The 115,343-nt window shown below is 71.7% G+C and carries 89 protein-coding genes and 1 pseudogene (1 of these 90 running past the window's edge); 47 read left to right on the top strand and 43 right to left on the bottom strand.

What is annotated here, in order from left to right; all coding sequences use genetic code 11:
- Positions 1 to 63: 63 nt before the first annotated feature.
- The 3 genes from ACFZAM_RS10635 (at position 64) to ACFZAM_RS10645 (ending at position 4,552) form a co-directional block, all read left to right on the top strand.
- Positions 64 to 912 (top strand): 3-hydroxyacyl-CoA dehydrogenase family protein, encoded by an 849-nt coding sequence (locus ACFZAM_RS10635; protein ID WP_355344167.1) that lies wholly within the window; start codon positions 64 to 66, stop codon positions 910 to 912.
- Positions 913 to 1,140: 228 nt separating this feature from the next.
- A complete protein-coding gene (locus tag ACFZAM_RS10640) occupies positions 1,141 to 1,440 on the top strand; it encodes an STAS domain-containing protein (RefSeq protein WP_188281939.1) in 300 nt (99 codons plus the stop codon).
- Positions 1,441 to 1,624: 184 nt separating this feature from the next.
- On the top strand, positions 1,625 to 4,552 hold the full coding sequence (locus tag ACFZAM_RS10645; protein ID WP_391044596.1) for an ATP-binding protein: 2,928 nt from the start codon (positions 1,625 to 1,627) through the stop codon (positions 4,550 to 4,552).
- 2 nt (positions 4,553 to 4,554) lie between these two features.
- Here the strand turns inward: ACFZAM_RS10645 and ACFZAM_RS10650 are convergent, their stop codons facing one another.
- Positions 4,555 to 5,520, bottom strand: a complete 966-nt coding sequence (locus ACFZAM_RS10650; RefSeq protein ID WP_355344160.1) for a YafY family protein — start codon at positions 5,518 to 5,520, stop codon at positions 4,555 to 4,557.
- Between the two features lie 70 nt (positions 5,521 to 5,590).
- Here ACFZAM_RS10650 and ACFZAM_RS10655 point away from each other — a divergent pair, with 70 nt between their 5' ends.
- Complete coding sequence (locus tag ACFZAM_RS10655; RefSeq protein WP_355344157.1) at positions 5,591 to 6,040, top strand: VOC family protein; 450 nt, start codon at positions 5,591 to 5,593, stop codon at positions 6,038 to 6,040.
- Between the two features lie 149 nt (positions 6,041 to 6,189).
- Here the strand turns inward: ACFZAM_RS10655 and nucS are convergent, their stop codons facing one another.
- Positions 6,190 to 6,852, bottom strand: a complete 663-nt coding sequence (gene nucS / locus ACFZAM_RS10660) for an endonuclease NucS (protein ID WP_355344154.1) — start codon at positions 6,850 to 6,852, stop codon at positions 6,190 to 6,192.
- A gap of 275 nt (positions 6,853 to 7,127) precedes the next feature.
- Between nucS and ACFZAM_RS10665 the strand changes: the two genes are divergently transcribed.
- Positions 7,128 to 7,529: an SCO5389 family protein gene (locus tag ACFZAM_RS10665; RefSeq protein ID WP_188281928.1), complete on the top strand. Its 402-nt coding sequence runs from the start codon at positions 7,128 to 7,130 to the stop codon at positions 7,527 to 7,529.
- Positions 7,530 to 7,629: 100 nt separating this feature from the next.
- On the opposite strand, the gene ACFZAM_RS10670 is transcribed toward ACFZAM_RS10665, so the two are convergent.
- On the bottom strand, positions 7,630 to 8,676 hold the full coding sequence (locus ACFZAM_RS10670; RefSeq protein WP_391044600.1) for an LLM class flavin-dependent oxidoreductase: 1,047 nt from the start codon (positions 8,674 to 8,676) through the stop codon (positions 7,630 to 7,632).
- A gap of 195 nt (positions 8,677 to 8,871) precedes the next feature.
- Here ACFZAM_RS10670 and ACFZAM_RS10675 point away from each other — a divergent pair, with 195 nt between their 5' ends.
- Positions 8,872 to 9,195: an ATP/GTP-binding protein gene (locus ACFZAM_RS10675; RefSeq protein WP_355344147.1), complete on the top strand. Its 324-nt coding sequence runs from the start codon at positions 8,872 to 8,874 to the stop codon at positions 9,193 to 9,195.
- 119 nt (positions 9,196 to 9,314) lie between these two features.
- Here the strand turns inward: ACFZAM_RS10675 and ACFZAM_RS10680 are convergent, their stop codons facing one another.
- From ACFZAM_RS10680 to mce, 7 genes are all read right to left on the bottom strand, one after another.
- On the bottom strand, positions 9,315 to 10,232 hold the full coding sequence (locus ACFZAM_RS10680; RefSeq protein WP_391044602.1) for an ABC transporter permease: 918 nt from the start codon (positions 10,230 to 10,232) through the stop codon (positions 9,315 to 9,317).
- Positions 10,229 to 11,464, bottom strand: a complete 1,236-nt coding sequence (locus tag ACFZAM_RS10685) for an ATP-binding cassette domain-containing protein (RefSeq protein WP_391044604.1) — start codon at positions 11,462 to 11,464, stop codon at positions 10,229 to 10,231. The genes ACFZAM_RS10680 and ACFZAM_RS10685 overlap by 4 nt, the downstream gene beginning before the upstream one ends.
- A 173-nt stretch (positions 11,465 to 11,637) precedes the next feature.
- On the bottom strand, positions 11,638 to 12,411 hold the full coding sequence (locus ACFZAM_RS10690) for an ABC transporter permease (RefSeq protein WP_355344138.1): 774 nt from the start codon (positions 12,409 to 12,411) through the stop codon (positions 11,638 to 11,640).
- A gap of 1 nt (position 12,412) precedes the next feature.
- Complete coding sequence (locus ACFZAM_RS10695; RefSeq protein WP_391044606.1) at positions 12,413 to 13,417, bottom strand: ATP-binding cassette domain-containing protein; 1,005 nt, start codon at positions 13,415 to 13,417, stop codon at positions 12,413 to 12,415.
- A 181-nt stretch (positions 13,418 to 13,598) separates the two neighbouring features.
- Complete coding sequence (locus ACFZAM_RS10700) at positions 13,599 to 14,537, bottom strand: cellulose-binding protein (RefSeq protein WP_188281921.1); 939 nt, start codon at positions 14,535 to 14,537, stop codon at positions 13,599 to 13,601.
- A 103-nt stretch (positions 14,538 to 14,640) separates the two neighbouring features.
- Positions 14,641 to 18,183, bottom strand: a complete 3,543-nt coding sequence (gene scy, locus ACFZAM_RS10705) for a polarized growth protein Scy (RefSeq protein ID WP_391044609.1) — start codon at positions 18,181 to 18,183, stop codon at positions 14,641 to 14,643.
- 180 nt (positions 18,184 to 18,363) lie between these two features.
- Positions 18,364 to 18,834, bottom strand: coding sequence for a methylmalonyl-CoA epimerase (gene mce / locus ACFZAM_RS10710; RefSeq protein ID WP_355349668.1), 471 nt, complete (start codon positions 18,832 to 18,834; stop codon positions 18,364 to 18,366).
- A gap of 140 nt (positions 18,835 to 18,974) precedes the next feature.
- Between mce and ACFZAM_RS10715 the strand changes: the two genes are divergently transcribed.
- Positions 18,975 to 20,174, top strand: a complete 1,200-nt coding sequence (locus ACFZAM_RS10715; RefSeq protein WP_391044614.1) for an acetyl-CoA C-acyltransferase — start codon at positions 18,975 to 18,977, stop codon at positions 20,172 to 20,174.
- Positions 20,175 to 20,268: 94 nt separating this feature from the next.
- On the top strand, positions 20,269 to 21,249 hold the full coding sequence (gene meaB / locus ACFZAM_RS10720; RefSeq protein ID WP_391044617.1) for a methylmalonyl Co-A mutase-associated GTPase MeaB: 981 nt from the start codon (positions 20,269 to 20,271) through the stop codon (positions 21,247 to 21,249).
- Positions 21,250 to 21,284: 35 nt separating this feature from the next.
- On the opposite strand, the gene ACFZAM_RS10725 is transcribed toward meaB, so the two are convergent.
- Genes ACFZAM_RS10725 through ACFZAM_RS10745 form a run of 5 tightly spaced genes read right to left on the bottom strand, consistent with a single transcriptional unit; the run spans position 21,285 to position 24,739 of the window.
- Entirely contained in the window at positions 21,285 to 21,773 is a 489-nt protein-coding gene (locus ACFZAM_RS10725) for a MarR family transcriptional regulator (RefSeq protein WP_355349659.1), read from the bottom strand.
- A 55-nt stretch (positions 21,774 to 21,828) separates the two neighbouring features.
- Positions 21,829 to 22,608: an AIM24 family protein gene (locus ACFZAM_RS10730; RefSeq protein ID WP_391044824.1), complete on the bottom strand. Its 780-nt coding sequence runs from the start codon at positions 22,606 to 22,608 to the stop codon at positions 21,829 to 21,831.
- Between the two features lie 11 nt (positions 22,609 to 22,619).
- Positions 22,620 to 23,270, bottom strand: a complete 651-nt coding sequence (locus ACFZAM_RS10735) for an AIM24 family protein (RefSeq protein WP_355349656.1) — start codon at positions 23,268 to 23,270, stop codon at positions 22,620 to 22,622.
- Complete coding sequence (locus ACFZAM_RS10740; protein ID WP_355349653.1) at positions 23,270 to 23,908, bottom strand: AIM24 family protein; 639 nt, start codon at positions 23,906 to 23,908, stop codon at positions 23,270 to 23,272. The genes ACFZAM_RS10735 and ACFZAM_RS10740 overlap by 1 nt, the downstream gene beginning before the upstream one ends.
- A gap of 6 nt (positions 23,909 to 23,914) precedes the next feature.
- Positions 23,915 to 24,739, bottom strand: a complete 825-nt coding sequence (locus ACFZAM_RS10745) for a DUF2127 domain-containing protein (RefSeq protein ID WP_355349651.1) — start codon at positions 24,737 to 24,739, stop codon at positions 23,915 to 23,917.
- Positions 24,740 to 24,949: 210 nt separating this feature from the next.
- On the opposite strand from ACFZAM_RS10745, the gene ACFZAM_RS10750 reads away from it, so the two are divergent.
- Positions 24,950 to 25,294, top strand: coding sequence for a DUF3817 domain-containing protein (locus tag ACFZAM_RS10750; RefSeq protein WP_188281912.1), 345 nt, complete (start codon positions 24,950 to 24,952; stop codon positions 25,292 to 25,294).
- Positions 25,291 to 25,584 carry an MTH1187 family thiamine-binding protein gene (locus tag ACFZAM_RS10755; protein WP_189873200.1) on the top strand — a complete coding sequence of 98 codons (294 nt, stop codon included), beginning with the start codon at positions 25,291 to 25,293 and terminating at the stop codon, positions 25,582 to 25,584. The genes ACFZAM_RS10750 and ACFZAM_RS10755 overlap by 4 nt, the downstream gene beginning before the upstream one ends.
- An 83-nt stretch (positions 25,585 to 25,667) precedes the next feature.
- On the opposite strand, the gene ACFZAM_RS10760 is transcribed toward ACFZAM_RS10755, so the two are convergent.
- On the bottom strand, positions 25,668 to 26,654 hold the full coding sequence (locus ACFZAM_RS10760; RefSeq protein WP_355349647.1) for a DUF5937 family protein: 987 nt from the start codon (positions 26,652 to 26,654) through the stop codon (positions 25,668 to 25,670).
- Positions 26,655 to 26,724: 70 nt separating this feature from the next.
- Here ACFZAM_RS10760 and ACFZAM_RS10765 point away from each other — a divergent pair, with 70 nt between their 5' ends.
- Entirely contained in the window at positions 26,725 to 28,071 is a 1,347-nt protein-coding gene (locus ACFZAM_RS10765; RefSeq protein ID WP_391044621.1) for an MFS transporter, read from the top strand.
- A gap of 91 nt (positions 28,072 to 28,162) precedes the next feature.
- Here the strand turns inward: ACFZAM_RS10765 and ACFZAM_RS10770 are convergent, their stop codons facing one another.
- Positions 28,163 to 29,278 carry a peptidoglycan bridge formation glycyltransferase FemA/FemB family protein gene (locus ACFZAM_RS10770; RefSeq protein WP_355349677.1) on the bottom strand — a complete coding sequence of 372 codons (1,116 nt, stop codon included), beginning with the start codon at positions 29,276 to 29,278 and terminating at the stop codon, positions 28,163 to 28,165.
- 326 nt (positions 29,279 to 29,604) lie between these two features.
- Between ACFZAM_RS10770 and murJ the strand changes: the two genes are divergently transcribed.
- The 8 genes from murJ to ACFZAM_RS10810 all read left to right on the top strand — a co-directional run bounded on the left by murJ (position 29,605) and on the right by ACFZAM_RS10810 (position 37,678).
- On the top strand, positions 29,605 to 31,305 hold the full coding sequence (gene murJ, locus ACFZAM_RS10775) for a murein biosynthesis integral membrane protein MurJ (protein ID WP_391044624.1): 1,701 nt from the start codon (positions 29,605 to 29,607) through the stop codon (positions 31,303 to 31,305).
- A 42-nt stretch (positions 31,306 to 31,347) separates the two neighbouring features.
- Complete coding sequence (locus ACFZAM_RS10780) at positions 31,348 to 32,013, top strand: SigE family RNA polymerase sigma factor (RefSeq protein WP_391044626.1); 666 nt, start codon at positions 31,348 to 31,350, stop codon at positions 32,011 to 32,013.
- On the top strand, positions 32,006 to 33,037 hold the full coding sequence (locus tag ACFZAM_RS10785; protein ID WP_391044629.1) for a hypothetical protein: 1,032 nt from the start codon (positions 32,006 to 32,008) through the stop codon (positions 33,035 to 33,037). The genes ACFZAM_RS10780 and ACFZAM_RS10785 overlap by 8 nt, the downstream gene beginning before the upstream one ends.
- A 159-nt stretch (positions 33,038 to 33,196) precedes the next feature.
- On the top strand, positions 33,197 to 34,468 hold the full coding sequence (locus ACFZAM_RS10790; protein ID WP_391044632.1) for an Ig-like domain-containing protein: 1,272 nt from the start codon (positions 33,197 to 33,199) through the stop codon (positions 34,466 to 34,468).
- A 46-nt stretch (positions 34,469 to 34,514) separates the two neighbouring features.
- Positions 34,515 to 35,024, top strand: coding sequence for a MarR family winged helix-turn-helix transcriptional regulator (locus ACFZAM_RS10795; protein ID WP_188282203.1), 510 nt, complete (start codon positions 34,515 to 34,517; stop codon positions 35,022 to 35,024).
- A gap of 78 nt (positions 35,025 to 35,102) precedes the next feature.
- Complete coding sequence (locus ACFZAM_RS10800) at positions 35,103 to 35,444, top strand: DUF3817 domain-containing protein (protein WP_355349631.1); 342 nt, start codon at positions 35,103 to 35,105, stop codon at positions 35,442 to 35,444.
- A gap of 188 nt (positions 35,445 to 35,632) precedes the next feature.
- Positions 35,633 to 37,333, top strand: coding sequence for a methylmalonyl-CoA mutase family protein (locus tag ACFZAM_RS10805; protein WP_391044635.1), 1,701 nt, complete (start codon positions 35,633 to 35,635; stop codon positions 37,331 to 37,333).
- Positions 37,334 to 37,486: 153 nt separating this feature from the next.
- Complete coding sequence (locus ACFZAM_RS10810; protein ID WP_355349625.1) at positions 37,487 to 37,678, top strand: DUF397 domain-containing protein; 192 nt, start codon at positions 37,487 to 37,489, stop codon at positions 37,676 to 37,678.
- 55 nt (positions 37,679 to 37,733) lie between these two features.
- On the opposite strand, the gene ACFZAM_RS10815 is transcribed toward ACFZAM_RS10810, so the two are convergent.
- Complete coding sequence (locus ACFZAM_RS10815) at positions 37,734 to 38,381, bottom strand: TetR/AcrR family transcriptional regulator (RefSeq protein WP_355349622.1); 648 nt, start codon at positions 38,379 to 38,381, stop codon at positions 37,734 to 37,736.
- Positions 38,382 to 38,608: 227 nt separating this feature from the next.
- Here ACFZAM_RS10815 and ACFZAM_RS10820 point away from each other — a divergent pair, with 227 nt between their 5' ends.
- From ACFZAM_RS10820 to ACFZAM_RS10835, 4 genes are all read left to right on the top strand, one after another.
- Complete coding sequence (locus ACFZAM_RS10820) at positions 38,609 to 39,592, top strand: tetratricopeptide repeat protein (RefSeq protein ID WP_391044638.1); 984 nt, start codon at positions 38,609 to 38,611, stop codon at positions 39,590 to 39,592.
- 673 nt (positions 39,593 to 40,265) lie between these two features.
- Positions 40,266 to 40,892: a DUF6230 family protein gene (locus ACFZAM_RS10825; protein WP_355349616.1), complete on the top strand. Its 627-nt coding sequence runs from the start codon at positions 40,266 to 40,268 to the stop codon at positions 40,890 to 40,892.
- Between the two features lie 98 nt (positions 40,893 to 40,990).
- Positions 40,991 to 41,593, top strand: coding sequence for a DUF6114 domain-containing protein (locus ACFZAM_RS10830; RefSeq protein WP_355349613.1), 603 nt, complete (start codon positions 40,991 to 40,993; stop codon positions 41,591 to 41,593).
- A complete protein-coding gene (locus tag ACFZAM_RS10835; RefSeq protein WP_391044642.1) occupies positions 41,583 to 42,908 on the top strand; it encodes a hypothetical protein in 1,326 nt (441 codons plus the stop codon). Before ACFZAM_RS10830 ends, ACFZAM_RS10835 begins: the two co-directional genes overlap by 11 nt.
- Before the next feature lie 95 nt (positions 42,909 to 43,003).
- On the opposite strand, the gene pyk is transcribed toward ACFZAM_RS10835, so the two are convergent.
- From pyk to pta, 3 genes are all read right to left on the bottom strand, one after another.
- Positions 43,004 to 44,422: a pyruvate kinase gene (gene pyk / locus ACFZAM_RS10840; RefSeq protein ID WP_355349607.1), complete on the bottom strand. Its 1,419-nt coding sequence runs from the start codon at positions 44,420 to 44,422 to the stop codon at positions 43,004 to 43,006.
- A gap of 75 nt (positions 44,423 to 44,497) precedes the next feature.
- Complete coding sequence (locus ACFZAM_RS10845) at positions 44,498 to 45,646, bottom strand: acetate/propionate family kinase (RefSeq protein ID WP_391044645.1); 1,149 nt, start codon at positions 45,644 to 45,646, stop codon at positions 44,498 to 44,500.
- Entirely contained in the window at positions 45,643 to 47,724 is a 2,082-nt protein-coding gene (gene pta, locus ACFZAM_RS10850; protein WP_355349601.1) for a phosphate acetyltransferase, read from the bottom strand. Before pta ends, ACFZAM_RS10845 begins: the two co-directional genes overlap by 4 nt.
- Positions 47,725 to 47,902: 178 nt before the next feature.
- Here pta and ACFZAM_RS10855 point away from each other — a divergent pair, with 178 nt between their 5' ends.
- Positions 47,903 to 48,901 (top strand): 2-hydroxyacid dehydrogenase, encoded by a 999-nt coding sequence (locus ACFZAM_RS10855; RefSeq protein ID WP_355349598.1) that lies wholly within the window; start codon positions 47,903 to 47,905, stop codon positions 48,899 to 48,901.
- A gap of 109 nt (positions 48,902 to 49,010) precedes the next feature.
- Positions 49,011 to 50,036: an ATP-dependent 6-phosphofructokinase gene (locus tag ACFZAM_RS10860; protein ID WP_355349595.1), complete on the top strand. Its 1,026-nt coding sequence runs from the start codon at positions 49,011 to 49,013 to the stop codon at positions 50,034 to 50,036.
- Positions 50,037 to 50,094: 58 nt separating this feature from the next.
- Here the strand turns inward: ACFZAM_RS10860 and ACFZAM_RS10865 are convergent, their stop codons facing one another.
- The 5 genes from ACFZAM_RS10865 to ACFZAM_RS10885 all read right to left on the bottom strand — a co-directional run bounded on the left by ACFZAM_RS10865 (position 50,095) and on the right by ACFZAM_RS10885 (position 59,517).
- Positions 50,095 to 51,111: a chitinase gene (locus tag ACFZAM_RS10865; RefSeq protein ID WP_355349592.1), complete on the bottom strand. Its 1,017-nt coding sequence runs from the start codon at positions 51,109 to 51,111 to the stop codon at positions 50,095 to 50,097.
- A 199-nt stretch (positions 51,112 to 51,310) separates the two neighbouring features.
- On the bottom strand, positions 51,311 to 53,848 hold the full coding sequence (gene glgB, locus ACFZAM_RS10870; RefSeq protein ID WP_391044648.1) for a 1,4-alpha-glucan branching enzyme: 2,538 nt from the start codon (positions 53,846 to 53,848) through the stop codon (positions 51,311 to 51,313).
- Positions 53,845 to 55,392: a maltokinase gene (locus ACFZAM_RS10875; protein ID WP_391044650.1), complete on the bottom strand. Its 1,548-nt coding sequence runs from the start codon at positions 55,390 to 55,392 to the stop codon at positions 53,845 to 53,847. The genes glgB and ACFZAM_RS10875 overlap by 4 nt, the downstream gene beginning before the upstream one ends.
- Before the next feature lie 442 nt (positions 55,393 to 55,834).
- Entirely contained in the window at positions 55,835 to 57,535 is a 1,701-nt protein-coding gene (treS, locus tag ACFZAM_RS10880; RefSeq protein ID WP_355349586.1) for a maltose alpha-D-glucosyltransferase, read from the bottom strand.
- Positions 57,532 to 59,517, bottom strand: a complete 1,986-nt coding sequence (locus ACFZAM_RS10885; protein ID WP_391044652.1) for a maltotransferase domain-containing protein — start codon at positions 59,515 to 59,517, stop codon at positions 57,532 to 57,534. Before ACFZAM_RS10885 ends, treS begins: the two co-directional genes overlap by 4 nt.
- 721 nt (positions 59,518 to 60,238) lie before the next feature.
- Between ACFZAM_RS10885 and glgP the strand changes: the two genes are divergently transcribed.
- Positions 60,239 to 62,848 (top strand): alpha-glucan family phosphorylase, encoded by a 2,610-nt coding sequence (glgP, locus tag ACFZAM_RS10890; RefSeq protein ID WP_355349580.1) that lies wholly within the window; start codon positions 60,239 to 60,241, stop codon positions 62,846 to 62,848.
- A gap of 760 nt (positions 62,849 to 63,608) precedes the next feature.
- Here glgP and ACFZAM_RS10895 read toward each other — a convergent pair.
- The 6 genes from ACFZAM_RS10895 to ACFZAM_RS10920 all read right to left on the bottom strand — a co-directional run bounded on the left by ACFZAM_RS10895 (position 63,609) and on the right by ACFZAM_RS10920 (position 74,153).
- Positions 63,609 to 65,171 (bottom strand): DEAD/DEAH box helicase, encoded by a 1,563-nt coding sequence (locus ACFZAM_RS10895; RefSeq protein ID WP_391044655.1) that lies wholly within the window; start codon positions 65,169 to 65,171, stop codon positions 63,609 to 63,611.
- 51 nt (positions 65,172 to 65,222) lie between these two features.
- Positions 65,223 to 65,426 (bottom strand): cold-shock protein, encoded by a 204-nt coding sequence (locus ACFZAM_RS10900; protein ID WP_188279682.1) that lies wholly within the window; start codon positions 65,424 to 65,426, stop codon positions 65,223 to 65,225.
- Between the two features lie 277 nt (positions 65,427 to 65,703).
- Positions 65,704 to 68,052: a M4 family metallopeptidase gene (locus ACFZAM_RS10905; protein WP_391044828.1), complete on the bottom strand. Its 2,349-nt coding sequence runs from the start codon at positions 68,050 to 68,052 to the stop codon at positions 65,704 to 65,706.
- A 571-nt stretch (positions 68,053 to 68,623) separates the two neighbouring features.
- On the bottom strand, positions 68,624 to 70,585 hold the full coding sequence (locus tag ACFZAM_RS10910) for an ABC transporter transmembrane domain-containing protein (protein ID WP_391044657.1): 1,962 nt from the start codon (positions 70,583 to 70,585) through the stop codon (positions 68,624 to 68,626).
- Positions 70,582 to 72,552 carry an ABC transporter transmembrane domain-containing protein gene (locus ACFZAM_RS10915; RefSeq protein ID WP_391044660.1) on the bottom strand — a complete coding sequence of 657 codons (1,971 nt, stop codon included), beginning with the start codon at positions 72,550 to 72,552 and terminating at the stop codon, positions 70,582 to 70,584. The genes ACFZAM_RS10910 and ACFZAM_RS10915 overlap by 4 nt, the downstream gene beginning before the upstream one ends.
- Positions 72,553 to 73,670: 1,118 nt before the next feature.
- A complete protein-coding gene (locus tag ACFZAM_RS10920) occupies positions 73,671 to 74,153 on the bottom strand; it encodes a hypothetical protein (protein WP_391044662.1) in 483 nt (160 codons plus the stop codon).
- Positions 74,154 to 74,287: 134 nt separating this feature from the next.
- Here ACFZAM_RS10920 and ACFZAM_RS10925 point away from each other — a divergent pair.
- A pseudogene (locus ACFZAM_RS10925) lies at positions 74,288 to 74,571 on the top strand (transposase family protein); the annotation flags it as partial.
- Positions 74,572 to 74,580: 9 nt separating this feature from the next.
- Here the strand turns inward: ACFZAM_RS10925 and ACFZAM_RS10930 are convergent.
- The 3 genes from ACFZAM_RS10930 to glgX all read right to left on the bottom strand — a co-directional run bounded on the left by ACFZAM_RS10930 (position 74,581) and on the right by glgX (position 79,061).
- Positions 74,581 to 74,961 carry a hypothetical protein gene (locus ACFZAM_RS10930; RefSeq protein ID WP_391044665.1) on the bottom strand — a complete coding sequence of 127 codons (381 nt, stop codon included), beginning with the start codon at positions 74,959 to 74,961 and terminating at the stop codon, positions 74,581 to 74,583.
- Between the two features lie 331 nt (positions 74,962 to 75,292).
- Complete coding sequence (locus ACFZAM_RS10935) at positions 75,293 to 76,567, bottom strand: MFS transporter (RefSeq protein ID WP_391044831.1); 1,275 nt, start codon at positions 76,565 to 76,567, stop codon at positions 75,293 to 75,295.
- Positions 76,568 to 76,823: 256 nt separating this feature from the next.
- Entirely contained in the window at positions 76,824 to 79,061 is a 2,238-nt protein-coding gene (gene glgX / locus ACFZAM_RS10940) for a glycogen debranching protein GlgX (RefSeq protein WP_391044668.1), read from the bottom strand.
- A 399-nt stretch (positions 79,062 to 79,460) separates the two neighbouring features.
- On the opposite strand from glgX, the gene ACFZAM_RS10945 reads away from it, so the two are divergent.
- From ACFZAM_RS10945 to ACFZAM_RS10965, 5 genes are all read left to right on the top strand, one after another.
- A complete protein-coding gene (locus ACFZAM_RS10945; protein WP_355349287.1) occupies positions 79,461 to 80,708 on the top strand; it encodes an Ig-like domain-containing protein in 1,248 nt (415 codons plus the stop codon).
- A gap of 333 nt (positions 80,709 to 81,041) precedes the next feature.
- Positions 81,042 to 82,199, top strand: a complete 1,158-nt coding sequence (locus ACFZAM_RS10950; RefSeq protein ID WP_391044834.1) for an Ig-like domain-containing protein — start codon at positions 81,042 to 81,044, stop codon at positions 82,197 to 82,199.
- A gap of 112 nt (positions 82,200 to 82,311) precedes the next feature.
- The gene (locus ACFZAM_RS10955; RefSeq protein WP_391044672.1) at positions 82,312 to 83,079 is read left to right on the top strand and encodes an enoyl-CoA hydratase-related protein; all 768 of its coding nucleotides are present in this window, start codon (positions 82,312 to 82,314) and stop codon (positions 83,077 to 83,079) included.
- 331 nt (positions 83,080 to 83,410) lie between these two features.
- On the top strand, positions 83,411 to 83,902 hold the full coding sequence (locus tag ACFZAM_RS10960) for an ATP-binding protein (RefSeq protein WP_355349293.1): 492 nt from the start codon (positions 83,411 to 83,413) through the stop codon (positions 83,900 to 83,902).
- A gap of 512 nt (positions 83,903 to 84,414) precedes the next feature.
- Positions 84,415 to 84,903, top strand: a complete 489-nt coding sequence (locus ACFZAM_RS10965; RefSeq protein WP_391044674.1) for a hypothetical protein — start codon at positions 84,415 to 84,417, stop codon at positions 84,901 to 84,903.
- A 28-nt stretch (positions 84,904 to 84,931) separates the two neighbouring features.
- Here the strand turns inward: ACFZAM_RS10965 and ACFZAM_RS10970 are convergent, their stop codons facing one another.
- Complete coding sequence (locus tag ACFZAM_RS10970) at positions 84,932 to 86,251, bottom strand: LuxR C-terminal-related transcriptional regulator (RefSeq protein ID WP_391044676.1); 1,320 nt, start codon at positions 86,249 to 86,251, stop codon at positions 84,932 to 84,934.
- A 337-nt stretch (positions 86,252 to 86,588) separates the two neighbouring features.
- On the opposite strand from ACFZAM_RS10970, the gene ACFZAM_RS10975 reads away from it, so the two are divergent.
- The 6 genes from ACFZAM_RS10975 to ACFZAM_RS11000 all read left to right on the top strand — a co-directional run bounded on the left by ACFZAM_RS10975 (position 86,589) and on the right by ACFZAM_RS11000 (position 94,048).
- Positions 86,589 to 87,524 carry a zinc-binding dehydrogenase gene (locus ACFZAM_RS10975; protein WP_391044678.1) on the top strand — a complete coding sequence of 312 codons (936 nt, stop codon included), beginning with the start codon at positions 86,589 to 86,591 and terminating at the stop codon, positions 87,522 to 87,524.
- Positions 87,525 to 87,756: 232 nt separating this feature from the next.
- The gene (locus ACFZAM_RS10980) at positions 87,757 to 90,558 is read left to right on the top strand and encodes a GNAT family N-acetyltransferase (RefSeq protein WP_391044681.1); all 2,802 of its coding nucleotides are present in this window, start codon (positions 87,757 to 87,759) and stop codon (positions 90,556 to 90,558) included.
- Between the two features lie 139 nt (positions 90,559 to 90,697).
- On the top strand, positions 90,698 to 92,284 hold the full coding sequence (locus ACFZAM_RS10985) for a putative T7SS-secreted protein (RefSeq protein WP_391044683.1): 1,587 nt from the start codon (positions 90,698 to 90,700) through the stop codon (positions 92,282 to 92,284).
- 58 nt (positions 92,285 to 92,342) lie between these two features.
- Complete coding sequence (locus ACFZAM_RS10990; RefSeq protein WP_391044685.1) at positions 92,343 to 93,053, top strand: hypothetical protein; 711 nt, start codon at positions 92,343 to 92,345, stop codon at positions 93,051 to 93,053.
- A complete protein-coding gene (locus tag ACFZAM_RS10995) occupies positions 93,050 to 93,394 on the top strand; it encodes a hypothetical protein (RefSeq protein ID WP_355349314.1) in 345 nt (114 codons plus the stop codon). Before ACFZAM_RS10990 ends, ACFZAM_RS10995 begins: the two co-directional genes overlap by 4 nt.
- A 6-nt stretch (positions 93,395 to 93,400) precedes the next feature.
- A complete protein-coding gene (locus ACFZAM_RS11000) occupies positions 93,401 to 94,048 on the top strand; it encodes a hypothetical protein (protein WP_391044687.1) in 648 nt (215 codons plus the stop codon).
- Positions 94,049 to 94,157: 109 nt separating this feature from the next.
- Here the strand turns inward: ACFZAM_RS11000 and ACFZAM_RS11005 are convergent, their stop codons facing one another.
- The 4 genes from ACFZAM_RS11005 to ACFZAM_RS11020 form a co-directional block, all read right to left on the bottom strand.
- A complete protein-coding gene (locus ACFZAM_RS11005; RefSeq protein WP_391044689.1) occupies positions 94,158 to 95,606 on the bottom strand; it encodes a discoidin domain-containing protein in 1,449 nt (482 codons plus the stop codon).
- Positions 95,607 to 96,064: 458 nt separating this feature from the next.
- The gene (locus ACFZAM_RS11010) at positions 96,065 to 98,446 is read right to left on the bottom strand and encodes an endonuclease/exonuclease/phosphatase family protein (protein WP_391044692.1); all 2,382 of its coding nucleotides are present in this window, start codon (positions 98,444 to 98,446) and stop codon (positions 96,065 to 96,067) included.
- Between the two features lie 281 nt (positions 98,447 to 98,727).
- The gene (locus ACFZAM_RS11015; RefSeq protein ID WP_391044694.1) at positions 98,728 to 100,137 is read right to left on the bottom strand and encodes an HNH endonuclease; all 1,410 of its coding nucleotides are present in this window, start codon (positions 100,135 to 100,137) and stop codon (positions 98,728 to 98,730) included.
- A 71-nt stretch (positions 100,138 to 100,208) separates the two neighbouring features.
- Complete coding sequence (locus ACFZAM_RS11020; RefSeq protein ID WP_188283080.1) at positions 100,209 to 100,997, bottom strand: DeoR/GlpR family DNA-binding transcription regulator; 789 nt, start codon at positions 100,995 to 100,997, stop codon at positions 100,209 to 100,211.
- Positions 100,998 to 101,249: 252 nt separating this feature from the next.
- Between ACFZAM_RS11020 and ACFZAM_RS11025 the strand changes: the two genes are divergently transcribed.
- Positions 101,250 to 102,071: a class II fructose-bisphosphate aldolase gene (locus ACFZAM_RS11025; RefSeq protein WP_391044698.1), complete on the top strand. Its 822-nt coding sequence runs from the start codon at positions 101,250 to 101,252 to the stop codon at positions 102,069 to 102,071.
- Between the two features lie 140 nt (positions 102,072 to 102,211).
- Here ACFZAM_RS11025 and ACFZAM_RS11030 read toward each other — a convergent pair whose 3' ends face one another.
- Positions 102,212 to 102,823 (bottom strand): TetR family transcriptional regulator, encoded by a 612-nt coding sequence (locus tag ACFZAM_RS11030; RefSeq protein WP_391044836.1) that lies wholly within the window; start codon positions 102,821 to 102,823, stop codon positions 102,212 to 102,214.
- Between the two features lie 226 nt (positions 102,824 to 103,049).
- On the opposite strand from ACFZAM_RS11030, the gene ACFZAM_RS11035 reads away from it, so the two are divergent.
- Entirely contained in the window at positions 103,050 to 104,069 is a 1,020-nt protein-coding gene (locus ACFZAM_RS11035) for an aldo/keto reductase (RefSeq protein WP_391044700.1), read from the top strand.
- Between the two features lie 162 nt (positions 104,070 to 104,231).
- On the opposite strand, the gene ACFZAM_RS11040 is transcribed toward ACFZAM_RS11035, so the two are convergent.
- Positions 104,232 to 106,271: a hypothetical protein gene (locus tag ACFZAM_RS11040; RefSeq protein WP_391044703.1), complete on the bottom strand. Its 2,040-nt coding sequence runs from the start codon at positions 106,269 to 106,271 to the stop codon at positions 104,232 to 104,234.
- A gap of 235 nt (positions 106,272 to 106,506) precedes the next feature.
- Here ACFZAM_RS11040 and ACFZAM_RS11045 point away from each other — a divergent pair, with 235 nt between their 5' ends.
- From ACFZAM_RS11045 to ACFZAM_RS11065, 5 genes are all read left to right on the top strand, one after another.
- Positions 106,507 to 107,208 carry a hypothetical protein gene (locus ACFZAM_RS11045; RefSeq protein ID WP_391044706.1) on the top strand — a complete coding sequence of 234 codons (702 nt, stop codon included), beginning with the start codon at positions 106,507 to 106,509 and terminating at the stop codon, positions 107,206 to 107,208.
- An 84-nt stretch (positions 107,209 to 107,292) separates the two neighbouring features.
- Complete coding sequence (locus tag ACFZAM_RS11050) at positions 107,293 to 107,802, top strand: hypothetical protein (protein ID WP_391044707.1); 510 nt, start codon at positions 107,293 to 107,295, stop codon at positions 107,800 to 107,802.
- The gene (locus ACFZAM_RS11055) at positions 107,799 to 108,695 is read left to right on the top strand and encodes a hypothetical protein (protein WP_391044710.1); all 897 of its coding nucleotides are present in this window, start codon (positions 107,799 to 107,801) and stop codon (positions 108,693 to 108,695) included. Before ACFZAM_RS11050 ends, ACFZAM_RS11055 begins: the two co-directional genes overlap by 4 nt.
- A 340-nt stretch (positions 108,696 to 109,035) precedes the next feature.
- Positions 109,036 to 110,172 (top strand): OmpA family protein, encoded by a 1,137-nt coding sequence (locus tag ACFZAM_RS11060; RefSeq protein WP_391044712.1) that lies wholly within the window; start codon positions 109,036 to 109,038, stop codon positions 110,170 to 110,172.
- A gap of 182 nt (positions 110,173 to 110,354) precedes the next feature.
- Positions 110,355 to 114,068, top strand: a complete 3,714-nt coding sequence (locus ACFZAM_RS11065) for a CHAT domain-containing protein (protein WP_391044714.1) — start codon at positions 110,355 to 110,357, stop codon at positions 114,066 to 114,068.
- Here the strand turns inward: ACFZAM_RS11065 and ACFZAM_RS11070 are convergent.
- Positions 114,047 to 114,196, bottom strand: coding sequence for a hypothetical protein (locus ACFZAM_RS11070; RefSeq protein ID WP_391044715.1), 150 nt, complete (start codon positions 114,194 to 114,196; stop codon positions 114,047 to 114,049). The two genes, ACFZAM_RS11065 and ACFZAM_RS11070, sit on opposite strands and share 22 nt — an antisense overlap.
- A 12-nt stretch (positions 114,197 to 114,208) precedes the next feature.
- On the opposite strand from ACFZAM_RS11070, the gene ACFZAM_RS11075 reads away from it, so the two are divergent.
- On the top strand, positions 114,209 to 114,583 hold the full coding sequence (locus tag ACFZAM_RS11075) for a CATRA system-associated protein (protein WP_391044718.1): 375 nt from the start codon (positions 114,209 to 114,211) through the stop codon (positions 114,581 to 114,583).
- Positions 114,584 to 114,684: 101 nt separating this feature from the next.
- On the top strand, positions 114,685 to 115,343 hold the 5' portion of the coding sequence (locus ACFZAM_RS11080; protein ID WP_391044720.1) for a hypothetical protein. It continues 40 nt past the right edge of the window; only the first 659 of its 699 coding nucleotides appear in the window; it begins with the start codon at positions 114,685 to 114,687; the stop codon falls past the right edge of the window.

Consider the following 115,343-nt stretch of genomic DNA (forward strand, 5'->3'; position numbering starts at 1 on the left):
GCGAGATCAGCGAATTCGGCCAGTCGGCCGCAATGGCTCGGCCCCAATGGAGAGGTGTGTGCCGTGGCGAAGAAGCTCGCCGTCGTCGGAGCGGGACTGATGGGCTCCGGTATCGCGCAGGTGTCGGCCCAGGCGGGGTACGACGTGGTCCTGCGGGACGTCACCGACGCGGCGCTCAAGCGCGGCACCGACGGCATCCGCGCCTCGTACGAGAAGTTCGTCTCCAAGGGCAAGCTGGACGCGGCGGACGCCGAGGCGGCGCTGGCCAGGATCACCGCGACCACCGACCTCGACGCCGCCGCGGACGCGGACATCGTCGTGGAGGCCGTCTTCGAGCGGATCGAGGTCAAGCAGGAGATCTTCCGCGCCCTCGACACGATCGTGCGCGACGACGCGGTCCTCGCCTCCAACACCTCCGCGATCCCGATCACCAAGATCGCCGCCGTCACCCGCAACCCCGAACGCGTCGTCGGCACCCACTTCTTCTCGCCGGTCCCGCTGATGCAGCTCTGCGAGCTTGTCCGCGGCTACAAGACCAGCGACGCCACGCTGGAGCGCGCCCGCGCCTTCGCCGAGGAGATCGGCAAGACCTGCGTCGTCGTCAACCGCGACGTGGCGGGCTTCGTCACCACCCGGCTGATCTCGGCCCTGGTCGTCGAGGCCGTCAAGCTCTACGAGTCGGGCGTCGCCTCCGCCGAGGACATCGACATCGCCTGCAAGCTCGGCTTCGGCCACGCGATGGGCCCGCTCGCCACCGCCGACCTCACCGGCGTGGACATCCTGCTGCACGCCGCGGGCAACATCTACACCGAGTCGCAGGACGAGAAGTTCGCGCCGCCGGAGATCATGCGCCGCATGGTCGACGCGGGCGACCTCGGCCGCAAGAGCGGCAAGGGCTTCTACTCGTACTGAGTTTCCACCCGCACCGGGGCACCGTATGGAACGCGCATCCTGGGCACGCGTACTAAACAACGTCACCCCCAGGAGTGAATTCGGTATCGGTTCGCTCACAGACGGCAACTTCTCCATACAACGGACCGTCAGTTGTGTGAAGACATACGGATGATCCGTGCCGTCGCCGTCCCGCGGCGGCCATGCCACGAGCCGGGCCCACGAGCCGGCACTCCTCGGGGAGCGACTATGCACATCAAGGGCGACCACGCCGAGCTGGTCGTCGGGGGCCGCCTCGACGTCCGGAGCGCGGCGGACGCCCGTTCGGCCCTGCACACCGCCGTCGACTCCGGCCGCGGGGACCTGGTGCTCGATCTCACGGAGCTGGACTCGTGGGACGCCACCGGTCTCGGCGTGATCATGGGCGCCCACCGCAGAGCGGGCCGCGCCAACCGGAGGCTCGTGCTGCGCGGGGTCCCGCCGCGAATGCAGCGCCTGCTGGTCGCCACCCGGCTGCACCGAATCCTCGCGATCGAGGCCGAAAGGTGACGTAAGGGCGGCACCGTGGCCCCGGCACTTCATGAATACTGTGGCAGCCTTTAGAGTTTGCCGCAGATTGCCAGCAGGCGTGCCACCCCGTACGCCAGAAAAGGGGAATCGGGCCGGGTCCGGCAGCGGACACAGGGCGGCCCGATCGGGCCCCCGCACGTCACGCACCTGGGGGGCGTACGAGATGGACCACCGCACCGGCGAGTCGGGCGAACGCCCGATACCGGACGTCGACGACCTGACGGTCGCCGACGCCGACGCGCGCCCCGCCACCGGCCCCGACTTCGGCCAGGGCGTCGAATTCGGGCACGGCGCGGACTTCGCCGCCGACTTCGGCCCGGCCCCCACGCCCGGCCCGGGAACCGGCTTCGGCTCCGACTTCGCCGCGGGCTCCGGCTCCGATTTCAGCGCCCCCGCCGACCACGGCCACGGCCACGGCAACGGCCACGGCCCCGCCACGGGGTCCCTGCCCGCCCTCACGGACAGCACCCTGGCGCTGCGCGGCCCCCGCGCCTCCCGCGACCCGCTCACCCCGGAACTGGGCGGCACCTCCAGCGGCGGCAACGCCCGCGTGCTGCGCGTCACCACCTCCGACTACCTGCTGACCGTCAACCCGATCGACGGCACCGAGGTCACCCTCTGCCCGCCCGCCGAGCGCCCGCTGCCGCTGCGCCGCACCCCCGAGGAGCGCGTCGCGCACCTGGCCGCGGGCCGCCCCTCGCCGCCGCCGGGACCGCCCGCCCCCGAACTGCCGCTGCTGGAGCGCGACGAGGAGCGCGAGCGGCTGATCCGGCTGCTGGCCAGAGGCCGTTCCGTACGGGTCACAGGACCGTCCGGCGCGGGCCGCACCGCGCTGCTGGAATCCGTCGCCAACGCCTGCGCCGACCTCGCCCCCGACGGCGTGCTCTGGCTGTCCGGCTACCGCCGCACCCCCGCCGACGTGCTCCAGGAACTCTTCGCCACCGTCTACGCCACCGACGGCCACCGCCCCGACCGCGCGGACCTGCCGGGCCTGCTGCGCGACACCGGCGCCGTCGTCGTCATCGACGACCTGGAATTCGGCGGCGCGGGGCTGGAGGAACTGCTCTCCGCGGCCCCCGAGTGCGCCTTCCTGATGTCCGCGACACCCGACGTCACCACACCGTCCGCCGACTCGATGATCGAAGAGGTCTTCCTGTCGGGCCTGACCCGCGTCGCCTGCGTCGACCTGCTGCAATTCGTCACCGGGCGGCCCCTCGGCGAGGACGAGACCGCGTGGGCGGCCGACCTGTGGTTCGAGTCCGAGGGCCTGCCGCTGCGCTTCGTGCAGGCAGGCGCGCTGCTGCGGCAGCGGGACGCGCTGCGCCAGCCGCCCGAGCCCGACTGGGACGACTCGGTGTGGGAGAACGGCTCGCCGACCGGCCCGCAGGGCGCCGGAACGCCGCCCATACCCGACCTCACCGGCTTCGACATACTCCAGGGTCCCGACGCACCCACCGGGCACGGCGCCGAGGACTCCGCGAACGCGCTCACCGCCGGCCCGGACACCGCGGCGACCCCCGCGACACCGGAGATACCGGGGTCCGCCCCCAAGCCCGGCCCCGCCGGATACACCGGCCCGCCCGTCGACCTGCCGCTGCCGTCGCTCGCCGAGAGCGCGGCCCCCGCGGAACTGCTCGCCAGCAGGCTGAGCGAATCGGCCCGCGAAGCCCTCGCCTTCGCCGTGGCACTCGACGGCGAGTGCCCGCACCCCTCGCACCTGCCCGCCCTCGTCGGTGACACCCACGGCGACGCGGCCCTCGGCGAACTCACCGCGGTCGGCCTGGCCGTACCGGTCTCCGCGCACTTCCGCCTCGCCGCCGGAGTCGTCCAGCAGCTCGCGCCGCGGCTCACCGCCGACGGCGAGCTGAGCGCGGTCCAGTCGCACACCGCGGCCCTGCACTACGCCTGGTGGACCGGGCACCCCTCGGTCGGCCCCGAGCGCGCCGCCGCCGAGTCCGAGGCGATCCTCGCCGCGATGTCCGCCTGCCGCGACGGCGGCAACCCCAGCGCGGCCGTCCTGCTCGCCCGCACCGTCGCGCCCGCCTTCGCCGCCGCGCTGCACTGGGGCGCCTGGGAGCGGGCACTGCGGATCGGCCAGGAGGCCGCACGGCTGTCGGGCGAGGTCGCCGAAGAGGCGTACTTCCACCACGAGCTGGGCGTCCTCGCGCTGTGCACCGGCAACACCGACCGCGCCCGCGCCGAACTGGAGGCGTCCATCGCCCTGCGCGGGGCCCTCGCCGACCGGCAGGGCACCGTCGTCGGCCGCCGTACGCTCGCGCTGGTCAACGACCGTGACGGCGGCGGCCTCCCGAACCTGCCCGCGCTGCTCGAACTCCCGCCGGGCGGCTCCGGCGGTACGGCGCCGCTCGCGATCACGGCGGCCACGACGCCGCTGACGGTGATCAACAAGAGCGGCGCCCCGGCACCGCAGGGCGAGGCCGCGCGCCCCGCCACGCACCGCCGACGCCGCAATCTGGTGGTGGTCGGCACCGGCGTCGCGCTCGCGGCGGCCCTCGCCACCATCGTCACCATGGGCGCCACCTCGGGCGACGGCCCCAAGCCCAACCAGGTCCAGCCGGTCGAGTCCGCCCAGCAGGACGACCCCTCGACCGACGCCCCGACGGACGATCCCTCGACGGACGGCCCCACGGCCGCCTCGCCGTCCGCCTCCGCCACCTCCCCGACGCCGTCGACACCGGCCGGGACGACGGGCGGCCCGACAACGGCCCCCGGAGCCCCGTTCACGCCCCCAGACGGCGGCCTGACGTCGGCACCGGGCGATACGCCGACGCCGCCGCGCAACACGCAGACGTCGAGGCCGCCGACGCGTACGACAAAGCCGACGACACCCTCGACGCCGCCGACAACTCCGACGACGCCGCCGCCTACGACGACTCCAGCGCCGACGGACACGACGACTCCGCCCATCGACCCCACCTCGGCCGACGTCTCCTCTCCGCCGAACCTCACCCCCTCCGGCGCCGCCCCCACCAGGACCGGCCCCTTCACCCCGCCGACGACGGAAGCCGGAGCCACCGGCCCCGGAACCACCGGCCCCGCACCCACGGACACCGTCGCGCCGACCGGCTGAGGTCAGCCGCCCTCCGCCATGGCGGCGAGGCGGCGGGCCAGGCGGGCGGCGGCCTCGCGCAGCTCTGGCGGTTCGAGCACCTCGGCCTCGAAGCCCAGCGCGGCCACGCGGGCGGCGGTCACCTCCAGGGAATCCGCGCCGATGACGAGGACGCACCAACCGTCGCGCTCGTCGTCCTCGACGCGTCCGACCTGCGGCGGCACCATGTCGCTCACGAGCTCCGTCCGGGCGCGCAGCCGGACGCGGGCCAGGTGCGCGTACGGGGACTCGGTCACGGAGCGCCGCACGTAGGCGACCGGGTCGGGGTGCTCGCGGGGCCGGAAGCGCCAGGTGGTCGTCTGCGCGTCGCGCATCCGGTCGAGCCGGAAGGTGCGCCAGTCGTCGCGGTCCACGTCCCAGGCCATCAGGTACCAGCGGCGTCCCGTGGTGACCATCCGCACCGGCTCGACCGTACGCTCGCGCGCCGTGCCGCCGTCCCGGCCGCTGTACGCGAACCGTACGCGTACGGTGTCCCGGCAGGCCCGCGCGAAAGTCATCAGCAGGTCCGGGTCGACTTCGTCCGTGGGGCCCACCAGGGTGTCGGTGGCGCCCTGGACGGCCCGCACCTCGGCGCGCAGCCGGGGCGGCATCACCTGGTCGAGCTTGGCGAGGGCCCGCAGCGCCGCCTCGCTCGCGCCCGCGACCGTGCCGCCCGACGCCAGCCGCAGCGAGACCGCCGTCGCGATGGCCTCGTCGTCGTCCAGCAGCAGCGGCGGCAGCCGGGTGCCCGCGCCGAGCCGGTAGCCGCCGCCGACGCCCGGGACCGCGTGCACGGGGTAGCCGACCGCGCGCAGCCGCTCCACGTCGCGGCGCACCGAGCGGTCGGTGACGCCCAGCTCGGCGGCGAGTTCACCGGCCGTCCAGGACGAGCGGTGCTGGAGGAGCGACAGCAGCCGCAGCACCCGTTCGGTCGTCGCTTCTACGGTCATCGGGTGATCGTTCCACACCGCCCGGCCATCACGGAACGTATCTGTCCGCTATATGCGCCACGCTGGGATCATGAACGAGCACCAGGAAGTCCGCGACATCCAGATCACCTTCGACTGCGCCGACCCGAATGCGCTGGCCGTCTTCTGGGCCGAGGCCCTCGGCTACCGGCTCCAGGACCCGCCCGAGGGCTTCTCGTCCTGGGACGAGGCCCTGGAGTCGATGGGTGTACCGCCCGAGCTGCGCAACGAACGCTCCGCCGCCGTCGACCCCTCGGGCGTCAGGCCCCGGCTCTTCTTCCAGCGCGTCCCCGAGGGGAAGCAGGCCAAGAACCGCGTCCACCTCGACGTCCGCGCCGCCCCCGGCCTGGAGGGCGACGAGCGGATGGCGGCCCACGAGAAGGAGGCCGACCGCCTCGTCGCCCTCGGCGCCACCCGCCTCGCCCGCCACGAGCCCGCCCTCCTCAGTCCGGGCCACATCGTGATGACCGACCCGGAGGGCAACGAATTCTGCCTCGACTGACCCCCGCCCGGGCCGGCGCCCGCCTCCCGCGCCGGCTCGACTCCCTCGAAGCCGCGGACCAGCGCGGCGGGTCAAAGGGGTGAGTCAAAGGGGCGAGTCAAAGGGGCGAGCCAGCGCGGCGAGGCTTAGGGGCGGGTCAGCGCGGCGGGCTAGAACAGCCGCAGCTTGTCGTCGGAGATGCCGCGCATGCCGTCGTAGTCCAGGACGACACAGCCGATGCCGCGGTCTGTGGCCAGCACGCGGGCCTGGGGCTTGATCTCCTGGGCGGCGAACACCCCGCGGACCGGGGCGAGATGGGGGTCGCGGTTGAGGAGTTCGAGGTAACGGGTGAGCTGCTCGACACCGTCGATGTCGCCGCGCCGCTTCAGCTCGACGGCGACGGTGGCGCCCGAGGCGTCGCGGCACAGGATGTCCACCGGGCCGATGGCGGTGGGGTATTCGCGGCGGATCAGGGTCCAGCCCTCGCCGAGGACTTCCATCCGGTCGGCCAGCAGCTCCTGGAGGTGCGCCTCGACACCGTCCTTGATCAGGCCGGGGTCGACACCGAGTTCGTGCGAGGAGTCGTGCAGGACCTCCTCGATGGTGATGATGAGCTGCTCACCGGCCTTGTTGACGACCGTCCAGACGCCGTCGTCGCCCTCTTTGAGCGTGCAGGGCGGGGACATCCAGTTGAGCGGCTTGTAGGCCCGGTCGTCGGCGTGCACCGACAGACTGCCGTCCGCCTTGATGAGCAGCAGCCGGGTGGCGGAGGGCAGGTGGGCGGAGAGCCGGCCCGCGTAGTCGACGGAGCAGCGGGCGATGACGAGACGCATGGTGCGCAACGCTACTGGACGCGCCGCCCCGTACGCGATTCGGCCCCGTGTGATTCACCGCCGCACGTTTCGCCCCCGCACGTCCCGTCCGCCCCTGTGCGTACGACTCCGGACGACTGCGGAAACTTGGCCGGTTAAGTGTGCTACCTCCTGGTGCGGTCGGACCAACGACCCTACGGTTGAAGCGGAGGCCGGACGTGCGGGAACGCTGGTCCGGCCGCCGGCAACCCGTCCGTCTGGCTCCGTGTGATCACGGGGTCACGAGAGGAGTACCCATGTCGCTCGACGTCTCACCGGCCCTCCTCGAACAGGCCGAGCGAGGCGAGGTCGACGAACAGGAATTCGTCGACTGCGTCAGGACGTCCCTCCCTTACGCGTGGGAGATGATCAGCTCGTTGGTGGCACAGCTCAAGGTCGACGGCGGAGCCTTCGCCGACAACCAGGTGCCGCCGCCGAGCGAGAAGGAACGCGGCCAGTTGCTCCGTGCACTGGCCAGCGACGCGATACGAGGGGCCCTACAGCGGCACTTCGGGGTGCGGCTCGCCTTCCAGAACTGCCACCGCGTGGCGGTCTTCCCACTGGACACGGTGGACCCCGGGATCGCCGAGAGCTACGGCAAGTTCACTTCCGTCAGGTCCCAAGTGCTCAACCAGTCACCGGAGTTCAGGGACTGCTGACGTAACGCCCCGCCCGGCGAACACCGCCGGTCACGGCCCTAGCGCGCACTGGGCGTCGGCACAATGCGGCCCGCTCCCGCAACCGGACCCGCCCGCGTAATCAGGCCAGTTCCGGGAGCACGTCGGCGCCCAGCCTGGCCACATTGTCCAAGGTGGCGGTGAGGTCCCCCGAGCCCTCCACCAGGAGGGCGAACCGGGTGATACCGGTCCGTTCCGCGGTCGCCGCGAGGCGGTCCGCACACAGCCGCGGCGGACCCACCGGGTGCAGATCACAGAGCAGTTCGGTATAGGCGTGCGGGTCGCGCATGGCCCGCGCGCTGCCGTCCACCGTGCGGTGGGCGCCGAGCCCGCGCTGGAGCCAGCCGGGCATCGACTTGAGCAGCGTCTCCACCGCGTCCGACCTGGTGTCCCCGACCTGGGCCACGCCCGCCGAGACATGACCGGCGGCCGACACGGCGTCGGGGCAGTGCCCGGCGGCGAGCGCCGTCTCCCGCCAGACCGCCACCATCGCGGCCTTCTCCTCGTCCCCGCAGTGCATCCCCAGCAGCATCGGCAGCCCGCGCTCCGCGGCCAGCCGGACGGTGGCGGGGGAGGTGCAGGCGACCACGACGGGCGGCCCCGAGCCCGCCACCGGCTCCGCCGCCGGGTCGTACAGCTCGTCGGGGCGCGGTACGACGGACACCTCGCGGAAGGCGTAGCGCGGACCGTCCGCGCCGACCGCGGGCTCGCGCAGCCAGCGCAGCAGCAGGTCGAGCGATTCGGGGAAACCGGCCTCGAAGGCGGCCAGTCCGGTGCCGAAGACCTCCAGGTCCACCCACGGGCCGCCGCGGCCGACCCCGAGGGTGAAGCGTCCGCCGGACGCCAAGTGCAGCAGCGCGGCCTGTTCGCCCAGCGCCACCGGATGCGCGGTCGGCAGCACGCTCACCGCGGTGCCCACGCCGATCCGCCGCGTACGCCCGAGCACCAGCCCGGCGAGGGTGACGGCCGACGGGCACACGCCGTACGGGACGAAGTGGTGCTCTGCCAGCCATACCGTGTCAAGTCCCGCGGCGTCAGCGGCCTCGGCCGAGGATATCGCCCGGTGCAGCGCCTCTCCCTGGCCCTGGCCGGGGAACTGGGCCGCTATGACGAAAGTCCCAACTCGCATTGCTCATCCCTCCTCCCTTGGTAACGCTTGGCACGTGCCAAAGGCACGGCTTTCTGGGACGTTTTCATGATTTTCGGCAGTCATATCGGAGATGAGCCGTTCTGGTGTGCGCGAGGCGGGTGTTCCGGTATGGACCGACCGGCCGCGTACCCTTGACGGAGAGTCCGCGAAGCCCAGCAGAGCGCGAGGTGTCCCGTGTCGCCGCGTCGAAACCGCCCGCCCGGCGGAGGCCGCCCCGCCGACCGTACGGAGCAGCAGGAGTCGGGGTTCGGCGCCGGCAGCACCGTGGAGTGGCAGGGCGAGGAGTGGGTGGTGCGCCCGGTCGCGGGCAGCGCCTCCGGCAAGCACTACCGCTGCCCCGGCTGCGACCAGGAGATCCCGCCCGGCGTCGGGCACGTGGTGGCCTGGCGGGAGTACGGGGGAGTGGACGACCGGCGGCACTGGCACCGGGCGTGCTGGAACGCGAGGGACCGCCGCACCAGCAAGGTGCAGCGGTCCCGTAACGCCCCCCGGCACTGAACCGGGGCCATGTCCGGCGGCGGCTGAAGCGGCTGAGCCGTCCGGTACGCCTCGGGCGGCGCCGGTGCTCAGACGCCCCTGACGCTCAGACGTTCCTGACGCTCAGACGCCCCTGACGCTCAGACGTCCCTGCTGTTGAGGGTCGCGTACGCCGCTCCCAGCAGCACCGCCGTGACGCAGGCCAGCGTGATGAGCTGGGGCAGGCCGTTCTGGTCGCCCTCGCCGATCATCGGGAAGTGGTAGAGCGAGGCCAGCGAGTTGGGCGCGGAGAACCGCACCAGCTTGTCGCGGGCCCCGTCCAGGCTGGACGGCAGGAAGATCGCGATCAGCAGCGGCAGCAGGACGACGCCCAGCATGGTGGTGATCGCCCCGGCCGAGTGCCGCAGCAGCGTGCCGACGGCGAGCGCCAGCAGGCCGAGCAGCGCCACGTAGAGGCCGACGCCGACGGTCGCGCCCAGCCATTCGGTGCCGCTCGCGGCGGTCACGCCGTCCTTGATGACGACGCCCGGGTGCGGGTCCTCCAGGTCGTATCCGGAGACCCGCTTGCCGGACATCACGCTCCAACTGATGAGCGCGGTCATCGTGCAGGCGACCGTGGTGGTCACGAAGGACAGCAGGAAGAAGACGATCGCCTTCGCCGTCAGGACCCGCGAGCGCCGCGGGCACGCGGTCAGGGTGGTACGGATCATGCCGGTGCCGTACTCGGAGGTGATCACCAGCACGCCCAGCGTGATGATCGCCAACTGGCCCAGGATCAGGCCGAACAGGCCGGGCGCGAGCACCGGCACGCTGGTGTCGTTGCTGTGGTCGATCGGCACGACCACCAGCAGATTGATGCCGATGACCAGGACGAGCATCACGCCGAGCGTCCACACCGTGGAGCGCACCGTGCGGATCTTCGTCCACTCCGAGCGCACCGCCTGCCCGAGGGTGGTCTGCGCGACCGGCAACTGCGAGGCGAACTGCGGCTGCGGCGGCTGCTGTTGCTGGTAGCCGCCGTGGGGGGCGGAGGCCGGGAACTGGGCCGGGGCGGTCATCGGGCGTCCTCGCTGTCGGACTTGTCCATGTTCAGGGCGGCGGGTGCGGGCGGTGCGGCGGGTGCGGCGGGCTGAGGCGCGGGAGCGGCGGGAGCGGCCGGCGGCGGCTGGTGAGCGTACGACTGCTGCGGTACGGGCGCGGCCACCGGCTGCTGCTGGTACCCCCAGCCGGGCTGCTGCTGCCCGTAACCCGGCTGCCCGTACGGCTGTTGCTGCCCGTACGGCTGCTGCCAGCCCTGCGCTCCCGGCGGCGGTGCGTAGCCGCCGGGGCCCTGGACGGCGTACGGCGCCGCGTGCTGGAGGCCCTGGCGCGGGTCCTGCGTCGAGCGGTAGTCGACCGCGCCGCTGGTCAGGCGCATGTACGCCTCCTCCAACGACGCCTGGTGCGGCGACAGTTCCCAGATCCGGACCTCGGCGTCGTACGCGATGTCGCTGATCCTGGGCAGTTCGAGGCCGGTGACGCGCAGCGCGCCGTCCTGCTCCGGCTGTACGGCGGCGCCCGCGTCGGTGAGCGCCTTGCTGAACTTCTCCCGCTCACCGCCCTCGGCGGGCGTGCGGACCAGCGCGTAGCCGGTCGAGTGGTGCGCGATGAAGTCCTTGACGCTCATGTCGGCGAGCAGTTGGCCGCGGCCGATGACGATGAGGTGGTCGGCGGTCAGCGCCATCTCGCTCATCAGGTGGCTGGAGACGAAGACCGTACGGCCCTCGCTCGCCAGCTTGCGCATCAGATTGCGCACCCAGTGGATGCCCTCGGGGTCGAGGCCGTTGACCGGCTCGTCGAAGAGCAGCACCTCCGGGTCGCCGAGCAGCGCGCCCGCGATGCCGAGCCGCTGGCCCATGCCCAGCGAGAAGCCCTTCGAGCGGCGGGAGGCCACGTCCTGGAGGCCGACGACGCCCAGCACCTCGTCGACCCTGCGGGCCGGGATGCCGGAGAGCTGCGCCACGCAGAGCAGGTGCTGGCGGGCGCTGCGGCCCCCGTGCACCGCCTTGGCGTCCAGCAGCGCGCCCACCTTGCGCGGCGCGTTCGGCAGCCGCCGGTACGGCACTCCGCCGATGGTCACCTGGCCGGAGGTCGGCTCGTCCAGGCCCAGGATCATCCGCATCGTCGTGGACTTGCCCGAGCCGTTCGGGCCGAGGAATCCGGTGACGGTGCCAGGCCGTACCTGGAACGACAGGTTGTACACGGCTGTTTTCGCGCCGTACTGCTTGGTCAGGCCGACTGCCTGGATCATGCTCCGCCCCTCGCTGCAACGGAGGCGACTCGCCCCCGTGAGGGAGGAAGCGTAGCCGGTGGGAGTTGGTTCCCCCCACCGTCCCCCGGAGTTGCACCCGGGAGGTGCCCCCATCGCGACAATCGGGACTCGGCCGACGTGCGGGGCCGCCCGGAAGACGGCCCCTTACCGCGTCAGGCGTCGCGCTTGGCCAGCACCACGTAACCGCCGACCAGCGCCACGATCACCCAGATCGCCATGATGCCGATACCGCCCCAGGGGCCGTACGCGGTGTGGTCGCCCGAATCCGGCACCACCTGCATGATCTTCTGGCCCGCCTGGTCGGGGAGGTACCTGGCGAACGTCTTCACCTTCGGCACCGCCGACAGGATCGGCGAGACCAGGAAGAAGAACGGCATCAGGATGCCGAGACCCAGCATCGGGCTGCGCATCATCGCGGCGGCGCCGACGCACAGCAGCACCATCAGCGTCATGTAGAGCCCCGCGCCGAAGACGGCCCGCAGCACCCCCGAGTCGCTGATCGACGTCTTGTGCGAGCCGAGCAGCGCCTGGCCGAGGAAGAACGCGACGAAGCTGGTGGCCATGCCGACCACCAGGCCCAGCAGGCCCGCGATGGCGACCTTGCAGAAGTAGAACATCCCGCGCTGCGGGACGGCCGCAAGCGAGGTGCGGATCATGCCGGTGCTGTACTCGCTGGAGATCACCAGCACACCGAAGACGATCAGTGCCAACTGGCCGAGCGACATGCCGAAGAAGCTGGTGTTCGTGGCGTCGAAGGTCGCCCTGTCCGTGGCGGACCTGTCGTGGAAGGTGTTGTTGACCACCAGACAGATCAGCGCGCCCAGACCCACGGTGACGATGAAGGCGAGCGCCAGCGTCCAGACCGTGGAACGTACCGACTTGATCTTCGTCCACTCCGACTGGAGGACGGCGGTAGGAGACGCCATGTCAGTTCCCCTTCCCGGAGCCGGAGTTGCGCCAGTCCGCACCCCACTGCGGGGCGCCGGGTTGCGGCGCGGCACCGCCCGGACCGGGCGGCGGCGCGAGCACACCGCCCGCGTGGTACTCCACCGAGTCCGCGGTGAGCTGCATGAACGCTTCCTCCAACGATGCCCGCTGCGGGCTGAGTTCGTGCAGCACCACCTGATGCTGCGCGGCCAGCTCGCCGAGCTGCGCCGTGTCGCCGTCCTGGATCTCGAACGTGCCGTCGCTCGTGGTCACCGGGGTGAACCCCGCCGTGGCCAGCACGTCCTTCAGCCGCTCCGGCTGGGGGGTGCGAATCCGCACGTAGGAGCGGGAGTTCTTCTCGATGAAGTCGGCCATCGAGGTGTCGGCCATCAGCCGGCCGCGGCCGATCACGATCAGATGCTCGGCGGTCAGCGCCATCTCGCTCATCAGGTGACTGGAGACGAAGACCGTACGGCCCTGCGCGGCCAGCCCCTTCATGAGATTGCGGATCCAGTGGATGCCCTCGGGGTCGAGACCGTTGACCGGCTCGTCGAACATCAGGATCTCGGGGTCGCCGAGCAGCGCGCCCGCGATGCCGAGCCGCTGGCCCATGCCCAGCGAGAAGCCCTTGGAACGTTTCTTCGCCACGGCCGTCAGACCGACCGTCTCCAGCACCTCGTCCACCCGGTGCCGCGGAATGCGGTTGGACTGCGCCAGGCACAGCAGATGGTTGTACGCCGTCCGCCCGCCGTGGATGGCCTTGGCGTCCAGCAGTGCGCCGATGTACTTCAGCGGCTCGCTGAGCTGCGCGTAGTGCTGACCGTCGATGCGTACGTTGCCCGAGGTCGGGTTGTCCAGCCCGAGCATCATGCGCATCGTCGTGGACTTGCCCGCGCCGTTGGGCCCGAGGAAGCCGGTCACCACGCCGGGGCGCACGGTGAAGGTCAGATTGTCGACGGCGGTCTTGTCCCCGTACCGCTTGGTGAGCCCCTGCAACTCAATCATGGTGGCGAGGCTAGCAACCGCCCCGGAGTAAACCGAAACCCCCGCCCGGGATGGGCGGGGGTGTCGGGCGACCCGTCGGCGAACGTTCAGCCCGTGTTCAGAGGCTTCAGCCCGTGTTCAGACGCTCTGGCCCTTCCTTCGGCCGCGGCTCCTGACCGGGCCCGAGCTTCCGATCGGGAGATCAGCGGGACTGCTGCGCCGGGACGCCACGCGAGATCGGCTCGTCGTCGGCCGGAGCACCGGCCGCGGCGACCGCGGCACCGGTCAGCGTCGCCAGCATCTCGCGGACGTTGGTGAGCTGAGCGTTGATGCTGTCGCGGCGGTTGGTGAGCGCCGCCAGCTCGCGCTCGGACTCGCTGCGGATCCGGTCGGCCTTCGCGTTCGCGTCCGCGACGATGTCCTCGGACTGACGCTGAGCGGTCTCCACCGTCTGACGCGCGCGACGCTCGGCGTCGGTGCGCAGCTTCTCCGCCTCCAGGCGGAGCTGCTCGGCGCGGTGCTCGATCTCCGCCAGGCGCTTCTCGGCCTTGGCCTGACGGCCCGCCAGGTCACGCTCGGACTGCTCGCGGCGCTTGGCCAGGTTCGTCTCGAAGTCCGCGGCGGCCTGGGCGGCCTTGGCGCGGGTCTCCTCGAAGAGGGCGTCCGCCTCCTCGCGCTTGTTCTGCGCGTCCTTCGTGGCGTCGGCGCGGAGCTGCGAAGCGTCGCCCTTCGCCTTGTCGACGATACGGACGCCCTCGTCCTCGGCCTTCGACTTGCGGTCGGCGGCGAACGCCTCCGCGTCGTTGCGCACCTGGTTGGCGGCCGACTCGGCCAGCTCGCGGTGCTGCTCGGCGGCGCGGCGGGCCTCCTCGCGCAGGTCCTTCGCCTCCTCCTCGGCGAGGCGCAGGATCTTCTCGACACGGGCACCGAGACCCGCGTACGACGGCTCCGAGTCATTGACCTGGGCCTGGGCGTTCTGGGTTTCGAGGTGCAACTCCTCGATGCGCTTCTCCAGCGCGGTGATCCTCGTCAGTGCGCTGTCACGGTCGGCGACGAGCTTCGTGATGCGGTCGTCCACCTGTCCGCGGTCGTATCCGCGCCGAACGAGCTCGAAGCCGAAGGGGGAGGAAGTGTCGCTCATGGGGATCCTGTCGATTCAGACCGGTTGAGGTGATAGGGGGAATCCTAGGGGCCCAGGCGGCGTGTCACCGAGCCATTGCCTATTAGGTATGGAGAATGTCCGCTCAATCGAGTGGAGCATCGTCGATGCGCTTGCCACTCGAACGAGTGGTTCCCGCGCCCGCACCAGCGGTGACACCGCCACCGGGTGCCTCGAACGACTCCAGCGCCTCCAGCACGTCCTGGACGCGAGAGATCTCCGCGTTGATGTCTTCTCTGCGGCGCACGAGGATCTCCAGCTCTCGTCTGCCCTCGGTCACGATGCGATCGGCTTCGCTGCGGGCCTCCCCCTTGACCCGCTCGGCCTCGCGCTCGGCCTCGGCCTTCTTCTGCTCGGCCTCCTTCAGGAGGCCCTCGACCTTCTTCACCGCGGCGATACGGACCTTGCTCGCCTCGGAGGTGGCCGTGGACTTGATCTCGGCGGCCTTCTGCTCCGCCTCGGCGAGCTGCTCGGTGGCGGCGGTGACCAGCTTGTCGACCCGCTCGCCGACGGTCTTCATCGCCTCCGCGGCCTCCTTGCGGGCCCGGTCGTGCAGCTCCTCGACCTCGGACTCCACGCGCTGGCGCAGTTCCTCGGTACGTTCCCTTATGGCCGTCGCGTCGTGCCTGGCCTCGCCGAGCATGGTGTCCGCGTCGGTCCGCGCCCGCTCGACCAGGCTGTTGCCCTCCGCCGTCGCCTCGTTGACCAGCCGCTCGGCCTCGCCGCGGGCCGCGCCGACCATCGCGTCGGCCTGCTCCTCGGCCGTCGCCGCGGTCCTGCGGGCCTCCGCCTGCGCCTTGCCGATCAGCTCGTCCGCCTGCTCCGCGGCCTCGCTGCGGCGCTTGTTGGCCGCCTCGCGCGCCTCGTCGAGGATGCGCTGCGAATGCGTCCGCGCCTCCTCGGCCTCGCGCTCCGCGGTGTCCAGCGCGTCCTTGGCGAGGATACCGAGCCGTTCGGCCTCCTCGCGGGCCTTGGTGACCAACTGGTCGGCCTGGCCCGCCGCGTCGGTACGCATCCGGTTGGCGTCGTCGCGGGCCTCGGCGCGCAGCCGGTCGGACTCCTCGATCGCCTCGGTGACCGTACGGTCGGCCAACTGCCGTGCCGCGTCGGCCTCTTCCTGGCTCTCCCGGCGGATCCGCGCCGAGTCCTCCGACGCCCGCTCCCGCTCGGAGCTGGCGTCCGCGCGCAGCCGGTCCGCCTCGCCCTGGGCCTCGCCGCGCACCCGCTGGGCCGCGTGCTCGGCCGCCGAGCGGAGCCCGGCGATCTCCTCCTCGGCCTCCTGGTGCAGATGCGCGACCGAGTCGCGGACCTGCTGCGCGGTGGCCTCCGCCGCCGCGACCGCCTCCGCGGCCCGCTGGTCGGCCTCCGCGCCCAGCCGGTCGGCCTCCGCCGCCGCGTCCTCGACGCGCTTGCGGGCGGCGGCCAGCAACTCCTCGCTCTCGCGGCGGGCCTGCGCGCGCTCCTGCTCGGCCTCGCCGCGGGCGGCGCCCAGCAGCTCCTCGGCCTCGCGGCGGCGCCTGGCCGCCTCCTCCTGCGCGGCGGCCAGCGCCTCCGCGGCCTCCGTACCGAGGCGCTCGGCCGCCGCGGCGGCCTCCGCGCGGACCCGGTCCGCGTGCTCCTTGGCCTCCGCGCGCCGCTGCTCGGCCTCCGCCGCCGCCTCCGCCTGGAGCCGTACGGCGACGCTCTCGCCCTCCGCGCGGGTCTGCGCCGCGTCCGCCGCGGCCTCGTCCCGCAGCCGTACCGCCTCGGCCTCGGCCTGCTCCTGGAGGGTGCGGACCCGCTCGGCGGTCTCCTGGCGCAGCCGCTCGGCCTCCTCGGCGGCCTCCCGGCGCAGCCGCTCCGCCTCGGTGTCCGCGTCGCGCAGCGACTGCTCGGCGGCGGCGAGCCGGGCCTCGGCCTCCTCGCGGAGCCGTACCAGGTCGGTCTCGGCCTCCTCGCGCATCCGGGCGACGAGCGTCTCGCCCTCCGTGCGCTGCCGCTCGGCGGCCTGCTCGGCCTCCTCCTTGACCGTCGCGGCCTGCCGCTCCGCCTCCTGGCGCAGCTCCTCGGCCTCGGCGCGGGCGTGCTGGAGGGCCTCCTCGGCCTTGGTGTTCAGCGCGGAGGCCCGCTCGACGGACTCGGTCCGCATCCGGTCGGCCTCGGCGGCCGCGCCCTGCCGCAGCTCGTCGCCGTCGGCCTTCGCCTTGGCCAGCAGCTCCTCGGCGCGGCTCGCGGCCTCCTCGATCTGCTGGACGGCCTCCCTGCGGGCCTCACCGCGGATCCGCTCGCCCTCGGCGACCGCGTCGGCCCGCAGCTGCTCGGCCTCGCCGCGCAGCCGCCTGGCCTCCTCCTGGAGCTCGACGGTCCTGGCCCGGTACTCCTCGGTGTCGTCCTGGGCGGCGCCGCGCAGCTCCTGCGCGGACGCCTCGGCCTCGCTGCGCAGCCGCTCGGCCTCCGCCTCCGCCTCGCGCCGGATCCGCTCGGCCTCCTCGCCCGCCGACTTCGTGGTGGAGCGGGCGTCCTCCGACGCCTTGGTCAGGATCTCCTCGGCCGACCTGGCGGCCTGCGCCAGCTGGGCGGCGGCGTCCTCGGACGCGGCGGCGCGGGCGGTCTCCTGCGCCTCGGTACGGATGCGCTCGGCCTCGGCGCGGGCGTCGGCGACGGTCTGCTCGGCCTCGGCCTTGGCGCTGTCCACCTGCTTGGTGGCCTCGCCGACCATGCGGGCGATCTCGGCCCTGGCCGTACGGGTGCGCTGCTCGTTCTCCGTCTCGGTGGCCGCCAGGCGCTTGGCGGCGCCGGCCGTGGCCTCCTCGCGCAGCCGCTCGGCCTCCGCGCGGGCGGTGCGCAGCGCCTCGTCGGCCTCCCGCAGCCGCTCCTCGGCCAGCCGGGACAGCTCGATCGCCCGGCTTCTGGCCTCGTCGGACTCGCTGCGGGTGGAGGTGCGCAGCTGCTCGGCCTCGCTGGTGGCCTCCTGCGCCTGCGTCGAGGCGGCGGTCAGCAGCCGCTCGGCGTCGGTGCGGGCCCGGCGCAGCAGCTGCTCCGCCTCGTTGCGCGCGGCCTGCGCCTCCGAGGTCAGCCGCTCGCGGGTCTGCTCGGCGACCCGGGTGGCCTCGGCGCGGGCGGCGGCCAGCGCGGCCTCGGACTCGGCGCGGGTCTCGTCCAGCAGGCGGCGGGCCTGCGACTCGCTGCGGGCCCGCAGCTGCTCGGCCCACGCCACGTTCTCGTTGACGTGCGTCTCTACGGTCGCGCGGCGCTCGCCCAGCTCCTCGTCGAGCTGCCGCCGCCGGGCGATGGCCTCGGCGTGCCACTCCGCCTCGAAGCGGGCCTGGTGCTCGGCCTGCTCCTGGAGCAGCCGCTGGGTCTGGGCGCGGGCGTCGCGCAGCTCGCGCTCGGCGTCGGCGCGGAGCTGGTCGGCCTGGATCTGGGCGTTGCGCAGGAGCTGGTCGGCCTGGTGGCCGATGTTGTCGTAGGCAGGGCGGGACGCCAGATTGCGGCGCGCCTCGTGCAGCTTGGCGCGCAGCACCTCGACCTGGTATCCGAGGTCGTCGGCGTGGTCGACGGCCTTGCCCCGCTCGGTACGAAGCCGCTCCATCTCGGCTTCGAGCTGAGAGAGGTGGTCGTCAGCCTGGTAGCTGTCGTTGCCCCGCACTCCGCGGTCCCATCGGTCTCCTGGCGTACTCACCCGCCAACCGGGTGAGATTCCTCGTCACTCCGTTTGAAGACAGAGCTCTACGAAGAATGGTGTCAGATCAACGTCGCGGAGCGCGAGCGTACCCGCGTGCCCACCCCGGTCGGCCCGGTCACTCTACCGGGCAGGACGGGGGTTGGGTCAGTGGTCCCGGGAGCCCTTCGCTGTCTCTGCCGTGGTCTTTTCCGCCGAGGTGACCAGCTCGGTCAGTACGCCGTGGCAGTCCTTGGGGTGCAGGAACGTGATCCGGGAGTCCATCGAGCCCCTGCGCGGCTCGTCGTAGAGCACCCGTACGCCCTTGTCGCGGATCGCGGCGGAGTCGGCGTCCACGTCCGCGGTGCCGAAGGCGATGTGGTGCACGCCCTCGCCGTTCTTGGCCAGCCACTTGCCGACCGCGGAGTCCTCCCGGGTGGGCTCCAGGAGCTGGAGGTAGCTGGCGCCCCCGTCGGAGGTGCCGTTGATCCTGAGCATGGCCTCGCGTACGCCCTGCTCCTCGTTCACCTCGCTGTGCGCCACTTCGAAGCCGTAGGTGGCACGGTAGAACTCGACGGTCGCGTCCAGGTCGAAGCAGGCGATGCCGATGTGGTCGATGCGGGTCAGCCCAGTAGCCATGGACACAGTGCACCGCACCGGTATGTGGTCACGCAACGTGCGCGCCGTCACACGTTCCGACGGGTGACCGAGCGGCCTACCCCTCAGTACATTGACGATAACCCTCGTTAACTTCTCTCTTCAGCCGAAGGGGCCGCACCATGACCAGCCAGGCACGTACATCCGTGATCGTCGCAGGTGCCCGAACCCCGATGGGCAGGCTCCTGGGCAGCCTGCGCACCTTCTCCGGGTCGGACCTCGGCGGTGTCGCGATCAAGGCCGCGCTCGACCGCGCCGGAATCGGCGGCGACCAGGTGCAGTACGTGATCATGGGCCAGGTGCTCCAGGCGGGCGCGGGCCAGATCCCGGCCCGGCAGGCGGCGGTCAAGGCCGGCATCCCGATGAGCGTGCCCGCGCTCACCGTCAACAAGGTGTGCCTGTCCGGCCTCGACGCCATCGCGCTGGCCGACCAGCTCATCCGGGCCGGCGAGTTCGACATCGTGGTCGCGGGCGGCCAGGAGTCCATGACCAACGCCCCGCACCTGCTGCCCAAGTCCCGCGAGGGACACAAGTACGGCGCGATCGAGATGCTGGACGCGATGGCGTACGACGGGCTGACCGACGCCTTCGAGAACATCGCGATGGGCGAGTCGACCGAGACGCACAACGGGCGGCTCGGCATCGAGCGCGCCCCGCAGGACGAGTTCGGCGCGCTGTCCCACCAGCGGGCCGCCGCCGCGCAGAAGAACGGCGTCTTCGACGCCGAGATCACCCCGGTGGAGATCCCGCAGCGCAATGGCGACCCGGTGGTCTTCAGCCAGGACGAGGGCATCCGCCCCGAGACCACCGCCGAGTCGCTGGGCAAGCTGCGGCCCGCCTTCAAGAAGGACGGCACGATCACCGCCGGTACGGCCTCGCAGATCTCCGACGGCGCCGCCGCCGTGGTCGTCATGAGCCGCGCCAAGGCGGAGGAGCTGGGGCTGGAATGGCTCGCCGAGATCGGCGCCCACGGCAATGTCGCCGGCCCGGACAACTCGCTCCAGTCCCAGCCGTCCAACGCCATCAAGCACGCGCTCGGCAAGCAGGGCCTGACCGTGGACGACCTCGACCTCATCGAGATCAACGAGGCGTTCGCGGCCGTCGCCGTCCAGTCGATGAAGGACCTGGGCGTCACCCCTGAAAAGGTGAACGTGAACGGCGGCGCCATCGCCCTGGGCCACCCGATCGGCATGTCGGGAGCACGTATCGTGCTGCACCTGGCCCTCGAACTGAAGCGGCGCGGCGGCGGTACGGGAGCGGCGGCGCTGTGCGGCGGCGGCGGACAGGGCGACGCGCTGATCATCACGGTCGCGGGGAACTGACGGGCCCGGCCCTTCGGTTCCACGGCTTTTCCGGGTTCTTCCCGGGTCTTTTCGGGCTTTTTCGGTAGTGAGCGGGAAGAGGGAGCGAACAGACGTGGTGGACGTCCTCACCTTGGTCGAGCAGGCGCGGCAGGGGCGGCCGAGGGCCGTGGCCCGGCTGATCTCGCTCGTGGAGGGGGCGTCCCCGCAACTCCGCGAGGTGATGGCCGCACTCGCGCCGCTGACCGGCGGCGCGTACGTGGTCGGCCTCACCGGGTCGCCCGGCGTCGGCAAGTCCACGTCGACCTCGGCGCTGGTCACCGCATACCGCAAGGCGGGCAAGCGGGTCGGCGTCCTGGCCGTCGACCCGTCGTCGCCGTTCTCCGGCGGCGCCCTGCTCGGCGACCGCGTCCGTATGTCGGAGCACGCCTCCGACCCCGGCGTCTACATCCGCTCCATGGCCACCCGCGGCCACCTCGGCGGCCTCGCCTGGGCCGCCCCCCAGGCCATCCGGGTGCTGGACGCGGCGGGCTGCGACATCGTCCTCGTCGAGACCGTCGGCGTCGGGCAGTCCGAGGTCGAGATCGCCGCGCAGGCCGACACCTCCGTCGTGCTGCTCGCCCCCGGCATGGGCGACGGCATCCAGGCCGCCAAGGCCGGAATCCTGGAGATCGGCGACGTCTACGTGGTCAACAAGGCCGACCGCGACGGCGCCGACGCCACCGCCCGCGAGCTGAACCACATGCTCGGCCTCGGCGAAGCCCGCGAGGCGGGGGACTGGCGGCCCCCCATCGTCAAGACCGTCGCCGCGCGCGGCGAGGGCATCGACGAAGTCGTCGAAGCCCTGGAGAAGCACCGCGCCTGGATGGAGGAGCGCGGCGTCCTGGCCACCCGCCGCCGGGCCCGCGCCGCCACCGAGGTCGAGCACATCGCCGTCACCGCCCTGCGCTCCCGCATCGGCGACCTCCGCGGCGACCAGCGCCTGGACTCCCTCGCCGAGCGCGTCACCGACGGCACCCTCGACCCCTACGCGGCGGCCGACGAACTGATCGCCGGCCTCACCTCGAACGAGCCCCGGACCTCTCCTGAGGACTGAGGCGCTGAGGCGCTGAGCCCCTGAGACCCGCGGGGCTACTTCTCACGGACCGTGCGGAGGTGGTCGGCCACCGGGGCCATGGCGCGGCGGTAGGTCGCGAGGTCCTCCGGCGCGATGAGGTCGATGAAGTGCGCGCGGACCGCGGCGACATGACGGGGGGCGACCTGGCGCATGGTGGCCCAGCCCTGGTCGGTGAGGACCGCGTAGAGACCGCGGCGGTCGGACTCGCAGTTCTCGCGGCGGACGAGACCGGCCGCCTCCATGCGGGTGATCTGGTGCGAGAGGCGGCTCTTGGACTGGAGCGTGGAGCGCGCCAGATCACTCATGCGCAGCCGCCGCTCCTCGGCCTCGGAGAGGTTGACCAGGATCTCGTAGTCGTTGTTGGTCAGGCCGAAGGACTGGAGGTCCCGCTCGAGTTGGTACATGAGCAGCCGGCTGACGTCCAGATGGATGCGCCAGGCGCGCTGCTCGTCCTCGGTGAGCCAAGCCGTAGCGCTTTCAGCTTCTGCTGTCACGGTCTCCATAGAGTGAATTCTACCGGCGGTCACACCGCGGATGATCGTCAGGGTAGCGGGACGGTCACCGTCCGAAACGGCCCTGCCCGGGTGCGCCCGCGCCGGGGACGCCGGGTCCGGCCTGTCCCGGCACGCCGCCGGTGTCGACCTCGGCCATCAGCGTCTCGGTGGACTGGAGCAGCACCTGCCCCGCGCCGACGAACTCGAACTGGTGCTCCTCGCCCGACGCCCCGCCGAGCCCGGTCATCGCGCGGATACCGCCGAGGACACCGCGCAGATACGCGTGGTCGTAGTGGTGGCAGGGGGACGGGCAGTCCGCCCAGCCGACCAGCGCCTGCGGGTCGACCCGGATCGGCGGCTCCACGAAGTGCACCGCGCCGTTCGACGCGGCCACGAACTTCCCCGTGCCGATCAGCGTCAGAAAGCCGGGAATGATCGACTGCTTGAGCGCCAGCGTGGGCTCGAAGGCCAGCAGATTCCCCGACCTGATGGTCAGATTGCCGTCCTCCAGATCGTACGAATTGATGTCGTACGACCGGTCGGCGAGCAGCATCTTGCCGCGCCCCTGCGCCACCACCCAGTCCGCGGCGTGCAGCGGCGAGTGGAAGCTGGTGGCGACCAGCCGGTCCAGCGGGCCGTGCCCGATCGCGTGGAAGTCGACCTGCCCGTAATAGGCGATCATCTTCCCCTTCTGGAGGAACCACTGCCCGTCCAACTCCACGCAGAAGGCGTACGGGTTGACGTTGTCGTTCACCGGCAGCGTGTACGGGTCGTACACCACGGGACCGCCGCTGTCGCCCGGCGCGCCGCCCGGTACGCCGCCCCCCGGAGGGCCCCAGCCCATCGGACCGCCGCTCACAGCTTCTCCTCCGACGCCTGTACGTAGACCATTCCCTGCCCGGACAGCTCCAGTTGGAACGCCTCGCCCGAACCGCGCCCGACCATCTCGCGCCAGCCGAGCGCCGCGGACAGCTTGTTGCGTACGTCGCCGCGGTGGGCGACATACGCCTGCGGATCGACGTGCACCGGGCGCTGCGGGGCGATGGGCAGTTCGATGACACCGCCGTGCGCCATGACGGCGACCGACCCCTTGCCCTGGAGCGTGGTGGTGAACAGGCCCTGCCCGGTGACCTGACCGCGTATGACGCCCATGACACCGCCCTGCGAACCCATGAACATGGTGCCCTGCCGGAGCGAGCCGTCGAAGGCGAGCAGCCGGTCGGCCTCGACGTACAGCGTCTCGCCCGCGAGGTCGATGGAGTGGATGTGGTGCCCGCCGTGCCCGAACATCACCGAGCCGTCGCCCTCGATGGTCATCAGCGGCGTCGCCTCGTTGGCGACCCGGCGGCCGATCATCGACATCACACCGCCCTGCCCGCCGGTGATGCTCGGCGTGAAGGAGACCTCCCCGCGGTACGCCAGCATCGCCCCGCGCTGGCTGAACATCCGCTGGCCCGGGGCGATCGCGGCCTCCACCATCTTGGAGTTGATCCTGGTGAACGGCATCAGAGCTGACCCCCGATCGTGGTGCGCTCGCTGGGCTGCACGTACACCAGCCCCTCGCCCTCGAAGCGGATCTGGAAGCTCTCGCCCGACCCCTCGCCGATCACCGTGCGCCAGCCCACCGACTGCTGGAGCTGCTGCCGCAGATTCCCGGTGTGCGCGATGTACGCGCCCGGGTCCACGATCAGCGGCGTCGCGGCCGACACCCGCAACACGATCGCGGGCCCGTCGGACATCACGGCCGCCTGCCCGGTGCCCTCGACGGTCGTGGTGAACAGGCCGTTGCCCTGCGAGGCGCCGCGCAGCCCGGTGAAGGTGGTGCCGGTGCGCAGCGCGGAGTCGGTGGCCAGCAGATTGCTCGCCTCGACGTACAGCTTCTCGCCGTTCAGCCGGACCAGATTGATCTCGGTGGCCCGGTCGGCGAAGTAGCACGTGCCGTGCCCCTTCACTTCCATGACGGCCATCGACTCACCGGTGATCCGGCGGGTGACCAGGCCGCGCAGGCCCTCGCCGCCGCCGGTCATCTTCTTGAACGTCATCTCGCCCTCATAGGCGACCATCGCGCCGTTCTTCGCCTTGACGGTGTCGCCGGTGAGGTCCACGGCGAGCACCCGGGTGCCCTGGAGCCGGAAGCGTGGCATCGCGGATCAGACGCCGTCCGCCGTGGACCGCTGCCGCACCGGCAGCGGCGGCTTGGGCGCGTGGTCGCCCGGCACCTCGCCCGCGGCCTCCTCGACCTCCAGCAGCGACGCGCTCCGGCGCTCGGCCTCGAACGCCTTGTGGCCGCCGCGCAGCCCGAACAGCCGCTTGCCGAGCAGGATGTAGAGGACGGCCAGCACATTGAGCGTGATCGTGGCGACCTTGAACCAACTGACCCGCTCGGTCAGCTCGTAGCCCTCGATCGGCAGGAACGCGGCGGTCGCCACCACCGCCAGATACTCCGCCCAGCGCTTGCCCCACCACAGGCCGAAGCCCTCGATGATCTCGATCAGCGCGTACGCCAGCAGCAGGGCGGCGACGAGCTGGAGGGTGGAGTGCTTGTAGTCGAACGTCTTGCGGATGGTGTCGACGACCGGCGAGTGGTCCAGGTCGTAGTGGAAGTGCTCGGCGACCGGCTTGAAGACGGTGAGGTCCTTCTCGAACAGGTCGCGCACCGCGTTCTGCGAGTTGCTGAACCGCCAGACCGCCCAGGCGGCGATCAGGACCAGCAGGCCGCGCAGGATTCGCTCGACGGCCAGGAAGCGCAGGATGAACAGGTCGCGCAGCGCCCGGCCGCGCGGCACCTCGGGGGCGCGGTCGGCGGGGCCGGCGCCGTGCGGGTCGCCGAGGACGAAGTCGCCGCAGCGCAGACAGCGCCACACCGTGCCGACGGCGGTGCTCGCGTGCAGCTTCTGCCGCAGGTGGTTCTCGTCGGGCGCGTAGGTGATGTGCCCCTTGCGGGCGCAGTGCCGCCGGTCCCAGTCCATCGTCATCGTGTCTCGGTCCCCGTTGGGTGGTCGGTCAGGTCGTGCGGATCACGTCGTGCGGGTGGTGCGTACGGGTCGTGTCGTGGACAGGGACGCTATCGCCCGTCCCGCGGTTTCCTACCCCCGGGGCGGACCATCGATACGGGCCGGTGATAATGGGGTGGTCTTGTGATCACGTTCACAAGCCTGTTTCCCGTCACCGACAGTGAGGTTCTCGTGGACCTGAAGACCGCCACCGCCCTGCGCAGACTCCGTCTGATCTCCGCCCCGGAAGCGGTGTCGTTCCTGCTGCTGATGGTCTGCTCGGTGCTCAAGCGGACCACCGACTTCAACGCGGTGCCCGTCATGGGCATGGTGCACGGAGTCCTGTTCGTCCTCTACGTCGTCTTCTGGGCGGACGCCTGGCGCCGCGCCAAGTGGTCGCCGGCCCGCGGCGCCCTCTTCTTCGTGCTGTCCGTCCTGCCCACCGGCGGCTTCTTCGCCGAGCGGATGCTGCGCCGCGAGTCCGAGGAGTCGGTCGTGGCCGCGCGCGGCGCTCAGGGCGAGGCGGTCGGCGCATGATCGTCGCCTTCTCCGTCACCCCGCTGGGCGTCGGCGAGGACGTCGGCGAGTACGTGGCCGACGCCGTCCGCGTGGTCCGCGAGTCCGGGCTGCCGAACCGTACGGACGCGATGTTCACCTCCGTCGAGGGGGAGTGGGACGAGGTGATGGACGTCGTACGGCGGGCCGTCGCCGCGGTCGAGGCGCGTGCGCCCCGGGTGTCGCTGGTCCTCAAGGCCGACATCAGGCCGGGCGTGACGGACGGACTGACCTCGAAGGTCGAGACGGTGGAGCGCCACCTCTCCGAGTAGCGGAGCGGCGGGGCGGCGGAGTGCCGCGATGGCGGACGCCCGGATGGCGGCGGGCGCCGTCAGCGGCCCGTTGTCCCGCGTGCTCAGAACAGCCCGCCGGTCGTGAGCGCGATCCCGAGCGGCGTCCGTTCGTACAGCACCTGGTGCCCGTAGCGCCGGGACGCCAGCAGACCGGCGTCGCGCAGCACCGCCAGATGCGCGGAGACCGACGAGAGCGCGAGGGCGTGCCGGTGGGCCAGCGCCGTCGTGGTGCTGGGCGCGTCGAGGTCGCTGAGGATCGCGGCCCGGTTGGCGCCGAGCAGCGCGATCATCGCGGCGGACGCGGTCGGCCCGGTCTCGGCCCACAGCCCGCCGATGCCGCGTGCCGGATAGACGACGGTGGGCTGCCAGGGCGGGTCGAAGGCGTTGCCCGCCTCGGGCCAGAAGAAGACGCTGGGCACCAGCACCAGCCCCTGGCCGCTGAGATCCGGCAGGTGCGAGGTGTGCCCCGCCGCCGTCAGCGCGCCCTCCGACCAGCTCAGCTTCGGGTGCAGCGCGGTGAACAGCCGCTGCATGCCGCCGTCCGCCAGCCGCCGCGCGTGATAGGCGATGTCCGCCTCGAGCACCGCCCGCAGCCGGGGCCAGTGCGGGGCGAGCAGGGCAGCCCACACATGCTCGTACAAACCGGCCAACTGCCGTACGGTTCCGGCCGGATCGGCGAGCATCGCGCGGCCCCGCTTGCCGTGCTCCGCGCCCGGGGTCTGGGCCAGCGCGGCCTGGATCTGGCGGTGCGCCTCGTCCGGGTCCGTGGCCCGTACGACGTCGAGTTCGTCGTCCAGGGTGCCCAGGGGCGCCTGGGGCGGGGGGTGCAGAAAGTCCGGGGGGTGCCCGTGATCCGGTGCCAGCAGCCACAGCGGAGCCAGGTCGAGACCGGCCGCGGCGGCCCTGACCTGCCGCAACCAGGGCAGGTGGTAGCCGTGTCGGTCCGGCCGGGACAGGGTACGTATCGCCCCCTGGGTCTCCCGCAGCGGTGAGATGGCGAAGCGGCACCGCAGAAGGTCCTCAGCCGCAAATCGCATACGAAACGACATCACGACCCCCAAGATTCGGCTCAGTCCGAAACACTACGATATGCAGTGCTCATGCCACCAGGGTGATGTCATGACAACGGACAGCGAGCACCCCCCACCAGGTGGACGCACCCCATCGCCGACCGGTTCGCAGCCCGCTCCCACCACCCACGGGAAGGGCGACGGCACGCCTCCTACCAGCGGCGCGACCGCCACCGGCGACAGCACCCCCACCGGCTACGGTGCCGTTTTCGCGGTCAGGGAATTCCGCCCGATCTTCGCCGCGCATGTCCTGTCCGTCCTCGGCAGCGTCTTCGCCGAGGTCTCGCTGGCCGTCCTCGTCTTCCGGCAGACCGGCTCCGCCGTCCTCACCGCGCTGATCTTCGCGCTCGGTTTCCTGCCCTACGCGCTCAGCGGCATCCTGCTGTCCGGAATCTCCGACCGGTACCCCACCCGCCGCGTCCTGGTGGCCTGCGATCTGCTCTGCGCGGCCTTCGTCGCGGTGATGGCCGTGCCGGCCACGCCGCTCGCCCTTCTCTTCGTGCTACGCGTGTCCGTCTCGATGATCACGCCGCTGTTCACCGGCACGAGGGCCGCCAGCCTGGCCGACATCCTCCACGGCGACGTCTTCGTGCTCGGCCGCTCCCTGGTGCGGATCGTCGGCCAGAGCTCGCAGATCATCGGCTACGGAATCGGCGGTCTCGTCCTGGTGTGGCTGTCGCCGCGCGCCGCGCTGCTGGTGACGATCGGCACCTTCCTCAGCTCCGCGCTGCTGCTGCGCTTCGGCACCCGCGACCGGCCCGCCCGGGTCACCGGGACCGGCGCCATGATGCGCGACTCGATCGGCTCCGCGGGGCGGCTGTTCCGCAACGCGCGAATCCGCTCGCTGATGCTCATGTGGTGGGTGCCGCCGATGTTCTGCGTCGTCGCCGAGGGCGTCGCCGCGCCCTACGCGGACGCGGCGGGCGCGGGCTCCGCGGGCTTCGGCATCCTGCTCGCCGCGATGCCCGCGGGCACCGTCGTCGGCGAGGTGCTGGCGGGCACGCTGCTCACCCCGTCCGCCCGCGAACGGATCGCCATCCCGCTCGCCGCCGTCTCGATGCTGCCCTTCGTCTGCTTCCTCGTGCACCCCTCGCTGCCGCTGGCGATCGTGCTGCTGCTGATCACCGGGGTCACCACCGCGTACGCGCTCGGCATCGACAAGTGGTTCGTGCACGACGTGCCCGAGGACATGCGCGGCCGGGCCATGTCGCTGCTCGGCGCGGGGATCATGACGCTCCAGGGCGTCGGCATGACGGTCGGCGGCGCCGTCGCGGAGTGGGTGCCGCCCTACGCGGTGATCGCGGGCGCGGGGATACTCGGCACGCTCAGCGTCGTGCCCGTGCTGCGGTCGGTACGCCGTACGCAGCCGATGGGCGCCGCGGCCAGCCCCGCCTGAGCGGCAACGGCCCTTTCGGGGCTACGCGTTGAGCCCGTGAGCCCGTGGGCCCGTGAGCCCGTGAATTTGTCAGCCCGTGGCCCCCGAGCGTTCAGCGCCGGGTCAGATACGCGTGCATCGCCCGGTGCAGCGTCTTGTTGACCGCGCCCTGGAGCGGCAGCTCCCACTCGCCCACCGTCTCCACCGCCTCCCCGCCGGTGCCCAACTTCCAGCGCAGCAGCCCGTAGGCGCGCGCCGCAGGGTCGAGGCCGTCGGGCACCCCGCGCATGTCGTAGACCGCCGCGCCCATCGCCTGCGCGTCGCACAGCATCCGCCACTGGAGCGCGTTGCTCGGCCGCACCTCGCGGCGGTGGTCGGCCGAGGCACCCGTCTGGTACCAGACCCGGCCGCCGTCCGGCGCGGTCAACAGCGTGTGCGCGGCGAGGAGTTCGCCCTCGTGCCGCGCGGTGTACAGCCGCATGCGGCCCGGCTCCTCGGCGTTGAGCGCCTCGTACTGCCGCCGGTAGTAGTCCAGCGACCGGCCGAGGTCGAAGCCGTCGCGGGCCTCGGTGACCCGCAGCAGCTCGTGGAAGGCCGGCAGCGCCTCCGGACCCTCGACACCCGTGCGCACACCGCACTTGGCGGCCTTCTTCACGTTGCGCCGCCACTCCTGGTTGAGGCCGGTCCACAGGTCGTCCAGACCGCGCCCGGCCAGCGGTATCTCGAACACCAGCCGCGGCTGCGCGTCCCCACCCTGCCCGTCCTCGCCGCAGCGCCGCCAACCGCCCTCGCGCAGCCGGTCGGAGACCGCCGCGCCCAACGGCTCGACCAGGTCGGGCAGCACGTCACCGACCCGGCGCCCGGGGCCCGACGCGTCCTTCAACGTCCGCGCCGTCCACCGCCGGTACGCCAGCGGCGGCCCCATCCGTACCGCGAACGCCCCCGTACCGCGCAGGTGTTCCAGCAGCGGGTCGAGCCAGCGGTCCAGGCGCGGATCGGCCCAGTCCACCGCGGGGCCCTCCGGGAGGTACGCGAACGACCGCCGTACGCCCGGCAGTTGGCGGTACAGGACCAGCGCGGAGCCGACCGGCCGGTCGTGCTCGTCCAGCCAGGCCAAGCTCTCCGCCTGCCAGCCGGACTTCACCCGCGCCCAGGCGGGCGTCTGGAGGAAGCTCGCGGTGTACGGGCCGGGGCGGCGGACGAAGTCGGCGTGCGCGGAGGCGGGCATCGGCAGCAGCCGCAGAGCACCGGTGCCGGTGCCTTTGTCGCCCGCGGCGCGGTCGGAGCCGGAGCCGGAGCCGGAACGCTGGTGAGTGGTCATCGTCAAGGCGTCGTCCTCCGCGCTGCGGGGCGGGCCGGGGCGGCCCGCTCACGAAGGACACGCCCGGCGCGGCCGTCAGGTGACAGAGACTTTTCCGACACCCGCCGTACCGCCCCGCGACTTCCGTCAGCCGTGACCGCCGGGGCAGACTGCGCGTCTGCCCAGGGGACGGGGACCCGCGCGACCAGCCGGTACCGGGCACAGGACGATCAGCGTGAACAGGGGACCGACGGGTGACTTCAGCAGTGGACGGCTCCACGCACCGCAAGGGGCGGCGGGCGCACGCCCGCGACACCAACTCCCTGCGGCGCAGCGGCGGTCTGATGATGGCCGGGTCGCTGGTGTCCCGCGCCACCGGCTTCCTGCGGCTGGCGACGATCACCGCCGCGCTCGGCACGGCGGCGGCCGGAGACGCCTTCGGGGTCGCCAACACCGTGCCCAACATCATCTACGCGCTGATGATCGGTGGCGCCCTCCAGTCCGTCTTCGTCCCCGAACTCGTCCGCGCCGCCCGCGAGCACGCCGACGGCGGCCAGGCGTACACCGACCGGCTGCTCACCCTGTGCGCGGTCGCGCTGCTCGCCGTCACCGCCCTCGCGGTGCTCGCCGCGCCCTGGCTGGTCAGCGCGTACGCGCCCGGCTTCAGCGGCGGCCAGCGCGACCTGACCGTGTCGCTGGCCCGCTACTGCCTGCCGCAGATCCTCTTCTACGGCCTGTTCACGCTCCTCGGCCAGGTCCTCGGCGCCCGCGACCGGTTCGGCGCCATGATGTGGACCCCGGTGCTCAACAACCTCGTCGTGATCGCCGTCTTCGGCCTGTACCTCGCGGTCGCGAGCGGGGGCATCGGACACCGGGACGCGCTGCTGCTCGGCCTCGGCAGCACCGCGGGCATCGCGGTGCAGGCCCTCGCGCTGCTGCCGTCGCTGCGCGCCACCGGCTTCCGCTGGCACCCGCGGTTCGACTGGCGCGGCGCCGGACTCACCCAGCCGATGCGGGCCGCCGTGTGGACGCTGCTGCTGGTCCTGGTCAACCAGGGCGCGTACTGGGTGGTGACCCGGCTGTCCACCTCCGCCGGACTGCGCGCGCTGGCCTCGGGCCACTCCACCGGCGTCGGCTACGCGGCCTACAGCAACGCGTACAGCCTGTGGGTCGTCCCGCAGGGCATCGTCACCGTGTCGCTGGCCACCGCGCTGCTGCCGCGCATGAGCCGGGCCGCGGCCGACGGCGACCACGCGGCGATCGGCGCCGACCTCACGCGCGGCCTCACCGTCTCCGGCACCGCCGTCGTCCCCGCCGTCTTCGCCTTCCTCACGCTCGCCCCGCAGATCACCGGCGTCGTCTTCCAGCACGGCGCCACCAGCGAGGCGGACGCCCGCGCCATCGCCTGGATGCTGGTCGCCTTCGCCGTCGGCCTGCCCGCCTTCGCGGGCCAGTACCTGCTCGCGCGCGGCTACTACGCGCTCGGCGACACCCGTACGCCCTTCTTCCTCAACGTCCTCATCGCCGCCGTCAACGCCGCGAGCGCCGCCGCCTGTTACGCGCTGCTCCCGGCCCGCTGGGCGGTCACCGGCATGGCCGCCGGATACGCGCTCGCCTGTACGGTCGGCCTGCTGGCCACCGCCGCGCTGCTGCGCCGCCGCCTGGGCTGGCGGCCCCGCGTCCTGGGCCACCACGTACGGCTCACCGCGGCCTTCCTGCCGGGCGCGGCCCTGGCGCTGCTCACCGCCCACGCCGTCACCGCCCGGCTCGGCGGCGGCCCGGCAGGCGACCTCACGGGCCTGCTGCTGGGCGCCGCCGCCCTGTGCCTGCCCGCGCTGGTGCTGGCCCGGCCGCTCGGGCTCGACCTCGGACCGGTGTCGCGGCTCACGGGAGGGCCTGCCAAGAGGCGCGGCGCGGGGCCCACGGAAAAAAACTCCCGTCCGCCTGTCACATAAGGCCGCCGCCGCGCGTGTAGTTCTGAGGGAGGGAAGAACCACATGACCGCACAGCCAGAACCGGCGGCGGACTTCGACCAGTTCTACGCCGCCACGGCGAAGCGCATGGTGGCCGTCGTCTACACGATCACCGGGGACCTGGGTGAGGCGGAGGACGCCGTGCAGGAGGCGTACGCCAGGGCATGGCAGCGCTGGCCGAAGCTCACCGCGGAGGGCGACCCCGCGCCCTGGGTGCGTACCGTCGCCGTACGTCTGGCGGTGAGCACCTGGCGCAAGGCCCGCAACCGGGTGCGCGCGCACTTCCGGCACGGGCCGCCGCCCGACGCCCCGGCGCTCGCACCCGACCGGGTCGCGCTGATCGACGCCCTGCGCGCGCTCGGCGACGACCAGCGCACCGCCGTGGTCATGCACCACCTCCTCGACCTGCCGGTGGAGGAGATCGCCCGGCAGACCGGCGTGTCCAGCGCCGCCGTACGGACCCGGCTGAGCCGGGGGAGGAGAGCACTGGGGGCCCTGCTCAAGGACGACCCGGCGGACGACGCGGAGCCCGAACCCGCCGCGTACGCGTCCGCCGCCCACGACACCGCCGGTCGCGGCGCTCACGACCCCGCAGGTCGGGACGCCGCCACCGCTACCGCCACCGCCGACGACGCACGCCACGCACGTGCGGCGCGCCACCGCACCGAGGAGGTGCCCCTCCATGGCTGACCCGTTCGGCCGCCCGGCCGGTCCCGACCCCCTCGGCACCGCCGATGACACCCCCGCCGCCGACATGGACACCGACATCGGCTCGCACTCCGACATCGGCTCGGACTCCGCCGATCCGCTGGACGAGCGGCTGCGCGGACTCGCCCGCGACACCGAGCCGTTGGTCGTACTCGCCGGGGCCCCGGCCGCCCGCAGGCTCGGCGAACGGCGGCGCGCCCGCCGCAGGACCGGGGCCGTGTCGCTGGTCGCGGCCCTCGCGGTCGCCGTCGGCACCTGGCAGTTGCTGCCCGGCTCCGACGGCCCGCGCGGCACCGGCGCGCTGCCGGGCACCGTCGCGTCCACCACGCCCCCGCCGGAGCCGCCCGACCCGGCCGCCCTGGCCCACCGCCTCACCGACGAGCTGCTGCCGCCCGGCGCCCTGCCGTTCTTCCCGGTGGCCCCCTGGAAGACCCTCGCCCCGGGTACCGCGCTCAAGCTCATGGGGGCCTGCCCGGTACCGTCTCCCGCCGGAGACGTACGGGCCGGCGCGGTGCGGCTGTACGGCGCGTCGGCGGGGGAGGAGGCGGAGTACCTGCTCTACGCGTTCACCGACGCCGAGGCCGCCCGCTACCGGACGGAACGGTTCGGCGAGGCGGTGAAGGACACGTGCGGTGTCGAGCTGACCACCGACCTCGGCACGACCGGTGAGGCCGCCGACAGTCCGGTCACCTACCAGGGCAGCAGCAGAACGGGCACCGGGGTGCAGATCCTGATGAACCGGCAGGGCGCCTACCTCGCCGTGCTGCTGATCCGCGGGCTGGGGAACCCGCTGGGCTCCGGGAGCGACTATGCCAACAAGCACCCGCAGCCGATCGCCTGCATCGCGGCGTCGCTGAACCGGCTGACGGAGGCCGGCGCGCGACCGAGCGCTTCCATGTCGCCGCCGGACGTCTCCATCGACGGCACCAGCGGCGGGGTCGGCAGCGGGGTCGGCGGCGGGTCCACGATGTCGCGCGGCTTCGTCGGCGACGGGAAGTCGTGCTGAGCCGCCGCGTTCTGCCCTGACCTCACCCGCCGCCGACCTGCCCACCGCCGAGCCGAACACCGCCGCCCCGAACACAGCCGATCCGATCACCGCCGATCCGAACACTCTTCGCCCCGACCGCCGTTCGCCCCGACCACCTCTGACAAGGAACCGACTGCCGTGTACCGCACTCGCATACGCAACCCCCGACCGCGGGCGCTCGCCGTGCCCGCCCTCCTGCTGGCCGTGGCGATGGGCGTCACCGCGTGCGGCGGCCACGACGGCGACAAGGCGGGCGGCTCGTCCGACGGCAAGGGCGCGGGCCGGTCCGCGTCCGCCGACTCCGGCGCGCGGATCACCGTCACACCGGCCAAGGACGCCGCGGACGTCGACCCGGCCGCGCCGGTCAAGGTCACCGTCGACGGCGGCACACTCGGCACGGTCACCGTGACCCCCGAGGGCACGTCCAAGGACGGCGTGACGCCGATCGAGGTGACCGGCGCCCTGGACGCCGCCAAGCACACCTGGACCTCCGACCGCACGATGACCCCCGGCACCGCCTACACCGTCCAGGTCACCGCGGCCGACAGCGCGGGCAAGCAGACCCGTACCACCAGCGCCTTCCGCACCCTGACGGCGGCCAAGGTCAACGGCGTCACCCCGACCCCGCTGAACAACGCGGTCGTCGGCGTCGGCCTGCCCGTCTCCCTCGCCTTCGACAAGCCGGTCACCGACAAGGCGGCCAGGGCGGCGGTCGAGAAGGCGCTGACCGTCACCACCAGCCCGGCCGTCCAGGGCAGTTGGGGCTGGATCACCGACCCGCTGACCGGCATTCAGCGGGTGGACTGGCGGCCGGACGCGTACTGGACGCCGAACACCAAGGTCACGCTGACCGCCAGGCTCAGCGGCATCGACACCGGGGGCGGGCGCTATCTGCGCCGCGACATCCACGACACGTTCACCATCGGGACCGCCCGGATCTCGTACGTCGACCTCAAGGCGCACACCATGCGGGTCACCGAGAACGGCAAGACCGTCAAGAACTTCAAGATCTCCGGCGGCAAGCCCGCCTTCCCCACCTGGAACGGGCAGATGGTGGTGATCAGCAAGCAGTCCACCGTGCGTATGACGTCCTCGTCGGTCGGCATCGCCACCTCCGAGGACTCGGCGGACTTCTACGACAAGGACGTGAAGTACGCGGTCCACATCACCACCTCCGGCACGTACACCCACGCGGCGCCCTGGAACGACGCGATGATGGGCGTGCAGAACGGCAGCCACGGGTGCATCGGCATGCACACCGCGGACGCCAAGTGGTTCTTCGACCGGGCGGTCCGCGGCGACCTGGTGATCACCTCGGGCTCCACGCGCGCCACCGTCGACAAGGGCAACGGCTTCGGTGAGTGGAACCTCGGCAAGGACGCGTGGCGCCGGCTCAGCGCGCTCGCCTGACGAGACACTTGTGCCCACTATGTGACCGACGGGTAGGCTCTTCGCCGTGTCAAAGCCGCTGAGCCTGCCCTTCGATCCGATCGCCCGCGCCGACGAGCTGTGGACCCGGCACTGGGGCGGGGTCCCCTCGATGGGTGCCATCACCTCGATCATGCGCGCCCAGCAGATCCTGCTCGGCCAGGTCGACGCGGTGGTCAGGCCGTACGGGCTGACCTTCGCGCGGTACGAGGCGCTGGTGCTGCTCACCTTCTCCAAGGCGGGCGAGCTGCCGATGTCCAAGATCGGCGAGCGGCTGATGGTGCACCCGACGTCCGTCACCAACACCGTGGACCGGCTGGTCTCCGCCGGTCTCGTCGCCAAGCGCCCCAACCCCAACGACGGCCGCGGCACCCTCGCCTCGATCACCGACAAGGGCCGCGAGATCGTCGAGTCCGCCACCCGCGACCTGGTCGCCATGGACTTCGGCCTCAGCGCCTACGACGCGGAGGAGTGCGGCGAGATCTTCGCGCTGCTGCGCCCCCTGCGGATAGCGGCGGGCGACTTCGAGGAGTCCTGACCTGCGGTCGACTGCGCGCGTCCCGTCGTCCCCCGACCCGGATGAGCCCGGCATTTCGGGGCGGCTAGGCTCGATGCCATGAAATCCAGCGTGCTGACCCGCTACCGCGTGATGGCCTACGTGACAGGCGTGCTGCTGATCGCGCTCACCCTGGGCGTGATCGCCAAGTACGTGTTCGACATCAATGGCGCGGGCACCTTCACCAGCGCGGTGGGCTTCGCCCACGGCTGGCTCTATGTCGTTTACCTCGTTATGGCCTTCGACCTGTGCAACAAGGCGAAGTGGCCGATCGGCCGGATGGCCTGGGTGCTGCTGGCGGGCACCGTCCCGACCGCCGCGTTCTTCGTGGAGCGTCGCGTGACGCGTGAGCTGGCGCCGAAGGTGATCCAGCCGGAGAAGCCCGAGCCCGTCAACGCCTGAGCCTGTCGACGCCTGAGCCCGTCGACCGCCTGGGCGCGTCAAGCCCGAGCCCGTCAAGCCCGAGCCCGTCAAGGCCGTCACGTCTGGGCCGTCACGTCCGGGCCCCGGCCCTCTGAGACCCGGCTCACCCCAAGGGTGAGCCGTGTTCCCATCGACATTTACTAGGACGTCCTAGTAAATTCAAGGGTATGGACTCCCAAGGCATCGAGACAGGCCGCCAGCGCTGGCAGGCACGGTACGACTCAGCCCGTAAGCGGGAGGCCGACTTCAGCACGCTCTCGGGCGACCCCGTGGAGCCGGTGTACGGCCCGCCGGCGGGTGCGGACGTCCCCGGGTTCGAGCGGATCGGCTGGCCGGGCGAGTACCCGTTCACACGCGGACTGCACCCGACCGGCTACCGGGGGCGTACGTGGACGATCCGGCAGTTCGCCGGATTCGGCAACGCGCGGCAGACCAACGAGCGCTACAAGATGATCCTGGCCGCGGGCGGCGGCGGCCTCTCCGTCGCCTTCGACATGCCGACCCTGATGGGCCGCGACTCCGACGACCCCCGCTCGCTCGGCGAGGTCGGCCACTGCGGTGTCGCCATCGACACGGCCGCCGACATGGAGGTCCTGTTCGACGACATCCCGCTCGGCGACGTCACCACCTCGATGACCATCTCCGGACCCGCCGTCCCGGTCTTCTGCATGTACCTGGTCGCCGCCGAGCGGCAGGGCATCGACCCGGCCGTGCTCAACGGCACACTCCAGACGGACATCTTCAAGGAGTACATCGCCCAGAAGGAGTGGCTCTTCGAGCCCGCCCCGCACCTGCGGCTGATCGGCGACCTGATGGAGCACTGCGCCGCCTCCATCCCCGCGTACAAGCCGCTGTCCGTCTCCGGCTACCACATCCGCGAGGCCGGGGCGACGGCCGCGCAGGAGCTGGCGTACACCCTGGCCGACGGCTTCGGCTACGTGGAGCTCGGCCTGTCGCGCGGCCTGGACGTCAACACCTTCGCGCCCGGCCTGTCCTTCTTCTTCGACGCGCACCTCGACTTCTTCGAGGAGATCGCCAAATTCCGCGCCGCGCGCCGCATCTGGGCCCGCTGGATGCGCGACGAGTACGGCGCCACCAGCGACAAGGCGCAGTGGCTGCGCTTCCACACCCAGACCGCCGGGGTGTCGCTGACCGCGCAGCAGCCGTACAACAACGTCGTACGTACCGCCGTCGAGGCGCTGTCCGCCGTGCTCGGCGGCACCAACTCGCTGCACACCAACGCCCTCGACGAGACGCTGGCGCTGCCCAGCGAGCAGGCCGCCGAGATCGCGCTGCGCACGCAGCAGGTGCTGATGGAGGAGACCGGCGTCGCCAACGTCGCGGACCCGCTGGGCGGTTCCTGGTACGTCGAGGCGCTGACCGACCGCATCGAGGCCGACGCGGAGAAGATCTTCGACCGGATCAGGGCGCTGGGCGCCAAGGCCGTGCCGAGCGGCGAGCACCCGATCGGGCCGATGACCTCCGGCATCCTGCGCGGCATCGAGGACGGCTACTTCACCGGTGAGATCGCCGAGTCCGCCTTCCAGTACCAGCGCTCCCTCGAAAAGGGCGACAAGCGCGTCGTCGGTGTCAACGTGCACCACGGCTCCGTCACCGGCGACCTGGAGATCCTGCGGGTCAGCCACGAGGTCGAGCGCGACCAGGTCCGCGACCTCGCCTCCCGCCGTACCGCCCGCGACGACGCCGCCGTCCGCACCGCCCTGGACGCCATGCTCACCGCCGCCCGCGACGGCTCCAACATGATCCCGCCCATGCTCGACGCCGTCCGCGCCGAGGCCACCCTCGGCGAGATCTGCGACGCCCTGCGCGCCGAATGGGGCACCTACACCGAGCCCGCCCGCTTCTGACCCGCGGTGGTACGCCGCCGGTCGGGCCGTGGCCTGTCGTCCGTCCGGCGCGCCGTGTAGTCCGTCGTCGTCACGGCCCGTTCCGTTCGCTGTTCGCTGGGTAGCCTCGACATCTCGTGCGCAATCCACCGGCCCTCCAGCGAAAGGACGTTCGTGGCCCTTGAAGCGACCGTCGGCGACGACGGGATGATTCACATCCGCGAAACCGAGCAGCCGGAGATCGTGGCCGTGACCACCCCCGCCAAATGGGAGGCCTTCGTCAAGGGCGTCCGCGCCGGGGAGTTCGACCACTTCGTGGCAGGCGTGGAGACCCCGGAGTGCGGCGCTGTGAACGCGACCCCCTGACGCCGGGGCCGGCCGCCTCCGGCCCCCTGGCTCCGGGCCCCCTGGCTCCGGCCCCCTAGCTCCTGACGCCGGTGAGGCCGGTGGTCAGGAGGAGGGCGAGGCGGTCGGCCCAGTCGGGGTCGACCGGGCCGGCGCTGACCATCACGCGGTGGACGACGGTGCCGGCGATGACGTCGAAGATGAGGTCGGCGTCGCGGCCGGCGAGGGCGGGGTCGCACGGAGCGGGCGGGTCCGGGGGGAGTTCGCCGCGCTGCTGGGCGCGGTGGCGGCCGAGGAGGACGAGGTGCTTCTGGCGGTCGACGATCGCCTCGCGGATGCGCAGCCGCAGGGCGTCGTCGTGGGTGGCCTCGGCGACGACGGCCATCAGGCCCGTTCTGATGGCGGGCCGGTTGAGGAGTTCGGCGAAGCGCAGGACCACGCCGCGGATGTCGGCGTGCAGGCTGCCGAGGTCCGGGAGGTCGAGCTGCTCCTCGAACAGGGCGGCGATGGCGTCGACGACCAGCTCGTTCTTGCCGTTCCAGCGCCGGTAGAGGGTGGTCTTGGCGACGCCCGCGCGGGCCGCCACGTCGCTCAGCGTCAGCTTTCCCCAGCCCAGTTCGACCAGCGCCTCGCGGGTGGCGCCGAGGATCGCGCGGTCCGCCTCGGCACTTCGCGGGCGGCCGGTGCGTCTGTGAGGGGCGGGGGGCTCCACGAGCGGCTCCATAAGGCGGACCATACCGGCCGGTAGGTTACGTGACGAGTGACCGGTATCACATCGGGCGGCTTCCGCCGGGCAGCTCAGGGCAGTTACGCTACGACCCGTAGCGAAACGTGCGACAACCACGGGTGCGGATGGGGATCCGTACCGACAGCACCGCTCAGCACCACCAGATCCGGGGTCTATCCGGGGTCTGTGCACGATCGGCTCCGGTAGGGGGGAGGATTGACCTCATGCAGCCACGGAACATGTCCATGAGCGGCGTGGTCGACCTCGCCGCGGTGAAGGCGGCCGGTGAGGCCAAGGTGAAGGCCGAGCAGGCCAGGGCGCAGCGGCAGGACCCCGCGAACGCCGACGCCCACACCGCTTCGCCGCTCGTCATCGAGGTGACCGAGGAGACCTTCGAGAGCGACGTCCTCCAGCGCTCCGCCGAAGTCCCGGTCGTCATCAGCTTCTGGGCCGACCAGGCCGACGCGAGCAAGCAGCTCAACGCGGTACTGGAACGGCTCACCGCCGAGTACCGCGGGCGCTTCGTCCTCGCCACCGCCGAGGTCTACGCCAACCAGATGCTCTTCCAGCAGTTCGGTGTCCAGGGAGTGCCCGCGGTCTTCGCGGTGCTGGCCGGGCAGGCCATGCCGCTCTTCCAGGGCGGCGCGCCCGAGGACCAGATCACCGAAGTGCTCGACCAGTTGATCGCCGTCGCCGAGCAGCGCTTCGGCATCGTCGGCCCCGAGGTCGACACGGACGCCGCCGCCCAGGGCGCGGCCCCGGCCGCCGAGGCGCCCCCGCGCCCGGCCACCCCGCAGGAGCTGGCGCTGTCCGCCGCGCACGACGCGCTGGACGCCGGTGACCTGGGCGGCGCCATCCAGGCGTACCGCAATGTGCTCTCCGACGAGCCGGGCAACGCCGAGGCCAAGCTGGGCCTGGCCCAGGCCGAGCTGCTCGACCGCGTGCAGGGCGCCGACCAGCAGGCGGTCCGCGAGGCCGCCGCCGCGTCACCCTCCGACGTCACCGCGCAGCTCGCCGCCGCCGACCTCGATCTGGTGGGCGGTCATGTGGAGGACGCCTTCTCGCGGCTGGTGGACACCGTGCGCCGCACCGCGGGCGACGACCGCGACGCGGTCCGCGTACGGCTGCTGGAGCTGTTCGAGGTCATCGGCCCCGACGACCCCCGGGTGGTCGCCGCGCGTACGGCGCTGATCAGAGTCCTCTTCTGAGGCGGCCGGGCGGCTGAACGGGACGCTCCGCCGAGCTGACCCTGCGGTCAGTTACCGCCGGTTCCCCGAGTGCCCGCCCCGGTTTTACTCAGAGATTTAGCGATACGGCGACCGCACTTTATCAAACCGTGACAATGAGCGGTCGCCGTTACCTCCGGTAAGAAATCAGCTCCGTTTCGACCGCTGATGTTCTTTATGCCGGATTTACCTGCCCCGGTCTTCCTTACTCTGCGTGAAATCGCCCCGTCCGGGGCGCACGGCCGCGACACCCATCCGTTACTCGCTAGTAATGAGCCCCTTGTGCGGCGCGCCCGAATGGACCACGATCGGCCAAGCTCGGTCCGTTGCCACAGCCCGGCCGCCAGTCGGCGCCACGGTCCGCGGGTCCCCGCCGAGTGGGTGCGTACGGCTCATGCCGCCGCTCCGGGACAGGGGGGTCTTCGCCTACCGGCGGAGCCTGTCCAGCAGGTTGCGCGAGAGCGTGGCCAGTGGTTGTCGCTCGGGGGTGATCGCCGAAGATTCGGACACCGCCGTCCGTACTCCTTGCTTCTTCGTGGGGAGGGACGGTCCGCCGATCACCGGCGCTCTCCTTCCCGAGGACGTAGCACTTCTCCCATCCCAGGCCAGGACCCGAACATCCCGGCCGGAGATGTACGTCCGAGAAGGAGGAAAAATGGAGTCGCTCGTTCGTGGCGGTACCAGATGGCGGCGGTTCGCCGTCGTCATGGTGCCGAGTGTCGCGGCTACGGCCGCGGTGGGTATAGCCATCGCTCAGGGCGCGCTCGCCGCGTCGTTCAGCGTGTCAGGTCAGCAGTTCAAGGTAACGGCGGATCACCTGGACGGCACCGGCTTCGAGCAGTACGGCGCGCTCGACGTTCAGCACGGTGGCAAGTACATTCCGGTCGCGGTCTCGGCGTTCACCGACGCCACCATCAACGGCCTGTGCCAGTCCGTGGTCGTCCCGACGCCGATCGGTGACGTGACCCTGAAGTTGACCGCCGGCAAGGACCCGAAGAAGCCGGTTGTGGCACACAACCTCTACATCGACCTCGACCAGCTCGACGCCGATGCGGAGTTCCGGAACATCAACATCGGTGTCGCGGCCGGTGACAGTCACAAGGGTCCTGGCATCAAGGACAAGGACGCGACGGACCCAGGGTCGTTCGCCCAGGAGGCCGACCGGGCCATCCTCGACGGCGTGCACCAGACCGCCTGGGCCACCAGCGCGGGCACCTTCAAGCTCGCGGGCCTCAGCCTCGGCGTCAAGAAGGGCTCCGGCGCCGGGGTGGAGTGCTACTAAGCACCGCCTGAGTGGTCCGGGTGAGCCGCGCGGGACGCGGCTCACCCGGCGCCACCGATCGATCTCTCAGCAAAGCCAGTCCCAGGGAGCTGTTTCCTATGAGCGCCGAGTCAACAGGACTGAGTGCCCGGATCCGTTATTGGCGGCTGTCGTTCCGCCACTGGCGTTGGGGGCGCCCGTTCTGGGCGGGTCTGCTGACCCTCCTCGCCGGAGTGCCGATCGCCTACTTCCCGTACGCGAACCTCACGCTCGGCCAACTGACCGTCCGGATGGCGACGACCGCGGGCTCCGGCTCGCTGATCATCGGTGTCCTGCTGTTCGTGCTCGGCCTCACCATGTGGTTCCAGAGCGCGGTACGCATCTTCGCCGGTGTCGCGTCGATCCTGCTCGCCCTGGTGTCGCTGGTGGTCTCCAACTTCGGCGGCTTCCTCGTCGGCTTCCTGCCCGCGCTGCTCGGCGGCGCGCTCGCCGTCTCCTGGGCGCCGGGTGTCCCGGCGACCGACGAGCCGGGCGAGAAGGCGGAGCTGCCCGACGGCGCCCCTGAGGGCGGCGGCGACGAGAACGCTCCGCCCACCCTGCCCGCGCAGTCCCAGGGGCCCCACGAGCCCGCTGAGGCGTACGGACAGCCCGAGCCGGTCCACGCCGGAGCGCGGCCCGACGAAGAGAACACCGAGGAGAACGGGAGGCACCGTGCTGGGTGACGACGCTCAGCAGGCCGAGAGCGACGGGTCCCGTAACCGGGCCACCTCGGGACCGCGGCACGCGGCTCCCCGCAAGTCCCTGCTGACCAAGCTGCACGTGCCCGCCGGGAAGGCGGTCGCTCTGGCCGCGATGCCCACGGCCGTACTGATGGGCATGGGCTTCACGCCGCATCTCGCGCAGGCCGACGAGATGCCCAAGAACCCGTACAAGCCCGGCCCCTGCGTGACCCAGTCGGACACCCCGAGCCCTTCGGCCTCCAAGAGCGCGGCGGACGGCAAGGCCACGGACAAGCCGGGCGGGCAGGAGACGTCGAAGCCGACGACCGGCCCGAGCCCGTCGAGCAGTCCGAGTCCTTCCACGAGCCCGGAGGCGCCCGCGCCGACCGACTCGGCGAAGGCCCCGTCGTCCGACAGCGGCGCCGACAGCAAGACCGAGAACACGTCCCGGGCGACCGGCACGCCGAGCGCGACCCCGAGCCCGACCAAGTCGGTCAACCCGTGGGACCCGCTGGGCCTGGGCGACCTGGTGAGCGGGCTGCTCGGCGGCGGCAAGACCCCGACCGCGACGCCCACCACCCAGGCCCCGCAGCCGGACCCGGCGCCGACGACGGCGAAGCCCGAGCCGAGCACGTCGCCGTCGGCGAGCGCGCCCGCCAAGGGCGACGACCCGGTGGGCACGGCCGGCAAGACCGTCAAGGACACCGTGGACACCGCCGTCGGCGGTCTCGACAAGACGGTGAAGGACGCCAAGGACGCGGCCAAGGACGCCAAGGACAAGGCGTCGCCCAGTGCCACCCCGAGCGCGGGCGGCACCGACGACCCGCAGTCCTACCCGTGCCCGGTGTACGACGCGAAGGCGCTCGCCGACGCCGATGTCGAGCAGGGCATACCCCTGCTGCCGGACACCCCGTGGGTCCTGAAGACCACGAAGCTGACCCTGCACGGCCTGTCGTACCACGGCATAGTCAAGGTCAAGACGCACAACGGCACGGTGAAGGACGTCCTGAAGTTCACCGTCTCCGGCATCGACATCGACAATCTGCACCAGATAGTCGACGGCCCCAAGGGCACGAAGACGAACGTCGAGGCGGCCAAGGGCTCCACCTCGAAGTTCACCAACGGCACGGTGACGCTCTACACCGAGTCCCTCAGCGGCAATCTCCTCGGGCTGATCCCCATCACCTTCACCCCGAAGGCGCCCCCGCCGCTGACCCTCCCCGAACTGTTCTTCACCAACGCCACCGTCATCCAGGCGGCCCAGTTCGGCGGCACCCTCCACGTCCCCGGCATGCACATCTACGGCACCCCCGGCTAGCCGAGCCCCCAACGCCGCGCGGCCCGCACCCCTTTCGGAAGGGGCGCGGGCCGCGGGCGGTCGCTGGTCGCTGGTTTCTCCGGGGGAGGGGGCGGTCAGTCGCCGAGGTGGTGGACGCGGACGAGGTTGGTGGTGCCGGGGACGCCCGGAGGGGAGCCGGCGGTGATGATGACGGTGTCGCCCTTGGCGTACTCGGAGAGCTTGAGCATCTCGCGGTCGACGAGCTCGACCATGGCGTCGGTGTTGTCGACGTGCTCGACCACGAAGGACTCCACACCCCAGGTCAGCGCGAGCTGGTTGCGGGTGGCGGGGTCGGTGGTGAAGGCCAGGACCGGCTCGGGCACGCGGTAGCGGGCCAGGCGGCGGGCGGTGTCACCGGACTTGGTGAAGGCGACCAGGGACTTGGCGTCCAGGAAGTCGCCCAGCTCGGCGGCGGCGCGGGCCACGGCGCCGCCCTGGGTGCGGGGCTTCTTGCCGGGGGCCAGCGGCTGGAGCCCGCGGCACAGCAGCTCCTCCTCGGCGGCCACGACGATCCGCGACATCGTCTTGACGGTCTCGATCGGATACTTGCCGACCGACGACTCGGCGGACAGCATGACCGCGTCCGCGCCGTCCAGGATCGCGTTGGCCACGTCGGACGCCTCGGCGCGCGTGGGCCGCGAGTTGGTGATCATCGACTCCATCATCTGGGTCGCCACGATCACCGGCTTGGCGTTGCGCCGGCACATCTCGACCAGCCGCTTCTGCACGACCGGCACCTGCTCCAGCGGGTACTCCACGGCGAGGTCGCCGCGCGCCACCATCACCGCGTCGAACGCCGCGACGACGCTCTCCATGTTCTCGACCGCCTGCGGCTTCTCCACCTTGGCGATGACCGGGACGCGGCGCCCCTCCTCGTCCATGACGCGGTGCACGTCACGGACGTCCTTGGCGTCGCGCACGAAGGACAGCGCGACCATGTCGACGCCCATCCGGAGCGCGAACCGCAGGTCGTCGATGTCCTTCTCGGACAGCGCCGGCACGTTCACCGCGGCGCCCGGCAGGTTGATGCCCTTGTGGTCGGAGATCACGCCGCCCTCGACCACCAGCGTGCGGACCCGCGGGCCCTCGACCTCGATGACGCGCAGCGCCACGTTGCCGTCGTTGATCAGGATCGGGTCGCCCTTGGAGACATCGCCCGGCAGACCCTTGTACGTGGTACCGCAGATGGACTTGTCGCCCGCGACGTCCTCGACGGTGATGGTGAACTCGTCGCCCGCGATCAACTCGACCGGTCCGTCGGCGAATTTGGCGAGGCGGATCTTGGGACCCTGGAGGTCGGCGAGGACTCCGATCGCCCGGCCGGTCTCGGCGGCGATCTTACGGACGCGCTGGTAGCGCTCCTCGTGCTCGGCGTGGCTGCCGTGACTGAAATTGAAACGGGCCACGTTCATGCCCGCCTCGACCAACGACTTGAGCTGGTCGTAGGAGTCGACGGCGGGACCCAGGGTACAGACGATCTTGGCTCGGCGCATGGGCGCTATCCTATCGGTTTGTTCCGCTCCGGAATATTCCAGGGGCGGTCGTGGCTGCGGGACGGTCAGCCATGCTTATTCGGTCGCCAGTACGTAAGTATCGCGGGCGATCTCCAGCTCTTCGTCAGTGGGCACCACCGCGACGGCCACCCGCGACGCCGCCGCCGAGACCAGCCGGGCCGCAGTGCCGCGAAGCGCGTTGCGTACAGGGTCCATAGTGACACCTAGATTGTCGAGACCCAACAAAGCCGCTTCGCGAACTGCGGCCGAATTCTCGCCGACGCCCGCCGTGAAGGCGATCGCGTCCACCCGGCCCAGCACCGCGCTGAAGGCCCCCACGTAACGGCGGATCCGGTGCGCGTAGACGTCGAAGGCGAGCTGCGCCGCCCGGTCGCCCTCGGCCATCCGGCGGCCGATCTCCCGCATGTCGTTGTCACCGCACAGGCCCAGCAGACCGCTGCGCTTGTTCAGCAGCGTGTCGATCTCGTCGGTGCCCATCCCGGCCACCCGCTCCAGGTGGAACACCACCGCCGGGTCGAGGTCGCCGGAGCGGGTGCCCATGACCAGCCCCTCAAGGGGCGTCAGGCCCATCGAGGTGTCCACGCACACCCCGCCGCGCACCGCGGAGGCCGACGCGCCGTTGCCCAGGTGCAGCACGATCACGTTGACGTCGGCCGGCTCCCTGCCGAGCAGCTCCGCCGTCGCCCGCGAGACGAAGGCGTGCGAGGTGCCGTGGAAACCGTAGCGGCGGATGCCGTACCGGTCGGCGGTCGCCGCGTCGATCGCGTACCGCGCCGCGGCCTCCGGGATCGTCGAGTGGAAGGCCGTGTCGAAGACCGCGACCTGCGGCAGATCGGGCCGCAGCTCACGCGTCACCTTGATACCGGTGATGTTGGCCGGATTGTGCAGAGGTGCCAACGGCACCAGCTCCTCGATCGCGGCCACCACCTCGTCGGTGATCAGCGTCGGCTCGGTGAAACGCGTACCGCCGTGCACCACCCGGTGGCCGATCGCCGCCAGCTCCGGCGAGTCCAGGCCGAGGCCCTGCTCGTCGAGCTGCTCCGCCACGGTGTGCAGCGCCGCCGCGTGGTCGGGCGCACCGCCGCCCTCGCCGATCCGCTCCACCAGACCGGTCGCCAGACGCGCGTGGTCGGCCATGTCCAGCAGTTGGTACTTCACCGACGAGGAGCCGGAGTTGATGACCAGTACACGGGTCGCGCTCACGGGTTCTCTCCCTGGGCCTGGATCGCGGTGATCGCGACCGTCGTGACGATGTCCTGCACCAGCGCGCCGCGCGACAGGTCGTTGACCGGCTTGCGCAGACCCTGGAGCACCGGTCCGACGGCGACCGCGCCCGCCGAGCGCTGCACCGCCTTGTACGTGTTGTTGCCGGTGTTCAGGTCGGGGAAGATCAGCACGGTCGCCTGCCCGGCCACCGCGGACCCCGGCATCTTGGTGGCCGCCACCGAGGGCGCCACCGCCGCGTCGTACTGGATCGGCCCCTCCACCAGCAGGTCGGGCCGCCGCTCGCGGACCAGCTCGGTGGCCGCCCGCACCTTGTCGACGTCCGCGCCCGAGCCCGAGGTGCCGGTCGAGTACGACAGCATCGCGATCCGCGGCTGTACGTCGAAGCGGGCCGCGGTGCCCGCCGCCTGGATGGCGATGTCCGCCAACTGCTCGGCGTCCGGGTCCGGATTGACGGCGCAGTCGCCGTACACCAGCACCTTGTCCGCCAGGCACATGAAGAACACCGAGGAGACGATCGCCGCGTCGGGGCGGGTCTTGATGATCTCGAAGGCCGGGCGGATCGTCGCGGCCGTGGAGTGCACCGCGCCCGACACCATGCCGTCGGCCAGGCCCTCCTGGACCATCAGGGTGCCGAAGTACGACACGTCCGCGACCACGTCGTACGCCAGCTCGTAGCTGACGCCCTTGTGCGCGCGCAGCTGCGCGTACAGCGCGGCGAACCGGTCCCGCAGCGGTGAGGTCTGCGGGTCGACGACGCTCACGCCCGGCTGGTCGAGGGAGATCCCGAGGTCGGCCGCCTTCTTGCGCAGCGTGTCCTCCTCGCCGAGCAGGATCAGGTCGCACACCCCGCGGCGCAGCAGCACCTCGGTGGCCCGCAGAATTCGTTCCTCGCCGCCCTCGGGCAGCACGATCCGCTTGCGCGCCGACCGCGCCCGCTCGATCAGCGCGTGCTCGAACATCATCGGCGTCACCCGCGCCGACCTGGCGACCGACAGCCGCTCGGTCAGCTCCGCGGTGTCCACATGCGTCTCGAACACGCCCAGCGCCGTCTCCGCCTTGCGCGGTGTGCCCGCGCCCAGCTTGCCGTCCAGCGCGAACAGCCCGGCCGCCGTCGGGAAGGAGCCGGTCGCCACCGACAGCACCGGGGTGCCGGGCGCCAGCCGGTTCGCCAGCGCCAGGATGTGCGGCGGCGGCTTCTCGTCCAGCGTCAGCAGCACCCCCGCGATCGGCGGCGACCCCGCCGAGTGCGCCGCCAGCGCCCCGATCACCAGATCCGCCCGGTCGCCGGGCGTCACCACCACACAGCCGGGGGTCAGCGCGGGCAGGAACGTCGGCAGCATCGCGCCGCCGAACACGAAGTCCAGCGCGTCCCTGGACATCCCCGCGTCGTCGCCCAGCAGCACCCGCGCGCCCAGCGTCTCCGCGATCTGCGCCACCGTCGGCGCCGACAGCGCGGGCTCGTCCGGCAGCACGTACACCGGCACGTCCGGGACCCGGCCCAGCCGCTCCGCCGCCTCCGCGACCTCCGCCGGGGCGACCCGGTTCGCGATCATCGCGATCACGTCGCAGCCCAGATTCGTGTACGCGTGGTACGCGTTGCGCACCTCGGCGACCACCGACTCCGCCGACTGCTCCAGACCGCCGATCACCGCGAGCACCGACGCGCCGCACTCGTTCGCCAGCCGCGCGTTGACGCCCAGCTCCGCCGGGAGGTTGGTGCCCGCGAAGTCGGACCCCAGGATCAGCACCGTCTCGTACTCCGCCGCCACCCTCAGGTAGCCGTCCACCAACCGGGCGGTCAGCGCCTCCTGTCCCTGCTCGGCCTGGAGCGCCGCCGCCTCCTCGTACCCCATGCCGAAGACGCTCGCCGCGTCCTGGGTCAGCCGGTAGCGGCTGCGCAGCAGCTCGAAAATACGGTCGGGGGTGTCGTGGACCAGCGGGCGGTAGACGCCGACCCGGTCGACCTGGCGGGTCAGCAGCTCCATCACCCCCAGCTCGATCACCTGGCGGCCGTCGCCGCGGCCGATCCCCGTGAGGTAGACGCTGCGCGTCACGCTTGATCCGTCCGTTCTGCCCTGAACCCTTCGCGTACGGCCGTACGCACCCCTGACGCTAACGCTCCCGGGTACCGCCTGCCGCCCAGGGGCACCTGCCCGCCTCCGCGAGGCGTGGCGCGGGGCGCGCGGCGCGCACGTAGAGTGAGGAAGGACTCACGTAAGGAGGGCCGGTCCTGTGGACGTGTTGGCGACTGGGGTGCAGCGCGACGAGCGCCCTCTGCTGGAGGCGGCCTTCGGGGCGCGCCATCAGGTGCGGTGTCTTGAGACGTTCCTCACCAAGGACACCTTGCCGCTGGCGGCGGGGTACGAGGCCGTGTCGACGAGTGTGAACGCGGTGCTGGACGCGCCGGTGCTCGAAGCCCTGGTGCGCGGCGGCACGAAGCTGATCGCGCAGCGCTCGACGGGCTACAACAACATCGACCTGGACCACGCGGAGCGGCTGGGGATGACGGTGGCGCGCGTGGCCCGCTACTCCCCGTATTCGGTGGCAGAGTTCGCCTGGACGCTGGCCTCGGCGCTGAACCGGCGGATCGTCCGGGCCGCGAGCCGCACGCGCGACTTCGACTTCCGGCTCGACGGCCTGCTCGGCCGGGACTTCCACGGCCGTACGGTCGGCGTGGTCGGCACCGGCAAGATCGGCACCGCCTTCACCGCCATCGCCCGCGGCTACGGCATGCGGATTCTCGGCTGGGACATCGCGGTCAACCCCGCCTGCACCGAACTGGGGATGGAGTACGTCGAACTGGACCGGCTCTTCCGGGAGTCGGACCTGATCAGCCTCCATGTGCCGCTGATGCCCTCCACCCACCACCTGGTCGGCGAGCGGCGGCTGGCGCTGATGAAGGACGACGCGATCCTGATCAACTCCAGCCGCGGCGGCCTGATCGACTCCGCCGCGCTGGTCGAGACGCTGCGCGAGGGCAGGCTCGGCGGCGTCGGGCTCGACGTGTACGAGGAGGAGGCCGGGGTCTTCTTCTACGACAAGTCGCTGGAGGTGATGACGGACGACACCCTGGCCCGGCTGCTGACCTTCACGCATGTGCTGATCACCTCGCACCAGGCGTACTTCACGGTGGACGCGATCGACGAGATCGTCGCCGCCACCGTCCGCAATGTGGACGACTATGTGGCGGGCCGGATCACCGAGTGCACGCTGGTCCCGAAGTCCCCGTGACCTGGAGCCCCGCTCCGGGGCGACCAGGCGCTGTGATCCACTGGATACCGACAGCGCGTGACAGCACGCGCCACAGCAGCAGCCGACGACCGTCTGGAGAGACAGGCCCATGCGTATCGGAGTCCTCACCGCCGGCGGCGACTGCCCCGGCCTCAACGCCGTCATCCGGTCGGTCGTGCACCGCGCGCTGACCGGGTACGACGACGAGGTCATCGGCTTCGAGGACGGCTTCGTCGGCCTGCTGGAGGGCCGCTTCCGGCCGCTCGACCTCAACTCGGTGAGCGGCATCCTCGCCCGCGGCGGCACCATCCTCGGCTCGGCCCGGCTGGAGCGCGCCCGGCTGCGCGAGGCGGCGGACAACGCGGACGAGATGTGCGCCGAGTACGGCATCGACGTGCTGATCCCGATCGGCGGCGAGGGCACGCTGACCGCCGCCCGGATGCTCTCCGACGCCGGGATGCCGGTCGTGGGCGTGCCCAAGACCATCGACAACGACATCAACGGCACCGACCGCACCTTCGGCTTCGACACCGCCGTGACCGTCGCCACCGAGGCCATAGACCGGCTGAAGACCACCGCGGAGTCCCACCAGCGCGTGATGGTGGTCGAGGTGATGGGCCGGCACGCCGGGTGGATCGCCCTTGAGGCGGGCATGGCGGGCGGCGCGCACGGCATCTGCATCCCCGAACGCCCCTTCGAGCCGTCCCAGTTGGTGGCGATGGTCGAGGAACGCTTCGCGCGCGGCAAGAAATTCGCCGTCATCTGCGTCGCCGAGGGCGCCCACCCGGCCAAGGGCAGCATGGACTACGGCGTCGGCGAGATCGACAAGTACGGGCACGAGCGCTTCGCCGGCATCGGCGCCACGCTGGCCATGGAGCTGGAGGAGCGGCTGGGCAAGGAGGCCCGCCCGGTCATCCTCGGCCACGTCCAGCGCGGCGGCGTACCGACCGCGTACGACCGGGTGCTGGCCAACCGCTTCGGCTGGCACGCGGTGGAGGCGGCCCACAAGGGCGCCTTCGGTCACATGACCTCGCTCCAGGGCACGACGATCGGCCTGGTCCCGCTGGCCGACGCCGTCACCCAGCTCAAGACCGTCCCCGAGGAGCGCATGGAAGAGGCGGAGTCGGTCTTCTGACCCCGCCCCTTCCTCCGCTGCCCTCGCCCGAGGCCGGCTGAGGCCGTCTGACGCGGCCTCAGCCGGTGTACGCGGCCAGGGCCTTGGTGAAGTCGTACGTGTTCTGCGTGATGCCGCTGCACGAGTCGCCAGCGGACTCGCCGGAGCCGCACTTGCGGTCCCGGTTGAGGGCCCAGAAGCTGACGCGGGCCAGGTGGTGGCCGGTCGCGTAGGACACGATCGACTTGAAGTCCGCGAGCGAGACGGTCTCGCCCGCGCTGTCGGTCTTGCCGTTCATCGAGGACAGGCCGACCTTGCGGTAGGCGGCGTCGGAGGACAGCCCGTACGCGCTGGCGACGGCGTTCTTCAGGCCGTCCACCGCCGACTTGGTGGTGGCCAGCATGTCGGTGGTGCCGCCCTGGTCGTAGTCGAAGGGCATGACGGCCCAGGCGTCGATGTTCAGCCCGGCGGCGGCGCCCTTCTTGATCAGGTCCTTGCCCGCGGAGTCGGGCCCGGTCGGCGTGGTGCCGAAGGTGACGTAGATCTTCAGGGCGCTGTTGTTCGCGCGGACCGTCTTGAGCGCGTCGACCACCCGCTGCCGCACGGTCGCGTTGCTGAACTCGCCCGCCTCGATGTCGATGTCGATCGACTTCAGGGAGTAGGCGTCGATCACCTTCTGGTACGCCCCGGCGAGCGCGGACGCCGATGTGCACTTCTGGCCCAGCTTGTTGCCGCTGTAGCCGCCGAAGGAGACGGTGACGTCACCGCCCGCGTTCCTGATCGCGTTGATCGTGGACTGGTCGGTGCCGCCGGTCAGCGCGCGGCTGCCGTCCCACTTCGGGTTGCAGCCGCCGTCGGAGAGCATGAAGGCCATCGTGAACTGCTTGATGCCGGTCGCCGACATCACCGACGTGGCCGAGGGCGGGTTGCCCCAGCCCAGGTAGAGATAGGGCGCCGAGATGCCGCTGGGCAGCGCGGTCGCCGCCGCGTGGGCGGAACCGGCCGCCGTGCCGAGGCCGAGCGCGAGGGCGGCGGTCAGCCCGGTGGCGGCGGCGAGGGCGGTCCTGCGGAGGCGGGGGGTTGCGGAGGACGACATGGGGGACACTCCTTGCCTGAGCGGGGAGTTGAGCTTCCGGAAGGGCCCGGAAAGGCGTTGCCGGAACGGTAGTAGCGCTGGCGTGTCCGCAACAAGGGTTTTGGTTAGGAAACTTTCCTGTCCTGCTGGCGGGGCGCAAACGGCCCCCGCGGGCCGGGCCGTCGCCCGGCCCGCGGGGGCCGTGTCGGTCACGCGAGGGCTACGCCGGGCGCAGCCAGAGGGTCGCCAGCGGGGGAAGGGTCAGCGAGATGCTGTGGGGCTGGCCGTTCCAGGGCGTCGGCTCGCTCTTGACGGGCTCGGCGACCACGACGCCGCTGCCGCCGTAACGGGCCTCGTCGGTGTTCAGCACCTGCTTCCAGACGACGTCGGGGGAGCCGAGGCGGTAGTTCTCGCGGACGACGGGGGAGAAGTTGCTGACGCACAGCAGCGGGTCACCCGCCTCGTCGTAGCGGAGGAAGGAGAAGGTGTTGTCCTCCGCCGCGCCGCCGTCGATCCAGGTGAAACCGCTGGGGTCGGTGTCGAGCTGCCACAGCGCGGGCGCGGCCGTGTACGCCGCGTTCAGGTCGCGGACCAGGTCGCGTACGCCCCTGTGGTCGGCCGCGGCCGGGTAACTCTCGTCCAGCAGCCACCAGTCGGGGCCGTTCTCGTGCGACCACTCGGCGCCCTGCGCGAACTCCTGCCCCATGAAGAGCAGTTGCTTGCCGGGGTGGGCCCACATGAAGCCCAGGTACGCCCGTACGGTGGCCCGCTGCTGCCACCAGTCGCCGGGCATCTTCGCCACCAACGAGCCCTTGCCGTGCACCACTTCGTCGTGCGAGATGGGCAGCACGTAGTTCTCCGAGTACGCGTACACCATGGAGAACGTCATCTCGTTGTGGTGGTACTTGCGGTGCACCGGCTCGTGCGAGACGTAGTCCAGCGAGTCGTGCATCCAGCCCATGTTCCACTTCAGGCCGAAGCCGAGGCCGCCGAAGCCGGCCGGGCCGACCAGGTGGGTGGGCCGGGTGACCCCGTCCCAGGCCGTCGACTCCTCGGCGATGGTGACGGTGCCGGGACAGCGCCGGTAGACCGTCGCGTTCATCTCCTGGAGGAACGCCACCGCGTCCAGATTCTCCCGGCCGCCGTACGCGTTGGGCAGCCAGTCGCCGCCCTCGCGGGAGTAGTCGAGGTAGAGCATCGAGGCCACCGCGTCCACCCGCAGCCCGTCGATGTGGAACTCCTCGCACCAGTACACGGCGTTCGCCACCAGGAAGTTGCGCACCTCGGTACGGCCGAAGTCGAACTCCAGGGTGCCCCAGTCCGGGTGTTCCGCCCGGCGCGGGTCGGCGGGCTCGTACAGCGGCGCGCCGTCGAACCGGGCCAGCGCCCAGTCGTCCTTGGGGAAGTGCGCGGGCACCCAGTCCATGATCACGCCGATCCCGGCCGCGTGCAGGGCGTCCACCAGGTACCGGAAGTCGTCGGGCGAGCCGAGCCGCGAGGTCGGCGCGTAGTACGACGTCACCTGGTAGCCCCAGGAGCCGCCGAAGGGGTGCTCGGCGACCGGCATCAACTCCACGTGCGTGAAGCCGAGTTCCTTCACGTACGCGGGCAACTGCTCGGCCAGCTCACGGTAGGTCAGCCCCGGCCGCCACGAGGCCAGGTGCAGTTCGTAGACGGAGAACGGCGCCCGGTGCACCGGGAGTTCGCCCCTGCGGGCCATCCACTCCTGGTCGGCCCACTCGTACGCCGACTCCGTGACGACCGACGCGGTCGCGGGCGGCACCTCGGTGGCCCGCGCCATCGGGTCGGCCTTCATCCCGCGCGAGCCGTCGGGGCGGGTGATCTCGTACTTGTACGCCGTCCCGCTGCCGACGCCCGGCACGAACAGCTCCCACACCCCGGTCGCGCCCAGCGAGCGCATCGGGAAGCCGGTGCCGTCCCAGTAGTTGAACTCCCCGGCCACGCGCACCCCGCGCGCGTTCGGCGCCCACACCGCGAAGCGCGTACCGGTCACGCCGCCGTGCGTCATCGGCCGGGAGCCCAGCGCCTTCCACAGCTCCTCGTGCCGCCCCTCCCCGATCAGATGCAGGTCCAGCTCCCCGAGGGACGGCAGGAAGCGGTACGGGTCCTCCACGATGTGCTCGCCGTCGTCGTACGTGACGGCCAGCCGGTACTCCGGCACGTCGGTGCGGGGCAGCACCGCGGAGAAGAGGCCGTCGGCCTCGTCGGTGAGGTCGAACCGCTCGCCGTCCACGACGGCCGCCACCGCCCGTGCGAACGGCCGCAGCGCCCTGATCCGGACGCCGCCGTCCACCGGGTGCGCCCCCAGCACTCCGTGCGGGTCGTGGTGCGCGCCGTCCAGCAGCCGTCGGCGGTCGTCGCCGACCAGGCTTCCGGGTTCCGGCCCGATGGAGGGCTCGGGGTCGGCCCCGGACCTCCCGCCGGTGGCGGGCTGCTCGCGCTCACGCGGCGGCAGCGGCACGTCGGACTCGGCCCCGTGCCCCTGCGGGGCGCTCTCGGCGAGCCGGCCGGTCGCGGCCGGGCCCGCGCCGGGCACCGTGACCGTCGGCGCCACAGGACCCGCGCCCGGCACCGGGGCGGCCGGTACCGCCGGGGCGTCGGACGGGGGGGCAGGCGGGGTCGTATCCGCGAGCGGGGCCGGTCCCGGAGCCGTGCCGGAGGCGGCCGGGTGGGGGGTGCCGCGGTCGTAGCCGCGCGCCTGGGCCTCGGGGAGGAAACGGTCGTCGGGGCGTGTCACGGGCTGGACTCCTCAGAAGGGGCGGCGTCAGATGTGGCGGCGGCCAGGCGGGCCAGGGCGGAGAGCGGGATGGGGAGCCAGGCGGGGCGGTGCCGCGCCTCGTACCGGGCCTCGTAGACCGCCTTGTCGGTCTCGAAGGCCCGTATCAGCACGGGCTGTTCGCGCGGGTCCACCCCGGACACGGCGGCGTACCCGGCGCAGAAGGCGTCCCGGTGGCGGGCGGCCCAGGGACCGTTGCCGCTGTGGTGGGCGGCGTAGTCGAAGGACCGCAGCATGCCCGCCACGTCCTGGACCGGCGGCGCCGCCCGGCGCCGTTCGGCCAGCGGCCGGGCGGGCTCGCCCTCGAAGTCGATCAGCACCCACTCGCCGTCCGGACCGCGCAGCGCCTGCCCCAGGTGCAGGTCGCCGTGGATCCGCTGGGCGGTCACCGCGTTGCCGGGGGCCGCGCCGAGCCGCGCGAGGTCGTCGAAGGCCGAGCGCAGCGCCGCGACGTGCGGCCGTACGGCCGGGACCTCCTTCGCGGTCTCGTCCAGCCGCCGGGCCATCGCCGAGGCGATACGTTCCAGCGCTGGGCCGTCCAGGGTACGGACCGGCAGCGCGTCGGCCAGGGCGCCGTGCACCTCGGCCGTGGCGCGGCCGAGCGCCGCCGCCTCGCCGGTGAAGTCGCCGTCCTCGGCGACCGAGGCCAGGGCCAGGGCCCAGCCGTCGGACGAGCCGGGCAGGAAGCGCTGGAGCACACCGAGCGTGGTCGGCTCCGTCGTGCCCGCCGCCGCGCCCTGCGGGCCCATGACGCCCTCCGGCGGCAGCGCCTCGAACCAGGCGACCGGCTCCGCGACCCGCCGCGAGCCCTTGTGGGCCAGCGCGAGCGACAGCTCCAGGTCCGGGTTGGTGCCGGGGGAGACGCGGCGGAACAGCTTGAGGATGTAGGCGTCCCCGTACACGACCGAGGTGTTGGACTGCTCGGCGGTGGAGACGCGCGGGGTCAGCCCCGGCGGGAACTCCTCCTGCGGCTCGACGCTGAAACGCAGCCGCCCGGTGGTGCCGGGCGCGCGGAGCCGTTCGAGCAGCAGCGCGGCCAGCCGGGGGTCGTGCGGCGCGTCGTAGAGCGTCAGGCCGTCGTACGGGCCGCCGACGGCCGGGCCGAGCGCGGCCCGTACCAGCGCCGACGGCAGCAGCGGGTGCGCGCCGAGCAGCAGTTGGTAGCAGTCGGCGGGGCGGCCGGGCTGCTCGACGTCCACCAGGACGTGCAGCAGCCCCAGCGGGCCGAGCCGGCCGCCGGGAGGCATCAGCTCGGTGGCCGCGGCCAGCCGGAAGCCGCCGATGGGCAGGCCCTTGCCGGCGAACCAGCGCTGTTTGGGCAGCCAGGAGCGCAGCAGCGGTTCGAGCGACCGCAGCAGGCCGGGCGCCAGCGGCCGCCCGGCGACGGGCGGCACACCGCTCGCGGACGGCACGTCCGGGCCCGTCGGCGAAGCGGCGGCCGAGGCCGCGGCCGAGGCGGCGGCCGGGGCGGATGAGGAAGCCGCGGCCGAGCGCGCGTCCGTCACGGGGCGTGACCCCGACACGGATGGTGAACTCGATGGTGAATTCGATACGGACGGTGAGGTGGATCCGGATGGTGAGGTGGGTACGGAAGGAGCACGGGTCCAGGAGCGGTCCGACATGACGTCCTTTCCCCGGGGAGTCGCGCACCCGGCCGCTTCGACGCGCGGCGGGGGCGCCAGCCTCCCGGATGACGGGTTCGGGCTGTCCGGCGACACGGGGAGCCTGCCCCGGGCGGGTGACAGGAAACCGCCGTACGGCCCGCCCGCGTGACGATCATGTGTCAGCGAGCCGACGTACGACGGAATGCGCCCCGCGGGTGCTGCTGGGGTACTCCGGATACTGCCAGGGGTCCGGGATGCCCGCTACTCGGAGCGGGGGCCGGCCGCGGGGGCGGTGTGCCACCCGCGTCGGCTGCGGGGGGCCGGTCGCTCCGGCCCCCCGCCGTCACACCTGCTCGCGGCGGAGCCGGAACCAGTAGAAGCCGTGGCCCGCGAGGGTGAGCAGGTACGGCAGTTGACCGATCGCGGGGAAGCGCACCCCGCCGATCAGCTCCACCGGGTGCCGCCCGGCGAAGCTCCGCAGATCCAGCTCGGTGGGCTGGGCGAACCGCGAGAAGTTGTTCACGCACAGCACGAGGTCGTCGCCGGACTCGCGCAGGAACGCCAGCACGGCCGGGTTGCTCGACGGCAGCTCGGTGTAGGAACCGAGCCCGAAGGCACGGTTCTGCTTGCGGATCTCGATCATCCGCCGCGTCCAGTGCAGCAGCGAGCTGGGTGAGCTCATCTGCGCCTCGACATTGGTGACCTGGTACCCGTAGACCGGGTCCATGATCGTGGGCAGGTAGAGCCGTCCGGGGTCGCTGGACGAGAAGCCCGCGTTGCGGTCGGGGGTCCACTGCATCGGCGTACGGACCGCGTCCCGGTCACCGAGCCAGATGTTGTCGCCCATGCCGATCTCGTCGCCGTAGTACAGGATCGGGGATCCCGGCAGGGAGAGCAGCAGCGCGGTGAACAGCTCGATCTGGTTGCGGTCGTTGTCCAGCAGCGGTGCCAGCCGCCTGCGGATGCCGATGTTGGCGCGCATCCGCGGGTCCTTGGCGTACTCCGCGTACATGTAGTCGCGTTCCTCGTCGGTCACCATTTCGAGGGTCAGCTCGTCGTGGTTCCGCAGGAAGATGCCCCACTGGCAACTCGCCGGGATGGCGGGAGTCTTCGCCAGGATTTCCGACACCGGGTAGCGCGATTCCCGCCTGACCGCCATGAAGATGCGCGGCATGACGGGGAAGTGGAACGCCATATGGCATTCGTCACCGCCCTTGCGGAAGTCGCCGAAGTAGTCGACGACGTCCTCGGGCCACTGATTGGCCTCGGCCAGCAGCACGGTGTCGGGGTAGTGCGCGTCGATCTCGGAGCGCACCTTCTTCAGGAACTGGTGGGTACGCGGCAGGTTCTCGCAGTTGGTGCCCTCCTCCTGGAAGAGATAGGGCACCGCGTCCAGCCGGAAACCGTCGATCCCGAGGTCGAGCCAGAAGCGCAGCGCGGCCAGGATCTCCTCCTGCACCCGCGGGTTCTCGTAGTTGAGATCCGGCTGGTGGGAGAAGAACCGGTGCCAGTAGTACTGCTTGCGCACCGGGTCGAACGTCCAGTTCGAGGTCTCGGTGTCGACGAAGATGATGCGGGCGCCGTCGTACTGCTTGTCGTCGTCCGCCCAGGTGTAGAAGTCCCCGTACGGTCCCTCCGGGTCGCTGCGAGACTGCTGGAACCACTCGTGCTGGTCGCTCGTGTGGTTCATGACGAAGTCGATGATCACGCGCATGCCGCGCTGGTGCGCGGCGTCCACGAATTCCACGAAGTCCGCCAGGTCGCCGAATTCCGGCAGCACGGCCGTGTAGTCGGCCACGTCGTATCCGCCGTCCCGCAGCGGTGACGCGAAGAACGGCGGCAACCAGAGGCAGTCCACGCCGAGCCACTGGAGATAGTCCAGCTTGGCGGTGATGCCTTTCAGGTCGCCTACGCCGTCTCCGTTGCTGTCCTGGAAGGACCGGACGAGGACTTCGTAGAACACCGCCCGTTTGAACCAGTCGGGATCACGGTCCTTGGCCGGTGTGTCCTCGAAGGTGTCAGGGACGGGTTCGTTGACGATCAACTGAGTGACCCTCCGATCGAAGGAGACGGTCGCAGCGACAGGACATGCGCGGGCGCGCGGCCCGGCTCAAGGCGCACATAGTTGTCTCTGCCCCAGTGGTAGGTGTCCCCGGTGAGCTCGTCGCGCACCGGGTATGACTCGTGCCAGGAGAGCCCGAGTGCCGGCATGTTCAACGAGACGGTGGCCTCCTGGGTGTGGAACGGGTCCAGGTTGACGACCACCAGTACGACATCGTCGTCGCGGCGCTTGGAGTAGGCCAGTACCGCGCTGTTGTCCACTGGGTGAAATGTGATGTCCCGTAGCTGCTGGAGCGCCGGGTGACGGCGGCGCAGCCGGTTGAGCGTGGTGATCAGCGGGGCGAGCGAGCGGCCCTCGGCCTCGGCCGCCGCCCAGTCCCGCGGCCGGAGTTCGTACTTCTCCGAGTGCAGGTACTCCTCACTGCCGGGCTTGGCAGGGGTGCCCTCACACAGTTCGAAGCCCGCGTAGACGCCCCAGGTGGGCGAGAGCGTCGCGGCGAGCACCGCCCGCGCCTCGAAGGCCGGACGGCCGCCGTGCTGGAGGAAGGCGTGCAGGATGTCGGGGGTGTTCACGAAGAAGTTGGGCCGCATCCACGCTGCCGCCTCCCCGCTCAACTCCCGCATGTAGTCGGTCAGTTCACTCTTGTCGTTACGCCAGGTGAAGTACGTGTACGACTGCTGGAAACCGATCTGGCCGAGGGTGGCCATCATCGCGGGACGGGTGAACGCCTCCGCCAGGAAGATCACGTCCGGGTCGGTGCGGTTGATGTCCGCGATGACCTTCTCCCAGAACACCACCGGCTTGGTGTGCGGATTGTCCACCCGGAAGATCCGCACCCCGTGCGCCATCCAGTGCCGCAGCACCCGCAGGGTCTCCCTGACGATGCCCGCGAAGTCCTCGTCGAAGGCGATCGGGTAGATGTCCTGGTACTTCTTCGGCGGATTCTCCGCGTACGCGATCGTGCCGTCCGCGCGGTGCGCGAACCACTCCGGGTGCTTGGCCACCCACGGGTGGTCGGGCGAGCACTGGAGCGCGAAGTCCAGCGCCACCTCCATCCGCAGCTCGCGGGCCCGCTCCACGAAGTGGTCGAAGTCCGCCAGGGTGCCCAGGTCCGGGTGGACGGCGTCGTGCCCGCCCTCGGGGGAGCCGATCGCCCACGGCGAGCCGACGTCGTCGGGGCCGGGCGTCAGGCTGTTGTTCGGGCCCTTGCGGAAAGCTGTGCCGATCGGGTGAATGGGCGGCAGATAGACCACGTCGAAACCCATCGCGGCCACCGCGGGCAGCCGCTCGGCCGCGGTGCGGAAGGTGCCCGAGCGCGGCGGGGCGCCCTCTTCGAGCACCGCCCCCTCCGAGCGGGGGAACAGCTCGTACCAGGACCCGTACAGCGCCCGCTCCCGCTCCACGTGCAGCGGCAGCGGCCGGGAGGCGCTGACCAGCTCGCGCAGCGGATACCGGTCGAGTGCGCCGACCACGTCGTCCGCCAGCGCCGCCGCGTGCCGGGCGGCGGGGGTGCGCGAGGCGTCCCGCAACGCGTCCACCGCGGCCAGCACGCCCGCCCTGCCGTCGCTCTTGGGCACCCCCGCCGCCGCCCGCTCGTGCAGCAGCGCGCCCTCGGCCAGCACCAGTTCGGTGTCGATCCCGGCGGGGATCTTGATGCCCGCCGCGTGCCGCCAGGTCGCCACCGGGTCGGACCAGGCCTCCACGCAGTACGTCCAGCGCCCCTCGGCCGTCGGGGTGACGCGCGCGCCCCACCGGTCCGTGCCGGGCTCCAGCTCGCGCATCGGCGTCCACGGCCCCGACCTGCCGGTCGGGTCCCGCAGCACCACGTTCGCGGCCACCGCGTCGTGCCCCTCCCGGAACACGGTGGCGGTCACCTCGAAGGTCTCTCCTGCCACCGCCTTCGCCGGGCGGCGGCCACAGTCCACCAACGGACGGACATCGACGACGGGAATACGACCGATCATTGCCTCACCTGACAGCGCTGTGGATGGGACGGCGGAGATGGGGGGCGCCGGACAGCGGCCCACGGCGGCGGCGAGCAGCGTCGCGACGGGCCGCTCCCTCGCGGGCCCCCGCTCTTTTTAGCTGTTCCGGGCAGTGCGGGCTTGCCTGCATGGCCGCTCCAGTCCGCGTTCACTCGTGTGGAGGTGATAGGTGACGATCCGGGACGATTGCTGCCATGACTGTGGTGCCGTACGTGTGGTGCCGTGGGACCTGACGGTGCGTTGTGACGCTGTGTGGTGCAGTCTCGTGCTCCGCGCGAAGCCCCGCAATCGGAGCCTGCCCACGCTCCGCGAGACGAAAGCACCTCACCGAAGCGTTTCGGGAGCGCGTCACGAATGCTCAATCCGCCACCCCCGACCTGCCCCTGACGCCATTGTGGGGCCGACCACGGGCGCGCCTGACACGCGCCCCCGAGAGCGCCCCCGCGCACGCCCCCACCGTACGCGAAGCACCCGACACGCCCGCGTACGGCCATACCCTCACGTCACCCGGAACCCCCAGGGCGACGGCGGTCACGCGCCGGGCCGGTGACCCCCGACCGGGGCCGTACGACCTGCCCCGCCCACCGGCGTGATCCGCACTGCGACCGGTCGCTTCCGTGAGCCGCCGTTCGCGCGTTTGAACCACCGGATCGTGGACACTGGCCGCAGGCCCCCCGCCATCGGGTCTACGGTCGAATACGTGAAGGCAATCCGTCGATTCACCGTGCGCACCGTCCTGCCGGAACCTCTGCGCCCGCTCGGGGAGCTGGCCCAGAACCTACGCTGGTCATGGCACCCGGAGACCCGGGAGCTGTTCCAGAGCGTCGACCCCGTGGGCTGGCGGGCCGCCCAAGGCGACCCCGTGCGGCTGCTCGGCGCCGTGTCCAAGGAACGGCTTGCCGCGCTCGCCGGGGACCGGCGCTTTCTGCGCCGCCTGGCCGCCGCGGCGGAGGAACTGGCCGACTACACCAGCAACCCCCGCTGGTATCAGGAACAGAGCGACCTGCCCGCAGCCATCGCCTACTTCTCACCCGAATTCGGCATCACCGCCGCGCTGCCGCAGTATTCCGGCGGCCTCGGCATCCTCGCCGGCGACCACCTGAAGGCCGCGAGCGACCTCGGCGCCCCGATCATCGGCGTCGGCCTGCTCTACCGGCACGGCTACTTCCGCCAGACCCTCTCCCGCGAGGGCTGGCAGCAGGAGCAGTACCCCGTCCTCGACCCCAACGAACTGCCCGTCACCCTGCTCCGCGAGACGAACGGCGCCCCCGCCGAGGTCTCCCTCGTCCTGCCCGGCGGCCGATCGCTGCGCGCCCAGATCTGGAAGGCCCAGGTCGGACGCGTCCCGCTGCTGCTCCTCGACTCCGACGTCGAGGCCAACGAACCCGCCGAGCGCGACGTCACCGACCGGCTCTACGGCGGCGGCAGCGAGCACCGGCTGCTCCAGGAGATGCTGCTGGGCATCGGCGGCGTCCGCGCCGTCCGCGCCTACTGCCGGATCACCGGCCACGCCGAACCCGAGGTGTTCCACACCAACGAGGGCCACGCCGGTTTCCTCGGCCTGGAGCGCATCCGCGAACTGGCCCTCGAAGGGCTCGACTTCGACGCGGCGCTGGAGGCCGTACGGGCCGGGACGGTGTTCACCACGCACACCCCCGTCCCCGCGGGCATCGACCGCTTCGACCGCGAACTGGTCGGCCGCCACCTCGGCGACGGCGGCGAGCTGCCCGGCGTCGACATAGGCCGCGTCCTCGAACTGGGCATGGAGACCTACCCCGGCGGCGACCCCAACCTGTTCAACATGGCGGTGATGGGTCTGCGGCTGGCCCAGCGCGCCAACGGCGTCTCCACCCTGCACGGCTCCGTCAGCCGCGAGATGTTCGCCGGGCTCTGGCCGGGCTTCGACCCGGAGGACGTGCCGATCACGTCCATCACCAACGGCGTGCACGCGCCCACCTGGGTCGCCCCCGAGGTGTTCCGGCTCGGCGCCCGGCAGATCGGCACCCAGCGCGCCGAGGACGCCCTGATGGTCGGCGGCGCCGACCGCTGGGAGGCCATCGCCGACATCCCCGACGCCGCCGTCTGGGAACTCCGCCGTGAACTGCGCGAACAGCTCGTGGAGGACGTACGGCGCCGGGTCCGCGAGTCCTGGCGGCAGCGCGGCGCGGGAGAGGCAGAACTGGGCTGGACCGACAGCGTCCTCGACCCCGACGTGCTCACCATCGGCTTCGCGCGCCGGGTCCCGTCGTACAAGCGGCTCACCCTCATGCTGCGCGACCAGGACCGGCTGATGGACCTGCTGCTGCACGCCGAGCGGCCGATCCAGATCGTGGTCGCGGGCAAGGCGCACCCGGCCGACGACAGCGGCAAGCGGCTGGTCCAGGAGCTGGTCAGATTCACCGACGACCCCCGGGTCAGGCACCGCATCGTCTTCCTGCCGGACTACGACATGCGGATGGCGCGGCTGCTCTACCCCGGCTGCGACGTCTGGCTCAACAATCCGCTGCGCCCGCTGGAGGCCTGCGGCACCTCGGGGATGAAGGCCGCGCTCAACGGCTGCCTCAACCTGTCGGTGCTCGACGGCTGGTGGGACGAGTGGTTCGACGGCGACAACGGCTGGGCGATCCCCACCGCCGACGGCGTCGTCGACGAGGACCGCCGCGACGAGCTGGAGGCCGCCGCGCTCTACGACCTGCTGGAGAAGCAGGTCGCGCCGCGCTTCTACGACCAGGGCGCGCAGGGCCTGCCCGGCCGCTGGATCGAGATGGTCCGGCACACCCTCACCACCCTCGGCCCGAAGGTGGTGGCCGGCCGGATGGTCCAGGACTACGTCCGCACGCTGTACGCGCCCGCCGCCCGTTCGCACCGCGCCGTACACGGGGAGGAGGCCGGGGCGCTGGCCGCCTGGAAGCGGCGGGTACGGCAGCAGTGGCCGCGGGTCTCGGTCCAGCACGTGGAGACCGGCTCGGTCGGCGGCACACCGGAGCTGGGCTCCACGCTCACCCTCCGGGTGGAAGTCGCCCTCGGCGAGCTGGACCCGACGGACGTCGACGTCCAGCTCCTGTCCGGCCGCGTCGACGCCGCCGACCGGCTCGCCGATCCCACCGTCGCCTCGCTCAAGCCCACCTCCCGCACCGACAGCGCGGGGCGCTACCACTACGAAGGGCCTCTCACCCTCGACCGCACCGGCCCCTTCGGCTACACCGTCCGCGTCCTCCCCACCCACCCCCACCTGGCCACTCCCGCCGAGCTCGGCCTGATGGCCATCCCCCCGGAAACGGAGGGCATGACCGCCGGCCTCCTCCGCTAACCGCCCTCCGACCGGGGCCCGCCTCCTCAGCGGGGCTGGCCTCCGGCCGGGGGCTCGCCTCCGGCGTGGGGCCGGCCTTCCGGCCGTGGGCTCGCCTCCGGCGTGGGGCTGGCCTTCCGGCCCGGGCTTGGCCCAGCGCCTCCGGCCTGCCCGGCTCGTGCGGTGCAGAGGGCCGGAGGCTTCGGGTCGCCGTGTCGGCCTGCGGCCGGGGGCTCGCCTCCGGCGTGGGGCTGGCCTTCCGGCCCGGGCTTCGCCCAGCGCCTCCGGCCTGCCCGGCTCGTGCGGTGCAGGGGGCCGGTGGCCCCGGTTCGCCGTGTCGGCCTGCGGCCGGGGCTCGCCTTCGGCGTGGGAAGCGTTGCGGCCCCGATCCGCCGGTCGGCCTCCGGCAGGGGCTTGCCTCCGGTGTGGGGTTGGTCTTCCGGCCGGGGTTTTGCTTGGTGCCTCCGGTCTGCCCGGCCTGTGCGTGCAGGGGGCCGGAGGCTTCGGGTCGCCGGGTCGGCCTGCGGCCGGGGGCTGTTTCGGTGCCGCGCGCCCGCCGAACGGCGTCCGGCCGGGGGCCCGCCTCTGGCGTGGGAACCGTTGGGCGGTCCCGGTTGGCCTCCGGCTCGTGTGGTGCAGGGGTCGGAGGCTTCGGGTCGCCGTGTCGGCCTGCGGGCGGGGGCTGTTTCGGAGCCGCCCGGCGGCCGAGGCGGTGCGGCGGAGAGGGGGAAGCGCCCCCGCCGAGGGGATCGGCGGGGGCGCTTCGGTGTGCGGGGTGGGGTCAGGCCGCGCGGCCTGAGCTGCCGGTGTCGCCGCCGCGGGCGCGGCGGCCCACCGCGCCGCCGCGGCCGGCGGCGGCGCCGGGGCCGGTGCGGCGGCCGCGGCCGGTGCGGCGGCCGCGGCCGGCGGCGCCCTCGTTGGCGGTGGCCCCGGTACGGCGGGATGCGGCCTTCTTGGCGGGCTGCTGCCGCTCACCGGCGGAGGCGGCGCCGCCGCGCCCACTGCCGCCACGACGGCGGCGGGACGGGGCCGCGCCGGGAGCCTTGGCCTTGGGCGCCGGGACCTCGGCGGCGGGCAGCGTGACCGGGGTGCCGGACGGCTGCCGGGCACCGGTGATCCTGACCAGATCCGCGTCGCCCGGACGGACCCGGGCGGTGTGCGGCCGGATACCGGCCTGCGTCATGAGCCGGGCGTTCTCGCGCCGCTGCTCGGGCAGCACCAGCGTGACGACCGTGCCGGACTCACCGGCCCGCGCCGTACGCCCGCCGCGGTGCAGATAGTCCTTGGCCTCGGTCGGCGGATCGACGTTCACGACCAGGTCGAGACCCTCGATGTGAATCCCGCGCGCCGCGACATTCGTGGCCACCAGCGCGTCGGCCGTCCCCGTACGGAACTGGTCGAGCGCCCGGTTCCGCTGCGGCTGCGACTTGCCGCCGTGCAGCGCCACCGCCCGCACCCCGAGGCCCAGCAGGTGCTTGGTGAGCCGGTCGGCGCCGCGCTTGGTGCCGACGAACATGATCACGCCGCCCTGCCGGGCGGCGATCTCCGCGGTCACCGCCCGCTTGGTCGCCTCGTCGACGTGCAGCACGTGGTGCTCCATCGTCGTCACCGTCGCGGACGACGGGTCCACCGAGTGCGTGACAGGATTCTTCAGGAACCGCTTGACCAGCTTGTCGACATTGCGGTCCAGCGTCGCGGAGAACAGCATCCGCTGCCCGCCCGGCTTGACCTGCTCCAGCAGCCGCGTGACCTGCGGCAGGAACCCCATGTCGGCCATCTGGTCGGCCTCGTCCAGTACCGTCACGCCGACCTGGTCCAGCGAGCAGGCGTGCCGTTCGATCAGGTCGAAGAGCCGGCCGGGGGTCGCGACCAGGATCTCGGCCCCGCCGCGCAGCGCGGCGATCTGCTTGGTGATGGAGGCGCCGCCGACCACCGCGGTGGTCCGCAGCCCGAGCACCTTCGCGTACGGCGCGAGCGCGTCGGTCACCTGGGTGGCCAGCTCGCGGGTGGGCACCAGCACCAGCGCCAGCGGACGCTTGGCGTCGGCGCGGCGGCCGAGCGCCTTGACGCGGGTCAGCATCGGCAGGCCGAAGGCCAGCGTCTTGCCGGAGCCGGTACGGCCGCGGCCGAGCACGTCACGGCCGGCGAGCGAGTCCGGCAGCGTCGCGGCCTGGATCGGGAACGGTTCTGTCACCCCGTCGGCGTCCAGGGCGGCGACCAGCGCCGGGTCGAGCGGAAGCTCGGAGAACAGCTTTACGGGGGACACGGGTGACAAAAGCGGGATTCCTTCCTCGGGCCGCCACGGCGGGAGCCATTGCGGCGGCTGCACGCGAGAGGCCCGCACCGTGCGGTGCGGGCCTCCCGTTACCGAGCGTCGCGGCCCGGTTACTCTGAATTAGAGCGGACGGATGTTCTCCGCCTGCGGGCCCTTCTGGCCCTGCGTGACGTCGAACTCGACCTTCTGGCCCTCAAGCAGCTCACGGAAGCCCTGGGACTGAATGTTCGAGTAGTGGGCGAACACGTCCGGGCCGCCACCCTCCTGCTCGATGAAGCCGAAGCCCTTTTCCGAGTTGAACCACTTCACGGTTCCGGTAGCCATAACAATCTCCCTATGGTGGGGCAGTTTCCAAACCCGCACTGTACGGATATGGGTCGCTGTAGATGATCACCCCACACCGGAGAAATCCGGCAAAACAAAAGTGCGCCCGGAATCGCAATCATCCAGGCGCACAAAAAGTTCTGGGTACCACAACTGCAACGCGACCAGCATACCAGAGTCCTGCGGCCTCCGGTCGATCTTGTCCCGGCGAGTTCCTCCGCCCGGGTCCTGCGGCGGGTGGGGACCCGCCGCAGGACTCAGACACGAGCCGTACGGGCTAGCTGACGTTGACCGCCGCGTCGTCGATCAGGAACGACGTCGCGAGGGAGGCGTCCTCGGTGCCGGTGAACTTCAGGCTGACGGTCTGGCCCTTGTAGGAGGACAGGTCGACCGAGCGCTGGACGTAGCCGGTGCCCTTGTTGACGTTGGAGTAGGTGACCAGGGTCGTGCTGCCCGCCGTGAGGGTGAGCTTGTCGTACGCCGTGGTCGTGGAGGTCTCCTGGCTGCTGATGTAGAGCCAGTAGGTGAAGGTGGCGCTGGTGCACGAGGCGGGGATCGTGACCGACTGGGCGAGCGTGTCGGTGTGCGTGGTCCCGTAGCCGTTCAGCCACGCCTTGTACGAGCCGCCGTGGGACGCGGCGCCGGTGCTGTTGTCGATCACGCCCGACGTCGTCGTCCAGCCGGTGTTGCCGCTCTCGAAGCCCGGGTTGGTCAGGAGCTGCGCCGCGGTGCAGCCGCCGCCGCCCGCGCTGGTGACCGTCCAGGTGAAGGTGGCCGTACCGGTGGCGTTGGTGGAGTCCTTCGCCGTGACCGTCACGCTGGAGCTGCCGGTCGCGGTCGGGGTGCCCGAGATCAGGCCGCTGGAGGCGTTGATCGACAGACCGGCCGGCAGGCCCGTCGCGGTGTAGGTCAGCGCGCCGCCGTTGGTGGTGCTCGCCTGGATCTGGAGGCTGGCCGCGGTGTTCACCACGGTGGACTTGGCGCCCGGGTTGGTGACGGTGACGCCGCTGGGCGTGGTGACCCGGCTGCCGACGTTGATCGCCGCCCAGGTGTTGGCGACCGTGTTGTACGTGGCGCTGTTGGCGCCCCACAGGTCGGCCGCCGCGAGCAGCGACTGGGTGCGGGCCGACGCGTAGTTGGTGGTCGAGGTGAAGCGCTCGGTGAGCGCCTTGTACCAGAGCTTGAGGGCGTTGTCCCGGCCGATGCCGGGCACCGACAGACCGTCGGAGGTCGGGCTGTTGTAGCTCACACCGCCGATGACCTTGGCGCCGCTGCCCTCGGAGAGCAGGTAGAAGAAGTGGTTGGCCGGGCCCGACGAGTAGTGCACGTCGAGGCCGCCCAGGCTGGAGGACCAGTAGTCCTTCGAGCCGCCGTCCTTGCTCGGCTGGTCCATGTACCGCAACGGCGTGCCGTTGCCGTTGATGTTGATCTTCTCGCCGATGAGGTAGTCACCCGGGTCGGAGGTGTTGTTGGCGTAGAACTCCACGCCGGTGCCGAAGATGTCCGAGGTGGCCTCGTTCAGACCGCCGGATTCACCCGAGTAGTTCAGCCCCGCGGTGTTGGAGGTGACGCCGTGGCTCATCTCGTGGCCCGCGACGTCGAGCGCGGTCAGCGGGTGCGTGTTGCCGCTGCCGTCGCCGTACGTCATGCAGAAGCAGGAGTCGTCCCAGAAGGCGTTGACGTAGCTGTTGCCGTAGTGGGCGCGGGAGTACGCGGCCACACCGTCGCCGCGTATGCCGCTGCGGCCGAAGGTGTTCTTGTAGAAGTCCCAGGTCTCCTGGGCGCCGTAGGCCGCGTCCACACCGGCGGTCGTGGCGGTCGACGGGTTGCCGTCGCCCCACGTGTCGCTGGACTGCGAGAACAGCGTGCCGGTGCCGGAGGTGCCGTGGTTCAGGTTGTACGTCTTGTGGCCGCCGCGCCCGCCGTCGGTCAGCGTGTACGTCGACCCGGACTGCGTGGTGCCGATGGTGACCTGGCCGCTGTACTCACTGTTGCCGATGCCGGTCTCGATGCCCTGGTACTCGTACAGGCGGTTGCCGGTGCTCGCGTCGGTGATGACGTGGAGCTGGTTCGGCGTGCCGTCCTCCTGGAAGCCGCCGATGACGGACTCCCAGGCCAGTACGGGCGTACCGGACGCGGCCCAGATGACCTTGTGCGGCGCGCCGACCGCGGCCGGGGAGGCCGCGCCGTCCGCCTTCGCGCGGGCGAGCGCCGTGGTCTTCGCCGAGTCCGCGCTCTTGACCGCGGTCGTGCTGGCCACCGCTACCGAGGCGTTGGTCGCCTTGTCGACACCGGTGGTCGCCCCTGCGGCGTCCTGGTGCACGATCAAGTCGCCGCCGAGGACCGGCAGGCCCTGGTACGTACGCTCGTAGCGGGTGTGGACGGTGCCGTCGGTGTCCTTGGTGACGGACTTGACGACCAGCTTCTCACCCGAGCTCAGGTGCAGCGAGGACGCGGTGGCCGCGCTCTTGGTCTGCGCCTGCGAGACGAGGGTGGCCTGCTGGGCCGGGGAGAGCGATGCGGGCAGCGCACCCGCTCGCGGCTGAACATGTGTACTGGCCTGGGCCGTTGCCTGCCCGGGTACGCCTGCTGAGGCCGTACCCGCGGGCAGTGCGACCGCCAGCATCGCTGCACCGGCAATCAGCACTCCTGCTGCTGTTGCCTTGCGGGGGGATCTGCGCACTCGTCACTCCTTCTGCGGCGACCGCGGATGGGCGGTCGGTGACAGTCCGGACAGGTGGGGTTGGTGATCTGTCCGGGTAGAGCTGTGGCACTGCTGTAGTGCTGTGGCGTTGCTGTGGAACGGGGCACAGAGTGGCATCCTTTACCGGTACATGTCAGTGGCGTGGGGCAAACTTGGCCGAAAACAGTCCGTTGTTCGGTGAGCGGTGTTCGCATAGCGGTCATTTGTCATCGCGGTGTTGCGCGGAGAAGAAGTTTTTCTGCGGGCGAATGGGGTCAAGAGGGGGCCAATCCGGCCCTCTGGATCAGGCGCAGTTGGTGTCCCGGCAATACGAACCGCCCTTGGCACGTGGCGCGAAGGGCGGTTCGTTGGCGCGGGCCGGGCGGTGCGGCGCCGCGGGGCGGGGCGGTGCGCCGATCCGGACGGGGTGATTCGCCGACACCAGCGGGGTGGTGCGCCGACGCGGGCGGGTGCCGCGTCGGCGTGGACGGCCTCGTCGTAGGGGCGCTGACGGTCAGACCAGGCTGTCCCGCCACGCCTGGTGGAGTCCGGCGAAGTGGCCGTCGTCCGCGATGAGTTCGTCCGGGGTGCCGTCCTCGACGATCCTGCCGTCGCGCATGACCAGGACCCGGTCGGCGATCTCCACGGTCGACAGCCGGTGCGCGATGATCACCGCCGTACGCCCGTTGAGCACGGTGTGCATCGCGTGCTGGACGGCCTTCTCGCCCGGCACGTCCAGCGAGGACGTCGCCTCGTCCAGGATCAGCACGCCGGGGTCGGCGAGCAACGCCCGCGCGAAGGCGACCAGTTGGCGCTGGCCCGCGGAGATACGGCCGCCGCGCTTGCGTACGTCCGTGTCGTAGCCGTCCGGCAGCGCCGCGATGAAGTCATGGGCGCCGATGGCCTTCGCGGCGGCCTCCACATCCTCGCGGGAGGCGTCCGGCCGGCCGATCGCGATGTTCTCCGCGACCGTCCCGGAGAACAGGAACGCCTCCTGCGTCACCATCACGACCCCGCGCCGCAGATCGGTCTGCGTGAGATCGCTCAACTCCACGCCGTCCAGCAGCACTCGGCCGCTGGTGGGGTCGTAGAACCTGGCCAGCAGTTTGGCGAGTGTCGACTTGCCCGCGCCGGTCGCGCCCACCACGGCGACGGTCTGCCCCGCGGGCAGCCGCAGCGAGAACCGCGGCAGCACCTCGCCGCCCGTGCGGTACGCGAAGCGCACCTCGTCGAAGACGACCTCGCGGCCCGGCAGTTCGCCCGCCCGCTCCGGCAGCGGCACCGCGCGCTCGGGCGCGGGCTCCGGCACGGTCGGCCGCTGGGCCAGCAGCCCGGCGATCTTCTCCAGTGAAGCCGCCGCGGACTGATAGGAGTTGAGGAACATGCCGAGCCGGTCGATCGGGTCGTAGAGCCGCCGCAGATACAGCACGAAGGCGGCGAGCACACCGAGCGCCATCCCGCCGTCCGCCACCCGGTACGCGCCCCACATCACGATCGCGGCGATCGTGACGTTGGCGATCACGCGGGAGCCGACGACGTAACGCGCCATCTCCAGGATCGCGTCGCCGTTGGCCCGCTCATGGCGGTGGTTCAGTTCGAGGAACGCCTCGTCGTTCGGCTCCTCGCGGCGGAACGCCTTCACCGGGCGGATGCCGTTCATCGTCTCGGTGAACTTCACGATGACGGCCGCGATGGCCGTGGACCGCTTGCGGTAGGCGACCATCGAGCGCCGCTGGTACACGCGGATCGCCACGTACAGCGGGGCGTACGACACCAGGGCCGCCAGTCCCAGCTCCCAGTCGAGGAAGATCAGCAGCGCGGTGATGTAGACCGCCGACAGCACGACCTCGATCAGCTCGTCCAGGCCGTCGTTGAGCAGTTCGCGGATCGACTCGACGTCCGAGGTGGAGCGGGAGATCAGCCGGCCCGAGGTGTAGCGCTCGTGGAAGTCCAGGCTGAGGGTCTGGGCGTGCCGGAAGATCCGGCCGCGCAGGTCGACCAGCACGTCCTGGCTGACCCGGGCGGCGACCCGGATGAAGAAGCGCTGGAGCGTGCCGGAGGCGATGCCGCAGCCCATGTAGCCGCAGGCGACCGCGATCAGCGCGCCGTGCCGGCCGTCGCGCACCGCCGGGATGGCGCGGTCGATGGCGTACGCCACCAGGAGCGGGCCCGCCTGCACGGCCGCCTGCTGGACCAGCAGCAGGATCGCGGCCAGCCAGACACGGGCGCGGTGCGGGCCGAGGAGCGAGCGCAGGAGGGTGAACTGGGCGTTCTTCGGGGCGGGCAGGACGTCTTTGGCGAAGGGGTCGTCGGGCGGGAGCGGCGCGGCGGTGGGCTCGTCGAAGTCGTACTCCTCGGTGGCGCCGGCTTCTGTCGCGTCCTCTTTCGCCGCGTCCTCTGTCGTCGCGCTCTCTTTCGCCGCCCTCTCTTTCGTCGAGCCCTGTTCTGTCGCGCCCTGTTCTGTCGCGGAGGTCATCGGGCGTCGCTCCTCTCCCGCGCGGCGGAAGCCTCGTCGGCCTCCCCGGTTCGTTCTTCGGCGCCGTGCTGCTCCGGCAGGTCCGGGTGCCCCTCGGCGTCCGGCTCTTCGTCGGCGCCCGACATCAGGTGGCGGTAGACCGCGCTGTCCCGCAGCAGTTCGGCGTGCGTGCCGACGGCCGTGATCCGGCCGTCCTCCAGCAGCGCCACCCGGTCCGCGAGCATCACTGTGGACGGGCGGTGCGCGACGACCAGCGCGGTCGTGTCGGCCAGCACCTCGCGCAGCGCGGCCTCGACCAGCGCCTCGGTGTGCACGTCGAGCGCCGACAGCGGGTCGTCCAGGACCAGGAACTGCGGGCGGCCGACCACCGCGCGGGCCAGCGCGAGCCGTTGCCGCTGCCCGCCGGAAAGGCTCAGGCCCTGCTCGCCGACCTGCGTGTCCAGGCCCTGCGGCAGCCGCTCCACGAAGCCGCACTGCGCGACGGCCAGGGCTCGTACGATGTCCGCCTCGTCGGCGCCCTCAGGGCCCGCGCCCATCGCCACGTTCTCCCGTACGGTCGCGGAGAACAGCGTCGGCTCCTCGAAGGCGACGGCGAGCAGTTCGCGCAGCCGCTTGACCGGCAGGTCGGCGATGTCCGCGCCGTCCAGGGTGATCCGGCCGCCGGTCGCCTGGTGCAGCCGGGGGAGCAGCGCGGTCAGCGTCGTCTTGCCGCTGCCGGTGGCGCCGACCAGCGCCATCGTCTCGCCGGGGCCGATGTGCAGGTCGACGCCCTTGAGGAGGTCGGGGCCCGCGTCGGGGGCGTCGGGGTAACGGAAGCGGACGGCGTGCATGCGCAGGCCGTCGCTCGGTCGTCCGGCTCCGGTGCCGTCCGTGGCATTTGCGGCGCTTCCGTCGTTCTCGCTCCCGCTGGTGCTGCCGGTCCTGCCGCTGCTGCCGGTGCTGCTGGTCCTGCCGCTGCTGTCGGGTTCGGGGGTGTCCATCGCCTCGAAGTACCGGTCGGCGGCGGTGGCCGCCTCGTTGCTCATCGCGAGCAGGAAGCCGATCGACTCGACCGGCCAGCGCAGCGCGAGCGCGGTCGACAGGAACGCCACCAGGGTGCCCGCCGACAGCTTGCCGTCCGCGACCTGGAGCACACCGCACACCAGCGCGGCGCCGATCGCCACCTCGGGCAGCGTCATGATCACGGCCCAGATGTCCGAGAGGAGCCGCGCCTTGCGCATCTCGGTACGCCACAGTCCCCGGGTCTGCGCGCGGAAGGCCCGCGCCTGGCTGCGGTGCCGGCCGAACGCCTTGATGATCCGGATGCCCAGCACCGACTCCTCGACCAGCGTGGCCAGATCGCCCGCCTGGTCCTGCGCGCGGCGGGCGGCCAGCGCGTACCGCGTCTCGAAGACGGAACACATGATCATCAGCGGCACGGCGGGCGCCAGCAGCACCAGGCCGAGCAGCCAGGACTGCGCGAACAGGATCGCGAAGCCGATCAGCACGGTGACGGTGTTGACCACCAGGAAGACCAGCGGGAAGGCGAGGAACATCCGCAGGATCTGCAGGTCCATCGTCGCCCGCGAGAGCAACTGCCCCGACGCCCAGCGGTCGTGGAACTCCACCGGCAGCCGCTGGAGATGCCGGTACAGATCCGCCCGCATCGCCGCCTCGACCCCGGCCAGCGGCCGGGCCACCAGCCACCGCCTGATCCCGAACAGCAGCGCCTCCAGCAGCCCGAGCAGCAGGATCAGCCCGCCGCCGAGCCACACCCCGGCCGGATCGTGGTCCGAGACCGGGCCGTCCACCATCCACTTCAGCACCAGCGGAATCAGCAGCGCCACGCACGACGCGCCCGCGCCCACCACCGCGGACACCCCCAACCGCACCCGCACCGCCCGCACATAAGGCCAAAGGCGCAGCAGCGACCGAATCGCTGATCTCGAACGGACGGCGGGCGCGGGGTCAGTGGTCGTGGCAGACATCCCTCCCGACATTAGGCGCGACCACCGACACCGCTCACCCTGTTTTCCGCCGCGCCCACGCCCCTCCGATCTCTTCCCGCCACAGGCACGGGGCCGCCCCCGCGATCACCTGTCGCACACCATGCGAATCCTTGAAGAATTCATTACCTCCCCATGACCCGAGGCCCCCCGGACTGGACGGCGAGGCCGCCCTCCGCGTGGCTCCCCGCGCCGGGGGCGGGTGAGGCCGTCGGGACTCGGCGGTGGCACCGGCCCGCTGGCGACCGTCACGGTGGACGGCAAGTCGTACGGCACCACCGCTCCGTGGACGCTCCCGGCGCCGACCCTGACCGGGGCCACGGCCACTTGCGCCTCCGTGCTGCCCGACGTGGACCTCGTGGTCTCCGCGGTCGCGGACGGATTCGCCGAGAACGTGGTCGTCAAGTCGCGCGCCGCCGCGCAGAATCCGCAGTTGGCGGCCCTCCGGTTTCCCGTCACGCTGAATGAGAGTCGTGTTCCGGCGGCAAATGAGTATCGCGGTCGAGCCGGAAGTGCGGCCACGGAGAAAGCGAAGTGTCGAACTTGTACCGCGGGTATACGGGTACCCATGGGGGACATGGCAGTACCCTGCTCGTGTGGCGGAAGCTGTGCGGAACGCTGGTGCGGGCAAGGTGTGGCATGAGATGCCAATTGCGTCGGCACGACTGGGATGCGTACCGGTGCGGGGAGACGGCGAGGCGCATTTCGGAGACCTTATCGCGGCTGTTCGACGCTGCTGTGCCCGGTGACATCTTTGATCACGGCTTGGATGGCCATCTGGAAGTCCAGTCAATGCTTTTCGAGGCCGCGGTCCCAGCGGTTTCCGTAAATTTGGCCGGCTTGGGGGATGGGGTAAAGCCATTCGTGTGGAGTCATCTTATGGTTACTCTGCTCCGGTTGGTTTCTGGAGAATCACATTCGAGTGAAGTTGCAGTTGGACGTCCTGATCTGGGTGAGGAGTACATTGCCGCGGCTCAATCGGGCATTTGGCTGCTAGAACGAAGAACAGATAACCAGGATTAAGGGCTGTCCCGCTCAATGGTCAGAGTGAGCAGCAGGTCTATGGCACCGGGGCTGGCTCAGGTTTCGAGGCGGCCCGGTCACCTGGCCGATCGTCGAAGCGCTTCCCGCCACTCGTCCTTCACATCGCTGGACTCATCCAGCGCGGGATCGCGCCTCCCGCCTGGCGCATAGGCCGGGGACCGGTCTGCGCGGAGCGGCACGTGGGCGCAGTACCAGGCCCGCTCGGCACCCGCCTGCTCGGCGTCCGTGCCTGTCCGTAGATAGTCGAGTAGTGCGCTCATGACACGGCGTCGTCCGAAGGCGTAGACGGCTGGTTCGGCGAACCAGCGGCAGAAGCTAGGGTCCGGGTCGTAGACCGCTGCGGCCATCAACGGGGCGAAGAACTCTTCGGGTAGGTAGGCGCGTTGGAGCAGTGGCTTGCGCACCGCATGGGCCAGGTGCCGTGCCCGGCGGGTTTCCGGCACGTCGGCCGCGTTCCCGAGATCCATCAGCCGCGCCACCTCGGTGGCGCATGACAGGAATGTGCGTGCAGCTGCCTCGTTGTGCTCTTCGTCATCCATGGCGGCATTTTGGACCGACTCAGGCCGGGAGGGTATGGGGCGGTGGTTGTTTCTCTGCCGAGTGAAACGATCGCAAGGACACCGTGCCTCATCGTCGGCGGGACCCTGGTGCCCACCCTCCCGTGGCTGGGGGGGAGTCCGGGGCCAAGGCTGCCGTCGGCACCGCCATGACTATCGTCGACGGCGGCTACCGGGGCACCGGTCTGGTCATCCCGCACCGCCGCCGTAAGGGCGAAGAACTTCGCCCCGGAAGGAGAAGCACAACCGCTCCCACAAACAGGTCCGCGCCCGCGTTGAGCACACCTTCGCCCGGATGAAGAGCTGGAAGATCCTCCGCGACTGCCGCCTCAAAGGCGATGGCGTGTACCGAGCTGTGCTCGGCGTCGCCCGGCTTCACAATCTTGCTCCGACCCGGTGACTGAGGGGGTCAATCCAGTGCAGGCATGTCAGAACCGGTCGGCCTCGGCGGCCTTTGGTGACCGCATTCCAGCCGGGTCCCGTTGGCGTCGGTCACTGTGTACTCAAGGACAATCCTGGTCGGATCGCCGTTCTCGTAGGGCCACACGGTGATGCCTCCCTCCCAGACAAGGGTGGAGAACCAGACATCGAGCCCTTCGGCTTCAGGTGCGACCGTGAAGACCTCCCCAGGCTTGAGGTAGAAGTCCTCGCCGTACGGCTCGATGAACAGACAGAGATCCCTTTCGCCAGCGTTCTCCACGGGAAGCTCACTGCGCCCCACTGTTCCCCCCAGCCCCCTACCGATGAACCGCTCCACCGTATCCGCCACACCGGCATCGCCGTCACCCAAGCCCTACAAACTCTCTGCGGGACAGTCCTTAGTTGAGGGAACGCGTGCCGGGGGCGTTCACGTTCCGGCGGTTCGAGTTGACGACCGGAAGCGGGTCGTACGACCTGGCCGTGCCCACCGATGACGTGGAGACGGTGCGAGGGGACGCTTCCCGTGGTCGGTGCGCGGTGGTCGTCGAACTCGACCCAGCAGGGCGGCGGTTTCTCGCGGCGCTGACCGACCTCGTTGTGGCCAGAGTGAGCCTGGTTGTACCGGTGGTCCGGGGCAACGGAATTGCCCGTTGGGGCGGGTGGCGAGATGCGGGAGCGTGGATGGCCGGGGCTCACAGGCCCTACGTCGTGGGGACTCGGCGGAGGTTGCGGATGGCGGGGACGGAGAGGAGGAGGGTGCAGACGATGAGGGTGACGACGGCGCCGGTCTGGAGGACGTGGCGGGCGCCGAAGGCGGCGGAGGCGGGGCCGGCGAGGGACTGGCCGACGGGCATCATGGCGATGGAGCCGGCGACCTCGTAGGCGTGGATGCGGTTGAGGATCTCGCCGGGGACCTGGGTCTGGACGCTGGTGGCCCAGTTGACGCCCCAGTAGGCCCAGCAGATGCCGGAGCCGAAGACGCAGGCGGCGATCGCGGGGACCGGGAGGTCGAAGCCGACCGAGGCGGGCATCAGGGCGGTGCCGAAGAGGGCGATGGAGCCCGCGCGCAAGGGGCGGTCCGCGCGTACGCGCATGGCGATCAGCGCGCCGACCGCGGTGCCGCCGCCGAGGGCGGAGTTGACGAGGCCGTAGGCGCCCGCGCCGTGCTCGGGGATGATCTGACCGGCGGCGAGCGGTATGTAGGGGCCGAAGACAAAGATCATGTAGCCCATCCAGATCACGATCACCCCCCACATCCAGGTGCGCGCGCGGAACTCCCGCCAGCCCTCCGCGAGATCGGCCTTGAACGTGCCAGTGCCCGTGCCCGACCCCGTCCCGGCACCCGTCTTCGCCGGAAGCGGTCGCAGCCGCAGCGCGATCAGGCACAGCGCGCTGACCAGATACGTCGACGCGTGGACGGCGAAGACGACGCCCGGTGAGGTGAAGCCGATCAGGACACCGGCGACCGCGGGCCCGGCCAGCCCCGCGACGGACTCGGCGGTACGGGTCACACCGTTGGCGCCCTGCACATCGGTGGCGACCCGCACGACCGTGCTGGCCACGCCCGGCTGGAACATGGCCGCCGCCGTGCCGTTGACGACGGCGATCAGCGCCATCTCCCACAGCGTGATGTGGTGGGTGAGGAAGAGCACCGCCGCGGTGGACTGCGTGCCGACGCGTACGAGATCGGCGCCGATCATCAGCCGCCGCGCGTTGAAGCGGTCCGCGAAGACCCCGCCGAAGATCACGAATCCGGCGAAGCACGCGGTGGACGCGGCCATCACCAGGCCGATGTCACCGGCCGAGTAGCCGTACTGGATCAGGCCCGCGGACAGCGCGACCGGCAGCATCGTGTCGCCGAGCATGGCGACGGAGCGGGCCGTGAAGTAGAACCGGAAATTCGCCGACCACAGCCGCTCCTTGCCCGGTAGCGGGGACGTGCGCGGGAGGTCCACCGCGGCGTCGGACAACGGCATGAGATTCGGCTGCGAAAGCGGCTCGGCGGCATCGGCCCCGGCGCGGTCGGGGCTGGGCGCGGAAGAGGTCACCAGGACATAGTGGACTGGACCATTCGGTGTCGTCCACACCGGTCCACACCGGTCCACGCCATCCCCCGCACCGGTCCCCGCACCGGTCAACCCCCCGGTCAACCCACCGGCCCCCGCCACCCCCCACCCCGGCCCCCGCAACCTCGCGGCACCCGCCGCCGCATGCCCGCTCCGGTGACCGAACTCACCCGCTGAGCAGCTCTTCCCGTCCCTCCCCGCCGCCGCACGCCCGGTACAGCCGTACGGACCTCTCCGCCACCGCCACCTCGGAACCAGCCGCCGCACGCGCCCCCTCCGGCGCCGCCGTCTGCTCCTCCAGAGCGGTGTCGACGAGCAGTTCGTACGCCGCCGCCCACGGCGCCCCCGGCAGCGTGAAAGCGGCGGGCCGCGACCCCGCGTGCGCGATCAGCAGGAAGCTGTCGTCCACGACCGCCTCCCCCCGCGCGTTCCGCTGCGGAATCTCCTGCCCCGACAGGAACATCCCCAGCGTCGAGCCCGGCGCGAACCAGTCCTCGTCCGTCATCTCCTCGCCGCGCGGCCCGAACCAGGCCAGATCGCGCAGCCCCTCCGGCGCCTGCGCGAGCCCGGAGAAGAAGCCGCCGCGCCGCAGCACCGGATGGGCCCGGCGCAGGGCGATCAGCCGCGCCGCGAGATCGGACAGCGACCGCCAGGCCGGATCGTCCGCCAGCGACCAGTCGATCCAGCTCACCTCGTTGTCCTGGCAGTACGCGTTGTTGTTGCCGCCCTGCGTCCGCCCCATCTCGTCGCCCGCGACCAGCATCGGCACCCCGGTGGACAGCAGCAGTGTGGAGAGCAGGTTGCGGATCTGGCGGCGGCGCAGCGCGCTGATGCCGGGATCGTCGGTCGGCCCCTCGGCGCCGCAGTTCCACGACCGGTTGCCGTCGGTGCCGTCCCGCCCGTCCTCGCCGTTGGCCTCGTTGTGCTTGCGCTCGTAGCTCACCAGGTCGCGCAGGGTGAAACCGTCGTGCGCGGTGACGAAGTTGACCGAGGCGTACGGCCGCCGCCCGCCCCAGTCGTACAGGTCGCTCGACCCGGACAGCCGGTACGCCAGATCGCGTACGTCCCCGGCCGCGCCCCGCCAGAAGTCCCGCACGGTGTCGCGGAACCGGTCGTTCCACTCCGTCCACAGCGGCGGGAAGGCGCCCACCTGGTAGCCGCCGGAGCCCACGTCCCACGGCTCGGCGATCAGTTTGACCCGGCGCAGCACCGGGTCCTGGGCGATCACCGTGAGGAAGGGGGAGAGCATGTCCACGTCGTGCGTCGAGCGGGCCAGCGCCGCCGCCAGGTCGAACCGGAAGCCGTCCACGCCCATTTCGGTCACCCAGTAGCGCAGGCTGTCGGTGATCAGCCGCAGCACGTGCGGCTGGACGACGCTGAGGGTGTTGCCGCAGCCGGTGTAGTCGGCGTAGCGCCGCGCGTCCTGCTGGAGCCGGTAGTAACCGCGGTTGTCGATACCGCGCAGCGACAGCGTGGGGCCGCCCTCGCCGCCCTCGGCGGTGTGGTTGTAGACCACGTCGAGGATCACCTCGATGCCCGCCGCGTGCAGCGCCCGCACCATCCGCTTGAACTCGCCGACCTGTTCGCCGCGCGTGCCGCTCGCGCTGTACGCGGCGTGCGGCGCGAAGTAGCCGATCGAGTTGTAACCCCAGTAGTTGCGCAGCCCCTTGCGCTCCAGGTGCTCCTCGTGCGCGAAGTGGTGCACCGGCAGCAGCTCGACGGCGGTCACCCCGAGCCGGGTCAGATGGGCGATGGCCGCCGGGTGCGCGAGACCGGCGTACGTACCGCGCAGCTCCGGCGGAATGTCCGGGTGCGCCCGGGTGAAACCGCGCACGTGCAACTCGTAGATCACCGAGTCCGACCAGGGCGTCTTCGGCCGGTGGTCGTCCTCCCAGTCGTCGTCATCGTCGACCACGACGCCCTTGGGGACGTACGGCGCCGAGTCGCGGTTGTCCCGCACGGTGTCGGCGACCTGCCGCTCGGGCCAGTCGCGCACGTGCCCGTACACCTCGGGGACCAGCGTGAAGTCGCCGTCCACCGCCCGCGCGTACGGGTCGAGCAGCAGCTTCGCCGGATTCCAGCGGGCGCCGGTCCACGGGTCCCAGCGACCGCCGACCCGGTAGCCGTACCGCTGGCCCGGCAGCGCGTCCGGTACGAAGCCGTGCCATATCTCATGGGTCAGCTCGGTCAGCGGCGCCCGCGTCTCGGTGCCGTCCGCGTCGAACAGGCACACCTCGACGGACTCCGCCCCGCCCGCCCACAGCGCGAAGTTGGTGCCCGCGCGCCCGCCGGGACCGGCGTGGAAACGCGCGCCGAGCGGCTGCGCCGAGCCGGGCCACACGGTCGCGAGCCGCGGCGCCACCCGCCGGTCCGACGCACCGGACGGCAGCGATACGGAAGCCACCGGCGGATTCCGCGGTACGGCCGGGGCGAGTGCGACAGACGGGTCCCGCGGTACGGCCGGGCCCGGCACCGGCGACGGCGGCGGTACGGTCGCCACCCCCGGATCGCCTGCGGGCAGCGGAAGACCCTCCGGGCGTCCCACGACGCCGTGTTCGCGTGTCTCTGACACGTGTATGCCTCCCGCGGCTCCGAAGGACCGAGCTGTGACCAGGTGCGCTGTGCCGGCAGGGCGGGCCGGGTCCGTACCGTACGCCGGGTGTCCCTCCCCGCGTCGACGGCCGTTTCCCCGCACCCGCTGCTCCATTCATTCCCACCGGGGGGTACGGAGTCACACGGTTGATCGGTGCACGTGCCGGCGGACAGCGCGTTTCCCCGGCGGCGGTCGCCTCGTTGACGGTGCGTGAAGACAGCGGTGAGGCGCGTGCTGCGCGCGGGTGCGGGAGTGGTACTGGGTGCGACGCTGATCGCGGGCTGCGGGGGACCGGGCGGGTCCGGCGGGTCCGGCGGGACGGGCGGGGGTGACGACCGGGCGCCGAGCGCCACGTCGACCGACACCTCGACCGCCGTACCGGACGTCTCGCAGGCGGCCATCACCGTATCGCCCGGCGACGGCGCGAAGGACGTACCCGCCAGCGGGACGCTGCGCGTCACCGTCGGCCAGGGCAAGCTCACCGGGGTCACCGCCAAGAGCGCGGACGGCACCGCCGTGCCCGGCACCCTCGCCGCCGACGGCAGCGGCTGGCAGCCCACCGGACGCCTCGCGCTGGCCACCCGCTACACCGTCGACGCCTACGCGGTCGACGAGCAGGGCCGCCCGGCCGCCAAGCACGCCGACTTCACCACCCTCGTGCCGCAGCACACCTTCATCGGCTTCTTCACCCCGGAGAACGGCTCGACCGTCGGCGTCGGCATGATCGTCTCGCTGAGGTTCAACCGCCCGGTCACCGACCGCGCCGCCGTCGAACGCGCCATCACGGTCACGTCCGTACCCGCCGTCACCGTCACCGGCCACTGGTTCGGCGGCCAGCGGCTCGACCTGCGCCCCGCCGACTACTGGAAGGCCGGCACCCGCGTCACCCTCCACCTGCGGCTGCGCGACGTCCAGGGCGCGCCCGGCGTCTACGGCACCCAGTCCAAGGACGTGCGGTTCACCATCGGCCGCGACCAGCGCAGCACCGTGGACGCGGTGGCGCACACCCTGGTCGTCCGGCGCGGCGGCGCGGTCGTGCGCACCCTCCCCGCCTCGACCGGCGCGCCCCAGCACACCACGTACGACGGCGTGATGGTCATCGCCGAGAAGCACGCCGTCACGCGCATGAACGGCCAGACGGTCGGCTTCGGCGGCGAATACGACATCCCGGACGTCCCGCACGCGATGCGGCTGACCAACTCCGGCACCTTCGTGCACGGCAACTACTGGTCGCCCGCCGGGGTCTTCGGCACCACCAACGTCAGCCACGGCTGCATCGGGCTGCGCGACGTCAAGGGCGGCAGCGCCACCAGCCCGGCGGGCTGGTTCTTCGACCACTCCCTGGTCGGCGACCCGATCCGCGTGACCAACTCCCATGACCGCACGGTCGCCGCCGACAACGGGATGGGCGGCTGGAATCTCAGCTGGGCCCAGTGGCAGGCGGGTTCCGCGCTGTAGCGGCGGCCCCGCCCGTCCCGCGCGCGGGCTCGCCAGTCCGCCGCCCCCGTCCCGCATGCGCGGGCTCCCCAGTCCGCCGCCCCGTCCGCGCACGCGGGCTCCCCGTCCGCCGCACCCCCACTACACCCCCGACCGGCCCCGGTCCACAGCCATCTGGGACGGAACGGTGACAATCTCGTGAGCACTCGCGCTTGTTCCGTGTGATTGTCTTGCGCTGACCAGGGGAGTTCAGGTGTTCCGGGCGGTAGGGGAGAGCAAGAGTTGAAGCCGATATTGGCTGCGCCGGGTATCAGGAGAAACGTTCTGGTGCTGGCGCTCGGAGCGTTGCTGCTGATGGTCACCGCGTGCGGTGGCGGCGGCAAGGCCGGCAGTGGGAACGGCTCCACGTCGGCCTCGAACGGCAAGGCGAACGCGTCGGACACGGTCGCCTCGACCGCCGTCGTGACGATCCTGCCGAAGGACGGCTCGACCGAGGTGTCGACCACGGGGTCGCTGAAGGTCACGGCGCAGGGCGGCAAGCTCTCGTCGGTCGTCGTGAAGGACGACAAGGGCACGGAGGTGGAGGGCGCGATCTCCGCCGACGGCGCCGGATGGGTGCCGGCCGGGCACCTGGACACGTCCACGCAGTACTCGGTGGACGCGGTCGCCAAGGACGACGCGGGACGTGAGTCCGACAAGCACTCCAGCTTCACCACGGTCACCCCGAAGAACACCTTCGTCGGTTACTACACGCCGGAGGACGGTTCGACCGTCGGCGTCGGCATGGAAGTCTTCCTCAACTTCAACCGGCCGATCACGAACAAGAAGGCCGTCGAGGAAGGCGTCAAGGTCACCGCGAGCCCGTCGGTCCCGGTCGCCGCGCACTGGTACGGCGACCAGCAGCTCTACATCCGCCCGCAGGAGTACTGGGCGGCCGGTACGAAGGTCACGCTGAGCCTCAACCTCAACGGTGTCGAGGGCGCCCCCGGCGTCTACGGCAAGCAGCACAAGGACGTCCACTTCACCGTCGGCCGCCGCCAGGTGAGCATCGTGGACGCGGCCAAGCACACCATGACCGTCTACCGCGACAACAAGGTGCTGCGCACCATCCCGATCTCCTCGGGCGCGCCGGACCACACCACGTACAACGGCAAGATGGTCATCTCCGAGAAGTACGTGACCACCCGGATGAACGGCGACACGGTCGGCTTCGGCGGTGAGTACGACATCAAGGACGTGCCGCACGCCATGCGGCTGACCACCTCGGGCACCTTCATCCACGGCAACTACTGGGCCGCGACCTCGGTCTTCGGCAACAGCAACACCAGCCACGGCTGCGTGGGTCTGCACGACGTGCGCGGCGCGGGTGACGCGAGCACCCCCGCGGCCTGGTTCTACAACCAGTCGATCATCGGTGACGTGGTGCAGGTGCAGAACTCCAAGGACAAGACCGTCCAGTGGTACAACGGCCTCAACGGCTGGAACCTCCCCTGGAGCGAGTGGACGTCCTGACCGGGTTCCGCATCAGGTTCCGCATCGGGTTCCGCCCGTGTGAGGCACCGCACGTGAGCCGCGACGGCCCGCCCCTGACCTGGGGCGGGCCGTCCGTCGTACGCTCGCCCGTATGACTGTGACCTTTGAAGTCGACGAAGGCGTCGGCACCGTCCGGCTCGACCGGCCGCCCATGAACGCCCTGGACTCCGGCACGCAGGACCGGCTCAAGGAGGTCGCCGAGGAGGCGGCGCGGCGTCCCGAGGTACGGGCCGTGGTGGTGTGGGGCGGGGAGAAGGTGTTCGCGGCGGGCGCGGACATCAAGGAGATGCAGGCCATGTCGTACGAGGACATGGTCGACCGCTCGCGGGCGCTCCAGGAGTCCTTCACGGCGGTGGCGCGGATCCCGAAGCCGGTGGTGGCGGCCGTGACCGGTTACGCGCTCGGCGGCGGCTGCGAGCTGGCACTGTGTGCCGACTACCGGATCGCGGGCGAGAACGCGAAGCTCGGACAGCCGGAGATCCTGCTCGGTCTGATCCCGGGCGCGGGCGGCACCCAGCGGCTGTCCCGGCTGGTCGGTCCCTCGCGCGCCAAGGACCTGATCTTCACCGGCCGGATGGTGACGGCGCGGGAGGCGCTGTCGCTGGGGCTGGTGGACGAGGTCGTCCCGGCCGACGAGGTGTACGCGCGGGCGCGGGCCTGGGCGGAGCGGCTGGCGCGCGGTCCCGCGTACGCGCTGCGGGCCGCGAAGGAGGCCGTCGACGCGGGTCTCGAAACGGATCTGGAGACCGGGCTGACGATCGAACGCACCTTGTTCGCGGGGCTGTTCGCCACGGCGGACCGCGAGACGGGGATGCGCAGCTTCGTCGAGGACGGACCGGGGAAGGCCACCTTCCGCTGAGCCCGCGGATGCTGACGCGTGGTCAGCCGGGGACGGCGATCCGACGCACATGCGGCTGAGCGTCGAACGGGTGCTCGGCTGACAGCGCGTCAGAGGTGACGCAGGGTGCGCGGCTCACCTTAAGGCAACCTTATGCCAGCCTTAAGGAATAGGAGGCCGCCACCATCCGCTGTGATGGTTGCATACGTCAACTCCACTGATCAGCAGGGCCGTTGAGGGGTGTTCTGTGCCCAGGGCATATGCCTAGTCACAGGCGTGGGGCGGCGTACTCCGTCGGACGAATTCCCCCGGTTACCCCTCGGAGCGCTGCAATTGCAGCCATCATGAAGTCATGGCGGGCCGGGGAGCATCTGAGCAGCCGCAGCGGGTGGACACCGCCGCGGGTGCGGTTCCCGTTCTCACCGACGACACGGCGGCCAAGGCCCTCGATCTGTACGGCGACCCGTCCGTCCAGGAGGTCCATCTGACCTCCCGTCCCGAATCCGCCTCCACCGCCCGGCGCCTGGCGCTCTCCGTGGTACGGGTCTGGGGCCTCCCGCAGTTCGCCGACACCGTGGAACTGCTCGTCTCCGAACTCGTGGGCAACGCCGTACGGCACACCGGGGCGCGGACGTTCGGGCTGCGGATGCACTGGCGCCGGGGCTGGGTCAGGGTCGAGGTGCGGGACCCCTCGCGGGCGCTGCCCTGCCTGCTGCCGGTCCGCGGCCTGGACGCCAGCGGCCGGGGCCTGTTCCTGGTGGACAAGCTCTCCGACCGCTGGGGTGTCGACCTCCAGCCGCGCGGCAAGACGACGTGGTTCGAACTGCGGGTCCCGGAGCGGTAGTTCGCGCCCGGCGCGGGCGTCGGGGCCGTCGTGCGGGGGTGTCGGGGCCGTACCGCCGTGACCGGCCCGGATATTGTGAAGAGGCCCTTCGCGTCGTGGTAACGACTGCGCAAGGGCCTCTTCGAACCGCCGCGAAGCAAGGGGGGTGTGGTTCGCGGCGTCTGTGGAACGGCCGAGCGCGGGTCGGTGCGGGCCGTTGAGAAGACTCTGGCACGCAGTGCCAGGCATGGTCAAACGCGCATATGGCTCACATCTGGACAAAAGAGGCATTGTGCCGCGCAAAGCAAGGGTGATGTGCGCCACCCGCCTTGTAAACCATGGATAAGTACGTTCATCTTCTTCTAATGATCGGGACCCTCGGGGATGTGGGGGGCACGCCCCTGAGGAGGGGTGGGGGTAGCCCCCACACGCAATGGGGGACACACCTGATGGGCCCGCGCGCGGCTGTGCGGAAGAGTCGGTGACACGACGACGGGCGCCCTCAGCGGCCGTCACCGACACAGGAGTTGACCATGGCCGCCAGCACGGCGATCACCGGCCGGGCGGCCATCGCGTCCCCGTCCTCGCGCACCGCGGCCCTCGCCTCCTTCGTGCGGTTCGTGCTGTGCGGCGGCGGAGTCACCGTCCTCGCCAGCGGCGTCCTCCTGCTGATCGGCGACAGCGTCCCCCTCGCCCTGTCCAACGCCGTCGTCACCATCGGCTCCACGGTCCTGGCCACCGAACTCCACGGCCGCTTCACCTTCGGCCGGGGCGGCGCCACCTGGTCCGACCACTGCGCCTGCGCGCTCACCGTCCTGCTGTCGTACCTCTTCACCACCGGGGCGCTGCTCGCCTACGCCTCCGCGTATCCGTCCGGCGACGCCCTCACCCGGCAGGGCGTCTACATCGCGGCCTCCGCCCTCGCCGGCCTCGGCCGCTTCCTGCTCCTGCGGCTCGTCGTCTTCCGGCCGGCCCGCGGCGGTGTCCGGCTCGGCCGCGCGGCGGTCGCCGTCGCGGCCTGACGCCCGACCGGTGACGGCTGTCCGCGGGCTACGCGGTGGCCGCCGCCGTACGGGCGAGGGCGGCGGCCTCGCCGCGGGAGGCGACGCCGAGCTTGGCGAGGATGTTGGCGACGTGGAATTTCACGGTGGACTCGCTGATGTGGAGGGCGAGGGCGATCTCGCGGTTGCGGCGCCCGAGGGCGAGCTCTTCGAGGACCTGCCGTTCCCTCGGATGGAGGGCGTCCAGCGGCCCGGCCGCAGCGGGGGCGGCCGGGAGGTCGGGGGACAGCGGCAGGGTGACGGTGAGGGTGGAGCCCCAGCCGGGCAGGGCATCGAGGACGAGCCGCCCGCCGAGCGCCGTGAGCCGGTCGGTGAAGCGGTGGACGGCGAGCGCCTCCGGGGCGAGCAGGCCGGGCCCGTCGTCGCGTACCAGCACGCGGAGCGTGTCCTCGTCGAGCTGCCAGCTCACATGGAGCCGCCCCAGGTCGCCCTGCTCCAGCATGGCCAGGACGGCCCCGCGTACCGCCGCCCGCGCGCCGTGGGCCACGTCGGCGGCCAGCGTACGGCGGGAGGCGGGAGGGCGCAGGTCCAGCTCGACGGGGCTGTAGCGCAGCAGCGGGCGCAGCTCGGCGGTGAGGCGGCCGAAGGCGGCGTCCGCGGGCTCCTCGCTCAGCTCCCGGTCCAGGTCGGCGCCCGCGCGCAGGTCGATCAGGGCCGCGACGGCCAGGTCGACGGCGCCGCGCCGCGCGGCGGTGTCGTCCAGCGACGCGGCGCGCAGCGTACCGAGGATCGCCGACAGTACGGAGGAGTGCGCGTCGGTCAGCTCCGCGATGGCCCGCGCCCTGGCCGCGGCGGCGGCCCGCGAACTGGCCGCCTGCGTCGGTCCTGCCTCCGCCATCCGGCGCTCCTGGTTGACGGTGACCAGGTCCCACAGGCCCTGCGCCACGGCCGTGACGTCGGCGTCCAGCGGCTCGGCCGAGGAGCGTACGACGACCAGCAGCGGGCCCGCGCCCGCGCCCGTGTCGGCGGTCTCGGCGGGCTCGGCGAACTCACGCGTGGAGGCGACGGCGAGCACCGGGTGCGGCGTCCCGGCCAGCACCGCCTCGCCCTGCCAGGGCGCGCCCGCCGTCACCCGCCCGGCCAGGCGCGTCAGTTCGGCGCCGGTGATCCGGCCGGTCAGCTCCTCGTCCCCGAAGGCCGCCGTCGGAGTGAACGTGCAGACGGCGCTCCGCCGGGCGACCGCCCGGTGCGGCACCAGGTCGGTCAGCACCTCCGACAGCCGCCGCATGGTGTCGGGCAGCGGTGCGCGGGTGACGACCAGGGCCCGCGCGAGGGCGTCCTGCGGGCGGATTCCGTCATGGCTCGGCATGCCTCCCGAGCGTACGGCGGCGATGATGGGCGCGGACTGTCCTTTCGGCCGGGCGGAACCGTCCGAACGGCGGGCCGGATCGACGGCGGCCCGCGGCGATGCTGGAAAGTGCCCTGAAGGACCCCGGGGAGTGCCGGGGACACCCGGGGAGTTCCCCGGGACACCCGGGGAATGCCCGGGGACGCCCGGGGAACGCCTAGGAGGTGCCGGCGGAACGCCCGGGGAATGCCGCCGTCGCACCGGGGCGCCGCGTCTCCTCGGGCGCCCGCCAAGGCAATTGCTTCAGGTTTCCGAATGTTCTCGAATATTTCCGAGCCCTCCGAAGGATTGTGAACCCATGACGAAGTCCATCGCCTTCACCGAATACGGCTCCGCGGACGTGCTGCGGGCCGTGGACACCGACGTGCCGGAGCCGGGCCCCGGCCAGGTGCGGATCACGGTGCGCACGGCGGGCGTGAACCCGCTCGACAGCAAGATCCGCGCCGGTTACATGGAGCAGGTCTTCCCCGTGGACTTCCCGCATGTGCCGGGCCTTGAGGCGGCGGGTGTCGTCGAGGCGCTGGGCGAGGGCGTCGAGGGCCTGGCGGTCGGCGACGACGTCTTCGGCCAGACCGCCACCGGCGCCTACGCCGAGCGGGCGCTCGCCGAGGTCGCGAAGGTCGCCCTCAAGCCCGGCACGCTGAGCTGGGAGCAGGCGGCGGCGCTGCCGGTCGCGGCGGAGACCGCGTATCGCGCGCTGGACATGCTCAAGGTGCGGCCCGGCGAGACGCTGCTGATCCATGGCGCGGCGGGCGGCGTCGGCACCGTCGCCGTACAGTTCGCGGTCGCGCGCGGCGTCAAGGTCGTCGGCACGGCGAGCGAGGCCAACCACGAGCACCTGCGGGCGCTCGGCGCGGTCCCGGTCGCCTACGGGGACGGGCTGGTGGAACGGGTGCGGGCCGCCGCGCCCGAGGGGATCGACGCGGCGCTCGACGCGGCCGGGCGGGGCGACGCGCTCCAGGCGTCGGTCGAGCTGACCGGCGGCACCGAGCGGGTGCTGTCCATCGCCGACGCGCCGGGCGCGGGCAAGCTCGGCGTCCGCTTCACCTCGGGGGCCGAGGGGTACTACGGCGAGCCCGCCTTCGCGGAGGCGCTGGCGCTGTTCGCCGCGGACAAGCTGACCATCGCCGTCCACGAGGTGTTCCCGCTGGAGGCGGCGGCCGACGCGCAGCGCGCGAGCGAGGCCGGGCACCTGACCGGCAAGATCGTGCTCAAGGTGTCCGAGGGCGTCTGACCCCCGGACCCGGGGACGCGGCGTGACGGCGGGCGGTACGGGCGGGTCCCGTACCGCCCGCAGCCGTACCGCCCGCCGCCGTGTGGCCCGCGATCCCTGTGAGGTCCCCGGCCTTTGTGGGGTCCCCGGCCCTCGTGGGGTCCCCGGCCCCTGTGAGGTGTCCGGCCCTTGTGAGGTCCCCGATTCCTGTTAAGTTAGGGCACCCTAACCTTAATGATTAGAGGGAGTCAGGGTGAGCAGCGAGGTCTTCAGGGACGCCTGGGGCATCCCCCACCTCCGCGCGGACAGCGCCCGCGAACTCGCCTTCGCTCAAGGCCGGAACGCCGCCGTCGACCGGGCCTGGCAGCTGGAGACCGAACGGCACCGCGCGGAGGGCGGCACCGCCGCGTTCCTCGGCGCCGACGCCGTCGAGTGGGACCGCTTCGCCCGCCGCGCGCTGCTGGCCGACACCGCCCGCCGCTGCCACGCCCGGCTCGACCAGGACACCGCGCGGTGGGTCGCCGCCTACGTGGACGGCGTCAACGCCGGGCTGCCCCAAGGCGCGGCGCAGGCACCGGAGTTCGCCGCCACCGGCCTCGCACCCGGCCGCTGGCAGCCCTGGACGCCGCTGGCCGTCTGGCTCTCCACCCACATCCTCTTCGCGGGCTTCCCCGCCAAACTCTGGCGGTACGAGGCGGCCCGGCGGCTCGGCCCGGACGCCGTCGCGGCCTTCGCCACCGACGGGCCCGGCACCGCGGGCAGCAACGGCTGGCTGATCACCGGGGACCGCACCGCCACGGGCGCGGCGCTCCTCGCGGGCGACCCGCACCGCTTCATCGAGGCACCGGGCGTCTACCAGCAGATCCGCCTGGCCTGCCCGGAGTTCGACGTCGTCGGCCTCGCCGTCCCCGGCGTCCCTGGCCTCGCCCACTTCGGCCACACCGGCCGGGTCGCCTGGGCCATCACCAACGCCATGGCCGACTACCAGGACCTCTACCGCGAACACCTGCGCCGCGCCCCCGACGGCTCCGTCCGGGCCCTCGGCCCCGACGGCTGGGAGCCCGCCGCTTCCCGTACCGAGACCGTCGCCGTCGCGGACGCCGACCCCGTCCGCGTCGAGATCGTCGAGACCGCACGCGGCCCGGTGATCATCGGCGGCCCCGACGCGCCGGGGAACCCCGATGCGCCCGAGAGCCCCGCCGCGTCGGACGGCGGCGCGTCGGACGGCGGCGCGGACACCGTCTGGAACGCCGTCAGCCTGCGCTGTCCCGCCCGCGCCGGAGCCGAACTCGGCTTCTGCGCACTGCCGTCGCTGCTGCGCGCCACCACCGTCGGCGACGTCGACCGGGCGCTGGACGGCTGGGTCGAGCCGGTCAACGTCGTGCAGGCCGCCGACACCGAGGGCGGCCTCCTGCACCGGACGGCGGGCCGGGTGCCCGTACGGCATCCGGACAACTCCCTGTACGCCGTGCCCGCGTGGCGGAAGGAGCACGCGTGGACCGGCGCCTACGGGCCCCTGCCGCGCGCCGACGTCCGCGACGGCCTCGCGGTGATGGCCAACGCGCGCGAACTGGCCGCCCCGCTCGGCACCGAATTCGCCGCGCCGCACCGCGCGCGCCGCATCCGCCGCCTTCTGGCATCCGCCGACGACTGGACGGCGGACGGCATGGGGGCGATCCACACCGACGTCCATCTCGGCTCCGCCCGCGCCCTGTTGGACCACGTCGCCGACCTCCAGGGCCCTGACACGCCGCGGCTGAGCCCCGCGGCCTCCGCTCTCGGCGCGCGACTCCTGCGCTGGGACCGGCGGATGGCGGCCGAGAGCACTGACGCCGCGTCATACGCCGTACTGCGGGCGGCGGTCGTCCGCGCTCTCGCCGCGCACCCCGCGCTCGCCCCGCTGGCCGAACTCGTCCATCTGCCGTCGTATCCCGCGACGTTCACGCCGTGGCTGGCACTGGTGCCCCGGGTGGCGTTCGCGCTGGAGACGCTGCTGGGCGGCGGGCTCATACCCGCACGGGACCGGGCCGCGATCGTACGGGCCGCGCTGGAGGAGACGGCGGGGGCCGGTGCGGGGGAGGCGGGCGCGGGGGAGCGGACCTGGGGGGAACTGCACCGGCTCGCGCCCTGGCAGGCGCTGCCGCCCGACGCGTACGGGCACGCGCCCGAGGTGTGGCCGGGGCTGGCGGGGGACCACGACTGCGTGCTGTCCACGTCCAGCGTCCCCGGCATCACCCACCACAGCCTGCGCGGGCCCGCCGCCCGCTACGTATGGGATCTGGCCGACCGTGAGAACAGCCGGTGGGTCGTGCCCTTCGGAGCGAGCGGAGTGCCCGGCGGCCCGCACCACCGCGACCAGCTTCCGTACTGGCTGCGCGGCGACCTCGTCCCCGTGGTCACCGACTGGACCCGACTCACCAGGGAGACCTCTGTGCCCGAAGCCCCGGAAGCCCCCGAAGCCCCGAAAGCACCCGAAGCGCCCGCCGCTGGCCCCGCTGGAGCAGCCGCCTTTCACGGGCCGCCCGCCGGCTTCGGGACCGTCCGCTTCGTGCCTGTCGACCCCGACCGGGACATCGGCCTCATCCACGCGTGGGTCACCCAGGAGCGGGGCCGGTTCTGGGGCATGGGCGACGCGACCCGCGACCAGGTGCGCGAGATCTACGCCTTCCTGGACTCGCTCGACACCCACCACGCCTATCTGGTCCGCCGCGACGACCGCCCCGTGGCCCTCTTCCAGACCTACCAGCCGGAGGCCGACCCCATCGGCGACTTCTACGAGCGGCTGCCCGGCGACGTCGGCGTCCACGTCTTCGTCGGCCCCATCGACCCCGGCGCCGAACGCGAACCCGACTACACGCGGCACCTGTTGACCGCCCTCCTCGCCCACGTCTTCGCCGACCCCGCCTGCCGCCGTATCGTCGCGGAACCCGACGCCCGCAACACCCGCGCGATCGACCGTCTCCTCAGCACCGGCTTCACCCTCGGCCCCTGCGTCGAACTCCCGGACAAACCCGCCCAGTTCGTCTTCCTCACACGCGACTTGACCACTGGTTGACCAAAAGAAAGCCGATACCGCGACCGGGAACCCTTCAGGTGGCGTGAAACGTCTCTACTGATGATCAGCTGTTGATCACCGGTTCACCACCCGTGAACACCACCCGCTGAACACCACGCGCCGACGGGGGAATTGACGCATGGGTCGTCCGAGCGACTGGCACATACTCGACATGGATCGCGATCCGGTTCCGGGTGACGCGTCGCGGGTGAAGACGTTGTCGCGGCAGTTGCACGAGTTCGCGGACGATGTGGGCGGCGCGCTGCGGCTGGTGAAGGGGATGCAGTCGGAGGACGCGATCCTGGCGTGGGCGGGGCTGTCGGCGGACGCGTTCCGGGAGGAGTTCGGGTCGACGCCGAAGAATCTCGACAAGCTGCATACGTCGTACCGGATCGCGGCGGAGGCGCTGGAGTCGTACTGGCCGGATCTGGAGCACGCGCAGTACCAGGCGGACCGCGCCCTGGCCGACGGGCGCACGGCGCATGCCCGGCTGGTCTCCGCGCAGAGCGGTCTGAACGGTGCGCAGGACTGGGTGCACACGGCCACGTCGACCGCCGACTCGTACGATCCGGCGAAGAACCACGGCGCGACCGTCCCGCCGCCCGATTCGGACCAGGTCCGCCAGGCCACCCGTGACCTGGCCGCCGCCAAGGCCCGTCGGGCCGACGCCCAGCAGGCCGTCTCCTCCGCGCAGTCGGCGCTCGACGCGGCGAAGCGGCTGGCGGAGCAGGCGCGGGGTATGCGGGAGGACGCGGCGCGACGCACGGTGGCCAGGCTGCACGAGGCGTCGGACGCGGGGATCAGGAACCGGCACTGGTGGGAGAAGGCGGTCCACTGGGTCGCCGACCACTGGGACGAGATCATCACGGTCTGCAAGTGGATCGTGGCGGTCCTCGGCATCGTCGTGATGATCATCGGCGGCCCGCTCGCCTGGCTCGTCGTCGCCGCGGCGCTGCTCGTCCTTGCCGACACCGTCACCAAATACATCCAGGGCAAGGCCACTTTGTGGGACGTGCTCTTCGCCGTCCTGGACTGCGTCCCCATGACCAAGGGCCTGACCTCCCTCGGCAAGCTCGCCGAGCTCTACAAGGCGGGCGGCCTGCTCAAGATCGGTGCCCACGCGCTGGGTTCGGCCAAGGGCGCGCTCAAGAACATGGCATCGCTGATCCGGGACGGCGGCGAGGGTCTCCGGGCGATCACGGTCGCCTTCAAGGGCGGCGACCGGCTGCCCGGCGGCACCATTCCCTTCCGCGATCTGTCACCGAAGGCCAAGCAGTTGGTGAAGGCGCTGGAGGACGGCCACATCCAGATCCGCCCCGCCGAGGTGAATGTCACCCACCTCGCGGAACTCCAGAAATTCGCGGGTGTGGAACACGCCATCGTCCAGGGCCCCGGCGGCGAACTGCGGCTTTTCCGGGGCACGGAGATCGGCAGTTCCATTCCGAAGGACCTGCGCGGCCGGGGCTACAAGTTCACCGTCCACACCCACCCCGAGGACCGCATACCGGGGCCGCCGACCGATATCGAACGGGCCCAGGGAATGCGGAACAGTATGCAGTTCGACCTCGACAACAAGGCGAGCAGGCACGTGGAAGCCGTGGTCAGCCGCGACGGCAATGTCACGTTCTTCGACCACAACGGAATTATCGACGTGCCACAGGGGCAATATCCGCCGGGCGGTCCCATGAATGACCGCGGGTACGTGGTGAGAGTGCCTCATGTATAGTCGGCGTGAATCACCTTCAGCGACGGCATTGAGTGTGAGTACGGAGGATTCGGGCGCGATGAACGGACCCAACGCCTGCCAGTTCTGCGGACGTTATGTCCTCCAGGTGCCGGGCTGGACCACGTTCGTGAAGAGCTACCGAATGCTGCTGGCGCCCTGGGACCCCCAAGAGGTGTTCCTGGAAGGCTCCTTCCACCACTCGTGCCTGCGCACCTCCCCGTACCGGCGGGAGTTCCGCGCGGACGCGCTGCGGCAGCTCACCCAGGGCGACCACGACGTGGAGGTCGAGTTCGAGGGGCGGACCCGGCAGCAGCGCCGCCCGGGAATGGCCTTCACCGAGCAGGTGTTCTTCGGCGCGTCCGGCGAGCTGTTCCGCCATGCCAACGTCGACAGTTGGGTGTTCGTCGAGAAGGACGGCCCCTGGCATTTCCTCTCCGCCGACGACGTGCGGACGCTCGCCGCAGGGAGCCCGCTGCGGAAGTCCTCGGAAGCCGGTACGACACGGCTGCCGAGCGACCCCGGCGAATCCGTCGCCGAATGGACGCTGCCGGAGCTGCTCGACTTCCTCGAAGTCCGCGACCTCTACCAGGAAGTGCTCGACCGGCTCGAACCCGAATACACCTTCTGGGAGTTCAACGCCATCGCGCCGAAATACTTCCTCGACTACTCGGTGGACTGCGTCCAGCCGCTCCCCGCCGAACTGGCCGCATTCTGCGCCACCTACACGTACCGCGCCCGCAGCCTGGACTGGGAGGACGGCGACGCATGAGCGAGGACCGGCTGGCGATACCGCTCGACCTGCTGGAGGACTTCGCCACGATGCTCGGGTCGATCACCAAGCGGCTCGACGACACGAAGGCGACCCTGCGGGCCTTCGAGGACGACATGGGCGACGGCAGCGTCGCCGGCGCGCTCGACCACTTCCAGGCCAACTGGAAGGACGGCAGGGGCGACATCCACAAGCAGCTCACCGGCCTGGAGAAGATGGCGACCACCGTGGTCAGCGAGATCCGCAAGGTGGACACCGACCTGGCCAAGCAGCTCGCCGACTCCACCGAGAGCGCCCCCGGCCCGCAGCAGGGGCCCGCCCCGCACGGCACGAAGGAATAGCCGGTCATGAACGAGAGCACGCCGGAAGCCCCCGCCGCCCCGCCGGTCGGCGTTTCCCTGTCCGTACCCGAGTCGTGGTGGGAGTTCGACGTACGGCCCGAGGGCCGCGAGGAGACCGTCCGCGCGCTGATCGACGCGCGCGTCCGGGCCGTCCCCGAACTGGCCCCGTACCGCAAGGACCTGGTCGCGCTGCTGCGCCGGATGGCCCGTGACGCCCATGACGCGGGGGCGCTCTACTGCGGCTGCATGGCCGAGAACTTCGAGGGCGTCCCGCTGACCGCGATGGTCACCGTCACCGTCGTGAGCGCCACCGGCTCGCAGGGCTCCACGCTGAGCACCGACCCGCGTGTCATCGCCGAGACGCTCAGGACGATCACGCCCCGCCGCGAAGGCGACGCCTGGCGGCGGGTCACCACCGTCGAGATCCCCGAAGTCGGGCTGTGCGCCCGCACGGTGGGCGTCGAGGACGTCCCCGTCGAGCAGGGCGACACCCGCACGGTCCGGATGGCGCTCACCCAGACCTACATCCCCGTTCCCGGCCGCCCCGCCGAGATCGTCCTCGTCTCCGGCGCCAGCCCCGTCCTCGACCTCGCCGAAGCGTTCCACGACATCTTCGACGCGGTGACGAGCACCTTCCGCTTCGCGACGGCGTAGGACACGCGGCGGTACGCGGCGAGGGCGGGCGGGCCCGGCAGGGGGTCCGCCCGCCCTGGTTCGCGGGGGAGGCGTTCAGCTCTCCTGGAGGTGCGGGCTTCGGGCGGTGTCAGCTCCCGAAGACCTGGAAGTCCCAGAGGGAGTAGCCGTAGGCCGTGGCGCGTTGGGTGCCGTACACGCGGATGTAGCGGCCGGTGCAGTTGACGTTGAGGGTCTGGAGGCCGCCGGTGCCCGCCGTGGTGCTGTAGCAACTGGTCCAGTTGGTGCCGTCGTTGGAGACCTGTATCTGGAACGCCTTGGCGTAGGCGGCCTCCCAATTGAGCTTGACCTGGTTGACGGCGTGCGAGGCGCCGAGGTCGACGCGCAGCCACTGCGGGTCGCTGAAGGCGCTGGACCAGCGGGTGGTGGTGCTGTTGTCGACGGCGGCCGAGGCGGGGGTGCCCGCGTTCTCCGTGGAGGAGGCCGTCGCGGGCTTGTTCAGCGCCAGGTTGGTGCCGTTGGACGGCGGAGTGGTGCTGCCCGGGCCCTTGTTGTAGACGGCCACGTAGTCGATGTTCATCTGGCCGCCGCTGACGGTCGCCGCGTTGGGGCCGCCGCCGAAGGCGTCGGGGAAGCCGCCGCCCATCGCGAGGTCGTAGATGATGAAGAACGGGTGGTCCACCGCGTTGGCCCAGGTCGTGGCGTCGACCTGATTGGCGTTGACGGTGAAGTAGTTGGCGCCGTCCAGGTACCAGCGGATCTGCTCGGGCGAGACCGAGCGGTCGATCTGCACGGCGTAGGTGTGGTAACCGGTCTGGCAGCCGGAGCAGGCGCGTTCACCGCTGCCGATGCCGGTGGACTCGTTGCACGGACCGCCGGGGTTGACGCCGCAGTGCAGAGTGCCGAACACCGAACTGCGGGAGTTGATGTCCTCCATGATGTCGACCTCGCCGGAGGTCGGCCACGTGGTGCCGGTGCGCAGCGTCGAGCCGAGCATCCAGAACGCGGGCCAGTAGCCGGCGCCGTTGGCGGTCGTCAGATTCGGCTGCTGGATCGACGACTGCATCATCACGACGCCGCCGGGAGGCGCCCCGAAGGACGACGACTGCGTCTCGATCCGGCCCGAGGTCCAGCCCGCGCGCGGGTCGCTGCCCGAGTGGAGGGCGCGCAGCACGAGATGGCCGTTGCCGTCCTGGAAGACATTGGACGTGCTGTTGGTCATTGTCTCGATCTCACCGGTGCCGAAGCTGCTGCCGGGGCCGGTGTCGTACTTCCAGTTGCCGCCGTCGACCCCGGTGCCCGAGGCGCCGTTGAAGTCGTCGCTCCAGGTGGTGGTGAAACCGGCCGGAGGGGCCGGTACGGCGGCGGGTGCGACGGCCGGGGCCGCCGCGGGGGTGGCCGCGCCGCCCGGGCTCGCCACCGCCGTCAGGCCGGCCAGGGCCAGCACGCCGACGGCCAGTGCCGCGAGGCCGATCCGGGTGCGGGAGCGGCGCCCGCGGTGCGACGCGGCGCCGGCCGTACCGGCCCGGTCCTGAGGGTCGTGCCCGTGGTCCTGCTCTGGTGCGTGTCCGGTGGACATGCGAGATCTCCTGTCCCGACGAAGCGTTGTGGGGGGTGCGCCCGTGTGCGGAGTACGGCGTGACCGCCGTGTACGGCAGGGCCGTTGAGCGCGGCGTGACCGCTGGGTGCGGCGGGACCGCGCGTTACGGCGTAACCGTTTCCGGCGGCTCAGGGCGCGTGCGGGAGCGCTGACTGCGAGAGGCTGCCGTGTGGCATCGCGCTGCCTTCCGGCGTGGCGTGCATGAGGACTCCTGACCGGGTGGGGGGCCGTGTACAGGGTGGGGCACGCTCGTGAGAGCGCTCTCTCGAACAGGTAATGGTCTATAACTCCGCCATGCGCGCGTCAAGGCGTGGGGCAGGAAAGCCGGGCAGCGCGAAGGGGCGGACCCCGCCGGGCCCGCCCCTCACATGTGCCTCACGCGTCACTCAGCCGTACGACGACCTGCGACGACGTGCCGCCGTACGAATGACGACCTGCTACGGCTTGATCTTGACGACCTGCGGGTCGTGGTCGCTCGTCTGGTTGGCGAACTCCGAGTTGATGTGCACCACGTCGTAGTCGACGTGCTTCAGGCTGGGGCTGACCAGGATGTGGTCCAGGACCTGGGAGTTGCCCTCGTACACGTAGGAGTAACGCTCGTCCTTGGGCAGGGTGTTGACCAGGTCGGTGAGGACCGTGCCGTTGCCGGTGAGGGCCTGGGCGGCGGGCGAGAACTGGTAGTCGTTCAGGTCGCCGAGGACCACGACGTTGGCGTTGCGGTCGGCCTTCTCGAGCTGCTGCACGAAGTCGTGCTCCAGGATCGCCTGGCGGTTGCGCTGCACCTCCGAGCTGCGGACCGGCGGCTGGAAGCGGCTGTCGATGCCCTGGTCGCCGCCCTTGCTGTTGAAGTGGTTCGCGATCACGAACAACTTCTCGCCGCGGAAGGTGAATTCGCCCACCAGCGGCTTGCGGCTGCTGTTCCACGCCGGGTCGGTGGGCGCGATGCGGCCGGGGGAGACGGTCAGCGCGGTCTTGGAGCCGGTGCCGGTGATGCCCACCGCGGTGGTGGAGTCGCCGCCGGGACGGTCGACGAAGCTGACACGGTCGGGGTTGAACAGGAACACCGAGCGGATGTTGCCGCCGGGCTCGCCGCCGTCCTTGTCGTTGACCGGGTCGATCGAGCGCCACTGGTAACTCGGGCCGCCCGCCGCCTTGATGGCGTCGGTCAGCTTGGTCAGCGTCTTGTCCGCGGCGACCGTGCCGTCGTCGGTGGCGCCGTTGTTGTCCTGGATCTCCTCCAGCGCCACGATGTCGGGCGAACGGAGGTTGGTGACCAGGCCCTTGGCGAGCGCGTCGAACTTCGACTGCGGGTTGCCGGGCGCCAGGTTCTCCACGTTGTACGTGGCGATGGTCGCCTGGTCCGACTTGGCCTTGTCGGTCACCTCGGGCTTGAGGCCACCGCTCTTGACCGTGCCGATCGTGCGCGCCTGGACGGCGAAGGTGCCCGCGTACTGGTTGTAGTCCAGCGGGCCCGCCGTCGTACCGCGCAGCGTGTCGCCGACGTTCGCCACCGGGAACGCCTGCGTGGCGGTCGGGATGAGCGACTGCACCATCAGGCGGCCGGAGTTGGGCTGGTCGTAGCCCGTGTAGAGGGTGCCGCCGCGCTTGGTCTTGTTCTGGTCCGCCTTGACCGTCACCCACAGCTCGGAGTACGGGTCGGTGGCGCCGACGACGCGGCTGTCACCGATCTGCACGTTCATGCCCTCGAGCGAGGCGAAGAGGTCGAGCGCGTACTCGTCGGGACGCAGCGGCAGGTTCTCGATCGTGCCGCCGCCGACGGCCGGGACGAACGCGTCGGGGACGCTCTTCTTGTCCAGGACGACGGGCGCGGGGAGCGCGTTGCCGTGCGAGACCACCGTGGCGGCGGCCTTGGTCAGCTCGGTCACCGGCTGGCCGCCGGCGGAGGTGCCGCCCGGGTAGTAGTCGGAGACGGTGCCCGCGAGCGAGACGCTGTCGCCGACCGCGACGGTCGGGGTGACCGAGCCGGTGAAGACGTAGATGCCCTCGCTGGTACGGGGGTTGGCGTCCGGCGTCGGGTCCTGCACCCAGTAGCCCTGAGAGGAGCCGAAGGAGCGGACGCCGATGACGATGCCGGTCACGCCGGTGACCGCCTTGCCCGCGAGCGGGGAGAGCCGGGTGTCGCCCTGGATGTCGTGGATCTTCGCCTCGACGCCGGTCGGGGGCGTGGTGGGCGGCGTGGTCGGCGGGGTGGTGGGGGGCGTCGTCGGGCCGCCGCCGTCACCCGCGGCGCCCGGAGTGGGCGCGCCCGCGGTGAAGTCCGCCGCGTTGTCGTCGGTGTCCGTCAGGGCGGGGCGCGCCACCGAGTCGGTGTTGCTCGCCCCGGCCGCCGGGCCGTTGCCCTCGAACACCGCGGCCGTGCCGTAGCCGACCAGGTCGCGGATGGTGCCGTCGGCGGCGCAGTCCGCCTTCGTCACGCAGGTCAGCGGGTCGGTGCCGTGCACAAGGGCGACCGTTCCCGTCGTACCGGACATGTTGATGGCGCCGACCACGTTCGGCGACGGCAGCGCCGTCGTCCCGCCGGTGCCCGCGGCCTCCTGCACCAGATACCGCGCGCCCGCGCCGAGCGACCCGGTCAGCGGCGTCACCTGCCACTTGGACGTCGGCGTCGGCGCGCCCGGCAGGTACTGCACGCTGTACCCGCTCAGGTCCAGCGGAGCGCTGCCCGAGTTGGCCAGCTCGATGAAGTCGTTTGTATACGTGGCACCGGAGTTGCCGCCGCCGCCGTACACCTCGGACACCATCACATCGGCGGACGGCGTCGCGAAGGCGGTGTGCACGCCGACCGCGGCCAGCACCACAGCGCCGGCTATCCCGATCGTGACCAGCCGCTTGCGGTTCCCGGCAGTACCGGGTCTGTCAGGGCGGGGCTCTGCCCCAGAGATGTGCGACACCGGTGAGGGTCTCCTTCGTGCGGTGCGTTGAACGCGATGAATACGTCGTGTTTCCACGTCTCATGACGGCACATCACCATGAGCCGGAATGAGCGATCCGGCTCAAGATACGCGCGTAGACCCCGCCGTAGAAGGAGCCGAGAGGTTAAATCTGCGTAGTTCCCGACGACGCTTTCCCGTACCGCCGATCAGTCCCCCCGCCCAGTGCTACCGCCAGGACCGCGGCTGCGCCGACGGGCGAGAGTCGCCGCGTGCCGCTTTCCGGCCTCTTCGGCGAGGACGGCGCGCAGCTTCTCGCGCCCGCGCCCGCGGGTCTTCACCGCGTGGCAGTTCGGGCACAGGGCGACCATGTTGGCCGGGTGGTCGCGTCCGCCGAGCTGGAGGTCGACGACGTGGTCGATCTCCACTATGGCCGCGCCGCTCGGTGTCGTGTCCGCGGGCTGGCCCGTGCAGCCGGGGTTCTCGCAGAGTCCGCGGCAGCGCTCGAGGACGGCCTGACGCGCCGCGCGCGACCGGACGTAGCGCTCGGTGGTGGTGCTCACGCGGCCGGTCCCGCGCCGCTTCTCGTGGTGCTCGGCGGCGCGGCAGAGCCGGTCGTAAGCGGCCGCGAGGACAACGGGGTCGGGGGTGAAGCGTTCCGCGCCCTCGGGGACCTGGCCGTCCCGGTACGGCTGACGGTCCTCATGCGGCCCGGTTCCGTACCGTTCGGTCTCGTGGGTCTCGTGGGTCTCGTGGGTCTCGTGGGTCTCGTCGGGCACGTCGACTTCGTCGTCATCGAGCCCGACCTCCCGCAGGAGCGGGCCGGGGTCGACGTCCTGGTAGTACGTGTCCACCAGCGTGTCGACGACGACGGCCCGCGCCTCGCCCGACCGGCGCAGCAGGTCGTACACGGCCTCGGTCAGACCGCCCGACGGCTGCTGCTCGGCGAACCAGCGCGCCAGCGTCGCATCACCGTGCGCGGGTGGTACGGCGCCCGAGTGGCCGGACAGCTCCCACAGCCCCGCGCGGTACAGCGCCGCCACCGGATAGTCGGCCCGCGCCCGCTCGCCCCGCGTCCCGCGCCGTTCGAGCAGCCCGCCCAGCTCCTCCTCGACGCGGCTCCACGGCAGCACCCGCGCGCGCCCCCGCCCCGCCCGCCCGAGCGCCCAGAGCAGCGTCATGGGCTGGTACAGCAGCGGGGCCCCTTGCGCCTTGTTCACCTTCAACCGCCCTATGCGGCGGACGAGTTCGCCGTACGCGCCCAGCAGGACGGCGTTGTCGTCGGACCCGGCCCCGCTCGCGGCTTCGGCCCCGGCTTCGGCCCCGACTTCGGCCTCGGCTTGAGCTTCGACCACCGTGTAGCCGAGCGCGCGGAGCACGCCGGCGGCGGCGGCCAGCCCGCCGGAGAAGTCGGCCGGGGCGAGCGGCTGCCGGCCGGGGAGGTAGCCGTGGGCCACGCCCACGATCGCCTTGGAGTCGTACCGCTTTCCGTCGTGCAGGAGGAAGTAACGCAGCGCGGGGCGGAAGCCGTACGTCCGCAGGAACGCGTCGCGGCCGAGCCGGTCGAACTCCTCGATCGCCCGGCTGATCTCCGTACGGGTGACGTCGCTCGGTGCCATGGCGGAAGGGTAAGGGGTGCGAACGGCCACGGGCGGGCCCGGCGGGGTCAGGGTCAGGGGCGGGGTCCGGGTCAGGCGATGGTGACGGTGATGCCGGCTTCTTCGAAGGCGGCGGCGGTTTCCGGGGGGATGGCCTCGTCGGTGATGAGGGTGTCGATGGTTTCGAGGCCGCAGACGCGGGCGAAGGCGCGGCGGCCGATTTTGGAGGAGTCGGCGGCGATGACGACGCGTTGGGCGCGTTCGGCGAGGAGGCGGTTGATGCTGGCCTCGTCCTCGTGGTGGGCGTAGACGCCCTGGGCGGGGTCGAGGGCGTCGATGCCGAGGACGGCGATGTCGAGGATGATCTCCTGGAGGACGCCGCGGGCGAGGGGGCCGGTGAGTTCGTAGGACTGGGGGCGGGCGACGCCGCCGGTGACGACGATCTTGATCTGGGGCCGGATGACGAGCTCGTTGGCGATGTTGAGGGCGTTGGTGACGACGGTGAGGGCGGGCTGGCGGGTGCCGTCCGCGGTGACGTCGCCGCGCAGGGCCAGCGCGCGGGCGACCTCGGTGGTGGTCGTGCCGCCGGTGAGGCCGACGACGTCGCCGAGGGCGACGAGGGAGGCGGCCGTCCTGCCGATGCGCTGCTTCTGGGAGGCGTGCCTGGCCGTCTTGTAGCGCAGCGGCAGCTCGTACGAGACGCCGTGCGCGACGGCCCCGCCGCGGGTGCGGGTGAGCATCTGCTGCTCGGCGAGCTGGTCCAGGTCGCGGCGGATGGTGGCGGTGGAGACGTCGAGCGTGGTCGCGACCTCCTCCACCTCCACGCGGCCGTGCTCGGCCAGCAGATCCAGCAGTGCGGTCCACCGGGCGTCCCTGGACACAGGCGTTCTCCTCCGTGACGTGATCGTCCTCGGCTTGATCGTGCGTGGTTTGGCCGGTTCGGCTCGACCGTGCGCGGCTGATCGGGCGCGGCTCGACCGGTTCGGCGTGATCGTGCGCGCACCAGCGTGGCACACGCGCGCGGACCCCACGGCCGTGCGGACTGCGCGCACCAGGAATGCTTGAAAGTGTTCGATTATGCGGAGTAAGGTGCAAATACAAGCATCCTCGCGCAAGCACCGTCGGGAGAACCCATGCCTCTTGCAGCCGCCCGCGCGCTGATCACCGCCGCAGCGGTCGAGCACCGCGCCATCGCGGCCTTCGACGCGATCACCCTCGAACACGTACAAGCCGTCGTCGAAGGCGCGGAGTCGGTCGGCTCCCCGGTGATCATCCAGGTCAGCGAGAGCGTGGTGCAGTACTACGACGGGCGACTGCTGCCGCTCGCCCGCGCCGCCGCGGAGACCGCGCGGGCCGCCGCCGTACCGGTCGCGCTGCATCTGGACCGGGTGCGCAGGACGGCGCTCCTCGCCCAAGCCGCGCACTGCGGCTTCAGCTCGATCATGTACGACGCGGCGCGCCTGCCGTACGCGGAGAACGTGGCGGTGACGCGCGACGCCGCGCAGTGGGCGCACGAGCAGAATCTGTGGATCGAGGCCGACGCGGCGGCCGTCCCCGCGGGCGCGGCGACCGGTCCCGAGCCGGGCGGCGACCCGGCCGCGGCCCGCGCCTTCGTCGCCGCGACGGGAGTCGACGCCCTGACCGTCCCGCTCGGCGCGCGCCCGGACCGCCGACTGCTGGCCCGGCTGCGTACCGCCCTCGACGTCCCCCTCGTCCTGCGCGACACGGCGGGCGCCACCGCCGGTGAACTCGGCCTCGCCGCCGCCGAGGGGATCAGCAAGGTCACTGTCGGAACCGGGCTCGACATCGCCATGACCGGCGCCGTCCGCGCCCGCCTCGCCGTGGACGACATCACCGACCCCCGCGTCTATCTCCGCGAGGGGCGGCGCGCCATGACCGCGACCGTCGCCGGGTTCATCCGGGCGCTGGACAGCCGCCTTCCGGCGGGGGCGTAAGGGGGCGTGAGGCTTCCGGGCGGGGGCATAAGGGGGGCGTGAGGCTTCGGGCGGGGGCATAAGGGGGGCGTGAGGCTTCCGGCGGGGGCGTGCGTGACGCTTCGGGCGGTCTGGGGCGCTGAGAGCGGCGGCGGGAACCGTTACGGCAGCAGCCGCAGTCCGGCGACGAGGACACCGGCCAGGCGCCGCGCGTCGTACCCCGGATCGCTGTCCGCCCCGATGCAGAGATTCCCGACCCCCCGCATGAGCACCCGCGCCTCGACGTCCGAGCGGATCTCGCCGGCGGCGACGGCGGCGTCGAGCAGCCGGGTGCACACGGGCACGAGCCGGTCGAGGAAGTACACGTGCAGCGCGTCGAACCCGGCCTCGTCGGAGTGCAGCACGCCCGCCAGCCCGTGCTTGGTGACCAGGAAGTCCACGAAGAGGTCGATCCACTGCCCGAGGGCGGCGTACGGGGACGGGTCGGCCGCCAGCAGCGCGGGACCGGCCTCGGCGCAGGCGTCGACCTGGTGCCGGTAGACGGCGATGATGAGGTCGGCGCGGGTCGGGAAGTGCCGGTAGATCGTGCCGGTGCCGACGCCCGCCTCGGCGGCGATGTCCCGTACCGGCGCCTCGACGCCTGACGTCACGAAGACGGCCGCCGCCGCGTCGAGCAGGGCCTCCTTGTTGCGCCGGGCGTCCGCCCGCTTGGGCCGGGGGGCCGCGCCCGCGCCGCCCGCCGCGCCGCCCCTGCCGTCCGCATCGCCGCGCATGTCCGGGCCGCCCCCCGCGTCCGCGCCGCCCCCCGCGTCCGCGCCGCCCCCCATGTCCGGGCCGCCCCCCACGCCCGCGCCGCCTTCTCCGTCGTTCACCGCACCGTCCTCCGTCCCGTGTCCCCGGCAGTCGCGCTTGCTATCCGGAACGTCGTTCCGTATCGTCGTTTGTGGCGGAACAATGTTCCGTTTATCTCATGATGCCAGAGCACGGAGGAATCCACTCATGCAGTACCGCACTTTGGGCCGTACCGGCGTGCAGGTCAGCACCCTCGCGCTGGGCGCGATGAACTTCGGCGCGATCGGCCGCACCACGCAGGACGAGGCGACCGCCATCGTGGACGCCGCCCTCGAAGCCGGAATCAACGTCATCGACACCGCCGACATGTACGGGCACGGCGACTCGGAGGAGATGGTCGGCAAGGCCATCGCCGGGCGCCGCGACGACATCGTGCTGGCCACCAAGGCGACCATGCCGATGGACGACGAGCGCAACCACCGGGGCAGCTCGCGCCGTTGGCTGGTCACCGAACTGGACAACAGCCTGCGCCGCCTCGGCGTCGACCACGTGGACCTCTACCAGATGCACCGCTGGGACCCGCGCACCAGCGACGAGGAGACGCTGTCGGCCCTCACCGACCTCCAACGCGCGGGAAAGATCCGCTACTTCGGCTCCTCGACCTTCCCCGCGTACCGCATCGTGCAGGCGCAGTGGGCCGCGCGCGAGCAGCACCTGGCCCGCTACGTCACCGAGCAGCCCAGTTACTCGATCCTCCAGCGCGGCATCGAGACCCATGTCCTGCCGGTGACCGAGGAGTACGGGCTCGGCGTGCTCGCCTGGAGCCCGCTGGCCTCCGGCTGGCTGTCGGGCGCGGTCCGCGAGGGCCGCGACATCACCACCAACCGCTCCGCCCACCTCCCGGAGCGCTTCGACCTGACCGTCCCGTCCAACCGGGCCAGGCTCGACGCCGTCGAGCGGATCGCCCGCGTCGCCGACGACGCCGGTCTGACGATGATCCAGCTCGCGCTCGGCTTCGTCACCGCGCACCCCGCCGTGACCAGCGCGATCATCGGCCCCCGCACCCTGGACCACCTGCACTCGCAGCTCGCCGCCGCCGACACCGTGCTCTCCGCCGACGTCCTGGACGCCCTCGACGCCATCGTCCCGCCCGGCACCGACCTCGCCCCCCAGGAGAAGTTCGACACCCCGCCCGCCCTCCTCGACCCCTCCCTCCGCCGCCGCTGACTCAGCGGGCCGCGGCGGGAACGCGCACCGTATCGCGGGGGCCAGACCCGTGCGGCGGGGGTATCGACGGTCGTCGACGTGTGCGCGGTGCTCTTTGTCACGGGGCCGGCTGCGACCGGTCCCCGTACTCCTCGCCGGCGCGGTTCATGCCCGGCGCGTGTCTCACGCGGCGGCGCTGTCGAGGGCGCGCAGTCGGCTGCCGAGGTTCTCGAACTCCCTTCTGCGGTCTGCGCGGTTCCTCTGGCCGCCGGAGACGTACGGTGCCGCGACGGCCATCAGCTCCGCGGCCTGCTCGGCCCACCTGGCGCGGTCCGCCCTATCGTCCGGTAGCGCGTACTCCGCCGAGGTCAGGAAGCAGTTCGCCAGGCTCAGCGCCATGACGAACCCGGTCGCCCGCTCGCCCGCGTACTCCAGCAGTCGGTCCACCTCGTCGGTGTTGGCCCGGATCTCCGCTGCGTACGTCCGGGCGGCAGCCAGGTGCTCGCGCGAGCGCTGGGGGTCGTCAAGGTCCCGGGCCAGCGAGACGTGCCCGCGCATCGCTACCTGGAGGACGTTGCGCAGGGAGGTGAACGCGGTGCCCAACTCGTTCATCCGGCGGCGGACCGGGATCACCTCGTTGTCGTACAGCTCCAGGCCCTCTTCGCGCATCTCGACGTTCGAGCCCGCCCCGACGAGGAAGGCGCAGTAGTTGTGCAGCCGCACGTAGTAGCGCGGGCTGCCGTTCTCGAAGAAGCAGGTGAGCAGTTCGATGCAGTCGTCCCAGAGCGGGATGAGCTCTCTCGTGATCTGCTCCGCGTCGGGAAGCCCGGTGACGTGAGCCTCATACTGCGCCTTGCGCAACTGGTTCACGCCGACCAGCAGGTCGTCGAGGCGGGTGGCGAGGTATCCGCCGTCCACGCTGCCCCCGCTGACCCGGCCCATCAGCGTCTTCGCCAGAGCGACGCCCTCGCGCAGCCACCCCGCCCGCCGGGTGACGATCTGCGGGTGTGACGGGTCCTCGTCCTGCGCGGCGGGGAACTGCACGAGATCGGCCAGCGCGTGCAGCCGCTCCAACAGGAACTCGGGGGAGTCCGCGCCGAACAGTTCGCGGACCCGGTCGGCGAATTGTTCCAGCATGCGGGCCCGTACGTGCCGGGTCGACTCGTCCCGGTCCTCGAAGAGCGCCAGCGTCGCCGTCACCAGGCCCTGTCGCACGGTCAGGGCGGCCTTGACGTCGAGATCGGGACCGGACGGGGTCTCCTCGATCACGGACTGGAGCAAGCTGAGCTTGTCCGCCATCCGGGCGGGGGTCTCCTGTGGTGGCAGCTCGACGTGGGGGAGCACCGCCTGCGCGAAGCGCCGCACCCGTACCTCGGTGTGCAGATGGAGCTCAGCCCTGCGGCCCTTCTTGTTGTCCACGATGCGCACCGCGGCGTCGTCCGTGACCGCGGAGAGGTCGAAGAGCGTGGCCTGCGCCATGCCCACGACGGTGCGGCGCAAGCGGTCGCGGGCGCTCCCGCCCGGCAGCGGCTCGTTCATGCCGACCTCGTTCGACTCCCTGGGGCGCAGGCGCGCGCACAGGACCGTCGCCAACTTCTCCACGAGGTCCAGACCGAGCGGCGCGTGATCGGCGTCGTACCGCGCCCGGATCGGACCGTACTCGTGGGAGGCGAGGCTCCGCACGCCCTCGCTCCGGACCGGGGCGTCCAGGGCGCCCAACGCGTGCTGCACGCCCTGCGCCTGGAGCGCGGCGACAAGCAGGATCGGCTCCGAGCGGAAGACTTCGAGCAGGCTGTACGCGAAGGCGCCGATGAGCAGGTGCGGGTCCTCGACGGGAATCTCGTCGAGCGCCCGACCGAGGGCTTCGGTGACCGGCGCCAGCAGCACATTGGTGCCGATGAGGACGAACGCGGCCTTGGTGTCGGGGCCGTAGCGCGACGCCGTGGCGTTGGCGATCGGAGTGTGCCCCGCCTTGGTCACCTCGCTGTCCGGCAGTCCGCGGTCGGTGTGGTCCCCCAGTTCGGACGGCTTCGCGGGGCGCGGGGCGCCGCGCATGATCTCGGCGAGCGTCACCTGCGCGTAGTCGCAGCACCAGGAATGCATGCCGCCCGGGGCGCCGTCCCAGGCGACTCCGAAGAGCGGTCCCACCTTGCGGGCGAGCCGGGCCGGCATCTGCCGGCCCCGGCTCTCCGGGATGGGGGGGATCTGGGCTTTGAGGATCACTGGCCGTCTCTCCTCTAATCGCAGGTCAGTGCACGTCACGAGAGTACTGGCTTGTAGCGATCTGTAAACCCCAGATAACTTTTGCTCCTGAAGTAGAGAATATTCACAAACAGAGTTGACTCTGGTTAGACAAGAAGAGACGCTTCATGTCGATGGACTTGCGAGGGTGCACAGGGCGTCCCTCCCGTCCGTCGCACCGCTTCGCGGTGCCTGCCAAGCCCACGGGAGGCCCCAGATGTTCCCTCGCCTCAACGACCGCACCAAGCCCGCACCCCTGCCCAAGCCCCGGCGCTATGCGATCCACCTGCGCCTGGTGGACCGGCACCATGCCAACCGCGACGCGAAGGCCGGACTGCCCGCGCTCGGCGAGAGCGGCGTCGGCGGCACCCCGACGCCCGAGTTCCTCGGTCGCGGAGCCGCCGCTGGTCAGCAGGCCGAATGGATCCTCTGCCTCAGGGAGACCGCCGAGGACCGGGGCCGGGCGCTGGTCCTCCGGGCCCGCGTACAGGAGGCCGAACGGCTCGCCGCCGAGGCCGAAGCAGCCGTCGCCGAGTCGGCCGGCCCCCTGAGCGAGGAAGAGCAGAACCGGCGGCGCGGCGGCGAGCACAAGACCGCCGAGGCGGTGGTGCGCGCCCGCCGGGCGCGCGAATGGTCGCGCCGGCTCGCCGACCTGCGCTCCGCCGCCGAACAGGCCGCCGGGCGTGCTGCCGCACTGACCGTCGAACTGCACACGGTCGAGGCCCGTATCGCGGTGCGGCGGGAAGCCGCCGCGGCACGCGCGGTCTACCTGCACGAGCAGGCCATGCGCCGTGTCATGGCCTACGACCGGCAGTTGGTCCGGCGACACGCGGACGGTGCCCGGATCAACGGTGAGGCCAAGTACGGCGGTCCCGAGCTGCCCGCCTGGGTTGCCGGCCACCGTCCCGAACTCGGCTGAATCCCGCCGGACTCGTGAACGGCCGTTCCCTGGACGGCCCAACCACCGACGGACCCGTGAACACCCGCCCCGAGAGGACCCTCCGTGGACCTTCCCTTTCTCCGCCGTAAGACCAAGCGCCCGCCCGAACAGCCCGAGCCGACGTTTTCGACCGTGGTCGACGGCGACCCGAGCTGGACCATTCCGGCGCTCTACCGGATGGCGCCACCGGCCGATCTCGGCACCGCCGAGGAGACCGTGCGCCAACTCGTCGGCGAACTCGCTCCCAACGCCATCGACGCCGGTACGGGCACCGCGCTGGACAACCTCATCGACGCCTGGACGGTCCAGTGGGTCACCCGGCTCGAATCCGAGCACAAGCTCCGCGAGGCGGTCTGCGACCACCTGATCGGCGTGGCCGCCGAGGAGCTCTCGGACGCGCAGACGGCACTCGACCACGCCAAGGACGACCTCAGCCGGGCCGAGAGCGACCTGAGCGCGTTCCGTGCCCGTCTCTCCCCGCCCGCCACTGTGAGCGTGTCGCCCGCCGGGCCTGCCGAGGCCGCGTCGCCCGCTGAACCCACCCCGCCCCCGCAAGGAGGACCGACCCCATGAGCAGAACCGTCCCGCCCGGTCACATGCCGTTCGCCGACCCTGATCTGGTCGTCGGCAGAACCAGGCACTACTACCCCTACCTCGCGCTGGTGCTGGCGGTGGGGGCAGACGGGATCGCCTTCTACCAAGTCGTCGGCCTGTTGGTGAACGAGGCCGGGTGGATGATCATTCCGCTTGTCCTCGGGTTCACCGGCCTGGCGCTGGCTGTGAGCCACCAGGTGGGTGTACTCGCCCGCAGGTTCGTGGAGCGGTCCACGCCGGCCGTGGGTGCTCTCGCGGTGGTGCTGACGATGGTCTGGCTGTTCATGGGCGCCGTGTGCTTCTTCGTCCGCGCCACCAACACGCCCGCCACGTCGGGGGGCAGCGGGCTCGAGACCCTCGGTCTCCCGAGCACCGCGGGGGCGCCCGCCGACGACTTGACCGGCAGCGCCAATCTCGGCACGGCCCTGCTGTTCCTCGGCCTCTACCTGGCCGGCGGCCTGCTGGCGGCGGTCACGGCGTACCTCGCCCACAATCCGCTGGCCACGGCGTACCGAATGGCCCTGGCACACCGTGCGGCCGCCCGGCAGGAGGTGCAGCGGCTGACGCCACGCCATGTCCGTGCCGTCCACCGCCACCAGCAGGAGCTGGCCGAGCGCGAGCGCGACCACCGGCGCTGGGAGGTGGCTACCGGGCAATGCCTCGGCTGGGCCGACGACCTGAAGCACTACGCCCGGTTCCTGATGGCCGTGCACATCGCTGACCCGGCGGCCACCGACGGACTCACCGACTCAGGGGACCGGCTCGTCCCCGGCGGTTGGAAGGGCCCCGACCTGCGCGCCGCCGATCGGGCCGACGGACCGGGGGAGTCCGACGAGCCCGATGCGGAGAACGGCCAAGGGGCGGCGGCGTGAGCCCGCAGCCGCGCCCGTTCCCGATGCGGCCGCCCGCTCCCCGGCCCGAGTTCTGCCCCCACTGCGCTCGTCGTCTGCTGCCGTGTCCGGACTGCTCGAACTGCCGTCTGGGCCTGCGCTGCCCGTCGTGCGGCCGGCACTGGACCAGCCCCTGACGTCCGCGCAGCGTCCCGCCACTTCCCGCTCGTCATCCGGTCGCCCGGTCGCCTCCGGGCGGCCGGGCTCATTGAACCTGGCCCCGCGCCGTCGATCGATTCGAACTCCTGGAGCACACACCATGGCATCACCGAGATTACGATCCCTTCTCCGCGGACTCACCGCTCTCTGCCTGCTGGGTGCCGTGGCGCTTGCGGCATCCGGCTGCGGTCACCCGGCCAAGAACAGCGCGTCGGAGCAGCGGGAGCAGGCCGCCGCGTGCGCCACCGGCCGAGGCCGCGTCGCCCTCGTCCTCGGCGCCCGAGCCAACACACCCGCGCCCCGGCTGACACCCGCCGCGCTCTCACTGGTGGATACCGCGATCGACGGGGGTCAGCTGATCTCCGTGGTCGGAGTGGACGGCGCACCCGACGTGGAATTCCGCGGGGCCTTCGAGGACACGGGCAAGAACGGTTCCCGCAGCGCCAAAGACCACGACACATTCGTGAAGTCGCTGACGAACACGATCCACCGCATGAAAGCCGGCCGTCCCGAGGCCGACCTGCTCGCGGCGCTGGCCGAGGCCGCGGGGAACGTCGGTCCGGGCGGCACGGTCGTGGTGGCCGACTCCGGGCTTCAGACTGTCGCGCCACTGGACTTCCGCCGTGACGGCGTGCTGGACGCCCAGGCCACCGATGTCGCCGACTTCCTGAAGAGGCAGGGCTCGCTCCCGCAGCTCACCGGTATCTCCGTCCTCTTCAGCGGCGTCGGCGACACGGCGCCGCCGCAGGCCAGACTGCCGCTCCCGGAGCACAAGAACCTCGTCGCCATATGGAAGGCGATCGCCGTCGAGGCGGGGGCCGAGTGCGTCGCGGCCGACCCCGTGCCGGCGACGGGTGCCGCCGTACCGCACACCCCCGCCGTGTCCGTCGTCAAGGTGCGTCCCCTGGAAACGTATCCGCCCTCCTGCGGGAACCACGTGCTGCGGAACAGCGGCAGTGTCGGATTCCTGCCCGACACGTCGGTACTGCGCGACCGGCCTGCTGCCGCCGCCGCCCTGAGGGAACTCGCCGACTGGGCCGTGGCCCACCACGCGAAGATCCGGCTCATCGGTACGACGGCGTCCGCGGGATCGGCCGATGGCCGTAGGCGACTGTCCCTCGACCGCGCAACAGCGGTCCGCGACGTCCTCGTCTCGCTCGGTGTGGCCGCCCACGACATCACGCTGCGGGGAGTCGGCACGCGGTGGCCGGGCCACGTCCAAGACCTCGACAGCGAAGGCCGGTTGCTGCCCGGCCCCGCCGAACGCAACCGCTCCGTCGTCCTGGACCTCGTCTGCTGAACCGTCCGGGCGCGCGCTCGGACATGACCGCCCGTCCGGGCGCGCGCTCGTCGGCAGCCGACCGCCCCACCCCGCGGCCCGCCGATCGCCACGTGCCGCGCGGCCGACCCGCAAGTCCCGACCGTCCCACCCTTCAGAGAGGACTCGACATGCCGGATATGAGAGCAGTCGTGGACCGCGTGATGCGACGCTGTGAAGCGTCCTGGTCGTCCGACATCGAACGCCGGGTCGGCGCGGTCCGCGCCGACCCGCGGAGCTGGCTGTCCGCCGCCGACGGACTGCTGCTGTCCTCCTGGTCGAGCGGCGGCCGCGACGCGGCGGTGGCCGCCGCGGCGCTGCTGGAGTTCGCGCTGGACACCGGCGCGCGGGACGATCCCGGGCGGCCTGCGTGGGTGTTGCACCTGTGGCTGGCCGAGCGCACCCTGTCGTTCCGCTTCGGCGACTACCGGTTGTCGCGCGACGTTCAGCACCATCTCGGCGCGCAGAAGCAGGGGCGTACGGCCGACGACCCGGTAAGGGTCGCCGCCACCTACCCCGAACTGCCGCTGCCCCGGCACTTCCAGCCGGTCCTGCCCATCGAGTCGGCGGCGGCCCGGCTGGCGGACTCGCTCCCGCGGGACGACATCGCACGCTGCTGCCTGTTGGTACGGCTCGCTCAGTCCGCGTGCTTCCGGTACGAGTCCGGCGACGAGTCGGCGCTCCCCGAGATGTGGCGGCTCGCCCGAGCCGCCCACGACGCCGTCACGCCCGACCACCTGGAGGCGGAACTGGTCGGGCGCACGGCCGCACACGCCGCCGTCGTCAGATTCCGTGCGGACCCGAAGGACCGCGCCTCGGCCGCCTTCGCGGTCACCGCCGGCCGACTGGCGCTGGCGGGCGTGGAGCACGCGCGGGTCCACGGCACGGACTATCGGCCCCACGAGGCCGCCCCGGTGCACCTCTTGCTGGCGATAGCCCTGATGTCCGTACTGACCTACGAACTCGACCTCAAGACGGCCGACGAGGCCATCGCGCACATGGAGGCGTTCCGGGCCGACGGCCCACCGGACGACGGCGGCGTCTACGCGGTCAACATGGCGTCCTTGCTGGCCGCGCGCGCCGTCCTCAGCGGATCCCGGCGGGACGTCGCCAGGTCGGACGAGCTGTGGGCGATGTTGCAGCGGGACCTGCGGCCGGGCGACCCGCTGCTTCCGCATATCGCCCAGAAGCGCGCCGCGACCGCCGAGATGGTGCGGCTGATGGGAATGCTCCCGTTCAAGTCGGGAGGTCTTCTCCGCCTCGTGCGGCCGTGGATGGGTCCACTCCTGACCTTTCCCCCGCTGCCGCCGATCCGGTTGTACGAACCGCCACGCAGCCCCGGTTACCGGTCACCGGGCGCAGGACCGGAGGAGATGGCCTCCTTCGGCGGTGCTCCGGACCCGGAGGCGCGAACACCCCGCGGGCCGGACGGCGAACGCGCACCGGGCGGCGACGGGGGACCCGCGTCCTCCACCTCACCGCACTGGCCGCCCTGCCCGGCGCCCGCGCCCGGCCTCGTCTGCGACCCTGCCCTGGAGTCCGACCTGACGGGTCTGCCACCAGACGCGGAAGCGGTCCTCCGCAGTCTCGTCGGGGTCGACACGTCTCCGTCGGACCCGCGCCGACTGGCGCTCGCCGAGAAGCAGTTGCTCGCCAGGCTGGCCGAACCAGGACTCAGTGCCGGCCGCCGGGGATGGACGGCCGCGGCCCTGCTCCAGGTGTGGGCCGCGAAGTACCTCATCAGTAGGGACGCCGCGGACCTGGAGCGGGCTGTGCGGGCCGGCGACGACGTACTCGCCACCCTCCCGGCCACCAGCTCCCGCTATATCGAACTGCTGTGCGCGGTCGAGGAGCACCGGCAGGCGTACGGTTCGCTCCGCGGCGACGCCGCGACGATGCTCCGGGCCTGCGACGGCCTGCGGTGGGCCGTGGACCACGTCCGCCCCGAGTCACCGCAGTGGGTCGCCTGCGCGATGTTCTACGCCAAGGCCCTCGCCGGGGTCTTGATGCTCCGCCGCGACCCGGACATGTCGAAGGAGGCGGTCGGGCTGGTGCGGAAGGTGGCCCGCACGTTGGAGGCGCTCCCGGACGCCCCCGGCCACTGGGGCAGCATGGCGGAGCAGCGTGAACGCCTGCGGCCGACGCTGCGTACGATCACCGACTTGGTGGTGATGGCCGACCACGACCTCCGCGGAGACCTGATCGGGGTCGAGGAAGCCGAGGTGCGGTGGCAGCCTGAGGCAGAGGCCAAGCTGCCTTCAGCGGTGAGATTCGAGAACGCGCGCGTCGCGCTCGGCCGCCGGGTGGAGCTCGGGGACTGGGCACGGGCCGCGGACGCCGCGGCCGTCGCGCTGGAGATGCTGCCGCTGCTCACCTCGCGGGCGCTGCACCGCGACGATCGCCAGCGCGCCGTGCACACTGCCCTCCAAGGGCCGTCCCCGGACAGTTCGACGGGCACCAGCCTGACCCGAACCGGGTGCGCGGTGGCGCTCGCCGCCGGCCGGACCGAACAGGCGGCCGCGCTGCTGGAACAGGGCCGTGCCGTCCTCATGAGCCAGGACCTGGAGGCGCGCGGCGACGTGTCCGACCTCGCAGAGGCTCATCCACGGCTCGCCGCGCGCTTCACCGACCTCGCCGGGCGGATGCGGGAGGCCGATGACATCGCGTCGCGGGACGAGACCTCGGGCGTACGGGCGCAGCACCGGGCGGCCGAGCAGTGGCGGCTGCTCCTCGGTGACATCCGGTCCCACCCCGGCTTCGGCAGCTTCCTGCTGCCGCCGACCGCGATGCAGATGCAGGCGGAGGCGGTACAGGGGCCCATCGTGCTGATCAACATTGACCGGCTGCGATGTGACGCGCTGGTGGTCACGTCCCGGGGCATCAGGACCGTGACACTCGACGTGACCGAAGGACTGCTGGCCCACACGGCCCGGGACTTCCTTGCCGCGGTCGCCGTGGATCTGGACAGCCCGAAGGACGTGCGCGCCGCGGCGGCCGAGACCATCTTCCGGACCCTTGAGTGGCTGTGGGACAAGGTCGCGGAACCGGTGCTGCGGGCGGCCGGCCTCACCGAGCCGATCCCGGAGGGGACGCCGAGACACGCTGTCCCTCGGCTGTGGTGGTCCGCCTCCGGCCCGCTGGCGCATCTGCCGCTGCACGCCGCCGGCTACCAGCGCAAGGCGGACCTGGGGGAGCGCCGTTCCGTGCTCGACCGGGTCGCCTCCTCCTACACGCCCAGCATCAGGGCGCTGCGGCACGCCCGACTGGAACGTCGCCCCGCGGCGCAGGACGCCGCCCGGCACCTCGCGGTGGGCCGCGCCACCGGTACGGACGGCGGCTCCGGGGCGGCCGCGGCGGAGATCTCCGCCGCGGCCGGCGCGCTGGCCGGACTGCGGGTGATCGCGGACGCCGACGCCACGGTCGACGGGGTGCTGGCCGCACTGCCGTCGGCGTCCACGGTGCACTTCGCCTGTCACGGTGTGAGCGACCCCGACAACCCCTCGAAGAGCCACCTGCTGCTGGCCGACGGACCCCTTGAGGTGCGGGCCGTCAACCGCCACGAACTGCCGTACGCCCAGCTCGCCGTGCTGCTCGCCTGCAACACCTCGCGGACCGACCGGCTCCCGGACGAGGCGATTCACCTGACGTCGGCGTTCCTGACCGCGGGATACCCCCAGGTGATCGGCTCACTGTGGGAGGCGGCGGACCTGGTCTCGGCCGGCCTCGCCCGTCGGCTGTACCGCTCGCTGCGGCGCTACGGCGGCGGTATCGACGTGGGCGACTGCGCCGTCGCCCTGCACGGGGTGGTACGCGAACTTCGCGCTCGCCACGCCGCCTCACCGGCGGCGTGGGCGCCCTACATCCACACCGGCCGGTGAGGCAGTACGCCTTTCCGGCCGCCGATGACGACGGTCGACAGGACCGGCAGCGCCACCAGGACCGGCAGCGCCACCAGGACCGACAGCACTTCCAGGATCAGCAGCACTTCCAGGATCAGCAAGATCAACAGGAGGCAGTGATGGGTACGTCGGACGGAGCACGACGGATCGGAAGGACGGCCAGGTTCGAGGCATTGGCGGTCCTTGACGCGGTGCTGGCCTGGCGGCTGCCGCCGGATTCGTGGGAGGAGGTCGACGAGCGGATCGCCGTGCTGACGAAAGCGGTCGGCGAGGGCGACACGGTCCTGGTGGGTGAGGTGACGGCGGAGCTGGAGACGAACGGTCGGCGTGTCGGACGGATGGGTCCCCACGGCACTACGGCACCCGACGGCAAGCAGCAGTCGCCGCCTCGGGTGCGTGAACGGGTCGTCGCTCTCATCCACACCCTGGACCCGGCCTCGAAGCCGGCGGGCGGCGGCGGCCAGGCACCGCCCGCGGGCAACGGCAAGGCATGACGTGGCCATGGGTGTGACCGGTCGAGATCTTCCGGCCGCACGGTGAACTGCCGCACAATGGGGGACTGTCCGGGGAGGGCGGCGCGATTATCTCAGTGCTGGTGAACATAGCGATCGGGCTGGTGACGAGCCTCCTGGGCCTCGGCTTCGGCTGGCTGTGGGAGCGGGGCAGGCGGTCCCGCGCACTGAATAGAAAGGCTGCCTTCTTCGGCGTCCGCCCCGGCGAAACCTGCCTCATCGTGCTCGGCAACAAGCACAACGCCCCCGGGACCGCACAGCACCGGGACGTGCGGGCGGTCATCGAACTGGCCATGCTCGCCGGTGAGCTGGGCTGCCGGGTGACCGTCGAGTCCGGAGAGTTCCGCGGCAGCAACGCCGACCGCACGGAATTCTGTGTCGGCGGACCGATCGGCGACTCGAACATCCGCACCGGCGGCCATCTGGCCGCCCACCTGCCGGGCGTGACCATCCACCCCTACAACGGCGGGCCCGACTCGGTGGCCATCGAGGTCGGAGGCGACCGCTTCCTCTTCGACCGCGGCAATCAGGAGTACGCCCTCGTCGCCAAGTTCACGCCTGCGGAGTCCAGCCGCCCCGTGCTGCTGATATGCGGCCAGACCTCCGCGGCGAACCAGGCGGCCATCAACTTCCTGCGGCGCGAGTACGACCGGCTCGGCAGGGTCCTCGTCTCGGTGGACCGCTACTGCATCGTGATCAAGGCATCGCACCTCACGACATACGGAATCCACCGGGCCGCGCT

Source organism: Streptomyces sp. NPDC008079, from assembly GCF_042957385.1.
In the GTDB taxonomy this organism is placed as follows: domain Bacteria; phylum Actinomycetota; class Actinomycetes; order Streptomycetales; family Streptomycetaceae; genus Actinacidiphila.

Bases quoted from the DNA above. Each gene is read 5' to 3' on its own strand.
- ACFZAM_RS10685 (WP_391044604.1), bottom strand. From the start codon at position 11,464: ATGATCCAGGCAGTCGGCCTGACCAAGCAGTACGGCGCGAAAACAGCC.
- ACFZAM_RS10985 (WP_391044683.1), top strand. From the start codon at position 90,698: ATGGGTCGTCCGAGCGACTGGCACATACTCGACATGGATCGCGATCCG.
- ACFZAM_RS10820 (WP_391044638.1), top strand. From the start codon at position 38,609: ATGCAGCCACGGAACATGTCCATGAGCGGCGTGGTCGACCTCGCCGCG.
- ACFZAM_RS11005 (WP_391044689.1), bottom strand. From the start codon at position 95,606: ATGTCCACCGGACACGCACCAGAGCAGGACCACGGGCACGACCCTCAG.
- ACFZAM_RS10650 (WP_355344160.1), bottom strand. From the start codon at position 5,520: ATGACCGTAGAAGCGACGACCGAACGGGTGCTGCGGCTGCTGTCGCTC.
- ACFZAM_RS10725 (WP_355349659.1), bottom strand. From the start codon at position 21,773: ATGGAGACCGTGACAGCAGAAGCTGAAAGCGCTACGGCTTGGCTCACC.
- ACFZAM_RS11035 (WP_391044700.1), top strand. From the start codon at position 103,050: ATGCAGTACCGCACTTTGGGCCGTACCGGCGTGCAGGTCAGCACCCTC.
- ACFZAM_RS10680 (WP_391044602.1), bottom strand. From the start codon at position 10,232: ATGACCGCCCCGGCCCAGTTCCCGGCCTCCGCCCCCCACGGCGGCTAC.
- ACFZAM_RS11000 (WP_391044687.1), top strand. From the start codon at position 93,401: ATGAACGAGAGCACGCCGGAAGCCCCCGCCGCCCCGCCGGTCGGCGTT.
- ACFZAM_RS10645 (WP_391044596.1), top strand. From the start codon at position 1,625: ATGGACCACCGCACCGGCGAGTCGGGCGAACGCCCGATACCGGACGTC.
- ACFZAM_RS11045 (WP_391044706.1), top strand. From the start codon at position 106,507: ATGTTCCCTCGCCTCAACGACCGCACCAAGCCCGCACCCCTGCCCAAG.
- ACFZAM_RS10935 (WP_391044831.1), bottom strand. From the start codon at position 76,567: ATGCCGTTGTCCGACGCCGCGGTGGACCTCCCGCGCACGTCCCCGCTA.
- ACFZAM_RS11055 (WP_391044710.1), top strand. From the start codon at position 107,799: ATGAGCAGAACCGTCCCGCCCGGTCACATGCCGTTCGCCGACCCTGAT.
- ACFZAM_RS11030 (WP_391044836.1), bottom strand. From the start codon at position 102,823: ATGCGCGGCGATGCGGACGGCAGGGGCGGCGCGGCGGGCGGCGCGGGC.
- ACFZAM_RS10815 (WP_355349622.1), bottom strand. From the start codon at position 38,381: ATGGAGCCGCTCGTGGAGCCCCCCGCCCCTCACAGACGCACCGGCCGC.
- ACFZAM_RS10885 (WP_391044652.1), bottom strand. From the start codon at position 59,517: ATGATCGGTCGTATTCCCGTCGTCGATGTCCGTCCGTTGGTGGACTGT.
- ACFZAM_RS10960 (WP_355349293.1), top strand. From the start codon at position 83,411: ATGGCGGGCCGGGGAGCATCTGAGCAGCCGCAGCGGGTGGACACCGCC.
- nucS (WP_355344154.1), bottom strand. From the start codon at position 6,852: ATGCGTCTCGTCATCGCCCGCTGCTCCGTCGACTACGCGGGCCGGCTC.
- ACFZAM_RS10730 (WP_391044824.1), bottom strand. From the start codon at position 22,608: ATGGGCTGGGGCCCTCCGGGGGGCGGCGTACCGGGCGGCGCGCCGGGC.
- ACFZAM_RS10830 (WP_355349613.1), top strand. From the start codon at position 40,991: ATGAGCGCCGAGTCAACAGGACTGAGTGCCCGGATCCGTTATTGGCGG.
- ACFZAM_RS10920 (WP_391044662.1), bottom strand. From the start codon at position 74,153: ATGGATGACGAAGAGCACAACGAGGCAGCTGCACGCACATTCCTGTCA.
- ACFZAM_RS10665 (WP_188281928.1), top strand. From the start codon at position 7,128: ATGTCGCTCGACGTCTCACCGGCCCTCCTCGAACAGGCCGAGCGAGGC.
- ACFZAM_RS10740 (WP_355349653.1), bottom strand. From the start codon at position 23,908: ATGCCACGCTTCCGGCTCCAGGGCACCCGGGTGCTCGCCGTGGACCTC.
- ACFZAM_RS10800 (WP_355349631.1), top strand. From the start codon at position 35,103: ATGAAATCCAGCGTGCTGACCCGCTACCGCGTGATGGCCTACGTGACA.
- ACFZAM_RS10950 (WP_391044834.1), top strand. From the start codon at position 81,042: ATGGTCACCGCGTGCGGTGGCGGCGGCAAGGCCGGCAGTGGGAACGGC.
- ACFZAM_RS10865 (WP_355349592.1), bottom strand. From the start codon at position 51,111: ATGTCGTCCTCCGCAACCCCCCGCCTCCGCAGGACCGCCCTCGCCGCC.
- ACFZAM_RS10655 (WP_355344157.1), top strand. From the start codon at position 5,591: ATGAACGAGCACCAGGAAGTCCGCGACATCCAGATCACCTTCGACTGC.
- ACFZAM_RS10905 (WP_391044828.1), bottom strand. From the start codon at position 68,052: ATGCTGGCGGTCGCACTGCCCGCGGGTACGGCCTCAGCAGGCGTACCC.
- ACFZAM_RS10770 (WP_355349677.1), bottom strand. From the start codon at position 29,278: ATGCCCGCCTCCGCGCACGCCGACTTCGTCCGCCGCCCCGGCCCGTAC.
- ACFZAM_RS10970 (WP_391044676.1), bottom strand. From the start codon at position 86,251: ATGCCGAGCCATGACGGAATCCGCCCGCAGGACGCCCTCGCGCGGGCC.
- ACFZAM_RS10910 (WP_391044657.1), bottom strand. From the start codon at position 70,585: ATGACCTCCGCGACAGAACAGGGCGCGACAGAACAGGGCTCGACGAAA.
- ACFZAM_RS10990 (WP_391044685.1), top strand. From the start codon at position 92,343: ATGAACGGACCCAACGCCTGCCAGTTCTGCGGACGTTATGTCCTCCAG.
- ACFZAM_RS10900 (WP_188279682.1), bottom strand. From the start codon at position 65,426: ATGGCTACCGGAACCGTGAAGTGGTTCAACTCGGAAAAGGGCTTCGGC.
- ACFZAM_RS10690 (WP_355344138.1), bottom strand. From the start codon at position 12,411: ATGGCGTCTCCTACCGCCGTCCTCCAGTCGGAGTGGACGAAGATCAAG.
- ACFZAM_RS10965 (WP_391044674.1), top strand. From the start codon at position 84,415: ATGGCCGCCAGCACGGCGATCACCGGCCGGGCGGCCATCGCGTCCCCG.
- ACFZAM_RS10805 (WP_391044635.1), top strand. From the start codon at position 35,633: ATGGACTCCCAAGGCATCGAGACAGGCCGCCAGCGCTGGCAGGCACGG.
- ACFZAM_RS11015 (WP_391044694.1), bottom strand. From the start codon at position 100,137: ATGGCACCGAGCGACGTCACCCGTACGGAGATCAGCCGGGCGATCGAG.
- ACFZAM_RS10975 (WP_391044678.1), top strand. From the start codon at position 86,589: ATGACGAAGTCCATCGCCTTCACCGAATACGGCTCCGCGGACGTGCTG.
- ACFZAM_RS10955 (WP_391044672.1), top strand. From the start codon at position 82,312: ATGACTGTGACCTTTGAAGTCGACGAAGGCGTCGGCACCGTCCGGCTC.
- ACFZAM_RS10860 (WP_355349595.1), top strand. From the start codon at position 49,011: ATGCGTATCGGAGTCCTCACCGCCGGCGGCGACTGCCCCGGCCTCAAC.
- ACFZAM_RS10640 (WP_188281939.1), top strand. From the start codon at position 1,141: ATGCACATCAAGGGCGACCACGCCGAGCTGGTCGTCGGGGGCCGCCTC.
- ACFZAM_RS10825 (WP_355349616.1), top strand. From the start codon at position 40,266: ATGGAGTCGCTCGTTCGTGGCGGTACCAGATGGCGGCGGTTCGCCGTC.
- ACFZAM_RS11075 (WP_391044718.1), top strand. From the start codon at position 114,209: ATGGGTACGTCGGACGGAGCACGACGGATCGGAAGGACGGCCAGGTTC.
- mce (WP_355349668.1), bottom strand. From the start codon at position 18,834: ATGGCTACTGGGCTGACCCGCATCGACCACATCGGCATCGCCTGCTTC.
- ACFZAM_RS10715 (WP_391044614.1), top strand. From the start codon at position 18,975: ATGACCAGCCAGGCACGTACATCCGTGATCGTCGCAGGTGCCCGAACC.
- ACFZAM_RS10760 (WP_355349647.1), bottom strand. From the start codon at position 26,654: ATGTCGTTTCGTATGCGATTTGCGGCTGAGGACCTTCTGCGGTGCCGC.
- ACFZAM_RS10915 (WP_391044660.1), bottom strand. From the start codon at position 72,552: ATGTCTGCCACGACCACTGACCCCGCGCCCGCCGTCCGTTCGAGATCA.
- ACFZAM_RS10670 (WP_391044600.1), bottom strand. From the start codon at position 8,676: ATGCGAGTTGGGACTTTCGTCATAGCGGCCCAGTTCCCCGGCCAGGGC.
- ACFZAM_RS11025 (WP_391044698.1), top strand. From the start codon at position 101,250: ATGCCTCTTGCAGCCGCCCGCGCGCTGATCACCGCCGCAGCGGTCGAG.
- pyk (WP_355349607.1), bottom strand. From the start codon at position 44,422: ATGCGCCGAGCCAAGATCGTCTGTACCCTGGGTCCCGCCGTCGACTCC.
- ACFZAM_RS10755 (WP_189873200.1), top strand. From the start codon at position 25,291: ATGATCGTCGCCTTCTCCGTCACCCCGCTGGGCGTCGGCGAGGACGTC.
- ACFZAM_RS10700 (WP_188281921.1), bottom strand. From the start codon at position 14,537: ATGAGCGACACTTCCTCCCCCTTCGGCTTCGAGCTCGTTCGGCGCGGA.
- ACFZAM_RS10785 (WP_391044629.1), top strand. From the start codon at position 32,006: ATGGCTGACCCGTTCGGCCGCCCGGCCGGTCCCGACCCCCTCGGCACC.
- ACFZAM_RS10995 (WP_355349314.1), top strand. From the start codon at position 93,050: ATGAGCGAGGACCGGCTGGCGATACCGCTCGACCTGCTGGAGGACTTC.
- ACFZAM_RS10745 (WP_355349651.1), bottom strand. From the start codon at position 24,739: ATGACGATGGACTGGGACCGGCGGCACTGCGCCCGCAAGGGGCACATC.
- ACFZAM_RS10780 (WP_391044626.1), top strand. From the start codon at position 31,348: ATGACCGCACAGCCAGAACCGGCGGCGGACTTCGACCAGTTCTACGCC.
- ACFZAM_RS11065 (WP_391044714.1), top strand. From the start codon at position 110,355: ATGCGACGCTGTGAAGCGTCCTGGTCGTCCGACATCGAACGCCGGGTC.
- ACFZAM_RS10735 (WP_355349656.1), bottom strand. From the start codon at position 23,270: ATGCCGTTCACCAGGATCAACTCCAAGATGGTGGAGGCCGCGATCGCC.
- ACFZAM_RS10695 (WP_391044606.1), bottom strand. From the start codon at position 13,417: ATGATTGAGTTGCAGGGGCTCACCAAGCGGTACGGGGACAAGACCGCC.
- ACFZAM_RS10765 (WP_391044621.1), top strand. From the start codon at position 26,725: ATGACAACGGACAGCGAGCACCCCCCACCAGGTGGACGCACCCCATCG.